Origin of the sequence: Comamonas kerstersii, assembly GCF_008801935.1 — a bacterium.
Taxonomy (GTDB): Bacteria; Pseudomonadota; Gammaproteobacteria; order Burkholderiales; family Burkholderiaceae_C; genus Comamonas; species Comamonas kerstersii.
Genome location: NZ_VZOT01000001.1, coordinates 110,972 through 222,935, shown reverse-complemented (window position 1 = coordinate 222,935; position 111,964 = coordinate 110,972). Strand labels below are relative to the sequence as shown.

Sequence of the window (111,964 nt, the reverse complement as noted above, 5' to 3'; positions counted from 1 at the left end):
GCATTTTTGAAGTGGCTGTGACTGCCACCGTGCAGACCAAGATTCAGGACAAGACCCTGTTCCTGGTGGAAGCCAAGCAGGCTGGCATCTTCGAAATCCGCAACATCCCCGAAGAGCAGATGGGTGGCGTGATTGGCGTGGCTTGCCCCCAGATCATCTATCCCTACCTGCGTGGCAACGTGGCTGACATCGTGACCCGCGCTGGTTTTCCTCCTGTGCACTTGGCCGAAATCAACTTCCAGGCCATGTACGAGCAGCAGAACGCCGCTGCCGCTGCACAGACTGAAGGTTCGGTGCAGTAAGCTGTTATCTGGCGGTGCCCGGTGCATGCTACAAAAGAGGTCCCTTTGCAGGGGCCTTTTTTTATGCCTTTTTAGCCTCTAAGGCTTGATAGATAAGCGCTAGTAGCTATGAATTTGATTGTGATTGGTGCCGGTGCCTGGGGCACGGCCCTGGCCATTGCGGCGGCACGCCATGCTGCAGGCCATCAAGTGAGCCTATGGGCACGCAATGCGCAGCAGGTGCAGGAGATGCAGGCAGCGCGCAACAATGCCCGCTATCTGCCGCACATGCCCTTTCCCGAGCGGCTGCAGGTCAGCGCCGCACCGCTGGCCGAAGCGGTGCAGGGCATGGATCTCATCATTGTTGCCACGCCCATGTCTGCGCTGCGCAGCACGCTGCAGACGCTGGCCGAGGCACAGGTCAGCGCACCCGTGGCCTGGCTGTGCAAGGGCTTTGAAGCGGTGGCAGCAGGCAGCAGCGGCGTGGGCCTGATGCCGCATGAAGTCTGTGCCCAGGTAGCGCCTGGTTTGCTGGCCGGTGCCTTGAGTGGCCCCAGCTTTGCGCAGGAAGTGGCGCGTGCGCAGCCCACCTGTCTGGTCGCAGCGAGCGCACATGCGGCGGTGCGCCAGGCCTTGCTGGATGGTTTTCATCACGGCGCATTGCGCGTCTATGCCAATGAGGACATCGTGGGCGTGGAAGTGGGCGGCGCGGTCAAGAACGTGATGGCAATTGCCGCAGGTCTGTGCGATGGTCTGGAGCTGGGCCTGAACGCCCGTGCCGCGCTGCTCACGCGCGGTCTGGCGGAGATGACGCGGCTGGGTGTGGCACTGGGGGCCAAGGCGGAAACCTTTATGGGCCTGTCCGGACTGGGCGACTTGATGCTCACTGCCACGGGCGATCTCTCGCGCAACCGCAAAGTGGGCCTGCTGCTGGCACAGGGCATGACGCTGGCGCAGGCCGTAGATTCGCTGGGCCATGTGGCTGAAGGCGTCTACAGCGCCCGCACCGTGGTGCAGCGCGCGCAGGCCGTGGGCGTGGAGATGCCGATTGCCGCGACCGTGGTCGATCTGCTGGACGGCAAACTCACACCCCAGGACGCGGTGCAGCGCCTGATGGGGCGCGACCCCAAAAACGAAAAGCTATAAAAAGCAAAGCTGCCAGCGCTGGATAAACAAGGGTTTCAGATAAAAATCATTCTGAAGTCCTTATGAAGCAAGCGCTAGCAGCTATCAAAACAAAAGGGAGCCTTTCGGCTCCCTTGTTGCATGCACAGCACGGATGGGCTTTACAGGCTCAGCTCCAGTGCCAGCAGCTCTTCCACGGTCTGGCGGCGGCGGATCAGCTGCACCTTGTCGCCATCGACCAGCACTTCCGCGGCCAGTGGGCGTGTGTTGTAGTTGCTGGACATGGACGAGCCATAGGCGCCGGTGTTGTGGATCACCAGCAGGTCACCCACCTGTGCATCGCCCAGCGCGCGGGGCAGTACCACGCCGCCGTCACCCTGCGTGAACACGTCGCCGGATTCGCACAGTGGGCCAGCGACTACGCTGTCCTTGGCGGCTGGCAGCACGCCCACGCCACGGCGCTGGATGTGCATGCCGTGGTAGCTGCCGTACATGCTGGGGCGCATCAGTTCGTTAAAGCCCGTGTCAACCAGGATGAAGTGGTTGCTGCCCGCGCTCTTGGTGGCGCGCACCGTGCCCAGCAGCACGCCGGACTCTGCCACCAGGAAACGGCCGGGCTCCAGCTCCAGGCCCAGCTTGTGGCCCACAATGGCCTCGGCCTGCTTGCGTGCCTCGTTCCACAGGCCGAAGTAGTGCTCGGTGTCGATGCGGGCGTCACCTTCCTTATAAGGAATGGACAGACCGCCACCCGCAGAGATAGCCAGCAGATCGTGGCCATGGTCCTTGGTGCGCTTGACCAAAGACACCATGGCACCGCACACCTCCTGCAGGTGGGCGTAGTCCACGCCAGAGCCAATGTGCATGTGCAGGCCCGCCAGGTGCAGGCCGTGCTGGGCAATGGCGTCCAGTGCGGCGTTCAGGTCGGTGTGCCAGATGCCGTGCTTGCTGTGCTCGCCGCCGGTGTTGGTCTTGTTGCTATGGCCGTGACCGAATCCGGGGTTGATGCGCAGCCACACGCTGTGGCCCTTGGACACAGCACCCAGCTGGTGCAGCATGTCGATGGAACCAGCGTTCACGGGCACCTTGTGCTCCACCACGGTAGCCAGGGTGGCTTCGTCCATCACATCAGCGGTGAAGACGATGTCCGAAGGCTCGCCACCGGCCACATAGCCTGCTGCCACGGCACGCAGGATTTCACCGCGCGAGACCGCGTCCACTTTCACGCCCTGCTCACGCATGAGCTTGAGGATGTGGATGTTGGAGCAGGCCTTCTGTGCAAAGCGGATGGTGTCAAAGGCCTTGAGCTGGGCGATGCGCTCGCGGATGACAGCAGCGTCATAGACCCACAGCGGGGTGCCGAACTCGTCGGCCAGGTTCCACAGTTGTTCAGGGGAGAAGGAGCAGGACATGGCTTTACAAATCTCATAGCTACCAGCGCAGGATGGACAAGCGCTGGCAGCAGTTATGGTGAATCACTGCCCGGATCTTCACGGTTTTGATGCATGCAGTCCAATGCTTGTTTTTCTATTTGTTATTCATTTCTGATATGAATCAAGCCAGAAACTCTGCGGCCATCAGTTGTAGTTCGCGCCGGACGGTGCCTGTTCATACACGGCCCACTGGCCCAGCACCTGCAGCTTGTAGTCCAGCGGATCGTGCAGCGTGTGCGTGCGTGCATTGCGCCAGAAACGGTCAAAGCCCAGATCGGCATGGGTGCCGCGTGCGCCGACCACATCAAAGATTTCCTGGGTCGTGAACAGGCTGGTGCGGTGGGCGATGACTTTGGCCTCAAACACGGCAATCGCGACTTCGGCACGGTCTTCGGCGGTGAGTGCCTCGCCCTTGAGCCAGGCTTTTTGCAGCAGATTGGCCGCGTGGTCGGCCATCAGGCTGGCGGCAGAGGTCTGGGCCTGGATATCCCCCATGCGGCGCAGCAGATAGGGATCGTCCGTGGCACGTTCGGCGGGGGAAGTCACCCATGGTTTGACAGAGGCCAGCGCATAGTCACGCGCCTTGTGCTGTGCGCCCTGGGCAATGCCTACAAAGAGGTTGACCAGCACCAGCTGCGCCATGCAGGTGCGCAGGCTGTGCCAGGCCGTCGTGGGCTCATGCACGTCACGCATGATCTGGTGGGCAGGCAGGCCTGTCTGTGCAAAGCTGACCGAGCCGCTGTCGGTCTGGCGCTGGCCCATGGGGTTCCAGTCCTCATGCACGGTGATGCCGGGGGCCGTGGTTTCCAGTACGCCGAGCACGGGCTGTGTTGCACCATCGACGCAGCCAGAGACCGTCATATAGCTGGAGCCACGTGTGCCGGAGCAAAAACCTTTGCTGCCGTCCAGCACATAGCCATCTGCTGCGGGCAGGGCCTTGAGGCGCGTGTCACGCGGGTTGAGCGCATTGCCCCACCAGCCACGCTCTTCTACGGTGCGCGGCAGCCAGTGGGCCTGCTGCGCGGGCCTGCCATAGATCAGCACGGTGGCGACCTGCAGGTGGTGGAAGGCAAACACATGGGCCATGGCGCTGTCCACCTTGGCCAGTGCCCGTACGTAGCGGTACACGTCTGGCCAGGGCAGGCCATGGCCGCCAAAGCGGGTGGGAATGGCCAGGCGCAGCAGGTCGGCATCGCGCAGCAGGGCTTTTTCGGCAGCTGCATGGCCGCCAGCGCGGTCACGCTGGGCGGCGGTCTTATCGAGCACGGGAAGCAGGTCTTGAAAAGCGTCAGAAAACATATAAGAGGTGGTGGGGGCAGAAATCATTCAATGGCAGATGGCACCGTCTTCCAGCATGGCGGCTTCGAGCAAGATGGTGCTGGTGCGGTGCTGCAGCGTCTGGTGCCAGGCATGGCTGCCCCGCCAGCGCCGCTGCATGGCTTGCAGCCAGGCGTCCTCAGTTTGTGGCGCGGCAGCAGTCTGTGCAGACCACGGGTGGCCCAGTGGTGCATAAAAGCGCCAGCTGGGCTGGGCCAGCAGACGGGCAATCAGCGCGGGGGATTCAGCCAGTGCATCGCACTGGCCGCTGAGAAATTCGCTGATGGCATGGATGCTGGAACGCGCCACCACAGGCTGCCAGCCACGTGCCTGCAGTGCTGCAGCAGGAGCGACGCCGGTGCCCATGCAGACACGTGGCGTGGCATCTGCAGCAGGCGCGGGTATGAACGCCGTCAGAAAGCGTGGCAGCCAGTTGTGCCAGACGGAGGGGGCCCAGGGGTGCCAGCGCGGCAGCTGCTGGCGCAGCACCACCAGCTGCAGCTGTGTATCGCCATAGCCATGCAAAGCAGCAGGGCCGGTGGCAAGGGCGGCGTGTTCCTGCAGCTGCAAATCGGCTGCTTCCGGGGCCTGCAGTTGCAGCGGCACCTGCAGCTGGTCTGCCAGCCACTGGGCATAGGCCAGGTCCAGCACATCAGGTTCAGGGGGCAGGGGAGCATCGGGCAGCGAGGGCCGTGGGTAGCTGCGCACCGCGACCTTGAGCACACCTTGCTGCAGCACCTGTTCCTGCCAGGGGCTGCTGGGCGCGGCAGTCTGAAGGGCAGGTACGGGCTGCTGCCCGATCAGCAGCCACCACAGCAGGGGCAGCAGCAGTCCTGCAGCGACCCAGCACCAGCGGGGCTGGTGTGGGCGTGGTGATCGTGGCAGCGCGTGCTCACTCATGGAACTGCAGGCCGCTGCGCCAGCGGGTCAGGCGTTTTTCCAGCAAGGCCAGCAGGTAGTTCAGCGCCAGCCCCAGCAGAGCCAGCAGCACAATGCCTGCGTACATGCTGGGAATCTGGAAGATCTCCTGCGAGTTCAGCGTCAGAAAGCCCAGCCCGGCATGCGAGCCAATCATCTCGGCCGCCACCAGTGCAGTGATCGAATACGCGCCGGCCAGGCGGATGCCTGTGAAGATGGAAGGCGATGCCGCAGGCAGGATGACCTTGCGGAAGATAAAGCTGCGCGAAGCACCCATGGAAATGGCCGAGTGGATCAGCAGCTTGTCTACCTGCTGCACACCGCTGATGGTGTTCAGCAGCACGGGCCAGAAGGCCGCCCAGAAGATGATGGCGATCTTGGACACTTCGCCAATACCAAAGAACAGCAGAAACACCGGAAACAGTGCCAGGGCCGAGATCTGGCGGAACAGCTGCAGCAGAGGGTCCAGGAATGCCTCAACGCGGCGGATCACGCCCATCAACAGGCCCAGCGCTACCCCTGCCGCCACGGCCAGCAGCAGACCACTGGCAGAGCGCTGCAGGCTGGCTGTCACATGCTTGAACAGCTGACCGCTTTCCATCAGCTGACCAATCGCCTGCAGGACGTGAGAGGGTGGGCTCAGAAAGGCTGAGCCCACAATGCCCAGGCGCGGCAGCAGTTCCCAGACGGCGAAAAAAACGATCAGGGCTGCACTGCGCTCCAGCCATTGCCGGGCGGTGCGGCGGTGGCGCTGGATAAAGCTGGGGCGGGCGGTGGGGGCCGCTTCTTGCTGCGGGACTGTGGAAACCGTAGAGCTACTCATATCGCAAAACCTCGCAAAGCCAGTTGAAAGTCCGGGGCGGTAGGTACCACGGGGGCCAATGGGCGCTGGTGGTGGCCAGTGGCAAAAGCCACTTCATCGCGCAGCACGTCCCAGGCTTGTTCACGCAGCTGCACAAATTGGGGGCTGTGGCGGATTTCTGCCGGGCGCGGGCGTGCCAGAGGCACATCGAGAATGGACTTGATGCGCCCCGGGCGGTGCGTCATGACCGCGATGCGGTCGGACAGGTAAATGGCTTCATCGAGGCTGTGGGTGATAAAGACGATGGTCTTTTTGTGGGCCTCCCAGATGCGCAGCAGCTCGGCCTGCAGGATTTCGCGCGTCTGTGCATCGAGCGCGGCAAAGGGCTCATCCATGAGCAGCAGATCAGGCGAATATGCGAGTGCCCGCGCAATCGCCACACGCTGGCGCATGCCACCCGAGAGCTCATGCGGATAGCGGTGAGCAAAGCCGGACAGGCCCACAAGGTCCAGGAAGTGCTCGGCCGTTTCCTTGCGTTCGCGCTTGGGCACTTTGCGAATTTCCAGCCCCATTTCGATGTTCTGCAGCACCGTGCGCCAGGGAAACAGCGCATAGCCCTGGAACACCACGCCCTGGTGCAGATTGATGCCTTCGGCAGGACGGCCATCGATGGTGATGCTGCCACTGGTCTTGTGCGCCAGCCCGGCCAGCACGTTCAAAAAAGTGGACTTGCCGCAGCCAGACGGGCCGAGGATGGTGAAAAACTCACCTTCGCGGATGTCCAGGTTGAAGTCCTGCAGGGCTGAGATCTGCTGGCGGCGGCCCTTGTCGTCTTCAATGGCAAAGTCCATGCGCACATCGCGTGCCTGAATCTTGATGGAGGCCTTTGATTCGGCCGGTACGGAAAGACGTGCGTTCATGCCTGTGCCTCCTTGGCAAAGGGGTTGAAGGCGTTGGTGTAGACATCCTTGACCGATACCTTGCCGGGCTGCAGCTTGCCTTCGCGTTCCAGCACGTCGATGTAGTACTGGATCGGGGGCTCGGTGATGATCTGGTCATCCACGTAGGCATAGCGCTCCACGTGCTTGAGGTCCATGCCCAGGCGCTCGGCCGTGTACTGGCGCGCTTCATCGGGGTTGGCGTTGACCCAGTTGCCCGCTTTGGCGATGGCCGTGACCACATCGCGCACGGCTTGAGGATGCTCGCGCGCAAACTTGCCGTTGACGCTGTAGGGCGACATGCCACCCAGGCCACGGTCGAGGTCATAGTCGCTCCACAGGCGCAGCAGCTCGGGATTGGCTTCGGCACCGCCGGAGTGTGGCGGGTGGATGATGGCCAGATCCACGCTGCGGCCCACCACCGCCTGCTCGTTCTGGTTGTCTGGCACGACCAGGAAGTTGATGCTGTTCACATCCACGCCGTGTTCACGCAGATAGTTCTTGGTCACAAACTCCGCGCAGGCCCCGAAGCTGTTGAAGCCAATGGTCTTGCCTTCCAGGTCCTTGGGCGTGCGAATGCCGGAGTCCTTGCGCACAAAGTACTTCATGTGCGGCGCTTCTTCCAGCGTCTTGCTGCCGGCGGCAATGACCTTGATGTCTGCGCCTGCGGCAATGGCAGAAATCACCAGCGGCACCATGCGTGCGCCAAAGTGGATGTCGCCTGTGCCGACCAGCGGAATGATCTGCGGCGCGGCGACCTTGCCCACGTAGTTGGGGCGGGTGGACGTGCCTTCAAAGTAGCCGAGCCGGTCGGCCAGGTAGATGAGGTCAAACGACGGGTTGTCCGGGTAGTTGAAGGGAACAACCTGCTGGGTGCTGGCACTCTCTGCAGCAGCCGTGGGGGCACTGGCTTCGTCGCGGGAGCAGGCCGTCAGTCCCAGAGGCAGGGCAGCAGCAGTCAGCAGGTGGGTAAGGGCTTGGCGGCGGGTGGTCATGGGTGATGTCTAGGTACAGGGGAAAGGTGATGCGCCGCAGTGCGCGAAGGTCCGCTGCGGCGCAGGGCTGCGATCAGAGCTTGGCCAGTGAGACTTCGGTGGACTTGATGAGCGCCACGACTTCGGAGCCCACGGTCAGCCCCAGGTCATCGACCGAGCGCGTGGTGATGACCGAGGTGACGATGCCCCAGGGCGTTTGCACATCGACTTCGGAGAGCACATCGCCGCGAATGATTTCGCTGACCTTGCCCTTGAACTGGTTGCGTACGTTGATGGCTTGAATAGACATAGGTGTTTCCTTGTGAAAGCGAGAAGAGGGTGGAAAAAAGAGAGGAATTAGCTTTGCGATGCGCGTGGCACGTAGTGGTTGGCCACGACCTCGCCAAATGGGCCATTGACGGCCGTGCCTTGCAGTTTTTGCTGGGTGGCCACAGGCAGCAGCGGGAACACCAGCTCGGCAAAACGGTGTGCTTCTTCGAGGTGCGGGTAGCCTGAGAGCACAAAGTTCTCAATGCCCAGCTCTGCGTATTCCTGAATGCGCTGGGCCACGGTCTGCGGGTCACCCACCAGGGCGGTGCCTGCGCCACCACGCACCAGGCCTACACCGGCCCACAGGTTGGGGCTGATTTCCAGATCGGCACGGCTGCGCTTGGTGCCGCCACCGTGCAGTTCGCGCATGCGGCGCTGGCCTTCAGAGTCCATACGGCCCAGTGCGGCCTGCGCCTTGGCAATGGTCTCGTCGGTCAGGTGGCTGATCAGGGCGTCGGCGGCAGCCCAGGCCTGCGCTTCGGTTTCACGCACGATGACGTGCAGGCGAATGCCAAAGCGCACGGTGCGGCCGTGTTTGGCGGCTTTGGCGCGTACATCGGCAATCTTGCGGGCCACCTCGGCAGGGGGCTCACCCCAGGTCAGATAGGCATCGACCTGCTCGCCTGCCAGCTCGTGTGCTGCAGCTGAAGAGCCGCCGAAGTACACGGGCGGATACGGTTTTTGCACGGGGGGATACAGCAGCTTGGCGCCTTTGACCTTGAGGTGCTTGCCGTCAAAGTCCAGCGACTCGCCGGTGTGACTGCGCGTCAGGATTTCGCGCCAGATGCGGATGAATTCGGCCGATTCTTCGTAGCGTGTGGCGTGGTCCAGAAAGACGCCATCGCCTTCCAACTCCGCCTGATCACCGCCTGTGACCAGATTGATGAGCAGACGTCCCTCGGAGAGGCGGTCAAACGTGGCCGCCATGCGTGCCGCCAGCGCAGGCTGGTGCAGGCCGGGGCGCACTGCCACCAGAAACTTCAGGCGGCGGGTGACGGGAATCAGGCTGGAGGCAATCACCCAGGGGTCTTCGCAGGAGCGGCCTGTGGGAATCAGCACGCCTTCGTAGCCCAGGCTGTCGGTCGCAATCGCGATCTGCTTGATGTAGTCATGGGTCAGCGGACGTGCGCCAAAGGTGGTGCCCAGATAGCGGCTGTCACCGTGGGTGGGAATGAACCAAAAAATCTTCATGCTTGTCTCCGGTTGGGAATGAAAACGGTCAGTAAGAAACCGCAAGCGGGGTGGCTGCGGCGGTGATGGGCCGCGCCCACTGGCGGCGTGCCACAAAGCCCCAGGCCAGGGCCGTGGTGTTGAGTACGCGCCGCAGGTGGGGCGGCAGTGAAAGCTGGGTGTGTGCGGTCATGGGGATGGACTCCTTGACAAAAGCAGGCGAAGCGATGCCCTGCCGTGCATGGGCACAGGCATGCGTGTTCAAACAGGGGAGGGGGAAAAGCCGCTGATGGCGGCGAGGCGGGCTTAGACGCTACATCGCACCTGCGAGAAGTGCACGGGCGGAAAGTGCAGGTCTGCAGCCGGGAAAGCGGCGGGGCGCAGCGTTTCGGTCAGCAGCAGGTGGATGGCGTCATCCACGCGCTGCTGCAGTTCTGGGGTGATGTCTGCGCTGCCATCGGCCTGCAGCTGCACCTGCACATCGGTGGCGTAAATGCCGGGCAGGATGTGCTTGGCACCGAGCGACTGCAGCACCGGGCGCAGCGCATAGTCCAGCGCCAGCATGTGGTGGGGGCTGCCGCCGGTGGCCAGGGGCAGTACGGTCTTGCCCTTGAGGGCGGTCTGCGGCAGCAGATCCAGCCAGATCTTGAGCGCACCGCTGTAGGCCGCCTTGTACACAGGGGTGGCAATCACCAGCACCTGGGCGCGCTCCACACGGGCTGCAGCATCCACCACCTCCGGGTGCTGGAACTGGGCATGCAGCAGGGCCTGAGCATCCAGATCACGCACCACCAGGTGGTCAGTGGCAATGCCCTGTGCCGCGAGCTTGCTGCCAACAACGTGCAGCAGACCGGCCGAGCGCGAATGCTGTGTGGGACTACCGGCAATCAAGAGAACAGACATACAGATTCCACAAGCCTGTGAAGGCCATCACTTCAAGGGGCCACCTCATGCCTGGCAGACAGTGCTTGCAGGCATGAGGTGGAAACTGGATGCAAGTGTTCTCGATTTTTTTATATGAAGGAACCAATCATTTTTTGATTGCATTCTCTGAATTTATCTAAATGAGTTTTCTTATTTTTATATGGAAATGAAATCTAAGTTTTGTTTGTTTTGGTTATGTGGTTATGTTGTATTTATATAAATGCAACTTGTTGTTTTTGTTAATAAAAATATATTCATCTTTGAATTTATTGGTTTTGAGGATAATCAGATGTACGTAGCATGGATCGGGTCAATTCACGGAGGAATATCACCATGTCCATGCTTTTCTGGAAAAACCTGTCTTCATGCAGCGCATGCTGGCATTCATGGCTGCAGCAATACTCTGGGCGATAGGGAATTCAGCCCATGCGCAGCAGAGCTCACAGCTGCGTATTGGCTATCAGAAATCAGCCAGCCTGTTTGTGCTGCAGCGCGCGCAAGGCAGTCTGGAGCAGAAACTTCAGCCGCTGGGCGTGCAGGTCAAGTGGGTGGAGTTCCCTGCTGGTCCACAGCTGCTGGAAGGTTTGAACGTCGGCGCCATTGACGTGGGCTTTGTGGGCGAGGCACCGCCCATCTTTGCCCAGGCGGCAGGCGCACAGTTTGTCTACATCGGCTATGACCCGGCCGCACCGCATGCCGAGGCGATTCTGGTGCCGAAAGACTCGCCCATCCGCAGCGTGGCCGATCTCAAGGGCAGGAAGGTCGCCTTTGGCAAGGGATCGAGCGCGCACAACGTGACCATCAAGGCGCTGGCTGCTGCGGGGCTCAAGCCCAGCGACATCACTCAGGTGTTTCTGTCCCCGGCCGATGCCACGGCAGCCTTCAATGGCGGCAATGTCGATGCCTGGGTGGTCTGGGACCGGTACTTTGCGATTGCCCAGCAGCGCTATGGCGCACGGGCGCTGGTGGACACCATCACCCAGCCGAGCCTGGCCTCCTCGTCCTACTACATGGCCAACCGCGACTTTGCCCAGAAGCAGGGGGCGCTGCTGGCGGAAATCCTGAAGACCCTGCAGCAGACCACGCACTGGGCCAGCGCCAACCGGGAGGAGCTGGTGCAGCTTGCTTCGCAGGACACGGGCCTGGACCCCGAGGTGTGGCGCACAGCCTATGGTCGTGCCAATCTGGACCTGCAGCCCATCAGCACTGCGCATGTGGCCCAACAGCAGCAGCTGGCAGACAGCTTTCATGCCCTGGGCATCATTCCCAGAAAGCTGCAGGTGCAGGAGATCGTCTGGAACTGGCAGGTTTGAGCGGTTAGTTTAAAAAAGAGAGCTGCCAGCGCTTATCTATCAAGCGCTGGAAGCATTTTTTTTATATGAAATGCTTGCGCAAGAGTCTTGTGCAGGATTCCGCCTCTGAAGCCGTCGCTTCTGGCTATGCTTGCACCATGCCCATGCGAAATCTCCCGCCCAACCCTGAGCGCATCAGTCATCGCCATATCGAAGTGTTCCGTGCCCTGATGCTTGCGGGCAGCGCAACCGGCGCGGCGCAGATGCTGTTTACCTCGCAGCCCACCATTAGCCGTGAACTGGCGCGGCTGGAGCAGCTGCTGGGCTATGACCTGTTCGAGCGGGTGCAGGGGCGGCTCAAACCCACGGCGCGCGCCCTGCGTCTGTGGGATGAGGTGCAGCGCAGCTGGGATGGGCTGGACCGCGTGGTCGAGCACGCCATGGCGCTGGGCCAGCCGCACCAGGCCAGCATCAGCGTGCTGTGCATGCCAGCGCTCAGCCACGCGCTGCTGCCCGGTGCGCTGGCGCGCATGCAGCGCACGCATGGCGAGGTGGCAGTGAGCGTGGCGACGCAGGATGGCCCGCTGTTGCAGGAGTGGATGAGCGCCCAGCGCTTTGATCTGGGGCTGACCGAAAGCGGTGACACACCGCCGGGCACGCGCATGGTTCACCTGCCTGCCATGGACGAAGTGGCCGTGCTGCCTGCCAGCCATCCACTGGCGGCCAGAGAGCGGCTGAGTGCGCGTGATTTTGAGGGCCAGCCCTTTATCAGCCTGGCGCGGGATGATCCGTACCGCCTCAAGATCGATTCTGTGTTTGCCCGGGCTGGTGTACAGCGCAAGATGCTGCTGGAGACGCTGAGTGCAGTGGCTGTGTGCGCCATGGTGCGCCATGGTCTGGGGGTGGCCATCGTCAACCCGCTGACGGCCAGAGCTTGCGTGGACGCTGACATGATCCTCAGACCTTTGGACTTTTCGATTCCTTTTCAAGTCCATATGCTGCTGCCCATGCACCGGCCAGCTGTGCCTGAAGTGGACTGGCTGATGAATGCACTCGAACAGGAGGCGCAGCATGTACTTTGAGTTTGCCGATTCCGAAGTGGCCCAATGCATCTGGGACGAAGGTCGCTTGCAGCTGCGCTTTGCCGCAGCCAGACTGCGGGATGCGCAGGACCCGCGTGCCGATGCCGTCTGGGCCCCCTTGCTGCTCCAGGCTGAGAACGTGGAACCATGGGAAACCGTAGAGCCTGCCGCCTGCATGGGGCGCCTGAACCGCGGGGTGGTGCTGCATGCCAGCCAGCGCATCCAGCAGCTGCCTGTGCCCTGTGAGCTGCGGGGCGTGGTCACCATGGAGCTGGAGTTTGCCCAGGGGGCAGTGCTGCGTCTGCGCTGTGACAGTCTGTCGTTGCACCCTGTACAGGGCGTGGTGACTGCGGCTTACCAGTGCTAGTCAGCGTGCGCAGGCAAGTGTTGCAGTCGCTGGTGCAGCTGCATGGCTTGCTCAAAACTGCACATCAGCTGCTGCATGGGGTGGCTGTCTGCTTGCCAGCCATGCAATTGCGCAAGCGCCAGGGCGGCGGCTTCAAAGCTCGATAGCTGCCCCGGTGCGTGTGCCTTGCGTATGGCATAGCGACCGGCTGGCACATCCTGCAGTGACAGACGTGGCAGCTGCTGCAGCCCAGGGTTCAGATACAGCATCTTGCGGCTTTTGCGCCAAGTGCCATCAATCACTACCAGCCGCAAAGTCTCTGGCTGAGTGAGCCAATGGGCAGGCAGCTCCGGCGCTTGCACCACGGGCAGCTGTGGGTCGGGCGGCGTAGGCGGGTAGAGCAGGATGGCGCGCACCTGCGCATTGCTGGCCTGCTCCGGCCATGGGGCATGCAGCAGTGCCTGCAGGGTATCGGCATCAAATACCTCGCCCACTTCCAGCCTGCTGCCAGGCAGGCACAGATGCAGCAGCCGCGCCGTGTTTTTGGCGTGGCCTGCCTCCATGGGGTGCTGCAGCACCAGCAGCTGCACACGGCTGTGCACGGGCTGCACACAGCTGCACAGACAGGCGCTGGCAGGACGCAGGCAGTGTGGACACAGAGGGCGTGAAGTCATAAAACAGTAGCTTTTGGCGCAGGTGTATCAAGGCTTTGCAGCGGACAAGAAATCAAGAGCGCAATGCGGCGAAAAACAAATGGCTTTGTTGCACTTTTGCAAAACAGGCATTGTGCACAGAGCCTCACGCCCGTCCGCCAACAGCGCGAAATGACCGGGTTACCCATGGATGTGACATATCGTGACGCAGGTAAGGAAATACGTCGCGAAACAAAGGGAAGCCATGTCAACGTGGACAGCAGGGTATCGAGCAGATGTGGGCTATAGCTATGGTTATTACGCGGAAATGAATCCGCTCAGACTGCAGCTCGTATTTTTGAATGCCGGCCTCTTGCCTCCTGTGGTAGGGGCCGCGTGTGAACTGGGCTTTGGGCAAGGCATCTGCACCAATATGCATGCTGCAGCATCCGTGGGTCAGTGGGCATGGCTGTGCCAGATCTCCCTGCACAAGCGGGTGTCTGCATGCACGTTTCAAGTTGGTCTTTGTACGTCATTGGATGACAGAGGGTGGTAGTGGCCGCCTGCATGTTTGTGCGAAATGGGGCAGCGATGCGAGGTGTCAGTCTTGGGCACGATAGGGATGTTCACGCTGCTGCTTCCAGCCTTGAGGAAGTCTTGGTATTGGGGCAGTGCGGACATTTCCAGTTTTCGCTCTGACCTCCCTCTCCCCTCCCTCTCCCCTCGAAAGCAGTTCCCTTATGAGCACGTCCAGAGAAGACAGCCGCATGTTTATTGACCAAATTTTTACCGTTAGTGGTTTGCGCGCAGACCATTGGCGGGAGTTGCTGGCTATTGCACGGAGGTGGCAGACAGGCAAGGCAGAGGGACAGGACGTCAAAAACGCGTTGACCCTGCTGCGCGCCGTGGAAACCCTGCATGCATACCCAGGCACACAGCTGATGACTGCGCTGGAAGGCTATCTGGATGCTGGGCAGAAAGAGGCATTTGTGGCGCTGGCCAGCCGGATTTCGTTTTCCATCGTGGCCAACTATTACAAGGAAGACGCGCGCGAGTGGGAGGTCAACCCAGATCTGTCACAGGCCAGGGCAGAGTTGCCGGGGGTGGCCCAGCATGGCCCACATCGCCCGTATTTTGAGGTGCTGATTGTGGCCCCAGCAGACAGCCCCCGTGTGGCACGCAACGTGCAGCTGCTGCGTGCCCAGCGGCGCGATCAGGACGAGTTCATCTACGAGCCCGTGGTGGTGGGCAGTTTTCAGGATGCTTTCAGTGCGATTGCGAGCAACAGCAATATCAACGCCGTGGTGATATTTGAAGGCATTGGCTTCAAGAGCCACTACCCCGTGCCACAGCTCGATCGCATGATGCGTGAGCTGGGCGTGGTGGAGCAGATCGATGATGAACACCTGAGTCTGCAGTTGGCTGCCGCCATCAACGAGCACCGGCCGGAGCTGGACATTTATCTGATGTCGGACCGCCAGCCGCAGGACATTGCCAGCGACCCACGCTCTACCCATGTGCGCCGTGTGCTGTATGCGGTGGAAGAGCCGATTGAGCTGCACCTGTCCATTCTGGAAGGCATTCGCCAGCGCTACGAAACCCCGTTTTTTGACAATCTGCAGCGTTATGCGCAGCGGCCCATCAGCACCTTCCATGCGCTGCCTATTGCGCGAGGCAAATCGGTCTTCAAGTCTGACTGGATCCAGGATATGGCCGAGTTTTATGGCCGTAATCTGTTTCTGGCAGAGTCGTCTGCCACCACGGGGGGGCTGGACAGCCTGCTCGAGCCCAAGGGCAATATCAAGCATGCACAGGACAAGGCCGCGCGCGCCTTCGGGGCTGATCACTGCTTTTTTGTGACCAATGGCACCAGCACCTCCAACAAGATGGTGCTGATGGCGATTGCCAAGCCGGGCGACATCATTGTGGTGGACCGCAACTGTCACAAGTCCCACCACTATGGTGCGGTGCTGGGGGGCTTGCAGCCGTACTACGTCGAGGCCTATCCCATGAAGGCCTATTCCATGTACGGGGCCGTGCCGCTGCGCCATATCAAGCAGGCCCTGCTGTCACTCAAGGCCCAGGGCAAGCTCGACCGTGTGCGAGCGGTGGACCTGACGAACTGCACGTTTGATGGTCATGTCTACAACACTCGCCGTGTCATGGAAGAGTGTCTGGCCATCAAGCCGGATCTGGTGTTTCTGTGGGATGAGGCCTGGTTTGGCTTTGCCCACTGGTCACCTTTTCTGCGCCCTCGTACGGCCATGGGCGGAGCGGCCAGTATTGAAAAATGGCTAAAGACGCCAGAGGCACTGGCTGCCTATGAAGCACAGCAGGCCCAGCTGGGGACGAACCCTTCCACGGAGACTTTGCTGAATACCCGCCTGGTGCCAGACCCGCGCCAGGTGCGACTGCGTGTGTACCAGACCAACTCCACGCACAAGTCCATGTCAGCCATTCGCCAGGGCTCCATGGTGCTGGTCAAGGATGTGGACTTTGAGTCGATTGAGCCGCAGCTGCACGAAGCCATCTTTACCCATGCCACTACCAGCCCCAACCAGCAGCTGATTGCCTCGCTGGATCTGGCACGCCGTCAGATGGAGCTGGAAGGCTATGGGCTGGTCAATAACGCGATTCAGGTGGCACTGGATATTCGCTACCAGATCAACCATCACCCGCTGATTTCCAAGTACTTCCATGTGCTGGGCGCAGATGAAATGATCCCTGCGGAGTTTCGCGCCAGCGGCTTCAAGGATTTTCTGGAGCCTGGCACGGTATGGAGCGATGCGGTGGTTGCCTTGCGTGATGATGAGTTCTTCCTCGACCCCACACGTATCACCCTGGTGTGTGGCACAGCGGGCTTTGATGGCACCCAGTTCAAGGGCATTTTGGCCGACCGCTTCGGGGTACAGCTGAACAAGACCTCGCGCAATTCGGTGCTGCTGCAGTCCAATATCAACAACACCCGCAGCGATGTGGCGCAGCTCATCCACGTGCTGCTGGAGCTGGCGACCGAGATTGAAACCCATCTGGAGCACGCCAGTGATGCTGAACGTCAGCGCTTTGCAGCACGTGTGGACAGCCTGATGCGTGATGTGCCGGAGCTGCCTAACTTCAGCCATTTCCATGCTGCGTTCCGCAGCGATGTGGGTGGGCAGCCTGCCGTGGAAGGCGACATCCGCCGTGCCTTCTTCCTGAGCTGGGAGCCTTCCAATATCGAATATGTGCCGCTGAACAGCGAGGAGTGTGACCACCGTCTCAAGGAGGGGCCACCCATGGTCTCTGCCAAGCTGGTCATTCCCTATCCACCGGGCTTCCCGATTCTGGTGCCGGGGCAGGTGATCGCGGCAGACACCATTTCCTTCATGCGCAAGCTGGATGTGCAGGAAGTCCATGGCTATGACGCCAGCCGAGGGCTGCAGGTGCTGCGTCTGGAGGACGCAGAAGCAGGTGGGGCCAAAGCTTAGTCACGCATTGACAGGGTCATGCCCCGACATGCTGTGGGCATGGCCGAGATCGCAATCTTGAGGGAGTCAGCCATGATGCATATGTGGCAATGGTTGGTGCAGACACTGCAAGCCCATCCGGAACTGGCAATTTTTCTGACCCTGGCCATGGGTTACTGGGTGGGCGCATTGAAGCTGGGTAGCTTCAGTCTGGGAGCGGTGACAGGCACTTTGCTTGCAGGGGTGCTGGTCGGGCAGCTGGACATTGAGATCTCCGCGCAGATCAAGTCCGTGTTCTTTGTCATGTTCCTGTTTGCCGTGGGCTTTGGTGTGGGCCCGCAGTTTGCGCGGGGCATTGCCAATGATGGAATACCACAGGCCATTTTTGCGGTGGTGATTTCCTGCCTGTGCTTGTTATCGGTCTATATCGCAGCCTATGTATCTGGCTATGGACCAGGACTGGCGGCAGGTTTGCTGGCAGGTGCGCAGACGATCTCGGCATCCATCGGCCTGGCGACCAATGCCATTGGCAAGCTGGATCTGACGCCTGATCAGGTGCAGCAACAGCTGGACCTGATTCCCGTGGCCTATGCCGTGACCTATCTGTTTGGTACCGTGGGCACTGGCTGGATCATTGCTTTTATCGGCCCGAAACTGCTTGGCGTGGATCTGGTGAAGGAGTGCAAGCGCTACGAGGCAGCCATGTCTGCGGGCAACGCGGAGGGTAATCTGCACACTGCATGGCAGCAGTACATCATCCGCGCTTTCCGGCTGGAAACGCCGGGCCTGATTGCCGGCAAGACCGTGGCTGAAGCTGAGGCCAATGCCAACGGGCGCTTGTTTCTGGAGAATCTGCGCCGTGACGGCAAGATCATTGCCTTTGATGAAAACACGGTGCTGCAGGTCGGCGACATCGTCGCCGTATCTGGCAAGCATGAGGCTCTGGTGGAATGGGCCTCGCGTGCGACAGAGGTTTCAGATGCCGAGTTGCTGAACATCCCCATCGAGGTGGTGGATGTCTATGTGGCCAGCAGCCGTGCCGATGGCAAGACGCTGATTGATCTGGCCAACAGCTCGGTGGCTCGGGGCATTTATGTCACCCGCATCCGCCGGGGCTCCATGGGGGTGGACATTCCCGTACTGGCTCAGACCAAGCTCAACCGCGGCGATATTGTCAGCATTCGTGGCACGCAAAAGCATGTGGATGCGATCACCGAAGAGTTTGGTTATGCCGACCGTCCCACCGATGTGACCAGCATGGTGCTGGTCGGGCTGGCGATTGCCATTGGAGGCTTGCTGGGCGCGATTGTGGTGCCGGTAGAGGGCGTGCCCATCACACTGTCTTCTTCAGGTGGTGCGCTGATTGCGGGACTGGTTGTGGGCTGGGTGCGCAGCTTTTTCCCCAAGATTGGGACCGTCCCCAGCTCCACCCTTTGGTTCATGAACTCCGTGGGGCTGAACATCTTTATCGCCGTGGTAGGCATTACAGCGGGGCCGACCTTTATTGCGGGGCTCAAGCAGGTGGGGGCAGAAATCTTCCTGTGGGGGCTGTTTGCTACGGGCGTTCCCATGTTGCTGGCCCCGTTGATTGGCAAGTACATCTTCCGTTTTGACCCAGCCATCAACCTGGGCTGCTGTGGTGGTGCTCGCACCAGCACGGCTTCCGTGGCCATGGTGGCAGATGTGGCCAAGAGCAATGTACCCATGCTGGGCTATACCGTGCCTTATGCCGTCAGCAACACCTTGCTGACGCTGTGGGGCATGGTGATAGTGCTGATGGTCGGCAAGTAGGGCCAGCAATCGACAGCCTACCGTGAGCTGGATGGCTGGTGGTGGCTAGCTTACAGCTTGCCCTTGAAATAGCTGGGCTTGTCCATGTCCACAATGTCCACGCTCAGCTGCACATCCAGAGTAGGCTGTGCCGGAATCTGCGTCTTGAGCACAGCCGCAATGCGGTCCGAGAGTTCCTTTTTGACCTCGGCCGTGCGGCCTGCCATCAGGCGAAGTTCCACGTGTGCAAAGGCGCGGCCCGCGCTGTTCAGGCCAATGCGGTAGTTGCTCTGGCTGGCAATGCGGGTTTTGACGTCGGCCTCGTCGGTGACGGTGGGGTGATGGCAGACCGCCTGGTTCAGCGCATCCATCAGTGCGCCTTCGTTCACGTCTTGCAGGTTGCTGCTGTATTCCACGTACATATGGGGCATGGTGTATCTCCTCAAGGAAAAGCTTGATAGAGCACATTGTGCCTGAGTGGCAGTGTCTCAAAGGAGGCGGATTCAGTCCTGTTCGTACAGGGTGGCTTCGGCATCCAGTACGGGGCTGGTTTCAGCAGGACGGTAGGCCAGGCGCACGTAAATAGGTGCGTAGGCTTCGGCCTGGGTGATTTCAATCAGCGTTTCCTTGCCCAGCTCCAGCAGTGCGATAAAGGTTACGACCAGCACCGTGGCCCCTTTTTCGGGCTCAAAAATGTCTTCAAACGGTACAAAGCGTTTGCCCTGCAGCTGCTTGAGGATGTGGCTCATGTACTCGCGCACACTGAGCTCTTCGCGCGTGATGCGGTGGTGCTGCACCAGCTTGGCCCGCTTGAGAATGTCGCGCCAGGCAGAGCGCAGGTCCAGCGGGCTGACATCGGGAAAGCGCGGCTGCAGGCTTTGTTCGATATAGACCTGCGCCTTCAGAAAATCACGCCCGTACTGCGGCAGTTCATTGATCTGCTGCGCGGCGAGCTTCATTTTTTCGTATTCCAGCAGACGGCGCACCAGCTCAGCGCGCGGGTCTTCGGCTTCTTCCTCGCCTTCCTTTTTCTTGGGCGGCAGCAGCATGCGCGACTTGATCTCGATGAGCATGGCTGCCATCAGCAGATATTCCGCTGCCAGTTCCAGATTGCGGCTGCGGATTTCTTCCACATACTGCAGGTACTGCTGCGTCACCGCCACCATGGGGATGTCCAGGATGTTGAAGTTCTGCTTGCGGATCAGATACAGCAGCAAGTCCAGAGGGCCTTCAAAGGCCTCCAGAAAGACCTCCAGCGCATCGGGTGGGATGTAGAGGTCATTGGGCAGCTTGAACAGTGGTTCACCGTACAGGCGCGCCAGTGCTACCTGATCGACCACTTCGGGCATCAGGTTCGGGTCTTCCGAGGCTGCGGTATCTGGCAGCTTGGTGCTGGCGTTGTCGGTAGAACTTTCGCTCATGCGGCTTTAGAAAGAAGAGCGCCCAGCGCTTGATAGACAAGGGCTGGGCACTAAAAACACCAATAATGTGCCTTTAGTTATTGGTCTGGTACACGTAGGGCTTTTGGGGAACGTTGGCCTTGGCAGCTTGTGCCTGAGCCTCGTAGTTCACCTCCTTGTCCCACAGCAGAGAGCGGCCTGCAAGCTGCTGGGCTTCCAGCTCGGGCTTGGCCTGCTTGAGCTGGTTCAGAAAATCGGTGGTATCGGATGTGTAGTGGGGGCGAGCAAAAATGGACATGGACTGTTAACCTCTCAGGACTGAAGATTCTATCCCCCGACATTACTCATGCAGCTTTTTCACCGAATTACTGCGGCATGTGCTGCCGTAGCCACAACTTTGCTGGGGCTGGTGGCCTGTGATCAGCAGCGCATCAATGCCCTGGAAGAGGGGCTTTCCACGGAAGCCGATGTACGCAAGGCTTTTGGTGAGCCGGAAACCATCTGGCCAGAGCCAGGTGGGGCACGCATTTTTGAGTATCCGCGCCAGCCCATGGGCCACCAGAACTACATGATCACCATTGGCCCGGATGGGGTGATGACAGCGCTGCGCCAGGTGGTTGCGCCCCATGTGTTTGAGCAGATCAAGCCCGGCATGACGCAGGAGCAGGTGCGCCGCATGCTGGGCAAGCCAGCGCAGCGCATGACCTACAACCTCAAGCAGGAAACGGACTGGGACTGGAACTGGATCGACCCACCGAACCAGGAGATGGAGTTCACGGTCACTTTTGGTGCCAGCGGTACGGTCAAGCACACGGCCAGCCGCTTTAAAAGGCCACAGGGCGACCGCTGATGTGGCTGGCCGCATACCTTGCGGCCAGGGGGACATGGTGTAATTGCTGCGTTGCAACAAGGTGTGTCAGCGCTTTTGCCAGGTGATGCGTTGTGTGCAAGGCGCCTGGCATTCGTATGTGAGTGACTGTGGCACGTTGATTGCTAGAGCCTTTGTTGCATAGATCCAGGCGGTGTGGCCACAAGCTGGCATCGCCCCAAACCGGTATTCGCCATGAGCATGAGCACCACCCCTTCCGAGTCTGAGCTAAGTTCTTCTGTTTCTTCTGCGCCCGCTTCTGCGGCCATGCCGGTGGTACGGCATGGCAAATACGAAGATGGTCAGGCCTTGTTTACAGGTTCCCTGTTTGTGGGCATCACCATGATGATGTTCAACCAGGCTGGCCTGCTCACCGGCAGTACCGCCGGTCTGGCCTTTGTGCTGCACTACGCCACGGGCTGGTCATTCGGCGCGATTTACTTTCTGATCAATCTGCCCTTTTACTGGTTTGCCTGGCAGCGCATTGGTAAAGAGTTCACCATCAAGACCTTTGCTTCGGTGGCCATGCTGTCGCTGATTACGGCATTTGGGCCGCATTTCATTCACATCGATTATCTGCACCCTGCCTTTGCCGCTGTGGCAGGCGGTCTGCTCATGGGCGCTGGCGTGCTGTTTCTGGCGCGACACAAGTCCAGCCTGGGCGGGGCGACCATTGTGTCGCTCTACCTGCAGGACAAGTACGGCCTGCGCGCAGGCAAGGTGCAGATGGTGATTGACTGCATCGTCGTGGCGCTGGCGCTGTGGATCGTGCCGTTGGACCGCGTGCTCTGGTCCATTCTCGCTGCTGTGGTGATGGGGGTGTTTCTGGCGGTGAGCCACCGCCCTGGGCGGTATAACGGTCGTTAAATTGATAGCTGTCAGCGCTTGCTGGATAAGCGTTAGATGCCAATTTGATGCATAAAAAAGCCCCGCAGGTGTTGTAGCTTGCGGGGCTTTGTTTTGGTTTTGATGTGCTGGGCTTAGCTGACCGTGATGGTCTTCTTGGCCACCAGCTTTTGCTCATGGTCGTCGACCCACAGCAGCTCCAGCTCACCGCTTTCGCGGGCCTTGAAGGTGAACTCAATGTAGGGGTTGGGCGAGATGGAGGTGCCCAGGTCCCAGACAAAGATGGGCTTGCCCGCCATCTTGGCCTCAAAGTGCTTGACGATGTGGCGGGGGCGGATCTGGCCGGTGGCCGGGTCGGTGCGAAGGCCTGTTTCCATCACATGCTCCATCTGTGCGCGTACGCGCAGGATGTCGCCAGCCTTGGGCTTTTCGTTGCTGACCCAGACGCGGGCAGGTTTGCTCATGCTGCTCATCACCACTCCTTCTTACATGCCGCAGCCGCTGGCGGCTACCGTCACCATTTGCTTGGCCTGCAGCACGGTGCCGCTTTTCATCCGTGCCAGCACATAGATGGTCTGTGACTGGCTCAGGCGAATGCGCACGGCCGCTTCCGCAGTACCTGTATCCGCAAAGAAATACATGCGGCACGACAGCGGCGTGGGGTTGAGCTCGGCCACCACGATCATCTCCTCGCACCAGTCCTGCTCGGTAATGGGCAGTGTGATCTTGGCCTTGACGGGGACAGCACCAGGGTTGTCCGCCAGCACGGGAATATCTACGTGCAGGCCTTCAGCCTGTGGTGTGGCCTTGCCAATGAAGTCTTCCCGCGTCTTTTTGAATTCCGCAGGGTTGGGGGCCAGAGGTCCTACCAGCGCAGGTTTGGCAGGGGCTTGTGCCAGCGCATGGGGCAGGGCCAATGCGGCACTTGCCGCCGCAGCGCCTGCCACCAGGCGGCGGCGTGTCAGGGTGTGAGAAGCTGCTGTGCTCATGTCGTGTTAGATGCCGAGGAAGTCGCTGAACTTGGTGTTAATCCAGGCAAAGTCTTCCTTGACCAGGTCGGGCGTGCGCACATCCATGTCGATCTGGGTCTGGTGGACGTGGCCGGTTGCGGGATCAATTTCGTACTCGAACTTTACCGAAATTTCTTCCTGTGGATCACCATTGACCATCATGTAGCACAGGTTGTCAGGCAGCAGCGGAGTGACCTCCTTGCCTGCGACACGCTGGGAAATATTGGTCGCGACGATTTTGCCAATGTAATTGGCGACGTGGCCGCTCTTGGGATAGTGGCCAAACTGGGGCGAAATGGCGCCCATCAGGTCACCCACAAAGTAGACGCTGTCATCGCTGTTGGCGGTGAAGTAGCGGTTGTTCATGTCAGCCCAGCCCGTAGGCTTGCCGGTCATGGGATCCTTGCCGATCAGATCGGCCCACCAGACCATGTCTGCGGCCTGGTGGGGAGGCATGAGGATGGCATCGTCAAAGTCAAACTCGCCAGCGGCAGTCTTGATCTTCTTCTTGAAGGGGTCCAGCTCCTGCACGCGTGCATTGGGCACGTGGGTGATGATGTCTGGGTACAGCTCTTCGAAGGCCTGCTTGTAGCCCATGCCGATGGGGGCGATCTTGGGCTTGGGGTCCAGAATCAGAATCTTGCCGGGGATGTTGTTCTTCTTGATGTGCCAGGCAATCAGGCAGGCGCGCTCGTAGGGCGAAGGAGGGCAGCGGTGGGGTGGTGGTGGCAGGGTCATCACCAGGGTGCCACCCTTGAAGTTCTTGACCTTGTTCTTGAGCGCCAGCATCTCCTGATTGGGGATGTAGGCGTTGGGGAAGTGGCGGCGTGTGTAGTCGATGGCCTTCTGGTCGTTGCCAAACCAGGCTTCGTAGTCGTTGCGGATACCGCCGGACAGGATTAGGTAGTCATACTCGATCAGGCCGTGGGCGGTGCGCACCAGCTTCTTGTCGCGCTCAAAGCCGTTGACCTCGGTTTGCAGCAGCTTGTAGCCGTATTTGTTGGCGGGGTGCAGCATGTCGTGGTTGACGAAATCGGTGTTCACGATGTCGATCAGCCACTTGTTGCTCATGGGGCCCGACCAGAACGTGGGGTTGCGCTCCAGCAGCACCACGTCGGAATGGGGGATCAGCTCGCGCAGGTAGCGTGCAGCCGTCAGGCCACCCCAGCCACCACCGCAGATCACAATGCGGGGGCCCTTGCCTTCACGGGGCAGGATGCGCGATTGGGGCGTCATGATGGTGGGGGTAGCCAGTGTGGCGATAGGGGCAGCCGCAGCAGCTGCACCCAGTGCCATGGCAGGGGGCGTCATCAGAAAATGGCGACGTTGCATGGTGGAAAACTCCTCCGAGTCGTAAATTCAAAACCGCAGGAGGAGCTGTGTGCTTCCCCGGCGGCGCTTCATCAAGACCAGCGCTGACCTGCTGCGCCACCACAGACTTGCGGTGGCATCAAGAGCAAAGGGAAGCGAACATGCAATGCCGCTGTGTGCAGGTCCCGCCAGACAGTGCGGAACCGAGCGACATATGTATGGCTTCTGCATGTGGCAGAAGCCACATCCCATGCACTCCAACAAACTCAAAAGGACGGGCTTGAGCGTTGAGGTGTGACGTGGTCACACAGGCACGGATGGGAGGAATCCCTCTTAGCCGACACGCGGCACAAGCAGAGCTGTCTGTTACGAATTCTAGATGTTTTAGCCATAAGCTCATGCAGGTATACACGCATGGCACAGCGTTTGACTCTCCTTCAAGCCGCCTTTCTGGGGAGCAGCTTGAGCGCAGCCACCGTACCCAGGCCAATGCCCAGCACGGCTGGCAGCGTGGCCCAGGCCAGGGCGGAGATACCTGTCAGCCCCTGGCCGATGGAGCAGCCCACAGCCAGCACGCCGCCAAAGCCCATGAGCCAGCCGCCCAGCGCACTTTGGGCCAGATGTGCAGGACTGTCAAAGCCCTCCCAGCGTGCAGTACGGGTCAGCAAAGCCGTGATGAAGGCACCGGCCAGTACACCCAGCACCATGGCAGAGATGGGGGCAAAGTCACGGCCCACGGCCACCTGGGTGTAGAGCAGGGTTTCGGAGATGGGGGCGATAAAACTGAGCGAGTTGAGTTTGGCAGGCTCAAAAGGATCGACCTCGATCGTGGCGCTGATCCACCAGCCCACGGCTACCAGAGCACCGATGAGCAGCGCACACACCAGCTGCACAGGGCTGCGGCGCAGGGCAGGGCGGTAAAAAGCATAGAGCAGCAACAGTGCTGCAGGAATCATAGCTGTCAGCGCATATGTGACGGGCGCTGAAAGCCCTTTTTCTATCATGTGCTGGTGCAGCGTGGCATGTTCTGTCGCTGCAGGTGCAATGCCTTGCAGCCACTGGCGCAGCGGCGCAAGCACGCCGGTCAGAGTGGCCTGCGCACCGAGCGCCAGAAACACCACGGTGATGAGTGAGCGCAGATTGCCACCCGCCATCAGCACCAGAGAGCGAGCGCCGCAGGCATTGGCCAGCACCATGCCAATCCCAAAGATGGCGCCGCCAAGCAGCACACCTGCAAAGGAAAAGCCGGGGCGCACGATCTGTGCGTTGTTCAGATCAATGATGCCTGCCAGGTGCAGGCCTTGCGAAGCCAGCAGGGCCACGGCAGCCGCCAGGGCAAATGCCTGCAGAGCGGGCGCATCGCCAGCCGCTTCACTGCGGTCTTGTCCCATGCGCTGGCGAATGCCGCGCAGCAGACAGAAACGGCCCCAGCGTGCAGCCACACCAAACACCACACCAAAGAAAAATGAATACCACAGCAACATATGGGTTCCTCAAACAGTCTGGATGCTACCCCTGGCATGGCAGATGCACAAAAGCCCCGCACCTGTAAGGAGCGAGGCTTGTGCGCGTGCGCAGGGGGCTGGGAAGGCGCTTAGCTTCCCCAGATATCGGTACTGATGGCTTTGTACCAGGCGGCACCGTAGTCTGCTTCTGCCTTGCGGTAGGCGGCATCGGCATTGGCAGGGCTCACACCGCCGGAGCCTGGCACTTCAATCAGCTTGCTGCCATCTGCACGGTACACACCGGCCACGGAGATGCCGTAGTCTGTGCCGATCAGGCTGTAGCAGGTGTTGGCAAAAGCCGCCTGCGGCAGGGGCTTGCCGGTCAGCTCTGCTGCAATGACAGCGGCAGCTACCTTGCCCTGCGTGTTGGCTGCAAAGCCAGACTTGGGCATAGGGGCTGCCTGTGTCGCATCACCCAGCACATAGACGTTCTTGACCTGTGCGGACTCAAAGCTTTCAGGCTTGATGGGCACCCAGCCGCTGGCATCCACCACACCGGCACGCTCGGCAATTACGCCAGCCTTCTGGGGTGGAATGACGTTGAGCACGCTGGCCTTGTGCTTGGTGCCGAAAGCAGTTTCCACTTCGAGGTTCTTGGCGTCCACACGCACGACCTGACCGTCGTCGGACTGCTTGACCCACTCGATCATGTCGCCATACAGCGCCTTGTAGCCCTGCAGGAACAGGCCCTGCTTGGAGAAGCTGTCCTTGCTGTCCAGCAGCAGGATCTTGCTCTTGGGTTTGTGCTGCTTGAAGTAGTGCGCCACCATGGCTGCGCGCTCATAGGGGCCGGGCGGGCAGCGGAAAGGGTTGGCAGGGATGGACATCACAAAGGTACCGCCATCGGGCATGGCATCGAGTTGCTTCTTGAGCAGCAGGGTTTGGGGGCCGGCCTTCCAGGCGTGGGGGGCCAGCAGCGAGGCGGCCTCGTCATAGCCCTCAATGGCACCCCAGCGCATGTCGATGCCGGGCGAGAGCACCAGCTTGTCGTAGCTCAACGCCTGGCCGTTGGACAGCAGCACGCGCTGCTTGGCCGTGTCTACATGGTCGGCACGGGCCTGAATGACTTCCACGCCAGCCTTGCGCAGACCGTCGTAGCTGTGACCAATGCTGTCCCAGGTGCGCAGACCTGCCAGATACAGGTTGGAGAAGGGGCAGGTGTAGAAGATGGGCGCAGGCTCGATCAGCGTCACGCGCACCTGGGGTGCACGTGCCTTGAGGTAACGTGCAGCAGTGGCACCACCAAAACCGCCACCGACCACGACCACATGGGCCGCGCCGCCCTGGGCGCGAACGATGGAGGGCAGCGACAGACTGGCAGCGCCGGCCAGTGCGCCGGTTAAAACACTACGGCGATTGAAAGACATTATTTGGCCTCCTTGCTGAACCATTGGGCGAGTGCCTGAATCTGGGCATCGTCATAGCCCTTCATCAAGCGGGTCATGACGGTAGCGTCCGTTGCCGTTCCAGCCTTGAAGGCCTGCATGCGGGTCAGCAGATGCTGTTCATTGACGCCACGCAGCTGAGGAATCACGCCCGTGGATTTGCCATCAGGGCCATGGCAGTTGGCGCAGGTCCCTGCAATCACGGAAATATCCTGCACTGAAGGGTTGGCTGCAGTGGTCTGAGCCAGTGCTGCAGGAGCGAGCAGTGCAGCAGCCAGCCACAGGGTGGTGCGCACGGCAAAGGAGGAAGAGTGGGGCATGCGATCTCCTGTCGAATGCGGACCGGTTCCGTGGCAGGGCCACGTACCGGCATATCAATGGGGACGCTGTGTTCTGGCGGCAGTCACGTGCCAGCGCAGCGGTGGAAGCGACGGATTCTAGGTAGTGGCTTGCAACCAACAGTTAGAAGCATGTGCAATGTGCATATAAGCACCGCTGGTCGCAGGCGGCTTGGCTCTTGCTGCACGCTGCGGGTGCGTTGCACGTGACCTTGAAAAAATAAATATGTGAGCAGTCCGTGCAGAAAATATAAGCCTTTATGGCAAATTTTCTGATGAGTCAGTCAGTGACTGCGCAACTTGTTTTGCCTTCGTGTTCTGAGAGGGATTGGATCGCGGAATGCGTGAAAAGATGGATGAGTGGCAGTGATGGGCTGCAACAACAAAACCCTTGCAGGCAGTGCTTGCAAGGGCTTTGTGGGGTGTGTGCAATTAACCGATACGCATGCCGGGCTGGGCGCCGGGGAAGGGCTCCAGCACATAGATGCCTGCATCTACCTTGCTGTCGGCGTGGCTGGCCGCCAGCACCATGCCTTCGGAGATACCGAACTTCATTTTGCGGGGCGCCAGGTTGGCCACCATCACCGTCAGCTTGCCCTGCAGCTGCTCGGGCTTGTACATGCTGGCGATGCCGGAGAACACATTGCGTGTCTTGCCTTCGCCCACGTCCAGTGTCAGCTGCAGCAGCTTGGTAGAGCCTTCCACCGCCTTGCACTCGACGATCTTGGCAATACGCAGGTCAATCTTGGCAAAGTCATCAATCGTGATGGTGGGGGCGATCTCTTCGCCACCGGGCTTCACAGCTTCAGGTTCGGGGGCTGCTGGGGGTTCGAACAGGGCTTCCAGTTGCTCAGGCACTACGCGCTGCATCAGGTGTTCGTACTTGCCAATTGCGTGGCCAGCGCCCAGCAGGCGGTCAGCGTCGGCAAACTGCAGTGCGTCGATCTTCAGGAAGGCTTCTACCTGCGCAGCGACCGCGGGCAGCATGGGCTTGAGGTACACGGTCAGCAGGCGGAAGGCTTCGATACAGGTCGAGCACACGTCCTGCAGGCGAGCGTCCATGCCTTCCTGCTTGGCCAGCTCCCAGGGCTTGTTGGCATCCACATAGCTGTTGACCTTGTCGCACAGCAGCATGATTTCGCGGGCAGCGCGGGCCGTGTCGCGTGCTTCATAGGCAGCAACCACGGCGTCTTTTTGTGCACGCAGGGCTTCGAGCAGGGCCTGGCCGTCTTCAGAGATCTGACCCAGCTTGCCTTCAAAGCGCTTGAAGATAAAGCCTGCAGCGCGCGAAGCGATGTTCACGTACTTGCCAATCAGGTCAGCGTTCACGCGCAGCATGAAGTCTTCGGCGGTGAAGTCGATGTCTTCGTTCTTGCCGTTGAGCTTGGCGCCCAGGTAGTAGCGCAGCCACTCGGGGTTCATCTTGAGCGCCAGGTACTTCAGCGGGTCCAGACCCGTACCGCGGCTCTTGGACATCTTCTGGCCGTTGTTCACAGTCAGGAAACCATGCACGCAGATCTTGGTCGGCGTCTTGCGGCCGCTGAACTTGAGCATGGCAGGCCAGAACAGCGTGTGGAAAGTGACGATGTCCTTGCCAATGAAGTGGTACTGCTCCAGGTTGGGGTCGGCCATGTAGGCGTCAAAATCTTCGCCGCGCTGATTCAGCAGGTTCTTGAGCGAAGCCAGATAGCCCACGGGCGCATCCAGCCACACATAGAAGTACTTGCCGGGGGCATCGGGAATCTCAATGCCAAAGTAAGGCGCATCTCGCGAGATATCCCAGTCGTCCAGGCCTTCGCTGGTCGTGCCATCGGGGTTGGTGCGCACGCCAAACCATTCCTTGACCTTGGCGGCCACTTCGGGCTGCACGTGCTGGCCATTCTGGGTCCATTCCTTGAGGAACTCCACGGCGCGTGGGTCCGACAACTTGAAGAAGAAATGCTCGGAGGTACGCAGCTCAGGCTTGGCGCCGGACAGGGCCGAGAAGGGATTGATCAGATCGGTAGGGGCGTAGACCGCACCGCACACTTCGCAGTTGTCGCCGTACTGGTCCTTGGCGTGGCACTTGGGGCACTCGCCCTTGATGAAACGGTCGGGCAGGAACATGTTCTTCTCGGGGTCGAAGAACTGCTCGATGGTGCGGGTTTCGATGAAACCGGCCTTTTTCAGATCCAGATAGATCTGCTTGGACAGTTCGTGGTTCTCGGGGCTGTCGGTATTGCTCCAGTTGTCAAAGGCAATATGAAAGCCGTCCAGGTACTGCTTGCGGCCGGCCGCAATATCAGCCACGAACTGCTGGGGAGTCTTGCCAGCTTTTTCAGCGGCAATCATGATGGGCGCGCCGTGGGCATCGTCCGCGCCCACGAAGTTCACGGCATTGCCCTGCATTCGCTGTGCACGCACCCAGGTGTCGGCCTGGATGTACTCCATGATGTGGCCGATGTGGAAATTGCCGTTGGCATACGGCAAGGCGGTGGTGACAAAAATCTTGCGTTGGGACATGAGGGCCTTCTCGTTGGGCAGTGAAAAGCAACCCAAGATTTTAGAAGCCCAAGCGCGCCTGTGCAGCAAATGCGGCTATGACCGAGGTTGTGGTTTGAAAAGACCGGCTCAAAGTGCCAGTGCCTGCAGCAAGAAATGTCCTGCAATGCTTAGGAAGGACAAGGCGTTTTACGCATGCGCCACCAGTGCATGCCTATGGACCAGATGGCAGGAATCACAAAGCCCAGCAGCGTCTGCCCGGTGACGACCGAGATCAGCAGCACGGCCATGGCGCTAGGCTGGTACAGGCTCCAGATCATCTGGCTGCGCGCCTGGGAGACACTGCTGGCAATCGTAGTGGCTGGGGTGAGCAAGGCCTGGCAACCTGCATTCCAGCGCATCAGCGGGGTGTGCAGAGTTTCTGCCTGTGCATGGCGCTGTGTCTGGCGCAGCAGTTCAGCCAGCGCAGTGACTGCCGTGCGGCTTTCTATCAGAACGATCAGGCCCACAAAAAGCCCCCATGCTACGGCCGTCAGCAAGGCGGGCAGGGGAACCAGGTGCAGCTGCTGCTCAGTCAGCAAGGCCATGCGCTGGAAAAAAGGCTGCAGATTCAGGTCCAGCACGCCCAGGCGGGAGCACATGCCGGCCGAGGCATAGCGCAGACTGCTGTATTCATAAAGCAGCCAGGCGGTGCCTGCGCCGACGACCAGGCTGGTGCCGCTCAGACTGCGAGCCAGGGCTGCGGCTTTGATGGGCAGTCGCGGCTGTCTGGCAAGGTGCTGGCACAGGTTCTGCCAGGCCAAGCCTGCAAGCACCCCGCTCAGAAAAATAGCCCAGGTCTGCCTCTCGCTGACCATCAGGCAGTTGTAGAGGTACTTGTGGCTGGCGCTGGCAACAATGCTCAGCGCAGAGGCGTAGACAAAGGCAGGGATCAGCCATGGCGGCAGGTGGTCAAACGTCCATTGCACCCAGCGCATCGTGCCCCGAAGGCCTGCGCCAGCAGCTGTACATCACGGGCAGGGTTGCGCAGCACGGCATTGCGCTGGTAGTTGGCATTGCCAATCAGCAGCACGTGCAAAGGCAGCTGGCTGTCCTGTGCCTGGGCAGTCAGGGCATGCAGACTGCTCAAGCTGCCAGTAGCCAGCAGCCCGAGGCTGCCAAGTTGCTGCAAGTGCTGGCGGCGTTTGCCGTCCCAGTTTTTGCTGGGGGCAGGTGGTGTCATAAATCACGGCACGCACCAAGTGCCGTAGGTGACAGGCTGCTGACAGCGCGGCAGCCTGTCGGGCCAGAAGTCCTATGGCTCAGGGCTGGGCCATCAGCGGCTTTTGCAGCAGGGTGGCCAGTGTCAGGCCGCTGAGCACAGCGATGTGCTGCTCATCGGCAAAGCGCTGTGCCGTGTCCTGCAGCGGGACCAGGCAGACATAGGCGCAGACCTGGGCCTGCTGTGACTGCATGGCCGCATGCAGGGCGCGCAGGGGCTCGACACCATGGGTCGCGGCTTTCCAGCGCTTGGCTGCCACCAACGTGGTCTGGCCATTGCGCTGCAGCACAAAGTCATAGGCAGCGTCCTTGCTGCGCTGTACTTCGTAGCCTTCTACCACCCATGCACGCTGCAGGTGGTCGGCAAATTCCTGCCAGTTCTTGCTGGCAGCATCTGCCAGCAGGGCCTGCTGCTGGCGGGGGGTGGGCTGGTCATACTGGCGTACAAAGGCCACAAAGCCCAGTACCCAGAAGGGCAGTGAGCCCAGAATGGCCACCATCTTGTAAGGCGTTGGCACCAGGGCAGCAGCCAGCAGTGCCCAGACGGCACCGACCAGAAAGCTCACCCACCAGCGTGAGCGCAGCAAGATGGCAAACAGGGAGTTTTCGGCCATTTTGAATTTCATGGCAGGCAAATCTTTCTCAAGGCTAGAAGAGGCAATGGGGGCGCAGCATGCACCAAAAGGACAAGAACCCGTTCACCACATGGGTTGAAGGGCTTCGATAGACTTCAGGGCTCTGATTTTCTCAGACCCACCTAACCACAAGTACTACAACGACATGTCTCTTACCGAACAAGGCTTGTTGGCCGCGCTGGCCACTGTGATCGATCCTCATACAGGCAAGGATTTTGTAAGCACGCGCGCCGTGCGCAATGTGCAAATCAGCGGCAGTGACGTGGCGTTTGACGTAGAGCTGGGCTATCCCGCCAAAAGCCTGGTTGCCGATTATCGCAAGCAACTGATTGCTGCCGCCAAGACCTTGCCCGGGGTGGAAAACGTGTCCGCCAACGTCTACACCAAGGTGCAGGCCCATGCCGTGCAGCGCGGCGTGCAGCTGGTGCCCGGGGTGAAGAACATCATTGCCGTGGCGTCTGGCAAGGGCGGTGTGGGCAAGTCCACCACCACGGCCAACCTGGCACTGGCGCTGGCCGCCGAAGGCGCGCGCGTAGGGGTGCTCGATGCAGACATCTACGGCCCCAGCGTGCCCATGATGTTTGGCGTCAATGGCAAGCCCGAGAGCGCTGACGGCAAGACCATGGAGCCGCTGGAAAACTACGGCGTGCAGATCATGTCCATTGGCCTGCTGCTGAACAACCCCAATGAAGCCATGATCTGGCGCGGCCCCATGGCAACGCAGGCGCTGGAGCAGATGCTGCGCGCCACCAACTGGAAGGATCTGGACTACCTCGTGATCGACCTGCCTCCAGGCACCGGCGACATCCAGCTGACCCTGAGCCAGAAGGTGCCCATGACCGGCTCCGTGGTTGTGACCACACCTCAGGACATCGCCTTGCTGGACGCACGCAAGGGCATCAAGATGTTTGAAAAGGTGGGGGTGCCTATCCTGGGCCTGGTGGAGAACATGGCCATGCACGTGTGCAGCAACTGTGGCCATGTGGAGCACATCTTCGGCCAGGACGGCGGCAAGCAGCTGGCTGCAGAGTGGGGGATTGACTTCCTGGGCTCCCTGCCTTTGTCCATGCAGATCCGCGAGCAGGCGGACAGCGGCATGCCGACCGTGATGGCTGCCCCCGACAGCGAAGCTGCGCAGATCTACAAGAAGCTGGCCCGTGATGTGGCCGTGAAGATCGCCAGCAAGGCCAAGGACTTCTCGGCCAAGTTCCCCACCATCACCATCAGCAAGAACACCTGATGTGAGCGGTGTGCGCTGCAGCCTCTGCAGTCGCTCGATACAGCATGCGCCCTGGCTTTGCCGGGGCGTTTGTTTTTTCGGATCTGGTGCTGCTCTTTTAGCTATAGCTGCCAGCGCTTGAATTTACTGGGTTTCAGATAGAAAACATTCTGAAATTTAAGCATTGCAAGCGCTAGATGCTTGTTTTTTCATAGTTTTTGTGCTGGCTCAAACCCCGTGTCGCCCCCATTGCATCCAACCGGGTTCCGGCGCATGCTGGGGGCATGACACGCTTGAATACCACCCAGATCCAGGCGCTGGAGCACATCCTGCACCAGCGTGAACAGCAGCTGCAGCAGGAAATTGCCGCCGTCCATGCAGAAAACGCCCAGCAGGCCCAGGCACTGGAAGACTTGCCGCCCGAGCCTGATGCCAACCAGAGCGGTGCCTCAGCCGCACGCGAGGTGCGCCACGCCGAGCGCATGCGTGACCAGCAGGAACTGCACGACGTACGCGCCGCCTTGCAGCGCATCGCCGATGGCAGCTACGGCGAATGTCTGGACTGCGGCAAGTACATCGCCGCGGCACGCCTGCAGGCCTTTCCCACAGCCAAGCGCTGTATCGATTGCCAGACCGCACACGAAGCCCAGAAGCGCCGTCTGGCATGACCCTGGCCTGGCAGCCACAGCGCACAACTGGCACACTTGACACAGACAGTCTGCCATTTCGGTGGGCTGCTTGTTTTTGAGTCTTGTGTGTCATGCAGATTGAAGAAAAACCACCATTTGATACGCCCTTTGAATGGATGGGCGGCGAAGAGCCAGTGCGCCGGCTGGTGGACCGTTTCTATGACCTGATGGATCTGGAGCCCGGCTACAAGGAGCTGCGCGCTGCGCATGGCTCCACGCTGGAGGATGCGCGCCAGAAGCTGTTCTGGTTTCTGTGCGGCTGGCTCGGCGGTCCTGATTACTATGTCGAGCGCTTTGGCCATCCACGCCTGCGCATGCGCCACATGCCGTTTTCCATCGGCATTCAGGAGCGTGACCAGTGGGTGGCGTGCATGGATCAGGCCATGCTGGAAACCGAAGTGCCCGAGGCACTGCGCACACGTCTGCGCCACAGCTTCATGCAGACCGCGGACTGGATGCGCAACCGCGGCGTGTAAGCAACGCCCTGCTGCCAGCGGTTGGTGATGCTTCAGGCGCTGGATAAGATGCCCTTTACATATCCAATAAGCTAACGGACAGGGAGGGCGTGATGGGAAGCACATGGATGGTTGTTCTTGCATGGCTGGTGGTGCTGGCACTGTGGGGGGCTGCGGTCTACAACCGCCTGCGTCTGCTGCGCAACCGCGTGGAAAACGCATGGTCACAGATTGATGTGCAGCTCAAACGCCGCCATGACCTGATCCCCAATCTGGTGGAAGTCGCACGTGGCTACATGCAGCACGAAGCCAGCACGCTGGAAGCAGTGGCCAGGGCACGCAGTCAGGCCGTACAAGCCAGCGAAGCGCTGCGTGGTCATGCCGGGCAGGCACAGGCACTGGGTGCGCTGGCTGTGGCCGAGCAGGCCCTGGGCAGCAGCCTGGGCCGTCTGATGGTGGTGGCAGAAGCCTATCCGGAACTCAAGGCCGATGCCCAGATGCAAAGTCTGAGCGAAGAGATCGCCAGTACCGAAAACCGTATTGGCTTTGCCCGTCAGGCCTATAACGACGAGGTCATGGCCTTCAACGACAAGGCCAGCCAGTTCCCTGATCTGATCTGGGCCCGCCTGCTCGGTTTTGCGCACATGGACATGCTGCAGTCCACGATGAACGCGCAAGAGCGCCAGGCCCCTAGCGTGCGCTTTTAAGCAATCGGGCGCTGTATGTCATTCTGGGACTGGCAAAGCAATGCGCGGCGTACCACGCGCTGGCTGGTGCTGCTGTTTGTGCTGTGCGTGCTGGCCAGTCTGCTGGCCGTGCATGGCGGGCTGACGCTGGCGTGGTGGCTGCTGTTTGCTCCGCTGGGGCTGGACTATCCGCGTGGTTTTGTGGCCACCAATGTGGGCGTGACACTGCTGCTGATTCTGGGCGGCTGGTGGCTGACCTATGAGCAGCTGAGCGAAGGCGGGCGCAAGCTGGCACAGCGCATTGGGGCGCGTGAGGCCCGGCCCGGCAGTGCGCTGGCTGAGCAGCAGCTGTGCAACATCGTGCAGGAAATGTGTATTGCTGCGCAGATGCGCACGCCGCAGGTGGTGGTGCTGGCGCGTGCGGATGCCATCAATGCCTTTGCTGCGGGCTGGACGCAGCAAGACGCCGTCATCGCCGTGACCCAGGGGGCGCTGGACTACCTCACCCGCGATGAAATGCAGGGGCTGGTGGCGCATGAACTCTCACACCTCAAGGAAGGCGACACCGTGCTGAACATGCGGCTGGCTGGCATGGTCAGCGGTCTGGAGCTGGTCTACCACTTTGGCGAAAACCTGCGTGAGCGCGGCGCACTGGCCTGGTGGTTTGGCAATGCGGTGATGGCAGCAGGCTTTGTGGGCTTTCTGGGCGGGCGTCTGCTCAAGGCAGCTGTCTCGCGCCAGCGCGAATACCTGGCCGATGCACGTGCCGTGCAATGGACGCGCAGCCGCGATGCCCTGGGCGGCGTGCTGCGCAAAGTGCTGATGCAGCGTCTGCAGGCCCAGCTGCATGCAGGTGGCTGGCAGTCTGACCGGCGCAGCCACACGGGGCTGGATCACCCGCTGGTGCAGCACATGTTGCTGGCAGAGACACCACACAGCAGCAGGCTGGAGCACTGGCTGGATGCCCATCCGCCTTTGCAGGAGCGTATTGCTCGCATCTACGGCAGGCCCATGCGCGCCTTGCCGCTGGAGCGCCAAGCGCAGGCGTAAAAAAAGCTGCCGTCCACCACCGGCAGCTTTCTTTACCAAGGAAGCACTGCTTTACAGCGAAATATTCGCGCGGCGAATCACATTGCTGAAGCGCTTGGACTCTTCCTGCATGAACTGCTGGAACTCAGCGTCTGTGGGGAAGTAGCTCACATAGCCAAAAGTCTGGTACTTGGGGTCAACATCTGGCTCGCGCAGCACCTTGGTGACGTCCTGGCGAATCTTGGCGACAACATCATCTGGTGTCTTGGGCGAGACGGCAAAGGCATTCCAGCCGGTCACGATGGCGTCAGCAGGGCCGCCGGACTCGGCAATGGTGGGTACATCCTCAAAGCCCTTGAGGCGCTCAGGCGCCATCACGGCCAGGAAACGCAGCTTGCCCGAGCGTGCCAGCGGGCCTGCCGTGCCGGAGGAGCCCAGGGCAAAGTTCAGCTCGCCATTGGCCACGCTCTGATAGAGCTGGCTGGTTTCTTTGAAGATCACGTGCTCCATCTTGGTGTCGGTCAGCGACTCCAGCAAAGCCGAGCCCAGGTGCACGGGATTGCCCACGGACCAAGAACCATAGTTCAGCTCGCCGGGACGGGCCTTGGCATCTGCAATCAGGTCCGCCATGGTCTGGTAGGGGCTGTTGTTGGGCACGCAGACAAAGAAGTAGGTGCGAAACAGCGGCAGCACGATCTTGAAGTCTTTCTCTACGTCGTAGGGCAGCTTCTTGAACAGTGCGGGGTAGGCCGCGATGTGCACGTTGTCCAGCTGGATGATGTCGGTGCCGTCGGTTGCACCACGCTTGAATTCGTTGATGGCGATGAAGCCGTTGCCGCCGGGACGGTTTTCCACGACGACCGACTGCTTCCACAGGCGGCCCAGCTTGTCTGACAGAATGCGCGAAGTGCCATCAGGGCCACCGCCAACGGGGAAGGGGTTGATGATGCGCACCGGCTTGGCAGGCCAGTTGCTGGCCGGGGTCTGCGCGCGCAGGCCTGTCATGCTGGCCAGGGCGAGGGCGCCCAGCGCAAATCCGGCCTGGCGGCGATTCATCTTGTTCGATGGTTGCATAGCTGGTCTCCTTGTTGTGTTGTGCTGTGCAGTGTCAAGTCTCAATTAGACTGGTTCCAAGCATAGATTGTGTCCATGCACGGCGCCCTGTCTAATGGGGCCACTGCCTAGCAGCTATGCTGAAAATACATATCAGATGGGTGCAAACCCTTAATTCATGAACCTCCAGCAGATTGAAACCTTTGTATGCGTGGCCGAGACCGGCAGTTTCAGCAAGGCAGCCATGCTTTTGGACATTGCCCAGCCTGCCCTGAGCCGACAGGTGCGGGCGCTGGAGGCTGAGCTGCGCGAAACCCTGCTGATCCGCACAGGCCGTGGCGTGACGCTCACGGATGCAGGCCGCAGGCTGCTGGAGCATGGCCACGCCATCATGCAGCGCGTGACCCTGGCCAAGGAAGACCTGAGCAGCCACCGCGACGAGCCGGTGGGACGCATCGTGGTGGGCTTGCCGCCCAGCCTGGCGCGGCGGCTGACGCTGTCCCTGATTGACACGTTTGACAGGGAAATGCCCAAGGCCAAGCTGGCCGTGAGTGAAGGCTTTTCCGTGAATATTGCCGAATGGCTGACCACCGGTCGCATGGACCTGGGCCTGGTCTACACGCCCGAGCCGCAGCCGCACATTGAAGTCATGCCTGTGGAGCAGGAGCCGCTGTGTCTGGTCGGGCCGGTGCAGCGCATGCCTGATCTGCAGCAGGTGCCGTTTGCGCAGCTGTCGCAATACCCCTTGATCATGCCCCAGCGCGGGCAGATCTTTCGCAAGCTGATGGAGGCGCAGGCCACGCTGTCGCAGGTCAAGCTCAACGTGGTGTGGGAAGTGTCCAGCGTGCCTGCCATTCTGGACCTGGTGCGCAGCGGCTATGGCTTTGCCACGCTCACGCCCAGTGCGCTGAGCCAGGACGCCATGGATGAGCAGCTGGCCATCGTGCCCATTGTGGAGCCCCACATCATGAGTACGCTGTGTCTGGTGCAGTCTGCCAAGCGCCAAGCGACCCCGCTGATGCGGCGCACTGCAGAAGTGCTGCGCCGCCTGTGCCTGCAGGCCGTGGCGCAGAGCAAGGCGCGCATCTCACAGCATGGTGCGTAGTTCGCGCGCCGCATCCTGCAGCAGCGGCAGCACTTCACGCTCCAGATAGTCCTGGGTGTGGCCGCTGGGGCTGCCCACGGCATTGAGTGCGGCTACGGTGCGGCCATGCAGATCACGCAGGGGGACGGCCAGAGCGTGCACACCAATCTCATGCTCTTCGCGCGCATAGGCAAAGTCCTGCTGGCGCACCATGTACAGCAGTGACATCAGTTGCTGTGCCGAGGTCACGGTATAGGCCGTCAGCCTAGGCAGCGAGGCCTGCGCCAACCACTGGTGCAGCTCGGCATCTTCCATGCTGGCCAGCATGATGCGGCCGGTGGAGGTGGCATGTACTGGCAGGCGGCTGCCCAGGTGCAGGCCATAGGCCAGGCGCGAGATGGTCTGCTGCGGTGCACTGCTGCGTGCCACGATCACCATCTCATGGCCGTCCAGCACGGCGGTGGAGCATGACAGCCCCGTGAGCTGGCTCAGGCGCTGCAGTGTGGGCTGCATGGTGCGCGGCAGGCGGGCCGATGCCAGATAACTGCCGGACAGGCGCAGCACCTTGGGCGCCAGCCAGAAATACTGGCCATCGGTTTCGAGATAGCCCAGATGGGCCAGTGTCAAGAGATGGCGGCGTGCAGCAGCTCGGGTCAGACCGGCACGCTGCGCCGCCAGGGTGGCATTGAGGCGCTGGCGCTCAGTATCAAAACTCTCGAGCACGGCCAGGCCTTTGGCCAGACCAGCGATGAAATCCGCGTGGGCGATAGGGGGCATGTGTTTCAGGTTCTGTGCGAACATCGCACAACTTGCGCGATCATCGCGCAAGCTTGCAAGATTGCCTATTTGGGTTGATACGTATCAAAACTAGTCTTGGTGCTGTTGTAAATGAACACATTCAAGGAGATTTGAGATGCGTACCTCCGTCGTCATCGTGGGTGCAGGCCCTGCCGGTCTGCTGCTGGGTCAGCTGCTGCACAAGGCTGGCATTGACAACATCATCCTGGAGCAGCGCAGCGGCGACTACGTGCTGGGCCGTATCCGTGCAGGTGTGCTGGAGCAGGTCAGCGTAGACCTGCTGGAAGAAGCCGGTGCTGCCGAGCGCATGCACGCTGAAGGTCTGCCCCATGACGGCATTGAGCTGCTGTTTGGCGGCAAGCGCCATCGCATCAACCTGCATGAGCTGACGGGCGGTAAGCGTGTGATGGTCTATGGCCAGACGGAAGTGACGCGCGATCTGATGGAAGTGCGTGCCAAGGCCGGTCTGACCACGGTGTACGAAGCGCAGAAGGTGCAGCCTCATGACTTCGAGACAGATGCACCGCGCGTGACCTATGAAAAAGATGGTGTGCAGCACACCATCGAGTGCGACTTCATCGCCGGTTGCGACGGCTTCCATGGCATCTGCCGCGCCAGCGCACCCAAGGACAAGATCAAGATCTTTGAAAAGGTTTATCCGTTTGGCTGGCTGGGTCTGCTGTCCGACACGCCTCCCGTGAGCGAAGAGCTGATCTACGCCCACACCGAGCGCGGCTTTGCGCTGTGCAGCCAGCGCAGCCAGACTCGCAGCCGCTACTACCTGCAGGTGCCACTGACCGAGAAGGTGGAAGACTGGAGCGACGAGCGCTTCTGGGAAGAACTCAAGCTGCGTCTGGACCCCGAAGCCCGTGAACGTCTGGTCACCGGTCCTTCGCTGGAAAAGAGCATTGCACCGCTGCGCAGCTTTGTGACCGAGCCCATGCGCTTTGGTCGCATGTTCCTGGCGGGTGATGCAGCGCACATCGTGCCACCTACTGGTGCCAAGGGCCTGAACCTGGCTGCGTCCGACGTGGGCTATCTGTACACCGGCCTGAAGCAGTACTACCAGAGCGGCAGCAGCGAAGGCATTGATGCCTACTCCGAGCGCTGCCTGCGCCGCATCTGGAATGCCGAGCGCTTCTCGTGGTGGATGACCTCGCTGATGCACAAGTTCCCTGACATGAATGACTTTGATGTCAAGGTGCAGGAAGCCGAGCTGGGCTACATCGTGCGCTCGCAGGCAGGTTCGACCTCGCTGGCCGAAAACTACGTGGGTCTGCCTTTGCTGTAAGCCTGAGAGCTATGCCGTCACGGCATAGCTGATAGCGCTACCTTCTCCTAGCCCATGGGGAAGGATGGCCCCACAATGGGTGCAAGAGATCAAAAAAAACAGCAGCGCAGTGCCCAGGCGCCTGCGCCCATGAGAACAGAGGAGACACTCCAGTGAGCGCTGTATTACGAGGTATTTCATCCATGGCCACCCGTCAGGTGCTAGCGGATCTGGTGCAGGCATGGCAGGCACAAGGCGGTGAGCCTGTCGACATCGAGTCTGTAGGTGGCGTGGATGCGGCACAGCGTGTGCGTAATGGGGAAGCTTTTGATGTGGTGTTCCTGGCTTCGAACGCCATCCAGAATTTGAGCAATGCCGGCCATGTGCTGGCCGGCAGCCAGGTGGATCTGATGCTCTCGAGCACGGCTGTGGCTGTGCCAGCCAGTGCCAAGGCCCCCGACATCAGCACCGAAGAGGCCCTGCGCCAGGCCGTCATGAACGCCTCCGCCATTGGTTATTCGACCGGCCCCAGTGGTCTGGCCTTGCTGCAGCTGCTAGAACGCTGGGGCATTGCTGCCCAGGTGCAGTCGCGCATGGTGCAGGCCCGCCCTGGTGTACCCGTGGGCTCGCTGGTGGCTCGCGGTGCTGTAGCGCTGGGCTTTCAGCAGCTGTCTGAACTGATTCATGTACCGGGCATCCAGATCGTGGGCACACTGCCGCAGGCCGTGGCCATTGATACGGTGTTTTCCGGTGCTGTGGTTGCAACGACCCAGCATGCCGAAACTGTGCAGCGTCTGCTCGCCTTCATGGCGTCCCCTGCGGCGACCGAGGCCAAGCAGCGTCAGGGCATGGCGGCGGTTGGGGGCTGATTCCTACCATGTCCGTGCGCTGCGGTGCACGGTCATGCATGCCACTCGCGCCGTGGCTGGTGTGCGCGTTAGAAGAAATTGAGAGACTGTCATGACCCAAGCCCCCCAAGCGGACACTGCTGACCGTACCGATGCGGTCAATGTCCAGACCGTGCTCAACGAGCATCCGTTCTCACGTTTTCAATGGGTCATTTTTGCCCTGTGTTTCACCATCGTGCTGCTCGATGGTTTTGATACAGCGGCCATTGGCTATATCGCCCCCTCGCTGATCAGTGAGTGGGGCATTTCCAAACCTGCGCTGGCACCAGTGCTCAGCGCTGCGCTGTTTGGTCTGGCTGCGGGGGCCGTGGCTTCCGGGCCGCTGGCAGACCGCTTTGGCCGCAAGGCCGTGCTGCTTGCCTCCGTGCTGGTCATGGGGCTGGCCTGTCTGGTGTCTGGCTGGTCGCACAGCATTGAAGAGCTCACCATCTGGCGCTTTGTGACAGGCGTTGGTCTGGGCGCTGCCATGCCCAATGCCGTGACCCTGATGAGCGAATACTGCCCCGATGCCCGCCGCTCCATGCTCACGAACGCCATGTTCTGTGGTTTCCCGCTGGGCTCGGCCCTGGGTGGTTTTCTGGCCGCCTGGATGATTCCCAACTTTGGCTGGCGCAGTGTCTTGATTCTGGGCGGTATTGCACCGCTGGTGCTGCTGGTGCTGCTGGTTTTGCTGCTGCCAGAGTCGGTGCGCTACATGCTGGGCAAGGGCTATGACGTGCAGCGCATTCGCGCGGTGATGCAAAGCATTACGGGCAAGTCGCTGCAGAGCGTGCAGCGCTTTGTGATGACCGAGCACAAGCAGGTCGAGCAAGGCCAGAGTGGCCTGGCCGTGGTGCTGTCCAAGCGCTATGCATTGGGCTCGGTGATGCTGTGGATTGCCTACTTCATGGGCCTGGTCATCTTCTATGCGCTGATGAACTGGATGCCCGTGCTGTTCAAGGAAGGTGGGCTGGACCCCAAGACAGCGACCCTGGTGGCTGCGCTCTTCCCGCTGGGTGGCGTGGGGGCGATTTTCTGTGGCTGGCTGATGGATCGCTTCAACGCCACGGCCGTGATTGCCGGTGGCTATGCGCTGACGGCCGTGAGCATCTGGTGGATTGGCCAGTCGGCCGGCAACCTGGGTGGACTGGTGGCAGTGGTGTTCATTGCCGGAACCATCATGAACACGGCCCAGTCGTCCATGCCTGCACTGGCTGCGGGTTTCTACCCCACCAGCGGCCGTGCTACGGGCGTGGCCTGGATGCTGGGTATTGGCCGCTTTGGCGGTATTGCAGGCTCGTTCCTGGTGGCCGAACTGGCCGCGCGTGATCTGAGCTTCAGCGAGATTTTTACGGTCGTTGCCATGGCCGGTGTGGTGGCCATGGTCGCACTGCTGGTCAAACACTGGGGCAGCCCCAAGGACTGAGCCGCGGGCTCGTAACAAGGCTGCTGCACTTTCGCATTGAAAACTTTCTCACAAGGAGAATTCGCCATGATTATTGACGTACACGGCCACTACACCACGGCGCCTGCAGCACTGGGTGCCTGGCGCGATCGCCAGATTGCCGGTCTGAAGGACCCCAGCGTGGCGCCCAAGGTGTCTGAACTGAAGATCAGCGACGACGAGATCCGTGAGAGCATCGAGAGCAACCAGCTGCGCCTGATGAAGGAACGCGGCTCGGACCTGACCATTTTCAGCCCCCGTGCTTCGTTCATGGCCCACCACATTGGTGACTTTGAAACTTCGGCCACCTGGGCAGCCATCTGCAACGAGCTGTGCTATCGCGTCAGCCAGCTGTTCCCTGAGCACTTCATTCCCGCTGCCATGCTGCCCCAGTCGCCCGGCGTGGACCCCAAGACCTGCATTCCTGAGCTGGTCAAGTGCGTGGAGCAATACGGCAACGTCGGTATCAACCTGAACCCCGACCCCTCGGGCGGCCACTGGAATTCTCCTCCGCTGACCGACCGCAGCTGGTACCCCATCTATGAAAAGATGGTGGAGTACGACATCCCAGCGATGATCCACGTCTCCACCAGCTGCAACTCGTGCTTCCACACCACGGGCGCGCACTACATCAATGCCGACACCACGGCCGTGATGCAGCTGATCCAGGGCGATCTGTTCAAGGACTTCCCCACCCTGAAGTTCCTGATCCCCCACGGCGGCGGTGCAGCCCCTTACCACTGGGGCCGCTACCGTGGTCTGGCGCAGGAGATGAAAAAGCCTTTGCTGGAAGAGCACCTGCTCAACAACATCTACTTTGACACCTGCGTCTACCACCAGCCCGGCATCAACCTGCTGACGGAAGTCATCCCCGTCAAGAACATTCTGTTCGCCAGCGAAATGATTGGCGCTGTGCGCGGCATCGACCCACGCACCGGCCATTACTACGACGACACCAAGCGCTACATCGAAGCCACGCAGAACCTGACGGCGGAAGAAAAGCACATGGTCTACGAAGGCAATGCACGCCGCGTGTTCAGCCGTCTGGACACAGCCCTGAAGGCACAAGGTAAGTAAAAAACAGAGCGCCTTGCGCTTGTTATATAAGGGTTTTGGATAGAAAAGTATCTGAATCCTTTTATTTGCAAGCGCTGGCAGCTATCTTTTTTTAAAAAAGGAATCAGTCATGTACGAATTGGGTGTGGTGTATCGCAATATTCAGCGCGCAGACCGCGCAGCCGCTGACGGTCTGGCAGCACTGGGCTCTGCCACCGTGCACGAAGCCATGGGCCGTGTGGGCCTGCTCAAGCCCTATATGCGTCCCATCTATTCCGGCTGCCAGGTCTCCGGCACGGCAGTGACCGTGCTGCTGCACCCCGGTGACAACTGGATGATGCACGTGGTGGCCGAGCAGATTCAGCCCGGCGACATCGTGGTGGCCGCCATCACCGCCGAGTGCACCGATGGTTACTTTGGCGACCTGCTGGCGACGAGCTTCCAGTCGCGCGGCGCACGTGCGCTGATCATTGACGCCGGTGTGCGCGATGTGAAGACGCTGCAGGAGATGAACTTCCCCGTGTGGAGCAAGGCCATCTCGGCCAAGGGCTGCATCAAGGCGACACTGGGTTCGGTCAACATCCCCGTGGTGTGCGCAGGCCAGATCGTCACGCCCGGTGACGTGATCGTGGCCGACGACGACGGTGTGGTCTGCGTGCCCGCCGCCCGTGCTGCCCAGGTGCTGGAAGCTGCCCAGAAGCGCGAGAGCTTCGAAGGCGAAAAGCGCGCCAAGCTGGCCTCCGGTGTGCTGGGTCTGGACATGTACAAGATGCGCGAGCCCCTGGAAAAGGCTGGCCTGCGCTACATCGACTGACGCTGCACCATGGTCATGCTCCACGCTGTTTCGGTGGGCCTGCTCGGCTATGGCGAAGTGGGCCGCATTCTGGCGGAAGACCTGCGCGCGCAATCGGTATCCGTGCGTGCGTATGACCTGAAGCTGGAAGACGCCTCCACGGCGCAGCCGCTGCAGGCACATGCCCAGGCGCATGGCGTGCAGCTGTGCGCCAGCGCAGCCGCCATGGCTGCCGAGTGCGATGTGCTGATCAGCGCCGTCACTGCCAGCCAGACGCTGGCAGCGGCGCAGTCCTGCATTGCACGGCTGCGTGCGGGCTGCTTCTATCTGGACATGAACTCTGCCTCCCCCGGCATCAAGCAGCAGGCTGCAGCGCTGGTGGACGCAGCAGGGGGCCGCTATGTGGAGTCGGCCGTCATGACCAGTGTGCCGCCTTACCGCATTCGCGTGCCCATGCTGCTTGGCGGCACGCATGCTGCAGCCTTGCTGCCCGTGCTGCAGCCCCTGGGCTTTGATGCCAAGGTGGCCAGCGAGCAGCTGGGCGTGGCCTCCGCCACCAAGATGTGCCGCAGCGTGATGATCAAGGGCATGGAAGCGCTGGTCATCGAAAGCCTGACGGCTGCACGCCACTACGGTGTGGAAGATGCCGTGCTGGCATCGCTGCAGGAAACCTTTCCCGGCATCGACTGGCAAAAGCAGGCCAGCTATTTCTTCCAGCGCGTGATCGAGCATGGCCGCCGCCGCAGCGAAGAAATGTTCGAATCTGCCCACACCGTCAGCGACGTGGGCATGCCCGCCTTTGCCGCGCAGGCCATTGCCCAGCGCCAGGCATGGGTGGCAGATCTGGCCGATCGCGGCGTGTTCGGCACCCGTGCTACCCCTGAATTTGCACGCAGCAGCGACTGGCGCACCGAAGCCGATCGCCTGCTGCACTCTCTGAAGGAAACATCTCAATGAGCGCTTTCACCAAAACCCCCGGCTGGCTGGACTGGTACCAGGGCCCAGCCAAGCCCAAGTTTCAGCTGCCTGCAGGCGCTGTGGACGCCCACTGCCACGTGTTTGGCCCCGGTGACCAGTTCCCCTTTGCACCCGAGCGCAAATACACCCCCTGCGACGCCAGCAAGGACCAGCTGTTTGCCCTGCGCGACCATCTGGGCTTTGCCCGCAATGTGATCGTGCAGGCCACCTGCCACGGTGCAGACAACCGCGCCATGGTCGATGCCTGCCTGTCCTCCGGCGGCAAGGCGCGTGGCGTGGCGACCGTCAAGCGCAGCGTGACCGATGAAGAGTTGCAGGCCCTCCACGCTGCTGGCGTGCGCGGCGTGCGCGGCGTGCGCTTTAACTTCGTCAAGCGTCTGGTGGACTTCACGCCCAAGGACGAGCTGATGGAAATCGCAGGCCGCATCGCCAAGCTGGGCTGGCATGTGGTGATCTACTTTGAAGCCGTGGATCTGCCCGAGCTGTGGGACTTCTTCACTGCATTGCCTACGACCGTGGTGGTAGACCACATGGGCCGCCCCGACGTGAGCAAGGGCGTGGACAGCGAAGAGTTCGCCCTGTTCCTGAAGTTCATGCGCGAGCACAAGAATGTGTGGAGCAAGGTGTCCTGCCCCGAGCGCCTGAGCGTGACCGGCCCCAAGGCGCTGGCTGGCGAGCAGAATGCCTACCAGGATGTCGTGCCTTTTGCACGCCGCGTGGTCGAGGAGTTCCCCGATCGCGTGCTGTGGGGTACCGACTGGCCACACCCCAACCTCAAGGACCACATGCCCGACGACGGTCTGCTGGTGGACTTCATTCCCCACATCGCGCCGACCGCCGAGCTGCAGCGCAAGCTGCTGGTGGACAACCCCATGCGCCTGTACTGGCCCGAAGAAGCCTGAGCGCAGACCCGTCATTACGCTTTTGAAGGAGGCAACCCATGGCACTGGACAAACCTTATCTGGACGTCCCCGGCACCACGATTTTTGATGCCGACCAAAGCCGCAAGGGCTACTGGCTCAACCAGTTCTGCATGAGCCTGATGAAGGCTGAAAACCGCACGCGTTTCAAGGCCGACGAAGGCGCCTATCTGGCCGAATGGCCCATGACGGACGAGCAAAAGGCCGCCGTCAAGTCGCGTGACCTGAACTGGATGATGCGCACCGGCGGCAACATCTACTTCCTGTCCAAGCTGGGCGCGACCGACGGCCTGAGCTTCCAGCAGATGGCTGGTTCCATGACCGGCATGACCGAAGAAGACTACCGCGCCATGATGGTGGGTGGTGGCCGCAAGCCCGTTGGCAACCGCTACGTGGGCGAAGACGGTGATGCCCAGGGCCCCATGGCCATGTCCAAGGCCTGGGAAGAGTGGCAGGAAGCCCAGGCCCAGCATGCGCTGGCCGAGGCGATTGAGCAGGCAGAAGGTACGCAGCCAGAAGGCCGCGCCACCATTACGGCATCGGTCTACACCTCGCACGTGCCCGCCATCGGCGTGGCTGTGGACCAGGGCAAGACCGAGGAGCCTTACTGGAAGCCCCTGTTTGACGGCTACCAGCCTTCCAAGGAGTGGATGAAGGAAAACACGCCTGACGTGATCTTCCTCGTCTACAACGACCACGCGACCTCGTTCGACCTGGGTGTGATCCCCACGTTTGCGATTGGCACAGCTGCCGAGTTCGAGCCAGCCGACGAAGGCTATGGCGCACGCCCTGTGCCCAAGGTCAAGGGTGACCCAGAGCTGGCCGCGCATATTGCGCAGTCCGTCATCCAGCAGGACTTTGACCTGACCATCGTCAACGACCTGAAGGTGGATCACGGTCTGACCGTGCCGCTGTCCCTGATGTTCGGTCAGCCCGAAAACTGGCCCTGCAAGGTGATTCCCTTCCACGTCAACGTGGTGCAATACCCCGTACCTTCGGGCCAGCGCTGCTTTGCGCTGGGTCAGGCCATCCGCAAGGCCATTGAGAGCTATGACAAGCCCATCAAGGTGCAGATCTGGGGCACAGGTGGCATGAGCCACCAACTGCAGGGCCCACGCGCTGGCCTGATCAACAAGGAATGGGACAACTGTTTCCTCGATCGTCTGGTGGCAGAGCCTGCCGAGCTGGCCAAGGTGCCGCACATCGAATACGTGCGCGAAGCTGGCAGCGAAGGCATTGAACTGGTGATGTGGCTGATCGCACGCGGTGCCATGTCCGACGTGGCTGGCAGCGGCAAGGCCCCCAAGCTGGCGCATCGCTTCTTCCACGTTCCTGCATCTAACACGGCCGTAGGCCATCTGATTTTGGAGAACCAATAATGAGCAAGACCATCAAAGTGGCGCTGGCTGGCGCTGGCGCATTCGGCATCAAGCACCTGGACGGCATCAAGAACATCGACGGCGTGGAAGTCGTGTCGCTGGTGGGCCGCCGTCTGAAGCCCACACAGGAAGTGGCTGCCAAGTACGGCATTGGTCATGTGACGACCGATCTGGCTGAAGCCCTGGCCCTGCCCGAAGTGGACGCCGTGATTCTGTGCACCCCCACACAGATGCACGCATCGCAGGCCATCCAGTGCATGAAGGCTGGCAAGCACGTGCAGGTGGAAATTCCGCTGGCCGACAGCTGGGCAGAAGCCGAAGAAGTGCTGAAGGTGCAAAAGGAAACCGGCAAGGTGGCCATGGTGGGCCACACCCGCCGCTTCAACCCCAGCCACCAGTGGGTGCACAAGAAGATCAAGGCCGGTGAATTCAACATCCAGCAAATGGATGTGCAGACCTACTTCTTCCGCCGCACCAACATGAACGCGCTGGGTCAGGCACGTAGCTGGACCGACCACCTGCTGTGGCACCATGCTGCCCACACCGTGGACCTGTTTGCCTACCAGGCTGGCAGCCCCATCGTGAAGGCCAACGCCATCCAGGGCCCCATCCACCCAGAACTGGGCATTGCCATGGACATGAGCATCCAGCTCAAGGCCGCCAACGGTGCGATTTGCACACTGAGCCTGTCCTTCAACAACGATGGCCCTCTGGGCACCTTCTTCCGCTACATCGGCGACACCGGCACCTACATCGCTCGCTACGATGATCTGGTCAACGGCAAGGAAGAGAAGATTGACGTGTCCAAGGTGGACGTGTCCATGAACGGTATCGAGCTGCAGGACCGCGAATTCTTCGCCGCCATCCGCGAAGGCCGCGAGCCCAATTCCAGCGTGCAACAGGTGTTGCCTTGCTATAAGGTGCTGCACGATCTGGAGCAGCAGCTCAACGCTGAATAATCAGCTTTTTTGCATTGAAATGCATAGCTGCCCGCCCTTGCTATATCAGCAGTGGCGGGCTTTTTTATGTAAAAAGATCAACCAAGAGGACTTTGTGATGCAACAACGACGTCTCGGCCCCTGGCAGGTCGCTCCCGTGGCCTTTGGTGGCATGAACCTCAGCCACGGCTACGGCGCAGCCGCATCGCCCGCACAGGCACAAAGCCTGGTGGCTGCAGCGCTGGACGCTGGCATGAACCTGTATGACACGGCGGCGCTCTACGGCTTTGGCAGCAATGAGGAACTGCTGGGCCTGCTGCTCAAGCCCCACCGTAACCGCATCGTGCTGGCCAGCAAGTGCGGCATGGCCGGGGTACGAGGGGAAGATGGCGTGGTGCGCCGTGTGATTGATGGGCGCCCCGCAACACTGCGCCGCAATTGCGAAGACAGCCTGCGCCGTCTGGGCACAGAGGTGATTGACCTGTACTACCTGCATCGCTGGGACAAGAACGTACCCATCGAAGACTCCGTGGGCGAAATGTCGCGCCTGGTGGAGGAAGGCAAGGTGCGTGCACTGGGTTTGTCAGAAGTGGGTGTGGAGGCCCTGCGCCGCGCGCACAGCGTGCACCCCATCACGGCCCTGCAAAGCGAGTATTCGCTATGGACGCGCAATGCCGAGCTGGGCACGCTGGCTGCCTGCCAGGAGCTGGGCATTGCCTATGTGGCCTTCAGCCCCGTGGGCCGTGGATTCCTGAGCGGTAAGCTCACCGATGTGTCCACGCTGGCCAAGGGCGATATCCGCCTGGCCATGCCACGCTTTGCACCCGAGAACTATGCACGCAATCTGGAGTTGCTGGAGCCCATGCGTGCCGTAGCCGAACAGGCAGGCTGCACGCTGGCCGAACTGGCAGTGGCCTGGGTGCTGCATCAGGGCGAGCATGTGATTGCGCTGCCCGGCACCACCAAGCTGGAGCATCTGGCCGAGAACCTGCGCGCTGCGCAGGTGCCGCTCAGCGCTGAAGCCCTGCAGGCACTGGATGCCATGTTTGCGCCAGAGAAGATTGTGGGCGACCGCTATGCGCCACAGGGGCAAAGCGAAGTCGATACCGAAAAGTACAGCTTTGAGCAGCCCGGCCCTGTGGCCGCGGTGTAATACCGGCGCTCAGAACGGCATGAAGATCCAAGGAGAACACAAGATGCAACGTCGTCAATGTCTGCAGGGCCTGGGGGCAGGTCTTGCGCTGCTGTGCGGCTGGGGTGTGCAGGCCCAGCCTTTGTCGAGCAAGCCCATACGCATCATGGTGCCCTTTGGCGCCGGTGGCGTGGCCGATGTGACGGCCCGCATCGTGGCCCAGCAGCTGTCCAAGCAGATGGGGCAGCCCGTAGTGATTGAGAACAAGCCCAGTGCCGGTGGCATTGTGGCGGCTGATGCGGTGGTCCAGTCCGCACCAGACGGGCACACGCTGTTCCTGATGTCCAATGGCAGCGCGGTGACGGTGAACATGTTCAGCCAGCTGCCGTTTGACATGGTCAAGGACTTGACGCCCGTGTCCACGCTGGGCTTTTTTGACATTGGCGTAGTGGCCGATGCCAGTACCCCATTCAACAGCGTGGCAGATGTGGTGCAGTACGCCAAGGCCAACCCCGGTCAGCTCAATATTGGCAGCATCAATGTGGGCAGCACCCAGCATCTGGCGGCAGAGCTGTTCAAGTCCACGGCAGGCATGGATGCGCAGATCATCCCCTTTAACGGCACGCCTGCTGTGACTACGGCGCTGCGCGGCAAGCAGATTGATGTGGCGGTGGAAATTCTGGCGCCCATCACGGGCCAGCTGCAGTCCAAGGCATTGAAGCTGCTGGGTGTGACTGGGGAGCAGCGCTCTGTGCTGCTGCCGGATGTACCGACTGCGCAGGAGCAGGGCATCCCCGGCTTTGTAGCCGCCTCCTGGAATGCACTGGCTGTGCCTGCAGGCACACCGGCAGCGCTGGTGGAGCGGCTGAATCAGGAAATCGTCGCGGCCCTGAACCACCCGGACGTTGTGCAGCAGCTGCGTCAGCAGCATGTGCAGGCCAAGCCCAGCACGCCGCAGGAAGCGGCCGCATTGTTGCAGTCCGAGATTCAGCGCTGGGGCAAGGTGATAGACGAAGCCAAAATCCCCAAGCAGTAAGCACTGCAGCGCTTTTTTTTCCATCCAGACGCCACTTTGTGTGGCGTTTTTTCGTTCAGTACAGGCTGCGTTTGCCCGGCTGCAGCAGTACGACCAGTGCACCGGCACCGCCTTCTGCCGGGCGAGCCTGCACAAAGGCCAGCACTTCTTTTTTCTGCACCAGCCAGCGCTGCACCTTGGCCTTGAGCACCGGCATCCTGCCCGGTGAGCCCAGCCCCTTGCCATGCACCACACGCACGCAGCGCAGCCCTGTGCGGTGCGAGAGGCGAATGAACTGCCCCAGCGCCTCGCGTGCTTCGTCCGAGCGCAGGCCGTGCAGGTCCAGGTGGCGCTGAATGCTCCAGTGCCCGCTGCGCAGCTTGCGTGTCACGTCCAGGCCAATGCCGGGGCGGCGAAAGCTCATCTGGTCATCCACGTCCAGCAGGGTGCTGACGTCAAACTCATCGCTCATGGCTTCCAGCAGCACGCGCTGTTCATCCAGCTCCAGTTGCAGGGGGCGGGGTGTGGGCGGCTCGGGCTGAAACTGCACACGTTGCTGGGTGGAGAGCGGTGTGACCGGGCCGACATAGTGCGCAAACAGATGGCGTTCCCGCTCGGCGGCGGCTTCTGCCTCCTTGCGGGCTTGTTCTGCGGCTTCGCGGCGCTCGCGCTGGGCCTTGAGCTCCTTGGAGATGCCACCCAGGGCATGCAGGCCCTGATGGCGAAACGCCTGGCTCATAGCAATCCTTCCTCGGCCATGGACAGGCTGCGGCCCTGCGTCACGATGATGTGATCCAGCACGTGAATGTCCAGCAGCGCCAGTGCGCTCTTGACGTTGCTGGTGAGGTGCTGGTCTGCCGCGCTGGGCTGCACGCTGCCACTGGGGTGGTTGTGCGTGAGGATGACGCTGGCCGCATGGTGGTGCAGGGCACGCAGTGCAATTTCTCTGGGGTAGACCGAGGTCTGGCTCAGCGTACCCCTGAACAGTTCTTCCATGGCAATCAAACGGTTCTGGCTGTCCAGGAACAGCACAGCAAAAATTTCGTGGGGGCGGTGGCCCAGGTGCAATTGCAGATAGTGTTTCACAGCTTCGGGGCTGCCAAACACTTCGCGCTCACGCAATTGCTGGGCCGTGGCGCGCTTGGCCAATTCCATCACTGCCAGCATTTCCGCACGCTTGGCAGGGCCGAGGCCTTTGATGCGCTGCAGATCCTGCGCGCTGGCATTGAGTAGCCCGGCAAGCCCTTCAAAGCTGTCCAGCAGAGATTGCGCCAGCTGCAGCACGCTGCATCCGGCCAGGCCGGTGCGCAGCAAAATGGCCAGCAGCTCGGCATCAGACAGGGCGCTGGCACCGCGTGTCAGTAGTTTTTCACGGGGAAGGGTGTCGGCTGGCAGGTCTTTGAAAGCCATGGTCCTGGTGCTGAAAAAACAATTAACAGACGCCAAGGGCGCGGGGGCATGCCCGGTTTTCTACAATGTGGCGCAGTTTATCGGGACTTCCATGACAAATACTGTGCCTTCCAACACCCATTCCGTGCCGACCGTACAAGCAGGTTCCTTTCTGACGCTGCACTACCGTCTGGCTGGCCCTGCGGGCGATGTGATCAATACCTTCAACGAAAAACCCGGCACGCTGTCGCTGGGTACGGGTGAACTCTCGCCCGCCATTGAGGAAAAGCTCATGGGCCTGCCTGAAGGCACGCACACCACATTCGAGCTGCCTGCTGGCGCAGCCTTTGGTGAGCGCAACCCCGACATGCTGCAGTGGGTGGCGCGCAAGCTGCTCAATGAGCTGGGCGATCCGCACGAGCAATACGCGGCGGGTGATGTGGTGCAGTTTCCCACGCCCGATGGCCTGGGCAGCTACGCAGGCACGGTGGTGCAAGTGCGTGAGGACGGCGCCGTGCTGTTTGACTTCAGCCACCCGCTGGCAGGCCAGCCCGTGACGTTTGAAGTCAAGATCATTGGGGTGCTGTAGTCGTGGTCGATACCAAGGAAATTCTGCTGGCCGAGCCGCGAGGCTTTTGCGCGGGTGTAGACCGCGCCATCGAGATCGTAGAGCGCGCGCTGGAGAAGTTCGGCCGCCCTATCTACGTGCGCCATGAAATCGTGCACAACACCTTTGTGGTCAACGACCTCAAGGCCAAGGGTGCGATCTTCATCGAAGACCTGAACGAAGTGCCCCCCGGCGCGACGCTGATCTTCAGCGCACACGGCGTGAGCAAGGCCGTGCAGGAAGAAGCCAAGGCGCGTGGTTTTTCGATTTTTGATGCCACCTGCCCGCTGGTGACCAAGGTGCACATCGAAGTCGCCAAGCTGGCCAAGGAAGGTTATGAGTTCATCATGATCGGCCACAAGGGCCACCCTGAGGTGGAAGGCACCATGGGCCAGCTGTCCGAAGGCATTCATCTGGTCGAGGACGAGGCCGATGTGCAAACCATCCAGCCCAGACAGGCCGACAAGATTGCCGTGGTCACCCAGACCACACTGAGTGTGGATGATGCTGCAGGCATCAAGGCCGCCATCAAGGCGCGTTTTCCCAACATCCGCGAGCCCAAGCAGCAGGACATCTGCTACGCCACCCAGAACCGCCAGGATGCGGTGAAGATGCTGGCGCCGCAGGTGGATGTGGTCATCGTGGTGGGCAGCCCCACCAGCTCCAACAGCAACCGCCTGCGCGAGCTGGCCGAGCGCCTGGGTACGCCCGCCTACATGGTGGACAACGCCGATGAGCTCAAGCCCGAATGGTTTGATGTGGCCGCACGCGTTGGCCTGACAGCGGGAGCCTCCGCCCCCGAAGTGCTGGTCGATGGCGTGATTGCCCGCATCAAGGAGCTGGGCGCAGTGTCGGTGCGCAAGATGGACGGCGTGGAGGAAACCATGAAGTTCCCCCTGCCCAAGGGCCTGAAGATGATCGACCCTGCCACGGGGCTGGAAATCGAAGTGCGCAAGCGCCCAGAGACCGGGTTGTAGGCACAAGCTATCAAAAAGAAGAGCGGCTAGCGCCGGTATTTCCTTGGATTCAGATAGAAAATTATCTGAATCCTTGAGAAATCAAGCGCTGGCTGCTCTTGTTTTTTAGTGGCTTAGCTCCACAGATCCAGCGGTGGCTCGCTGACCACGGCCCGCAGCACATCGGTGCGGCTGACGAATCCGCGCAGATGGCCATCCGCATCCGTGACAGGCAGACCGGGCAGGCCAGTCTCCAGCAGCACATGGGTGAGCTGGCGCAGATGGGTGTCTGCCGTCACCGTGGGCACTGGCGTGACCATGACTTCCGTGACCGGGCGCTTGGCGAGCAGCATGACCTGCTGCACGGCACCTGGCTCAGGCAGCAGCGCCAGCGGGGCCATGTCAGCGCGCAGCAGCAGTCCAATGACCACCCCCTGGGCGTTGAGTACGGGAGCCTGGGCAATCTTTTTTTCAGCCAGCACCTGCCAGGCCTGCTCCACGTTGATGTCTGGCGGCAGCGTGACAGCGCCTTGCGTCATCACATCCTGCACGGTGTAAATCTGGCGGCGCTCTTCCTTAGGGCCCTGCTCGGTATCCAGATAGGCATTGACAGCATCATGCACTTTGGCCGACAGCGTGCTGATGGAGTGGCGAATCTGGGATTCCTGGCCTTCAACGCCAGAAGCGCCTGCACGCAGGCCGCTGGGGCGCTGCACGCCACGCACGGCAGTGATATGGCTGAGGCGCTGTGCACCTCCCTGGTACATGGGGCCGTTGATGCCAAAGACATAAAACATGAGGGGCAGTGCTCCTTGGGTTGGCTGCAATCAATCTTGTATTCCTTATCGGCAGCAGTGCCTGCAACTAAACCGCATCTGCAGCACAATGCTGGAAAGATTCTGCAGCCCTCTTGTGCTGAGACCCGATCACACCAGCCTGAACACGTCATGGCTCCGCTTTGGCTCCTGCACAAATCTTCGATTTGCCGGGTGGTGTGAGCAGCGCAGAGGGCCGTCACTTTAAAATCGCAACCATGCTAGACATCCTTCTTCTCCGTAAAGACCTCGATTCCGTCATTGCACGCCTGGAAACTCGCAAAAAGCCCCAGGCCTTTCTGAACGTCGAGGCATTCAAGGCACTTGAATCCGAGCGCAAAACGCTGCAAACCCGTACGGAGGAGCTGCAATCCCAGCGCAACCAGCTGTCCAAGCAGATTGGCATGCTGATGGGCAAGGGCGAAAAGGACGCTGCCGAAGCCGCCAAGGCCCAGGTCGCCCAGTTCAAGACCGAGCTGGAGCAGTCGGCAGCCCGTCTGGAGCAAATTCAGGCTGAGCTGGAAGCCATGCTGCAGGCCGTGCCCAACCTGCCTCACGAGTCCGTGCCTGTCGGTGCTGGCGAAGAAGACAATGTGGTCGTGCGCACCTGGGGCACACCCAAGACCTTTGACTTTGAAGTCAAGGACCACGTAGACGTTGGCACCCCGCTGGGCCTGGACTTTGACATGGGTGTCAAGCTCTCCGGCTCGCGCTTTACGGTGATGAAGGGCGGCATTGCCCGTCTGCACCGCGCACTGGCCCAGTTCATGCTGGATGTACAGACCCAGGAGCACGGTTATACCGAGTGCTATGTGCCTTATGCCGTGAATACGGATTCGCTCAAGGGCACTGGCCAGCTGCCCAAGTTTGAAGGCGATCTGTTCGCTGCCAAGAAGGGCGGCCAGGAAGGAGAGCCTGTGCCTGACAACCAGGCCCTGTACCTGATTCCTACGGCCGAAGTGCCTCTGACCAACTTCCTGCGTGACGTGGTGGTGCAGGAGTCTGAGCTGCCCATCAAGCTCACCGCCCACACCCCTTGCTTCCGCTCGGAAGCTGGCAGCTACGGCCGCGACACCCGCGGCATGATCCGCCAGCACCAGTTCGACAAGGTGGAGATGGTGCAGGTCGTGCACCCCGAAAAGAGCTACGAAGTGCTGGAAGAAATGACGCAGCACGCCGAAGCCATCCTGCAAAAGCTGGGCCTGCCTTACCGCGTGATGAGCCTGTGCACCGGTGACATGGGCTTTGGTGCCACCAAGACCTATGACCTGGAAGTGTGGCTGCCCGGTCAGAACAAGTACCGCGAAATCAGCTCTGTCTCGAACTGCGAAGCCTTCCAGGCCCGCCGCATGCAGGCACGCTTCAAGAATGCCAAGGGCAAGAACGAGCTGGTCCACACCTTGAACGGCTCCGGCCTGGCTGTGGGCCGCTGCCTGGTGGCCGTGCTGGAAAACTACCAGCAGGCCGATGGCTCCGTCATCGTGCCAGAGGCGCTGCGTCCCTACATGGGCGGCATGGAGCGCCTGCAAGCCTAAAAATTGGAGATCGGCCTAAGTTTTTCCAAAAAACGTGTCCAAAGTGTCATACAATAGATGCTTCGACACGCAGGAGAGGTGGCAGAGTGGTCGAATGTACCTGACTCGAAATCAGGCGTACGTGAATAACGTACCGTGGGTTCGAATCCCACCCTCTCCGCCAATGCTTGTAAGTCCTTGTTTTTAAAGGATTTATAAGAAAAACGGCTTCAAGAATGTATATCAAATTAGGTATCATCTTGAAGCCTTTTTTTTATGCACGAGGAACAAAGAACTACGTTAGGTTTTTTGTTCCTACATGTCAGGTCCCGGATGATTGCGCACGTTCTTGATGAATAAATCAGGTGCTTTCATCTTCCATTTTTTGGGTGCTTGAACTGGGGCTTCGTGCCCCAGTGCCTTTTGCGGCAAGTGGTGGTGATACAGCCAGACAAACCTGTGCAGCGTCTTCTCCAAATCCTCTGCGCTGTTGAAGTGGTGCGAGCGCAGTACTTGACGCAGGCGGCCATGGAAGCGCTCGACCATGCCGTTGGTTTTTGGCGTCCTGGGCTTGATGAGCCGATGTTCTATCCCCAGTGCTTGGCATAGCTGGTCGAATTGGTGCTCGCCTGTGGGCTGGCGAGTGCGACTGCCAAACAAGCGGTCTGTGAACTCTTTGCCGTTGTCGGTGAGGATGGTGTGAATCCTAAATGCTGCAGCTTTGCGGACGGCGGCCAAGAAGGCTTTGGCGGACGCTGCCGTCTTGTGTTGCTTGATATCAATGAACACCCAGCGTGTGGCCCGATCAATGGCAACAAAGACATAGCGGCGCTTGTCCTCATCTTGCATCTGGGGCAGGTACTTCACATCTACATGCACATAGCCAGGCTCATACGCCTTGAAGGGTTTGTGCTCGCTCTCAGGCTTGGGCTGTACGGGCAATCTGGAGTAGCCTCGTCTGCGCAGCAAGCGATCCAGCGCAGCACGGCTCATGGCCGGCTCAATGAACTCTCGCACCACCGCCAACAAGTCATCCAGAGGTAGCCGCAGCTGGCTGCGCAGATAAATAACCAGCTCTTGCTGCCCTGCATTGAGCGTAGTTTGCAGGCGGTGGGCCGTGTGGCTGGCGTCATGCACCGTGCTTGTGCTGCGCCACTTACGCACGGTCCCTATGCCAATGCCGTATTGCTGTGCTAACTCTCGATCTGTACCAGTGGCTTGCTGCAATGCCAGGCGGGTGGCAGGTGTGGTCGTGGCGTTCTTATGAAGACTGATCAGCATGGCAACTCCTTGGCACGGGCTTGCCATGTTGCCAGAACTTCTCGAAGTACCTCTCGGCCATGCAGCAACGGACGCTTGTTTTTAAGTAGCCAATCGTCCGGGACCCGACATCCACCCGCCGAAGCAATATTGAATAAAAGACGCAAATTACAAGCTGAGGCTCAGCGTAAAGGTACAGGTCGCTCCTTGCCTGAAGCCAAGATCATCCAGGGAGGGGCTGTCTCTCCTCGCTAGTCATGTAAAAGGTCGGCGAGTACTTCGCCTAATGACAGCTTTTGGCCGACAGCAGCCATCAGCATCCACAAGCTCTGAAACTGGCATAGAGAACCATATAGCTTTATGGTTGTTTATGCCACTTTTGCTGTGAGTAGTCGGAAAGACATTGCCAGTGGGATGCGCCATAACTTTTTGAGAGCATCTGCTCTCCTAAGCAAGTTCACCTGCAGAGGCCGACAGGAATAAACTGGGCATGCAATGTCGACCATTACCTTCTCCCCTCCATTTCATTCACCCAACCAAGTCGCTGAACAACTACGAGGGCATGGCTATGCGGTGCTTCAACCTCGTGATGTTGCTACGTGGCTCAACTGTGATTTAGAGGCTTTGCAAGCCTTGTCGGTTGAGTGGAATGACCTTCGTCCGGATGAGTATCTCAAGGATGGTGGCAGCTATCGCTACCGGCGTCACGCCAGCTTTGTGGTGCGAGGCGAGCAATTGGAATTGGTAGAACACCGTCCGCACTGGCAACCGCTGAAGTACAACGCGTTGCATGGAGGGATGGAGCGCTGGTTTGCACCAGTGAAAGCCCAGGTAGTGCAGCAGGCTGCTTGGCGGCAGTTAATCGTTCGTCTGGCAGAAGTTTCTACGCAATTATTTGCCCAGACGATGACTGAGCCTTGCTTTGTGGAAGCGCATCAATTCCGGATTGATACAGCGAATGGGATCGGACGTCCTACACCAGAAGGTGCACACCGTGATGGGGTCGACTTGGTCGCAGTTTTTCTGGTTGGTCGGCAGGGCATCAAGGGTGGAGAAACTCGCATCTTTGAAGCGTCTGGACCGACAGGCATTCGCTTTACGCTGACAGAGCCGTGGACGCTGATGCTGCTCGATGATGCAAGGATGATCCATGAGACCACCCCCATTCAACCCTTAGATGAGCATCTGCCCGGCATACGTGACACTTTGGTCGTGACATGCCGCAGACATTGCTTTCAAGGTGATGAAGTGAAGGATGGTGGTTCGTGACCAAGCGGTCATAGGCACGGATCACCTTGAGGTGGAACTGAGGGCTGATGCACATGGCATAGACCAGTTCCTTGCAGACATAGGTGACCCCATAGCGGCCTGGAGTGGGCGTTGTTGCATAAATCGTTGCTCTTCAAGCGGTAGGCTTGCAGCATGAGTCAGCCCCTCAAGCCCCGCTATCGCACCACCAATTGGAAGCAATACAACGCAGCCCTTAAAACACGAGGCTCGTTGACCGTTTGGCTGGATAAGCGCATGGCGTGGTTTGCCGCTGCAAGCGGTAAACGCGGGCGCAGCCCGAAGTTCTCAGATGCTGCGATTCAATTGTGTTTAACGCTCAAGAACCTGTTTGGCTTGGCGCTCAGGCAAACCACAGGCTTGGTGCAATCGGTGCGGCAACTGAACGGCCTTGCCTGGCCTGCGCCCAACTTCAGCACGCTGTGCCGGCGCCAGCTCGATTTGAATGTACAAGTGCCGTACACACGCAGCCAAGCTGGACTGCATTTGCTAGTTGATTCAACGGGAATCAAGTTCTTGGGTGAAGGCGAGTGGAAATGCAAAAAGCATGGCCCTGAGCGTCGTCGGCAATGGCGCAAGTTGCACATTGGCATTGATGCCCAGACGCTACAGGTCAGGGCTATCTGCGTGACATCCAACAACGTCAGTGATGCAGCAGTGATACCGGATTTGCTGCAGCAATTGCCCGAAGATGAGGTGCTGGAGAGCCTAACGGGCGACGGCGCTTACGACACGCAACCAGTCCATGAAGAAGTCATCAAGCGAGGAGGTATTCCCATTATTCTTCCTCGCAAGAATGCTCGAATACGCAAAGGCAAAGCCTTTGTGCATCGAAATGCGGCGATCGCTGCATGTCGAAGGCTGGGGCGAAGTATCTGGAAACGTTGGATCGGGTATCACCGGCGCAGCTTGGTGGAAACCAAGATGAACTGCATCAAACGATTGGGTGAGCGGCTGATGTCTCGTACCTTTGAGCGACAAGTGGGCGAGCTGCACATTCGAGCAGCCATCTTGAATCGATTTACAGAACTGGGCCGTCCTCAGACGGCAGCCGTGGCATAGCCACGGCTGGGGTTTGAGGGAGCTTGGCCTGAATCGATTTATGCAACAACGCCCTGTTTGAGAACAAAAAAAGGCGCTTGAGGCGCCTTGTGGTGGAGTGTGGGTAGGGCCTTTATACAGAGGCTAAGCGTGACACGGTGTCTGGATACTTTTCTACCAGCCTGATCAGAAGCGCTGCTTGAGCATTGGGGGATGCTCTACCTTGTTCCCAGTTTTCCAGTGTTCTGGTTTTTGTTCTGAGGTAGTTGGCGAACACAGGCCGTGAAAGATTCAGCCTCTCCCGAATCGATTTCAGTTCCTGGGCTGTGATTGTGACTTCTGGCTTCAATTCAACTTCATGAGTGCGCAGGGTGCGTTTCCCTGTGCGAGCTTCAGCCAGGGCATCGAAGCCTTCAGTGAGTTCAGCAAAAAGATCGCGTTTGGTCATGTTCTAGCCTCCAGTTCGACTTTCAGCAATTGCTTCAGCAATGCCTTCTGTTTGGGCGTCAGGTTTTCCATCTCGTCCTTGTCGTAGAGGGTAAACAGCCAAAACTGAGGGCCACCACTCCACCAGTAGTAGATGATGCGTAGTCCTCCGCGTGTACCTTTGCCTCTACGTGGATCACCGTGACGAACCTTTCGTAGCCCACCTGTTCCTTCGATCATGTCACCTGCTTCAGGGTTCTTCATCAGGCGCTCTTGCAGGCTCTTGAATTCGTCGTCGGTGAGATAGGTAGCCCTGTTTCGCTCAAAGGCCGGTAGTTCGACGAATACGGCTTTCATGGTTTTAAGTATACGCAGATTGCGTAGCTTTTGTCGCTGCTAGTGTTTCGTAGTTGTTTATGGGTAGGGGAGTCCCCACCGGGGGGAGTTGCTGTACCGCGCTGATGGGGGCCCTCGTATTGCTACTGAAAATTTTCGACTTCCCAAAAAAGTGACTTCAACACCGTGTACAATTGCTGCATTGCCTAGGTGAACAGCCTGGGAACATTTAAAGGTCGATCAGCTCTAAGTTGTTGATTTTAAATAGGAGGTGGTCGGATTTTCAAAATCCCACCCTCTCCGCAAAAATGCGGCTGTAGCTCAGCTGGATAGAGTACTTGGCTACGAACCAAGGGGTCGTGGGTTCGATTCCTGCCAGCCGCACCAGATACAAGCCCCCAGAACAGAAATGTTCTGGGGGCTTTTCTGTTGTGGCCTTCAGGGTTGGAGTCTTTGATAAGTTTTTGCAATTGGAACATAAATTTTCATTTGTATCTAATTAATACAATATCCAGGTAGGTTTTTCCTTTTTTCTGGCTGGCTAGATGGGTGGGGATGTTTACACCTTCGCTGCGAAGGGTGGATGAATTGCTGGAAAACCAATGGCTTACGTTATTAGTTCCCCGGTAGTTCGGTGGAATTTTTTAACTTGTAAGTATTGCTTTATGGCACTCATCAAAAAGGCTCGTTCTCAGGAAGTGGTTGCAACATCGGCAGTGAAGTCTGTCTCTTCAGAGGTGACGCGTCAGTCGGAAATCGCCCGCAAGCGAGCTCATACCTTGGCCAAATAGCAGCAAGCTGCAGAGCGTGTGGCGGCAGCTTCCAGCGAGCTGGCTGCTGGTATGAATGAAGCCGCTTCTGCTGCAGAAGAACTCAAGCGAGCCTCGGATCAGATTGCGTCTGGAGCGGAAGAAGCCGCAGGTGCAGCTCAGGAGTCGTTGGTGGCTATCACCCAGATTTCAGGTGCGATTGCGCGACAGATGGATGCTGCGCGTGTTGCTCAGGCCAAGGCTGAAAATGGCCAGGCTTTGGCGCAGCAGATCAATACGGAAGTTAAGGCCACGATTGGGAGCATCGGTGTCGCTGCCAAGCGCCAGGGTGAGAGCGTGAAGATGGTGGCGGAACTGGAGCGTCAGGCAGCCAACATCGGTGACATCGTCAAGTGTCAGGTCCCGGATGATTGCGCACGTTCTTGACGAATAAATCAGGTGCTTTCATCTTCCATTTTTGAGTGCTTGAACTGGGGCTTCGTGCCCAGTGCCTTTTGCGGCAAGTGGTGGTGATACAGCCAGACAAACCTGTGCAGCGTCTTTTCCAAATCTTCTGTGCTGTTGAAGTGGTGCGAGCGCAGTACTTGACGCAGGCGGCCATGGAAGCGCTCGACCATGCCGTTGGTTTTTGGCGTCCTGGGCTTGGTGAGCCGGTGTTCTATCCCCAGTGCTTGGCATAGCTGGGCGAATTCGTGCTCGCCTGTGGGCTGGCGAGTGCGACTGCCAAACAAGCGGTCTGTGAACTCTTTGCCGTTGTCGGCGAGGATGGTGTGAATCCTAAATGCTGCAGCTTTGCGGACGGCGGCCAAGAAGGCTTTGGCGGACGCTGCCGTCTTGTGTTGCTCGATATCAATGAACACCCAGCGTGTGGCCCGATCAATGGCAACAAAGACATAGCGGCGCTTGTCCTCATCTTGCATCTGGGGCAGGTACTTCACATCTACATGCACATAGCCAGGCTCATACGCCTTGAAGGGTTTGTGCTCGCTCTCAGGCTTGGGCTGTACGGGCAATCTGGAGTAGCCTCGTCTGCGCAGCAAGCGATCCAGCGCAGAACGGCTCATGGCCGGCTCAATGAACTCTCGCACCACCGCCAACAAGTCATCCAGAGGTAGCCGCAGCTGGCTGCGCAGATAAATAACCGGCTCTTGCTGCCCTGCATTGAGCGTAGTTTGCAGGCGGTGGGCCGTGTGGCTGGCGTCATGCACCGTGCTTGTGCTGCGCCACTTACGCACGGTCCCTATGCCAATGCCGTATTGCTGTGCTAACTCTCGATCTGTACCAGTGGCTTGCTGCAATGCCAGGCGGGTGGCAGGTGTGGTCGTGCCGTTCTTATGAAGACTAATCAGCGTGGCAACTCCTTGGCACGGGCTTGCCATGTTGCCAGAACTTCTCGAAGTACCTCTCGGCCATGCAGCAACGGACACTTGTTTTTAAGTGGCCAATCGTCCGGGACCCGACACGCCAGCTGCTGGAGCAGGTAGGTCATGGCCTGCAAGCGCTTGAACAGTACAGCCAAAAGCGCAGGCAGGGTGAGCAGCCAGAAGTAGAGCTGGAAACGCTGATGCAGCAATGGCAGGATAGCTATGTGATGCTGGAGCAACGCTCTGCCCATCAGGCGGTGGTGTCATCATCTGCGGCATCAAACAGATGCAGACCCCAAGATTGAACTTTTCTAAGCCGATACCGTGTTTTCCCTGAAGGGAGTTCAATATTGCGCTACAATAGTGGTCTTGCAGCAATGCAACAGCGGCTGTAGCTCAGCTGGATAGAGTACTTGGCTACGAACCAAGGGGTCGTGGGTTCGATTCCTGCCAGCCGCACCAGATTCAAGCCTCAGAAACGAAAGTTTCTGAGGCTTTTGTCTTTTTGTGAAAGCACTGCTTTTTTCACATGGCTGCAAGGCGTTGTGAAGACCAAAAAATTTCGGTCAGTTTCAATTTAGGGGTTTAGATAGCACCTATAATTGATAGCTTAGCGGCTGTAGCTCAGCTGGATAGAGTACTTGGCTACGAACCAAGGGGTCGTGGGTTCGATTCCTGCCAGCCGCACCAATATCAAGTCCTGATATCGCAAGGTATCAGGACTTTTTGGTTTGTGCGCCCGGCATTTTTGTGGGGCTGCTTTTGTGTGAAGATTGCGTCTATGAACAAGGCTTTCACCAAGGAAACCGATGGGCAGGATGATGACGACGATCTGCCCAGCCTGCCTGCTATTCCCAAGGGCAGCAAGAATTACATGACGCCTCAGGGCTACCAGGCGCTGCGCAGCGAGCTGCTGGAGCTGATTGACAATGAGCGCCCCAGAATTGTCGAGGTGGTGCACTGGGCGGCCAGCAATGGCGACCGCTCGGAAAACGGTGACTATCTCTACGGCAAGAAGCGTCTGCGCGAGATTGACCGCCGTATCCGCTTTCTGACCAAGCGCCTGGAAATTGCCGAGGTGGTGGATCCTTCCGTGCACCACAGCAGTGACCAGGTGTTCTTCGGTGCCACCGTCACCTATGCAGACAACGAAGGTGTGGAGCGCACTATCACCATCAAGGGCATTGATGAGTCTGACAGCAGCAAGGGCGAGGTCAGCTGGATCGCGCCCGTAGCGCGTGCCTTGCTGCGCGCCAAGGTGGGGGATGAAGTGCCTTTGCCCACCCCGGCAGGTGTGCGCATGCTGGAAGTGCTGGAAGTGGCATACCCCGCACCACAGAACTAAAAAATAGTAGCTGCCAGCGTTGGATTTATCAGTATTTCATGCTCTTAAGGATTTGAAACCTAGATGTGGTAAGCGCTAGCTGCTCTTATATTTAAAGTCAGTCATAAAAAACGCGATCTCTCCGGATCGCGTTTTTGTTGTGTGCCTGCGTGTACAGCGGTCTTACTTGAGCGGCATGATGCGCGTAGCGCGGACCACGGTGGGAATGCGGCGCAGGCTGCGCAGGGCTGCGTCCACGTGCTGGCGGTCGTGTACGGACACGATAAAGCGCAGCTCGGTGGTTTGCATGGCTGCTTCATCGTCCATTTCCAGGCGGCGAATGTCGAGGTTGGCTTCTGCCATTTCGCTGGCTACGCGGGCCAGTACGCCCTTCTGGTTGTTGATGGTGATGCTTAGGCCGCTGTCATAAAGCTTCTGGCTGGCGTCTTCTGCCCATTCCACGGGGATGAAGCGCTCCGCATCGGTAGCGTGCAGGCGCTTGGCATTGGCGCAGTGGGCATCGTGCACGTGCAGACCATCGCCACGGCCCAGATAGGCCACCACGGCATCGCCGGGTACAGGGCGGCAGCAAGGGGCGTAGTGCACCGAGGCATTGCTCTTGCCGTCGAGCGTGACGGTGCCACGGTCTTTGCTGGCAAAGCGCTCCTGGCTCAGCAGTACGGCGTTGGGGCGCATGCCCTGCTTGGCCAGCTGGGCCATGAAGTGGCGCGCCACCCAGCCTGCAGCCTGGCGGCCCATGCCGATGTCGGTCAGCAGGTCTTCGCGGCTCTTGCTGTTGGAGGTGTTGAGTACAGACTGCCACAGCGCCTGATTGGCTTCGTTGTCCTGCGGAATCTCGGCAATACCTTCTTCGCGCAGTGCCTGCTGCAGCAGCTTTTCGCCGAGCAGCATGGACTCGCTGATGGCTGCCGTCTTGAGATAGTTGCGGATCTTGGAGCGCGCACGGCCAGTTTTGACAAAGCTCAGCCACGCAGGGTTGGGGTTGGCATTGTCGTCCGTGATGATTTGCACCACATCACCGCTCTTGAGTTCCGTGCGCAGCGAATTGGGTTCACCATTGATCAGGGCGGAAACAGTGTGGTGGCCAATACTGCTGTGGATGGCGTAGGCAAAGTCCACCACGGTGGCGCCGCGTGGCATGGCCAGAATTTTGCTCTTGGGTGTGAAGACGTAGATGGAGTCAGGGTAGAGGTCCACCTTGACGTTGTCCCAGAACTCGGTGGCGTCTTTGGTTTCGGTCTGGATGTCCAGCAGCGACTGCAGCCACTTGGTGTTGACGGCTTCCTGCTTGTCCTGCGACTTGTAGAGCCAGTGCGCGGCAATGCCGGCCTCGGCCACGATGTGCATGGGCTCAGTGCGGATCTGGAACTCGATATTCACGCCCGACGGGCCCACCAGCATGGTGTGCAGCGACTGGTAGCCGTTGGCCTTGGCAATGGCGATATGGTCCTTGAACTTGCCGGGCACGGGCTTGTACAGCTGGTGCAGGATGCCCAGGGCGGTGTAGCAGTCCGTGACTGTAGGCACGATGATGCGAAAGCCGTAGATGTCCGTCACCTGGGCAAAGGTCAGGTGGTGGCGGATCATCTTCTGGTAGAGCGAGAACAGCGTGCTCTCGCGCCCTGCCAGGCGTACGGGCATGCTGACGCGTTCGAACTCGGCAGCAATTTCGTTCTGCACGCGCTGCACCAGATCGTGGCGGCGTGCGCGGGACTTGGAGATGGCCTTGTCCAGCGTTTGGTAGCGCCAGGGGTGCTGGTACTGGAAGGACAGGTCCTGCAGTTCGCGGTAGGTCTGGTTCAGCCCCAGGCGATGTGCAATGGGGGCGTAGATGTCCAGGGTTTCCGAGGCAATACGGTTCCACTTGCTGCGCGGCATATCGCCCATGGTGCGCATGTTGTGGGTGCGGTCGGCCAGCTTGATGAGGATGACGCGTACATCCTTGGCCATGGCCAGCAGCATTTTGCGAAAAGACTCTGCCTGGCTCTCTTCGCGGGTGTTGAAGTGCAGCTTGTCCAGCTTGGTCAGCCCGTCGACGAGGTCTGCCACCGTTTCCCCGAAACGCTCCACCAGATCCTGCTTGGTGATGCCGCAGTCTTCCATGGCATCGTGCAGCAGAGCAGCCATGAGCGCGGGGGCATCGAGCTTCCAGTGCGCACAGATGGTGGTGACAGCAATCGGGTGGGTAATGTAGGGATCACCACTGCTGCGCCACTGGTTGGTGTGTGCCTTGTCTGCGTATTGCCATGCCTGGCGCACCAGCTCGATGTCGGCAGGTGGCAGATAAGACAGGTAGCCCAGCATGCGCTCAAAGTGCGCAGCGGAAACGCGAGCCGCAGCTTCCAGGCGCTCCTCAAGAGGTGTGTCCGGCGATAGGGGAGGGGTGTCGTCTTTTTTGGAAGTAAATGCCGCGTTCATACCCTAAATGTATCGCGGGAAAGGGGCGGTGAACATAGCAAAAAAAAAAGCACCGCGATACGGTGCTTCTATTGTCTGCGTAATACACAGAATCTGAAATGAATTCAGACTTAGCCGGGTACTTTTTTCAGCATCTCCAGGCCAACCTTGCCTTCTGCGATTTCGCGCAGGGCGGTCACAGCAGGCTTGTTCTGGCATTCCACCTTGGGGGTATGGCCTTGGCTGAGCATGCGAGCACGGTATGTGGCAGCCAGCACCAGTTGGAAACGGTTGGGGATTTTGTCCAGGCAATCTTCAACAGTGATACGTGCCATCTGGGTACTCCGGGGAAATTCAGGAAAGGTTGAGGGACTCAAACACGTCGGCACGCAGGCGGCGCTGCGAGGCATATTTGAGCCGTTGAGCGTGGATGATCGCCTTCAGGTCAAAAAGCGCGCTCTCGAACAATTCGTTAATTATAACGAAGTCAAATTTTGACACCTGGGCCATCTCGACTTCCGCATTCTTCATACGTACTTCGATCACCTCGGGTGCATCTTCGCCACGGTTTTCCAGGCGCGAGCGCAGTTCGTCCCAGCTGGGCGGCAGGATAAAGATCAGCACCGCCTGGGGGAAGGCTTCACGCACCTGCAGTGCGCCCTGATAGTCAATTTCCAGCAGCACATCTTCGCCATTGACCAGGCGGTCATGAATGCCTTTCTTGGATGTGCCATAGCGCTTGCCGTGCACATTGGCCCATTCGATAAAGGCATTGTTGGCAATCATGCTGTCGAACTCTGTGTCCGAGCAGAAAAAGTATTCGCGACCGTGCTTTTCCTGACCGCGAGGTGCACGCGTGGTGTGCGAGACGGAAGGATAGACGCGTGCGTCAAACGAGCGCAGGGCCTTCACGAGGCTGGATTTGCCAGCTCCGCTGGGCGCTGCAACGACAAATAGGTTTCCAGGATGTTGCATAAAAAAAACTCTGCTACGGATAGCAAGCTTGCAAAAAGGGCGCTTGGAAGCGCCCTGTAGCGGTGACGGTGATTTACTCGATGTTCTGAACTTGCTCGCGCATTTGCTCAATCAGCACTTTCATGTCCACGCTGATGCGTGTCAATTCCAGTGTGGCGGACTTGGAACCCAGGGTGTTGGCTTCGCGGTGCATTTCCTGGATCAGGAAGTCCAGGCGCTTGCCGATTTCGCCCCCCTTCTTGAGCAGGCGCTCGACCTCGTCCAGGTGTGAGCCCAGGCGTGTGATTTCTTCTGCCACATCAATGCGGATGGCAAAGGCGGTGGCTTCAGACAGTGCACGCTCGCGGGCAGCTTCCGGTGCAACCTGGCCTTCGGTCAGGCCCATGGCTTCTTGCCAGCGCTCCAGAAAACGCTGGCGCTGCTGCTCTACCAGTTGGGGCACCAAAGGTCCTGCCTGCTCGGCCAGTGCGCGCAGCTGCTGGATGCGGTCCAGCAGCATGCTGGCCAGGCGCTTGCCTTCGCGTGCACGGGCGTCCACCAGTTCATCAATGGCCTTGTCAGCCAGTGCGGGAACGATTTCCTGCCAGTCCACCTGCACGGCGTGACCATTGCCGGAAAAGCGCAATGCATCGGCCACGCTCAGCCCCTTGGCGTCAGGCAGCCAGGCCTGTACCAGATCCTGCAGGGACTGCATGCGCTGCAGCAAGGCAGCAGTAGGCTGGGGCAGAGAGGCAGAGGCATCCACATCAATGGCCGCACGCACTTCCACCTTGCCGCGCTTGAGGCGGTTGGTCAGCAGGGCGCGCAATGCGGGTTCCTGGCTGCGCAGTTCATCAGGCAGACGGAAAGTCAGGTCCAAAAAACGGCTGTTGACTGCGCGGATTTCAAGCCCCAACCGCATACGAGATGCAGAGGCGTTGTCCTCAGTAGACGCCGGTGCGTGCTGCACGCTGGCGTATCCGGTCATGCTGTAAACTGGCATTGGACGTTTCTTTGGTTACTTGCAATTCGCTGATTATCCAGTTTCCGCGTCGACCCTGAGGTTTACCAGAACAAAATGTCTTCAAGGATCAAGCCCGCCCCCCTGCCGCCGGATACCCAGATTGGTGATTACCGCATTGTGCGCAAACTTGCTTCAGGTGGTTTTGGCATCGTGTATCTGGCCCAGGATGCACAGGGGCAGGAGGTCGCAATCAAGGAATACCTCCCCGCAGCACTGGCCAGACGCAGCCCAGGGGAACTGGTTCCCAAGGTAGCTGCAGACAAGGTGTCACTGTACCGGCTGGGGCTGAAAAGTTTTTTTGAAGAAGGCCGTGCGCTCACGCAGATCTCCCACCCTTCGGTGGTCAGCGTGCTCAATTTCTTCCGCGAGAACGAAACCGTCTACATGGTGATGAACTTCCTGCGTGGTGCATCCTTGCAGGAATACGTGGTGCTGGCACGCGGCAAGAAACACCACAAGGTTTTGCGTGAGTCCACCATCCGTTCGCTGTTTGATGAGGTGCTGCGCGGTCTGCGCATCGTGCACCAGCACAAGATGCTGCACCTGGACATCAAGCCCGCCAATATCTTCATCACCGATGAAGACCGTGCCGTGCTGATTGACTTTGGCGCTGCGCGCGAAGTGCTGAACAAGCAAGCCAGCTTTATCCGCCCCATGTACACGCCGGGCTTTGCTGCCCCTGAGATGTACAAGCGCGACAACAATCTGGGCCCTTGGACGGATATCTACGCCATTGGGGCCTGCATGTTTGCCTGCATGACAGGGCAGCCACCCACGGATGTGCCCAACCGCCGCGACAAAGACCGGCTGGCCATGGCGCTGGCGCGTCTGCGTGGTGTGTATTCCGATAACCTGCTGGAGCTGGTGCAGTCGGCCATGGCGCTGGACCCCATGGAGCGCCCGCAGTCTGTGTTTGCGTTCCACAAGGCGCTGATCAACGAGCCGCCGCGCAGCTACACCCCGCTGAGTGTGGCCGAAAAAGTGCGTCTGCAGCTGGAAAGCCTGATGGGTGACACCAGCAGGGCGCAGGCCGCGCAGGAGGCAGCGCGGGCGAGGGCTTCATGAAATTTTCCGTATTTCAGCTCAGTCGCCGTGGGGGGCGTACCATCAATGAAGACCGCATGGGCTATTGCTACACCCGGGAAGCGGCCTTGTTCCTGCTGGCAGATGGCATGGGCGGGCATGCCGAAGGCGAGGTGGCCGCACAGCTGGCGCTGCAGAGCATTGCGGCACAGTTTCAGCGCGAAGCGCAGTTGACACTGCCCAATCCGTCTGACTTCCTGCGCCGAGCCGTGATGACGGCGCACCGCCATATCCAGCGCTATGCCAAGTTCAAGCGCATGGCTGATGCACCACGCACCACGCTGGTGGCGGCCGTGGTGCAAAACGGCACCGTGACCTGGCTGCACTGCGGTGATTCGCGTCTGTACTGGGTGCGCAGGGGGCAGTTGCTGGCGCGCACGCGTGACCATTCTTATTCTGAGATGGAAGGTGCCTTCCGCATTCCCAGGCAGCTGGCCAAAAAGCTGCTCAACCGCAATGTGCTGTTCACCTGTCTGGGGGCATCTGGCGACCCGATTTTTGACATCAGCGGCCCGCATAACCTGCGCCGTGGGGACCGCGTCCTGCTGTGCTCGGACGGGCTGTGGGGCGTGCTCGACGAAGCCTTTTTGCTGCAGGGGCTGTCCCGGCAGCCCGTGCATGAAGCCATTCCTGCGCTGGTGGATGCTGCCTTGCAGACAGCAGGCGAGAAAAGCGACAACGTCACTGCCATAGGCATGGAGTGGGAAGTGCCGGATCACGAGCCCAGCACCGGTGAAAGCCATACCGACACCCATCTGACGCACGAGCCCTTTGCCACGACCATCCAGTCCGAGCACGACCTGGATACGCTGGATGACCCGCTCGGCGAAGAAGAAATCGAGCGCAATATTGCCGAGATCAATGCGGCCATCCGCCGCTCGGCCGAGCGCAAGCTGCCATAGCCTCGCCCACCTCAGCGCTGCGCATGGGCTTGCACTTTGACGCACACTTGTCACCTTTGCCGCAGATGCTGCGGATTGCCTGTCTGATGAAATAAAGAGAGCTGCCAGCGCTTGCTGCATGGGCGTTGCAGCCATTTTTTACCCATGAAAATTGTTCTCGCTTCCAACAACCGCGGCAAGCTGGCCGAATTGCAATCCATGTTTGCGCCTCTGGGCGTGGAGCTGATCTGCCAGGGCGATCTGTTTCAGGGCGAAGCGCCCGAGCCCTATGGCACCTTTGTGGAAAACGCCCTGAGCAAGGCGCGCTTTGCGGCCGAAAAAACTGGCCTGCCTGCAATTGCGGACGATGCAGGTCTGTGCGTGGAAGCCTTTGGCGGCCTGCCCGGCGTGGATACAGCCTACTACTGCACGCACTACGGCTACGAAAAAAGCGATGCCAACAATGTGACCTGCCTGCTGGAAAACCTGGCCCCTCACGCCAACCGCAAGGCCGCCATGGTGAGCACTTTGGTGGGCGTGCGCCACCCCAAGGACCCTGAGCCGCTGATTGCTGTGGGCCGCGTGAATGTAGAGATTGCCAGGGAGCGCCGTGGCAGCAACGGTTTTGGCTTTGACCCTGTGCTCATCATTCCTGAAATTGGCAAGACCTTTGCCGAGATGGCGCCTGAGTTCAAGAACGATCACAGCCACCGTGGCCGCAGCACGCGCGCCATGATGGAATTGCTGCGCACCTCCTGGCTGGCCTGAAGCACGCATGAGCATCCCCATTCATCCTGCGGGCAGTGAACCGCAAGTGGGCCAGGCACCCAAGGACGTACAGCACTACATGCGCATGGGCACGCTGGCCCTGCCTGCGCTGCCACCGCTGTCGCTGTACATCCACCTGCCGTGGTGCCTCAAGAAGTGTCCGTACTGTGACTTCAACTCGCACGAGCAGCGGGGGCTGGCCGAAGGCGGTGTGCCTGAGCAGCGCTATATCGACGCGCTGATGGCCGATCTGGAAGCCAGCCTGCCTCTGATCTGGGGCCGCACGGTGCACAGCGTATTCATTGGTGGCGGAACCCCCAGCCTGTTCAGCCCCGAGAGCATTGACCAGTTGATCAGTGGCCTGCGTGCGCGCCTGCGCATGGAGCCTGATTGTGAAATCACCATGGAGGCCAACCCCGGCACCTTTGAAAAAGAGCGCTTCAAGGCCTACCGCCATGCAGGCATCACACGCCTGTCGATTGGGGTGCAGAGCTTTGATGACCGCTTTTTAAAGGCGTTAGGGCGTGTGCACGATGGAGCACAGGCACGGGCTGCGGTGCAGGAAGCGGCGGAATCGTTTGAGACCTTCAACCTCGACATCATGTATGCCCTGCCGGGGCAGACCGAGGCCGATCTGCTCAAAGACCTGGAGACAGCGCTGAGCTTCAAACCGCCGCACATCTCGATTTACCACCTGACGATCGAGCCGAATACCTACTTCGCCAAGTTTCCACCCGTCGTGCCGGAAGAAGACACAGCCTATGACATGCTGGACCGCATCACCGCCATGACGGGCGCGGCAGGCATGCAGCGCTATGAAATTTCAGCCTACGCACGCGATGGCCACCAGTGCTTTCACAACACCAACTACTGGCAGTTTGGTGACTACCTGGGCATTGGCGCAGGGGCGCACGGCAAGCTGAGCTTTGCGCACCGTATCGTGCGCCAGGTCAAGATTCGTGACCCGCAGCGCTATATGGACGCCGCACTGGCAGGCCGTGCGCTGGCCAGTGACGAGGACGTGCGCCGCAAGGATTTGCCGTTTGAGTACATGCTCAACGCACTGCGCCTGCGCGGTGGCTTTGCGGTGCAGGACTATCTGGACCGTACGGGCCTGCCTATCAGCACCATTCAGTCTGCGCTGGATGCAGCGCAGCGCAAGGGTCTGGTCACCCTGCAAGGCGGCCATGTACAGCCGACGGAGCGTGGCTTTGACTTTCTGAGTGATTTGCAGGAGTTGTTTCTGGCCGACGAATAAAGCCTGAATACTCATAAAAAGAAAGCACCTTGCGCAGGTGCTTTCTTGTTTTCAGATGGTTTTGATTCTGAAGTTGGCTTGTATTCAGCGCTGGCAGCTATCAAAAAATCAGATGCTTAACCGCAGAAGGCCTTGATGATGCGGCCGGTGGCATCGACTTCCAGATTCAGGCGTTCTACGTTGAAGTCACGCGTCATGGGCTGGCCGGGCTTGAGCACGCGTGCCATGTAGGCGCCAGAGCGCTTGCGGGCTTCGTTGATGTTGTGCTCGGTATTGGTCTTGCCCACGGCCCACTGCGCATTTTGTGCATTGCATTGCTGCACGGGGCGGGGAGCATCGGCACCGGCTTTTCCGTGGCCAAAGTGCGATGACGTGGAGCAACCAGCGATGGTCAGAATGCCGGTCAGACCCAGCAGGGGCAGTACATAGCGCATGTAATTCAACTCCTCAGTTGTTGCACAGCCCATACCTTAACAGCCGTGGCGCAATGATTTGGGGCACGGGTGTGACTCTTTGTGACGGACAAGACCTGCAGCGCCCCGTAGTCGCGATTAACGCGCCTTCAGCACCTGGGTCTGCATGCGCAGTTTCTGGGCCTGTACGGCGGCCTGCTCGGCCTGCTTGCGCTGCTCAAACGGTCCGATATACAAGCGCGTGAGCGTGCCATTCTTGCCTTTGATGGTCTGGCGTACTGCGCCCAGCTTCATTCTGTTGAGCTGTTGGACGGCGGCATCCACATTGCTGGCCTGTGCGTAGACGCCAGCATTTAGGTAGTACTTGCCGGGGATCAGCTTGCTGCTGGTTCCGGGAGCAGCAGGGGCGGCTTTGGTCTTGACCATGGCTGCTGGCGCGGTGACGGGCTTTTTGCTGGGAGCCTCAGCCTTCGCTTTCTGTGGCGCAGGGGCTGCGGAGGCAGCTGCCACTGTTGCAGCAGTTGCTGTTACTGCGGTTGTGGCTGCCGTAGCTGCAGCCGTGTCTGGCGTGGGGCTGAACTGCACGGGCACGGACTGCGCAAAATTGACGATGGACAGCGTTTCTCTTGCCGTGTCCTCCTTGGCAGCTTCAGGGGCTGCAGACGTCTTGTCCTCAGCCGCTGGTGCGGGCAGAGGCTCGGCAGGTACAGGTGCAGGTGCAGGTGCAGGTGCTGGAGCCGGTTCGAGCGCAGGGAGCGGTTCCATTGCGGGCAGCTCAGGCTGCTGGGCGCGGATGCTTTCCACCGAAGGAATCACCAGTTGTGGCCCTGTGCCGGGCTGGGTCGTGCTGGTGTCAGGCAGGGCAAATGTCTGGCTGGACGGTGCGTAGAAGAGGGCTGCGCCGATGAGCAGGGCTGCCAGAGCCTGCACGGATGCCACGATGTGCAGACGCTCTGTGGCAATCGCCTGTGAGGCCAGTTGCACACGCGCCTGTGCCAAGGATTTGGCGTGGGTCAGTGTGTGCAGGGTCTGCTTGCGCACATGGTGGTAGTACAGCCCTGTGCCCATAAAGCCGGGCACGACGCACAGCAGCAGCCCCAGCAGCAGGCAGACCGATGCTTCCACAGCCAGCGGAACGCGGCCGTGCAGACCCCACCACCACAGGGCCAGCACACCAGCCAGGACCGCGGCATAAATGCCCGCAGGCCGCCATAGCTTGCGCAGTATCAGCCAGGCCAGAGTGAAGAAGGCTGCGCCATGGTTCCAGCAGGGAACGGTCTTGCCCAGAGTTTCGAAACGCTGGAAATGCTGCTGGTAATACGCTGCGCCGACAGGCCCCACGCTCAGGCGGTAGAGGTCAGGCATGATGCCCGTTTCCGCTGATTGCGGAGAGGGCGTAAAGGCATGAGAGCGTAGAGGCGTCATGGGCATACGGGCGATTGTGGCACGGCCATGCAGGAATGCCGTGCTGCAACGCCAATTGTCAAACAATGTAGATGTCGTCTGCGGATGTTGCGTGCGTCCAGCTTGCCAGCGTGGGTGGTGCACGGCACGCATACACTTGCAGCCATTCGAAATGGCCAGCACGCTGCTGCGTGATGCGCCATGATCCATCGCATATTCATTGAGTGCAGCATGCAAAAACAACACGAATGGCAGTTCTTCCGTGCGGGAGGGGTTGATCAGGTTTCGATTCGTACGGGTGCCGATATCGCCCATATCGGCCAGCTTGATCAAAAGCTCTGGGTGGCGCTGGCTTGCCCGACACGTGGCATTGAGTTTGATAACGCCACGCTGGATCTGATTGATACCGATGCCGATGGCCGTATCCGTGCGCCTGAACTGGTGGCTGCCTGCGAATGGGCGGTATCCATGGTCAAGCATCCGGATGTGCTGGCACAAAGCAGTGATGTGCTGCGTCTGGACAGCATCAGTGATGCGACCGAAGAAGGTCAGGCGCTGGCTGACGAGGCACGCCGCATTTTGAAGCTGGCTGGCCGTGAAGATGCCGACAGCGTGACGCTGGCCGATGTGCAGGCACGCATGGCCTCGCTCAATGCCATGCCTTTCAATGGCGATGGTGTGCTCAACCCCGCGGCACTGACCGACCAGCCTGAGCTGGCGGCTCTGGCCAGCCGCATCATGGACAGCTATGGCAGCGTGACTGGCTGCGATGGCCAGCCCGGCCTGGGCCGAGCCCAGCTGGATAACTTCTTTACCGATGTACAGGCCATTGCCAGCTGGCATGCGCAGGCACAGACCAATACCTGCTCCCTGCCCAGCCAGGAGCAGGCCGTGGCTGCTGCCTCGGCCCTGAATGCCGTGCAGGCCAAGGTGGAGGACTTTTTTGCCCGTGCGCATCTGGCCGCCTTTGATGCCAAGGCACAGCAGGCGCTCAGCCCCACGGCTGAAGGCTATGCCGCGCTGGGCACGCAGGTGCTGACGCAGCAGGACGCAGCCATTGCAGCCCTGCCGCTGGCGCAGTTCACGGCGGATGCGGTGCTGCCGCTGCGCCAGGGCATCAATCCTGCGTGGGCGCAGGCCATGGAGGAATTTCGCAGGACCGTCGTCCAGCCGTTGCTGGGCGATGTGGACAGCCTGCAGGTGGAGCAGTGGAATGCCGTGAAGGCGCAGCTGTCTGCGTGTCAGGCATGGCTGGCTGCCTACCCTCAAACCCCGCTGGGCCATCTGGGTGCGGAAGAAGCGCAGGCCCTCTTGAACAGTGGTCTGCAGGAGCAGCTGCAGCAGCTGATCGAGCGGGATGAAGCCGAGCAGCAGCACAGCCAGCGTGTGGTGGCGCTGGAAAAGCTGATCCGCTTTCAGCGTGACCTGCTGGCGTTGCTGAACAATTTTGTGAACTTCGCCCACTTCTACCGCCGCGAGGGTGCAGCCTTCCAGTCGGGGACGCTGTACTTGGATGGCCGCAGCTGCGACCTGACGGTGGATGTGACCGACCCCGGCGCACACGCCACACTGGCGGGCATGGCCAAGGTCTATCTGGCGTACTGCGAGTGCCGCCGCAATGGGGTAAAGCGCAATATCGTCGCCGCCTTTACGGCGGGGGATGTGGACTTCCTGTTCGTAGGCCGCAACGGTATCTTCTATGACCGTGATGGTCATGACTGGGATGCCACCATCACCAAGCTCATCGAGAACCCCACCAGCATTGGCCAGGCCTTCTTCTCGCCGTACAAGAAGTTTGTGCGCATGATTGAAGAGCAGGTGGCCAAGCGTGCTGCCGCCAAGAACGAGAGCGTCACGGCCAATCTGAACACCCAGGCTGCCAAGCTCACCGAACTGGCCACGACACCGGCAGCACCTGCCGCTGCACCTGCAGCCCGCAAGACAGACGTCGGAACGGTAGCTGCCATTGGCGTGGCCATGGGCTCCATCAGCACCATGGTGGTGGCAATTTTTGGCAAGTTCATTGAACTGGGCCCCTGGATTCCAGTGGCGTTGATTGGCCTGATCCTGGCCATCTCGGGCCCCAGCATGCTGATTGCCTGGCTCAAGCTGCGTGAGCGCAGTCTGGGGCCCATTCTGGATGCCAGTGGCTGGGCCATCAATGGCCGCATGAAGATCAATCTGCCTCTGGGTAACTCACTGTCGCAGACCGCCAAGGTGCCGCTGAACGCCAAGCGCACCATGCATGACCCCTATGCAGTCAACTACGCCAAACGCTGGCTGTGGGCGCTGCTGATCGTCGTGCTGGGCTTGGCTTTGGCATGGGGCGCTGGCTGGCTGGACAAGATGTTGCCTGCTTCCATGCAGCGCATGGAGGTGGTGACCAGCACGGAAGTGGAAGTGGTGACTGCACCAGCTCCCGTTCCCGCTCCAGCCACTGATGCGCAATGAGTGCCAGCGCCATGACTGCTTTGCAACGTACCCAGCAGGCGCTGCAGACTATTGCAGAGGCAGGTGCTGAAGGCATGCGCATCTTCACTCGTGTCTATGCCGATGCCGCGCTGGCTGCCGCACAGGCAGCCGATGCACGTGCTGCAGCAGGCATTTGCCTTGGGCCGCTGGATGGGCGCATTGTGTCCATCAAGGACTTGTTCGATGTGGCGGGCGAGCCCACCACGGCTGGCTCTAAAGTGCTGCGTGAGGCAGCCCCTGCTGCGCAGGATGCCGTCATCGTGCAGCGCCTGCGTGCTGCCGGTGCCATCGTGATTGGCAAGACGAACATGACGGAGTTCGCCTTCTCCGGCATTGGTATCAATCCGCACTACGGCACACCGGGCAATGCGCATGACGCAACACGCATTCCCGGCGGCTCCTCCTCAGGCGCAGGCGTGGCGGTGGCGCGCGGCATGTGCGAGATCGCGATTGGCTCGGACACCGGTGGCTCCATCCGCATTCCTTCCGCACTCAACGGTGTCACGGGCTTCAAGCCCACGCAGGCGCGTGTGCCACGTACGGGGGCATTTCCGTTGTCGTTCACGCTGGACACCGTCGGCCCACTGGCGCGCAGCGTGTTCGACTGTGCCATGACCAATGCCGTGCTGGCCCAGCAGCCCTGGCAGCCGCTGGTGCCACGCCATGTGCAGGGCCTGCGTGTAGGCGTGCCGCGTGGCCTGCTGTTCACACAGGCCGATGCGCAGGTGCTGGCCGCCTTCGAGCAGTTCGTGGCCCGGCTGCAGCAGGCACAGGCGCTGGTGCAGGATGTGGATCTGGAGGACTGGATCACCGCGCCATTTCGTCTGCAGGAGCAGGGCACGCTGATCGCAGCCGAAGCTGCACACATCCACCAGGACTTGCTGGCAGAGGGCAAGGCCGAGCAGCTGGACCCGCTGGTGCTTTCACGCATTCGCCGGGGAGAAACCATCAGCGCGGCGCACTACGTGGGTGTGCAGCAGGCACGTGCGCAACTGCTGCCACAGCTCGATGCCGCCATGGCCGATTTCGACCTGCTGGCCCTGCCCACCGTGCCGCTGCTGGCGCCGACCATCGAAAGCCTGAGCGATGAGGCGCGCTTCCACGCCACCAATGTGCTGATGCTGCGCAACACCTCGGTGTTCAACTTCTATGACCTGCCGGCGGTGTCGCTGCCCTTGCCACGCCAGGCGGGCGAGCTGCCTGTGGGCGTGATGCTGGTGGGCCAGCGCGGTGCAGACCGCCAGCTGCTGGCCATGGCTGCGGCCGTGGAACAGCATCTGCAGGCGTAGCGCAAGCCAGCCAGCAGCGGGCTCTGGCCGCAGGTGTTCCACCATGGCCAGAGTCCCTGCTTCTATAGCACGCACTGCCTGGTTTCTGCAGTGTGCATGCGGCAATCTTGGTTTATTGACGGGTGCTAGACTCGCGCCCCTTATGCAAAACTACAAAGAAACGCCCTTCGATTTAATGGTCATTGACGCCTTTATTGCAGCCAAGTCCTTGACCATCACTGACAAAGCCCGTGTCATTATTGGCCGCTACATGCAAGCGCACTTTGCGGATGAAAACAATCCCCGCATCCCCAAGCTGGCTGCACGCTTGCAAGCCATCAATGCAGCGGCAGCGCTGGAAGAAGACGAAGACGACGAATAAGCTTTGTTTCTTGAGGCCCCCAAAGGTTCTTGCTTGCAAGAACCTTTTTTGTTTTGAGGTGCAGGATTTATAAAAAATATGGCTCTCACGCGATGCAGCAAGCGCTGGCAGCTATATCTGCAGTAGCAAACCAGCCACTGTGGGATAGGCACAAACCGTAAATCACTGTTTTTCTGTACAGTCTTGCCTTCGGTTTTTTGCTGCTTGCTCTCTCATGTCTGCCACCGCTGCGGCGGCTGCCATTGCGCCGCACCGCTTCTATTACCTGCACAACTTTTGCCAGGCGCTGGGCTGGATCCGCCAGCGCTACAGCGACTTGCTGGCTGCCCCCGAGTACGCCTGGCTGCAGCAGTTCCATGCCTTGCCGCAGCCCTCGCAGGCCCTGCTGGTGCGCATGCTGATGCGGCGCGGGCCATGGTTCAGGGCCAGCAAGCTGCAGTACGACGAGATTGGCGACACCGCACAGGCTGCAGCTCCCTTGCTGGCACTGCAGTGGCTGCAGGCCGATGCCGACATGGACGTGGCCACGCTGTTTGATCTGTACACCCGCGCTGAGCTGCAGCACATCCTGCGCGCGCAGGCACTGCCAGCGCAGCAGCGCAAGCAGGACTGGCTGCAGACGCTGCAGGCGCAGGGCCTGCCCGCACGCCCCTATGCGCAGTGGCACCCCGAGGCCACAGAAACCGGCTGGCGACTTAGCGACAGTACACGCACGCTGTGCGAGCGCTTCAGGCTCATGTTCTTTGGCAATCTGCGCCAGGACTGGTCGGAGTTTGTGCTGGCCGACCTGGGCATTTTTCGCTATGAAAGCGTGCCACTCACACCGGCTGCGCGCGCCTTCCAGTGCCGTGAAAATGTGGACACCTATCTCGCCATGCAGGTCTGCCGCGAGGCTTTGCACGCGGAAACGGTGGATGCTGCGGCATTGATGGAGCAGCTGGCGCAATGTGCCAGCTCCAATCCCTGGCTGGAGCGCCGCCGTAGCAGGCTGCTGATGCAGCTGGGCCAGGCCTGCGAAAAAGCCCGGGACTGGCAAGCGGCACAGGCCGTGTACGCGCAATGCCGCTACCCCGGCGCACGCCACCGGCTGGTGCGCGTGCTGGAGCTGCAGGGCGAACATGCACCCGCCCTGGCGCTGGCTCAGGCAGCCTTGCAAACGCCGGAGAGCGAAGAAGAGCAGCAAAAGCTGCAGCGCATGCTGCCACGCCTGCTGCGGCATACAGGCACTCCAGCACCACGGCAGCGCGCGCGTGCTGCCGTGGTGGAAGACAGCATGCGCATCGACATCTGCCTGCCGCTGCCCGCTACAGCCTGTAGTGTGGAAGCTGCCTTGCGCAACCACTGGCATGCCGATGATGCGCCGGTGTTCTATGTGGAGAACACGCTGATCACCGCACTGTTCGGGCTGCTGTGCTGGCCTGCCATTTTTGCGCCGGTGCAGGGTGCGTTTTTTCACCCGTTCCAGAGCGCACCCGCCGACTTCAGCACGCCAGACTTTGTGCAGCGTCGTGCCGATGTGTTTGCGCAGTGCCTGGCACAGCTGCAGGACGGACGCTACCGTGCCACCATCGTGCAGCGCTTTGCCAACAAGCATGGCCTGCAAAACCCGTTCGTGGTCTGGCAGGTGCTGGATGCAGAAGTGCTGCAGCTGGCGCTGGATTGCATCCCCGCCACGCATTTGCAGCGCATGTTCGAGCGCCTGCTGGCCGACCCGCGCAACCACCGCACGGGCTTGCCAGATTTGATCCGTTTCTGGCCGGCCGAGCAGCGCTATGCAATGGTGGAAGTCAAAGCACCGGGTGACAAGCTGCAGGACAACCAGATCCGCTGGCTGCAGTTTTTTGCCCAGCACGGCATTCCTGCGCAGGTGTGTCATGTGACCTGGCACACCGAAGCAGCCACAGCCCTATGCGCATGAGCATTGGCGTGCGCGCTCTGTGCGCATTCACTGCCCGCGAAGGCGATCTGGACTTGCGCTTTACGCCCGCACCCAGCGCGGTGCAGGGCATGCAAGGTCACAGACAGGTGCAGCAAAAGCGGCAGGCCGCCAGTGCCAGCTATCAGGTGGAAGTGGTACTGCAGGGCCAGTGGCAGGACTTGCACATCCATGGCCGCGCCGATGGCTATGAGCCCGGCACGCAGACGCTCGAAGAAATCAAGACCTGCCGTGGTGATGTGCACAGCATCAAAGCCAACCAGCGTGCGCTGCACTGGGCGCAGGCGCGCATTTATGGGCACTTGCTGTGCGTGCGCGATGGGTTGACGAAGATCCGTTTGGCGCTGGTGTACTTCAACCTCAGCACCGGCAAAGAATACGTACTGCACGAAGACTGCAGCGCGCAGGAACTGCAAAGTTTTTTTGAGTTGCAATGCCAGCGGTTTGTGGACTGGGCACGCAGCGAGGCTGCACACCGCGCTGCGCGTGATGCGGCATTGAAGGCTTTGCAGTTTCCGCTGGGCAGCTTTCGCGCAGGCCAGCGGGATCTTTCGGTCGCCGTGTACCGGCAGGCGCGTGCCAAAGATGCTGGCCAGTGTCTGCTGGCTCAGGCCCCCACCGGTATTGGCAAGACCATGGGCACCATCTTCCCTATGCTCAAGGCCTGCCCGGATGCGGGGCTGGACAAGGTGTTTTTTCTCACGGCCAAGGGCACAGGCCATGCGCTGGCGCTGCAGGCCATGGAGCAGGTCAACACCACGCTGCAGCAGCAGGCATACCGCCCCGTGCGCGTGTTGACCCTGCTGGCGCGGGACAAGCGCTGTGAACACCCGGACAAAGCCTGTCACCCAGATTCTTGCCCGCTGGCCCAAGGCTTTTATGACCGGCTGCCTGCAGCCCGCCAGGCACTGGTCGCACAGCCCCAAGCCTGGGATGACGACATGCTGCGCGCCACGGCACGGGTGCACCAGATTTGCCCTTACTACCTGGGCCAGGAAATGGCACGCTGGAGCGATGTCATTGTGGGTGACTACAACTATTACTACGACAGCAGCGCCATGCTCTATGCGCTGACTGAGTCCGAAGGCTGGAAAGTGGGCGTGCTCGTCGATGAAGCACACAACCTCGTGGACCGTGCGCGTGCCATGTACAGCGCACCTATGGTGCAAAGCCTGCTGCAGCAGGCCCGCCAAAGCAGCGAAGGCCGTGTGCGCCGCTGTCTGGACAAGCTGAACACCGTCTGGAATGCACTCCATCGCAGCCTGAGCCAGCCCTACAGCTTGCTCGATGCGCCCCCGCAGGAATGGCTGGACCAGCTCAACACCTGCATTACCTGCATCGCAGAGGCGCAGGATGAGGCACCGCTGCCCGGCAGTCATCCTTTGCTGGAGTTTTATCTGGCGGCCCTGCAGTTCACGGCGCTGGCCGAGCAGTTGGGCCTACACGCCTTGGTGGATGTACAGCTGCACAAGCCCTTGCGCGGCAGGCAGTGCTCCACCATCAGCCTGCGCAATGTGATTCCGGCACACCACCTGCAGGTGCGCCATGCGGCGGCGCAGGCCAGCGTGCTGTTTTCCGGCACGCTGACGCCTGCGCAGTTTTACCGCGACATGCTGGGCTTGCCTGCGCATACGCAGTGGCTGGAGGTACCCGCGCCATTTCGTGCCGAGCAGCTGCAGGTGCATACCGCGGGCCATATCTCCACGCGCTTTCAGGACCGCACCGCATCGGTACCCTGTATTGCAGCAGTGATCGCCCGGCAATGGCAGCAGCGCCCCGGCAACTATCTGTGCTTTTTCAGCAGCTTTGCCTATCTGCAGCAGGTGGCCGAATGTGTGCAGCAACTGCACCCAGACTGGCCGATCTGCCTGCAGCAGCCGCAGATGGATGAAGCCGCCCGCGCGCAGTTTCTGGCGCAGTTTCAGCCAGACGGGCAGTTGCTGGGTTTTGCGGTATTGGGCGGGGTGTTTGCCGAAGGGGTGGATTTGCCCGGTTCACGTCTGGTGGGGGCTTTTATCGCCACGCTGGGGCTGCCGCAGTTCAACTCGGTCAACGAAGCCCTGTGCCAGCGCCTGCAGCAGCGCTTTGGCCAACGGCTGGGGCATGACTACAGCTATCTCTACCCAGGCATGCGCAAGGTGGTGCAGGCCGCGGGCCGCGTGATCCGCACGGAGCATGATGCAGGCGTGCTGTATCTGATCGACGACCGCTACACGCAGCCCCATGTGCAGGCGCTGCTGCCTAGCTGGTGGAAGCTGGACTAGCTGCTGGCATGAGCCTGCACCAGACACTCAATCATGGTCTGCGCAGCGCGGCTGGGCTGGGGGGACAGGCGCCACATAGCGACAAACTGGCAGTCGTAGTGAAAGCGCTCGGGCGCAATGGCCTGCAGGTGGCCATGTGCTTCCAGCAAGCGCCCATAGTGCTCGGGCAGAAAGCCGATAAAGCAGCCCGTCTGAATCAGGGTGGCAATGGCTTCCTGGTCAAAGCCCGTGGCCGTGCGGCGCAGGCCCATCTGGCGCGTGACTTCCATATTGGGTGAGTGATAGCCCAGTCCGGCAAAAGCGTGCTGCTGCAGGGTGCTCCAGTCCAGCAGCGCATGGCCTGCACCATGCAGCGGATGGCCGGGCGCGCAGTACAGCAGCATGTGCTCGCCAAATAGATCGCGGTAGACCAGACTGCTGGAGCTGCGGTGCGCCGGAATGATGCCTACCTGATAGCGCCCGTCCATGAGCCCGCGCTCGATCTCGTGCATGTGCGTGACGTGGAGCTTGATTTCCACCTCCGGGGCACGCTCGTGAAAGCGCTTGAGGGCCAGGTCAATATGCGCCTGCGGGTTGGTTACGGTCTTGTCAAACAGCGCCACTTCAATGCTGCCGCCCAGCCTGTCATGAATTTCATGGATGCGGTTGCGAAACAGATTCACCCCACCCAGTAGCTGCAAGGTGGCTTCATAGACCTGTACCCCTTCCGGTGTGAGTGCAAAGCCTGCGCGGCCCCGGCGGCAGAGCACCAGGCCCAGGCGCTCTTCCAGGTCCTTCATGTGGCGGCTGAGCGTGGAGGTGCTGATGTTCAGCTCCAGCTCGGCCGCAGTCATGCCGCCGCATTCGACCACGCTTTTGAAGATGCGCAGCAGGCGCAGGTCCATATCGCTGACCTGACCGAGCCGGGCACGTTGGCGGGAAGTGGGAGCAGGGGAGTGGGGCATGGTGCTGGAGCCAAGCAAGGGGCGTACCGTCATGCTGCATTTACTTGCATGAATTGGCAAGTAAACATGGGCAAGCCAGCATTCATAAAAGTAAGTTGGGGCCCAACAATGCCTGCATGGACACCAATTGCCAGGAGCTAGCCATGGACTTCACCGATCTCTCCACCATCCCCCAGAGCGCTGCCGCCATGGATGCGCAGTGGCTGGACGCCCACTGGATGCCGTTTACCGCCAACCGCAACTTCAAGACCCAGCCACGCATGGTGGTGGGCGCGCAGGGCGCGTATTTGCGTGATGCACAGGGGCGCGAGATTTTTGATGGCCTGTCAGGTCTGTGGTGCACGGGGCTGGGGCATGGCCGCAAGGAAATTGCCAACGCCATTGCCAAGGCTGCGCTGGAGCTGGATTACGCCCCGGCGTTTCAGTTCGGCCACCCGCTGTCGTTTGCGCTGGCCAACAAGATCAAGCAGCTGACACCTGCGGGGCTGGACTATGTGTTCTTTACGGGTTCGGGCTCGGAGGCAGCAGACACCTCGCTGAAAATGGCCCGTGCCTACTGGCGTGCCAAGGGGCAGGCAGGCAAGACGCGCTTGATTGGGCGTGAGAAGGGCTACCACGGCGTGAACTTTGGCGGCATTTCCGTGGGCGGCATTGCAGGCAACCGCAAGTTCTACGGCCAGGGCATTGAGGCCGACCATCTGCCCCATACCCAGCCGCCACTGGGCACTTTCGCCAAAGGCATGCCCGATACCGATGGCCGTGCGCTGGCTGATCGCCTGCTGGATGTCATCCACCTGCACGACGCCAGCACCATTGCGGCGGTGATTGTGGAGCCGTTCTCAGGCTCAGCAGGCGTGGTCATTCCACCCGCAGGTTACTTGCAGCGCCTGCGTGAGATCTGCACGCAGCACGGCATCTTGCTGATCTTTGACGAAGTCATCACCGGCTTTGGCCGCTGCGGTGGCTGGACGGCGTCTGAAGTGTTTGGCGTCACGCCCGACATTCTGAACTTTGCCAAGCAGGTCACCAATGGCGCGCAGCCTCTGGGCGGTTGCGTGGCCAGCAAAGAGATTTACGACACCTTCATGGCTGCCGGTGGCCCCGAGTACATGCTGGAGTTTGCCCACGGCTATACCTACTCGGCCCACCCAGCAGCCTGCGCCGCAGGGCTGGCTGCACTGGAACTGCTGGAAAAAGAGCAGGCCCCACAGCAGGTGCAGGCACTGGCACCTTACTTTGAACAGGCTGTGCATGGCCTGCGTGGTGCCAAGCATGTGCTGGATATTCGCAACTTTGGCCTGGCCGCAGGCATCACGGTTGACCCTGTGCCCGGCGAGCCTGCCAAGCGCCCCTATGAAATCGCCATGCACTGCTGGGCACACGGCTTTTACGTGCGCTATGGCGGTGACACCATCCAGCTCGCACCACCCTTTATCAGCACAGAGGCGGAGATTGACCGCCTGGTCAGCGCCGTGGGTGATGCCCTGCAGGCGACGGCCTGAAACACGAGAACGTTTTAAAACAATAGCTGCTAGCGCCCGCTGCATAAGCGCCAGCAGCCATTTTTATGCATAAAACACCCAAGGAAGAGACTGTGATTCCCACCGTAGGCCATTGGATGAATGGACAACTGATCGAAGACACCGCACGCACCCAGCCCGTGTACAACCCGGCCACAGGTCGCAGCGAGCGGCAGGTGGCGCTGGCCAGTGTGCAGACCGTAGAAGCTGCCATTGCGGCGGCGGAAAAAGCCTTCCCCGCCTGGCGTAACACCCCACCACTCAAGCGTGCACGGGTGATGAGCAAGTTCAAGGTCTTGCTGGAGGCGCATGCAGACGAGATTGCCGCGCTGATCACGGCTGAGCATGGCAAGACCCTGGCTGATGCCCATGGCGAATTGCAGCGCGGCATGGAAAACGTGGAATACGCCAGCTATGCGCCCGAGCTGCTCAAGGGCGAGCACAGCCGCAATGTCGGCCCTGGCATTGACAGCTGGAGCGAATTCCAGGCGCTGGGCGTGACCGCAGGCATCACGCCCTTTAACTTTCCGGCCATGGTGCCGCTGTGGATGTGGCCCATGGCCGTGGTCTGCGGCAATACCTTTGTGCTCAAGCCTTCGGAGCGCGATCCATCCAGCACGCTGTTCATTGCCCAGCTGGCGCAGGAGGCTGGCCTGCCACCGGGCGTGCTGAATGTGGTCAATGGCGACAAGGAAGCGGTGGACACCCTGCTGCGCGACCCGCGCGTCAAGGCCGTGAGCTTTGTGGGCTCTACCCCGATTGCCGAGTACATCTACGCCGAAGGTTGCAAACATGGCAAGCGCGTGCAGGCGCTGGGCGGGGCCAAGAACCATGCCATCGTCATGCCCGATGCCGACATTCCCAACGCCGTCAACGCGCTGATGGGCGCAGCCTATGGCTCCTGTGGTGAACGCTGCATGGCGATTCCGCTGGTGGTGGCCATTGGTGATGACACGGCCGACAAAGTCGTGGAGGCGCTCAAGGTCGAGATCGCCCAGATGAAGGTCGGCCCTGGCACGGACGACCGCAATGACATGGGGCCGCTGGTGACCAGGCAGCACTACGAAAGGGTCAAAGCCTATGTGGACAGCGGCGTGGCCGAAGGTGCAACGCTGGTGGTCGACGGCCGTACGGTGCAGGTGGCGGGGCATGAGGATGGCTACTTCCTGGGGGCCTGCCTGTTCGACCACGTCCAGCCCGGCATGAAGATTTACCAGGAAGAAATCTTTGGCCCCGTGCTGGGTGTGGTGCGCGCCACCAGCCTGCAGCAAGCCATGCAGCTGATCGACGACCACGAATACGGTAACGGCACCTGCATCTTCACGCGCGATGGCGAGGCGGCACGCTACTTCACCGACCACATCCAGGTCGGCATGGTGGGGGTGAACGTGCCGCTGCCCGTGCCCGTGGCCTACCACTCCTTTGGTGGCTGGAAGCGTTCGCTGTTTGGCGATCTGCACGCCTACGGGCCCGATGCCGTGCGCTTTTACACCAAGCGCAAGACCATCACCCAGCGCTGGCCCAGCGCCGGTGTGCGCGAAGGCGCGGTGTTCAGCTTCCCCAGCAGCCGCTGAAAGCCCTGCAAGCAGCCAGCACGCCCGGTTTGTTTCAGGGCGGGCGTGATCTGGTTTGCTTCTTGCGTGCGCTTTGCTGTGTCAGAAGCAGAGGAAAGAATGTGTATGACGGCCAACCCACCGATTCCCAGCAGCGCGCTGTTTAACCTGTCGCTGGCCAAAGGCCTGCAGGTGCTGTGTGCCTTTGGCAGCGGTCACCGCTATCTGAGCCTGGGTGAGATTGCCCAGCGCACGGGCATGACCCGAGCCTCGGTGCAGCGCTCGGTGCATACGCTGCAGGTGCTGGGCTATGTGGGCAAGCATCCGGGCAGCCAGCGCTTCTGTCTGCAGCCCCGCGTGGTGGAGCTGGGCTTTAACTACCTGGATGGGCATCCGCTGATCGTGGCAGCGCACAGCTATCTGGCCCAACTGTCCAAGGACAGCGGTGAAACCATCACCCTGACCGAACCCAATGGGCAGCACATGCTGTATCTGGCCCAGGTGCAGACCACGCAGCACATTCCTGTACTCACGCCTGTGGGCAGCCGTGTGCCCATGTATGCCAGCAGCTGCGGCCGTGCCTATCTGAGCAGCCTGCCGCAGGCGCAGTGGCAGCCCATGCTGGAAGCCATGGAGCGTCCGGCGCTGACGCGGTATACGCAGACCCAGATTCCCGACATCCTCCGCCAGTTGCAGCGCTGCTGTGACAAAGGCTATGCCGTGAACTGTGAAGAGCTGTTTCTGGGCGACATGGGCATTGCTGCGCCCATTCGGAACAGCCGCCAGCAGGTGGTGGGTGCCGTGCATGTGGCACTGCCCGTGAGCCGCTGGAGCATGGAAGATGCCGAGGCCACGCTGGCCCCGCTGGTGGTGGAATGCGCGCGTGCGATTTCGCGCCTGACGTCCTTATGACGACTCGGCCTGCTGCGGCAGCGCCAGCATCTGCTGCAGCCGCTGGGCGACCAGCTCGACACAGTCCCAGACGGGCAGTCCGGTCAACAACCGTACTTCTGCCCCCATGCCGGCCAGGCCGGCGCCACCGAGCAGCACCGCCTGTGTGGAAGCATGCTGCATGGCATTGTGGCAGGCATGCGCCAGGGCCATGGCGGTGTCTTGCGGGGACTGCATCATCTGCAAACCTGTTGCTGGCAGGGCATGTACCTGGGTGATGCCCAGGGGCGCATCGGTACGGTCATGGCCTTCGCTGCAGCACCAGCGCTGCAGCATGGTTTGCCATCGCTCGCCCCCGGTCACGATGGCCATGCGTGCAAAGCCTTGTGCACCCATTTCGCGCACGGCGCTTTCTGCCAGTCCGAGGACGGGCACCTGCGTGCTCTCACGCAGCGCATGCAGGCCCGGGTCGCCAAAACAGCCGACCAGCACTGCGCGGTAGCCCGCAGTGGGCGCATCGCCCATGGCGCGCTCGAAGGCCTCGATGACGGCATGGCCTGCAATGCAGAAGCTGCGTTCATCGGCAATGTAGTGCGCACCAAATGGGGCCGTGCGGGCATGGATGTGCACCTCAGGCAGGGCGAGGCTCAGGGTGTCAGACAGGTGTTGCGTGACGCTGTCGGAGGTATTGGGGTTGAGCACCAGTACGTGGGGGCGATCCGTCATGCATATCTCCTTGGACCCGCTCACACAACCCTGGATACGTCGTTGCTCAGCCTTGTCGTACGACTTGTACTGCCTGCGGCTTCGCGCCTCGTCTCCAACGTCAACCTGCGGTTGACTGGGTGGCGTGAGCGGCTCTTCATAGCCTGTGGGGGGCGAATGGCTGCTGCGCACCAACATGGCACAGCAGCCTTGGGTGAGGGCGTTCAGACCACGCCAGCCTGCTCCAGCATGGCGTGCAGCAGCACATTGCAGCCAGCGGCCAGGTGCTCGGGCTTGGCGTCTTCGATCTCGTTGTGGCTGATGCCGTCCTTGCAGGGAACAAAAATCATGGCGCAGGGGGCTACGCGGTTGATATAGACCGCGTCATGGCCTGCGCCGCTGACCACATCCATGCAGTCATAGCCCAGCTGTGCGGTGGCCTTGCGCACACTGGCGACGCAGTCGGGGTGGAAGATGCAGGGCTCAAACTTCACCACCTGTTCCATGTCCACCGTGCACTGGCACTGTGCAGCCAGTGCAGCAAACTGGGTGCGCATGGCGGCGTCCATGCGGTCCAGCCCGTCCTGCGACAGGTTGCGGAAGTCCACACTGAATTTCACCTGCCCCGGAATCACATTGCGGGAATTGGGGTGGACCTGCACATAGCCCACGGTGCCACGGCCATGCGGGGCTTCATCGAGTGCAATGCGGTTGATGGCATCGACCATGCGGGCGGCGGCCAGCATGGCGTCGTGGCGCAGCTCCATGGGCGTAGGGCCAGCGTGTGCTTCCATGCCCTGCACCGTCACGTCATACCACTGCTGACCCAGTGCGCCGCTGACGATGCCGATCGGCTTGTCATAGGCTTCCAGCACCGGGCCTTGTTCGATATGCGCCTCAAAGTAGGCGGCAAACGGGCCGTTGGGGACATCGCTACAGGCCACGTCTCCCAGATAGCCGATGCGTTGCAGTTCAGTGCCTACGCTGATGCCTGCCGTGTCCTGCTGCTGGTGCATATCGGCTGCACCAAAGACGCCAATGAATGCGCCAGAGCCCATCATTACGGGCGTAAAACGTGTGCCTTCTTCATTGGTCCAGAACGCCACTTCAATCGGGGCGCGGGTCTGAATGCCGTGGGCATTGAGGGTGCGCACCACTTCCAGGCCCGCCATGACGCCGTAGTTGCCATCAAACTTGCCGCCCGTGGGCTGGGTGTCGATATGGCTGCCCGTGGCCACGGCGCGGGCCTGCGGGTCGGTGCCAGCGCGGCGGCCAAATACATTGCCAATGGCATCGATGCGCACTTCCAGACCTGCATCCTTGAACCATTGCACGACCAGATCGCGGCCGCGCCGGTCTTCATCGGTCAGGGCGATGCGGCAGACGCCGCCTTTGGGGGTGGCGCCAATCTGGCCCAGGTCCATCAGCGACTGCCACAGGCGTTCGCCATCAATGCGCAGGTGTTCAACGGGGGTGTTCATGATGCAGCTCCTGTTTGAGAGAACAGGCGCGAATGCCGCACAAAACATGCCAAGTCGCATCGAATGTGCGCACATACAGATCGAACATCGATATGTGCGATGTGGCACGCTGCTTGCATTGCAGGTCTTACCTCAACCCAGATGGAAAGGTCTCCAATGCGTAAGTCTTCTGGTTTCTCTGTTTCACGTCCGGCACTCAAGGGACTGGCTTTGGCGGTAGCAATGACACTGGCCGGTGGCGCTGCCAGCACCGTCATGGCGCAAGAAAAGGTGTTGCGCATTGCCATGACGGCGGGCGATATTCCCCGTACCTCAGGGCAGCCTGACCAGGGCTTTGAGGGCAACCGCTTCACCGGTATTCCCATGTACGACGCGCTGACGCACTGGGATCTGAGCAAGTCTGACAAGCCCAGCGAGCTGATCCCTGGTCTGGCGCTGTCCTGGGAGGTAGACCTTGCCGACAAAACCAAGTGGGTGTTCAAGCTGCGCCCCGGCGTGAAGTTCCATGACGGCAGCGACTTCAACGCCGATGCCGTGGTCTGGAATGTGCGCAAGGTGCTGGACAAGGACGCCGAGCACTTTGACCCCGCACAGGTGGGTGCTACTGCATCGCGCATGCCTACGCTCAAGTCAGCACGCAAGATCGATGATCTGACCGTGGAGCTGACCACCTCGGAGCCCGACGCCTTCCTGCCCATCAATCTGACCAATCTGTTCATGGCATCGCCTGCGCACTGGGCCACCAAGCTGGCGGCCGTGCCAGCCAGCGTGACCGACAAGGCCGAGCGCAGCAAAGCCGCATGGACGGCATTTGCCGCAGACCCCTCGGGCTCTGGCCCGTTCAAGGCTGCACGCTTTGTGCCACGCGAGCGCTTTGAAATGGTGAAGAACACCGCCTACTGGGACCCCAAGCGCACACCGACCATCGACAAAGTGGTGCTGCTGCCCCTGCCTGAGGCCAACTCCCGCACCGCAGCCCTCATGAGCGGCCAGGTGGACTGGATTGAGGCACCTGCACCCGATGCGCTGGATGCCCTCAAGAGCCGTGGCTTCAAGGTCTACTCCAACCTGCAGCCCCATATCTGGCCCTGGCAGTTCTCCTTCATTGAAGGCTCGCCCTGGCTGGACAAGCGCGTGCGCCATGCGGCCAATCTGTGCGTAGACCGTGAGAGCATGAAGCAGCTGCTCAACGGCATGATGGAACCCGCCACCGGCATGTTTGAGCCCGGCCACCCCTGGCGCGGCAACCCCAGTTTCCAGATCAAGTACGACGTTGCTGCTGGCAAGTCACTGATGGAGCAGGCAGGCCACAGTGCTGCCAAGCCGCTGAAGGTGAAGATTCAGACCTCGGCCTCCGGATCCGGCCAGATGCAGCCCCTGCCCATGAACGAGTTCATCCAGGAAAGCCTCAAGCAATGCCACTTTGATGTGGAGTTTGATGTGGTCGAGTGGAACACCTTGTTCTCCAACTGGCGCATCGGTGCCAAGGACCCCAGCGCCAACAAGTCACATGCCACCAATGTGACGGCCGCCACCATGGACCCCTTCTTTGCCATGGTGCGCTTTGTGAGCACCAAGTCCTTCCCGCCGCTGTCCAACAACTGGGGCTTCTACAGCAACCCGCAGGTGGACGCCGTGGTGGACAAGGCCCGCACCACGTTTGATGCCAAGGAGCGCGACAAGGCCCTGGCCGAGCTGCACACCCTGGTCGTGGATGAGGCACCGTTCCTGTTCGTGGCCCATGACGTAGGCCCGCGTGCCATGTCTGCCAAGGTGGGCAATGTGGTGCAGCCACAGAGCTGGTTTATCGACATTGCCACCATGACTATGAAGTAAGTCTTACCAGCCGGGCCGGGCAGCGCGCCCGGCTGCTGGCTGGCAGGGCCCGCGTTACGCCCTTGCGTCATGACGTGGATACCACCTGCACTCCCAGACAGGCGGCCTTTCTGAAACTCTCACCACGCCACAACCATGCTGAACTACCTGCTGCGCCGCTTTCTCTACACCATCCCCATCATGCTGGGTGTGGCCTTGCTGTGCTTTGCACTGGTCCACATCACGCCGGGGGATCCGCTGATCTCCATCCTGCCGCCTGATGCTTCTGCCGAACTGCAGGAGCAAATGCGCGAACTGTATGGCTTTAACCAGCCGCTGCCTGAGCAATTCGGGCGCTGGCTCTGGCGCGCGCTGCATGGTGATCTGGGCCTGTCGATTGCAACCAGCCGCCCCGTCACCACCGAAGTGCTGACCGCCGTGGTCAACACCCTGCGCCTGGCCGTGGTGGCCACGCTGATTGGCTTTGTGCTGGGCAGCCTGTTTGGCTTTGTGGCGGGCTACTTTCGCAACTCGTTCATGGACCGTCTGTGCTCGCTGCTGTCGGTGCTAGGCGTGAGCGTGCCGCACTACTGGCTGGGCATGATGCTGGTCATCATCTGTTCTTCGCAGCTGATGTGGCTGCCTGCCACAGGTGCTGGCCCCGGCGGCTCGGGTGACTGGGCCTGGGACTGGGCCCACGTGCAGTTCATGATCCTGCCGGCCATCACCATGTCGGTCATTCCCATGGGCATCATCGCCCGCACGGTGCGAGCCCTGGTGGCAGAGCTGCTGGAGCAGGAATTCATCATCGGCCTCAAGGCCAAGGGCCTATCCAACTGGGGCATCTTCTGTCACGTACTCAAGAACGCTGCGCCCACGGCACTGGCCGTCATGGGGCTGCAGCTGGGCTATCTGCTGGGCGGCTCCATCCTGATCGAGACCGTGTTCTCCTGGCCCGGCACGGGCTTTCTGCTGAATCAGGCCATCTTCCAGCGTGACCTGCCGCTGCTGCAGGGAACGATTCTTGTGCTGGCCGTGTTCTTTGTGCTGCTCAACCTGCTGGTGGACGTGGTGCAGACACTGCTGGACCCTCGCATTGCGCGCTGATTGGCTGACTAACCGGGAGATTTTTCATGTCCAGCATCACACTGAAATTGGCTGCCGCACCTGCTGTGCAGCCCTTGCCTGAACATCGCTCGCGTGGCTACTGGGCATCCGTGCTGCAGCGCTTCATGCGCGACCCCGTTGCCGTAGGGGCCGCCACCGTGGTGGCACTGCTGGTTCTGATGGCTGTTTTTGCGCCCTGGCTGGCACCGTCAGACCCCTATGCCACCTCCATCCTCAAGCGACTCAAGCCCATTGGCACCGAAGGCCTGCCCCTGGGCAGTGACGAGCTGGGGCGCGACATGCTCTCGCGCCTGATTGTGGGGGCTCGCCTGTCGCTGTTCATGGGCATCGTGCCTGTGCTGGTGGCCTTTGTGATTGGCGCAGGCATCGGCATTTTGGCGGGCTATGCCGGTGGGCGCACCAACACCGTCATCATGCGCACCATTGATGTGTTCTATGCCTTCCCCTCGGTGCTGCTGGCCATTGCACTGTCGGGTGCTTTGGGTGCAGGCATCTTCAATGCGCTGGTGTCGCTGACCATGGTGTTCATTCCGCAGATTGCCCGTGTGGCAGAAAGCGTCACCGCGCAGGCCCGCAACCGCGACTATGTGGAAGCCGCCCGTGCCACCGGGGCCAACGCTTTCACCATCGTGCGCGTGCATGTGCTGGGCAATGTGCTGGGCCCCATCTTTGTCTATGCCACCAGCCTGATTGCGGTGTCCATGATTCTGGCCTCGGGCCTGTCCTTTCTGGGCCTGGGCGTCAAGCCACCAGAGCCTGACTGGGGCCTGATGCTCAACACCCTGCGCACGGCCATCTACACCCAGCCCTGGATTGCGGCGCTGCCCGGCGTGATGATTTTCATCACCTCCATTTCCTTCAACCTGCTCTCGGACGGTCTGCGTTCGGCCATGGACAACAAGGGGTAAGTCATGTCAATCAACACAGCTGTCATGCAAGACGTAGGCGGCCCCGCGCAGCCACTGCTGATCGTGCGTGGTCTGACCAAGCACTTCCCGCTGAAAAACGGTGCCACGGTGCATGCCGTCGATGGCGTGGACTTTGAAGTGCTCAAGGGTGAAACCCTGGGCGTGGTGGGCGAGTCCGGCTGCGGCAAATCCACCACCGCACGCCTGCTCATGCACCTGATGGACCCGACCAAGGGCGAGCTGATCTTTGATGGCCGCACCGTGGGTTCGCGCGATCTGCCGCTCAAGGAATTTCGCCGCCAGGTGCAGATGGTGTTCCAGGACAGCTATGCCTCGCTGAACCCGCGCCTGACGATTGAAGACTCCATCTCCTTCGGCCCGCAGGTGCATGGTGTCTCGCGCAGAGAAGCCATTGAACGCACCCACCACCTGATGGACCGCGTAGGGCTGGCCCCTTCGCGCTTTGCCGAGCGCTATCCGCACGAGCTCTCAGGCGGCCAGCGCCAGCGCATCAATATTGCCCGCGCGCTGGCCTTGCAGCCACGCATGGTGATTCTGGATGAGGCCGTTTCCGCGCTGGACAAATCCGTGGAGGCGCAGGTGCTGAACCTGCTGACCGATCTGAAGCGCGAGTTTGGCCTGACCTATGTCTTCATCAGCCACGACCTGGGCGTGGTGCACTACATCAGCGACCGTGTGATGGTCATGTACCTGGGCCAGGTGGCAGAAATTGGCCCCTCAGACGCGCTGTTTCACCAGCCTGCCCATCCCTACACCAAGGCGCTGCTGTCCTCCGTGCCTTCCATGGACCCCAACCATCGCACCCAGCAGGCCCCGCTGGCGGGCGATCCACCCAACCCCATCAACCCGCCATCGGGCTGTCGCTTTCACCCACGCTGCCCACAGGCGCAGCCCGTCTGCGCCCAGCGTGTGCCTGCGATGACCGAGGTGCAGCTGCACCACAAGGCCACCTGCCTGATGCATGAAATCAGCAGCGGCCACCCGCTGGCCACGGCCCCTTTCCCTCTGGCTGCCTGAGAAAGCGAGACTGCAATGCAAACCGATACCCGCCCCCTGGTGCAGATTGAAGACCTGAACGTGCAGTTCACCGGCGGCAAGAAAGTCGTGCAGGCTGTCAGCGGCGTCAGCCTGAGCGTGCGGCGCGGTGAATCCGTGGCGCTGATTGGCGAATCCGGCTCCGGCAAGAGCGTGACGCTGCGCACCCTGCTGCGCCTGCACCCGGAACGCAAGACCGTGATGAAAGGCAAGGTGCAGGTAGCCGGGCACGACGTGCTGCACATGGACAACAAAGCCCTGTGCAGCTACCGTGGCAAGACCTGCTCCATGATTTTTCAGGACCCTTTGCTGGCCCTGGACCCTGTCTATCCCGTAGGCGCGCAGATTGTGGAAGCCATCCGCCGCCACGAGCCGAAAGTGAGCAAGGCCGAGGCCGAAAAACGCGCCCTGCAGCTGTTTGAGCGCGTGAGCATTCCCAGCCCCGAGCAGCGCCTGAAGGCCTATCCGCATGAAATGTCGGGCGGCATGCGCCAGCGCGTCATGATTGCCCTGGCCCTGGCCTGCAACCCGCAGGTGCTGCTGGCGGATGAGCCCACCACGGCGCTGGACGCCACCGTGCAAATCCAGATCCTGCTGCTGCTGCGCCAGCTGCAGCGCGATCTGGGCCTGGGCATTATTTTTGTGACGCATGACATTGGCGCCGCCGTCGAGGTGGCAGACCGCATTGCTGTCATGTACGCCGGCCGCATTGTGGAAGAAGGCACGGCCGAGCAGCTGATTCGCTCTCCGCGCCACCCCTACACCATGGCCTTGCTGCAAAGCCGCTCGCATGGTGCCATGGAGCGTGGCCAGCCCCTGCAGACCATCCCCGGCGCGCCGCCGGACCTGACCGCCATTCCACCGGGCTGCGCCTTTGCACCGCGCTGCCGCTTTGCCACGCCAAGCTGCTCGCAGGTGCTGCCCGGAGCCATGGAAATCGCCCCCGGCCATCTGGCGCGCTGCATCCATACCGACACCACGGTACTGCAAGCACCACAGGTGCTGGCTGCATAAAAAAGAGAGCGGCTAGCGCTTGTATTTCAAGGATTTCCATTAGTTTTTTATTTGAAACCTTGTGGATACAAACGCTGGCAGCTCTGATTTTGAGAGTTCGGCTTTCTTTCCCCCTGTTGTTTCCCGAAAGTACCTATGCCCTTGCACGACCCCGCCCATGCCTTTGTTCCCTATCCTGATGTGCCCGTGCCCCATGCCAGCACCGGGCCACTGAGCGGCCTGTACTTCGGCGTTAAAGACCTGTTTGACATTGCTGGCTACCCGACAGGCGGCGGCAACCCGCTGGTGCTGGCCATGTCTGGCATCAAGACGCAGACCGCGCCCACCGTGCAAAAGCTGCTCGACGCAGGTGCGGCGCTGGCAGGCAAGACCGTCACGGATGAGCTGGCCTTTTCCATGAACGGCAACAACGCCCACTTTGGTGCGCCCATCAACGGTGCTGCACCCGATCGCATCACGGGCGGCTCCTCCTCGGGCTCGGCCTCGGCCGTATCCAGCCGCCTGTGCGACTTTGCACTGGGCACGGACACCGGTGGCTCCGTGCGTGCACCCGCCAGCCATTGCGGCCTCTACGGCATTCGCCCCACGCATGGCCGTGTGAGCCTGCAATCCGCCCTGGCCCTGTGCCACAGCTTTGACACCTGCGGCTGGTTTGCACGCGATGCAGACACCTTTGCCCGTGTGGGCGAGGTGCTCATGGCAGCAGACAGCGCCCCCTTGCCAGCCCAGCCCCGCCTGCTGACACCGACCGATATCTGGGGCCTGATCGCCCCCGCAGTGTTGCCCGCATGGGATGGTGCTCTGGCCAAGGTCAAGGCCGCCTATGGCGAAGCAGCGCCTGTGACCGTGGCGCTGGAGAGCTTTGAAGCCATGTACTGGGCCTTCCGTTACATCCAGGGCCGCGAAGCATGGATGACCGATGGTGCCTTTATCGAACGCTACGCCCCTGTGCTGGGCCCCGGCGTGAAAGAGCGCTTTGCCTGGAGTAAAGAAGTGACGGACGAGCAGGTTGTGAACGCCCACGCCTTCCGCACACGTTTTCGCCAGCATCTGGCAGCCATGCTGGGCAGCGACGGCGTACTGGTCATGCCCACCATGCCCGATGTGGCGCCGCTGCGCAGCACCGACGAAGCCGCGCTGGAAACCTACCGCAACAACGCCGTGCAGATGCTGTGCATGGCGGGGCTGTCGGGCTTTCCGCAAATCTCGCTGCCCTTGGCCAGCTGCAACGGCGCGCCGCTGGGCCTGTCGCTGCTGGGACCCGCAGGCAGTGACAAGAGCCTGATCGCCATGGCGCAAAAAATCGCGGCTGTAGGTACTTGAGCCGGACAGGGCGGTTGTGACACAGGGGCCTGGCTGAATGGGCAGTCAGGCCCTTCTTGCAGGAGCGATGCGCAGCGCTTGAAGCACATGGAGCGCATCAGTGGTTTTTTTTGATGAAATATGCCTCTAACGCCCATGCAGCAAGCGCTAGAAGCTATGAATTTTGTATTTACTCCCTCTCCCGCTTGCGGGAGAGGGCAGGGGTGATGGGGCTCGCTCTCCTTCCCCCACTGGGGGAAGGCTGGGATGGGGGCCTTTCACTCCTCCCCCCTCTGGGGAGAGGTTGGGAGAGGGGCTTTTTCTGCTTTTTGTTTGAGCTGTTTGCTTGTTTTAAGGGAGGGAGTCGGGTCTCGGCCCGACAGCCGAGTTCCTTTTTGTGCGCGACCGGGCGGCGAACCGCAAAAAGGAAGCTTCACGCTTGCGTGGGGCGGAACTCATATTGCGAAGCAATGTGAGTGGAGACCAAAAAGCGCGTCTGCGACGCTGTCCGGCTGAACTCCCGTCGCTCTGGTCAAACAGGCAGCCGGAAATTTGAATTTGCATGTGAAGGCACGCCAGTCCTGCGGCTGGCGTGCGGGTGCACAAGCGTTGCGCCTTGCATTCCCTCTCCCGCTTGCGGGAGAGGGCAGGGGTGAGGGGGTATTCAGCACCTTCCCCCACTGGGGGAAGGCTGGGATGGGGGCATGGCCCTTGGTGGATGCCCACTCAACCCTTCACAAATGCAGCTGCAAACCCGCTGGCATGGCCTGCACCTCACAGTCCACCTGGCCAGCGCGACGCTCCAGCACTGCAAAGTCGCCACCTTCCACTGCCAGCAGCGCATGGTGCCAGGTGCCGGGGGCCAGCATCACACCTTGCCGTCCGTTGGTGATAAAGGCTTGCAATGCATGCGCATGGCAGGGGGCACTGGCAGCTGCCACCACCAGCACAAAGCGCTGCGTGCCCAGCGGAATAAAAGTCTGGCTGCCCAGCGTGTGGCGCTCCATCTCGCCAATGTTCAGCGGAAAAGTCCGCGCCTGTGCGCGAAACAGCGCCAGCATGGGGGTGCCGCCCTGGGCGGTCAGTTGCATATTGGGAATCAGGTCATAGCGCACGGCATTGCCGCTGTTGATGGTGCAGTGCGGCACGGTGGCCGCCGTGGCGGCGTCAAATGCAATCACTTGCCCAAAGGGCGCAAAGGCGGCAGCCGTCAGTGGCTGGGCTTTCAAACTTGGCATATTCATGCCGTGCAGTGCATGCAAGCGCAGTGCCAGAGGGCGATTTGCAGGGCTGCACCTGCATACACTTGCAGGATTCCAACTTTGTGAGCACACCCCATGGAACTGCGACAGTTGCGCTACTTTGTGCGCGTGGTGGAACTGGGCTCCATGAGCCGCGCGGCCATGGAGCTGAATATGGTGCAGTCTGCGCTGAGCCAGCAGATCAGCCGGCTGGAGAGCGAGCTCAGCACCCGCCTGCTGCAACGCACCAGCAAAGGCACCGTCCCCACGGAAGCAGGCATTGCCTTTTTTCACGAAGCCCAGCTCACGCTGCGCCATGCGGACCAGGCCATCCAGGCCGCGCAAAAGGCGCGTCTTTCGGGCGCGGTGAGCATTGGCCTGTCACCTACGATTGCCTCGGTGCTGGGCCTGCCGCTGATGCAGGCCATGCGCGAGCGCTACCCCGCCGTGCATCTGCACATGGTCTCGGCCCTGTCTGGCCACCTTGCCAGCCTGCTCAATGCGCGCCAGCTGGATCTGGCCATTTTGTTCGACGCCCAGGGCGCACGCCGCTGGAGCGTCATGCCGCTGCTGGAAGAAAAGCTGTTTCTGATCCAGTCCCGGCACAAGCCCGTGTGCAAGCCCACACCTGCCAAGACACTGGCGGATCTGGAAAGCGTGCCCCTGATTCTTCCTTCGTGCAGCCACGGCTTGCGCAACGCCATCGTCACCGCCGCCCGGCAGTCCGGCGTGCAGCTGGATATTGCGCTGGAAATTGATGGCCTGCCGCTGCTCATGGAAGCCGTCAAAGCCGGTATGGGCGCTACCGTACAGCCATGGTCTGCCGTCAAACTGCACCCCGATGCCGAGGCGCATTTTCAGTGGTCAGAAATCTGCCATACCGAAGTGCGCCGCCCCGCCACGCTGTGCAGTCTGTCAGAGGATGAACTCTCGCCCGCCGCCCTGGCCGCACGGGTGGTGCTGCTGGACTGTGTGCGGCAGCTGGTGGGGAGTGGGGCTTGGGCGGGGGCTAGTTTGGTGTAACGACGGATGCCGTCACGATTTCTGGAATACCAAGGCGGCCCAGATATTCCCAGGTGGGGTCATAGCACTGGGGATTTCGTGTGGGGTCTTCGGCATTTCCCTCTGGGACCACGATCACCATGCCTTGGCGAGCACGGGTGAGCAAGACGCGGTAGGCATTGAGTCGATAGCGCTGGTCTACTGATTGCCGGATCTCTTGCCAGCGTGTTCCGCTGAAATTGCGAAAGCGCCACGGTGCAGCAGTGTTGTCCGGTTGAGCGATGAGATCGCCATCCCAAACCACCACGGCCCAATCCAGCTCTAAACCTTGCACATCAAATTCGCTGCCAGCGTCTTCCAAGTAGTACGACGACCGAACATCGCTTGCGTCATTCAAAAACCAAGCGCAGGGATCGATCTTCACCGCCATATTCAGTCCCAAAGGTTTGAGACGCTTGGCCCCAGAAGAAGCCAGCACGCCATAGCGTTCGCTGCCGCGGGCCTTGGTTTTAATCCATTGTTTGGCTTGGGCCAGAGAGCGGGTTCGCACGATGGGATAGTGCTGCATTACCTGTTGCAGTTGCTGTTGAGCTGTGGAGATGTCAGCTTCCATCAGTGCTGCAATGGCGTGGGATAAGCGCTCGGAGCGGAAAGAGCGCAGTGACACACCCAGATGCAGTGCTGGTGTATGTATCACATGCCTTTGCGTGTCGTGGTCTTGCTCCAAGCTGACAAGAGTGTCTGTGCCCTTGAAGGACTCTGGCAGGCAAACATCCCAATGCACAAAGCGTTCACGCAGTGCCCGCAGCCACTCCTGGATACCTGCTTCGCCTGTATTAATTTCTTGTCCTGTACCAATCAAGCACACGATGGCAGCCCATCCTTCGTGGCGATTCATCACGTCAATCAAAAATTCAGGTTCTGATTGGTCAAAGTCAGGAACATCACGCTTGGTACGCATGAATTTGCTGGCTTGATCACGGTCCCATGCACGCTGTGCCTCATCAAACACCACTACGCGTTCTATAGGAGCAGCCTTGTGCTCCAGGTAATAGTCGCGGAAATGGTGAATGTTTTGGATAAAGGCTTTGGCTTTGCGCTCGGCATCATTTTTCTTCACAGACTGCATATGCGCTTTGGCTTGTTGCACTTCATCGCGGGCCAGCGCTTCACGCAATACATCCACCAATGGGCCATTGCCAGACAAGAACACGGCATGTTCTTGGTCGTTTGCATCATGCTTGCGACGTTCACAGACCAGGTTTAGGCCGGCCAATGTTTTTCCAGCTCCAGGAATGCCAGAGACAAAGCAAATGACTTTGCGCTTTGAAGCACGTGCACTATCGATGGCCTTCACCAGGGCTTGTGTGGTAGTGCTTAAATTTTCAGCGCCCGCTTCAGAGTGTGTGATGTCTTCTACGCTGTGGCCTTTGTAGAGTGCTTGAGAAGCTTCCACAATCGTTGGGGTGGGCTTGTAAGCCGACGTCAACCAGGCTTGATAGTCCAATTCAGCACTTGGATGCGTGTCTGTAAATCGGGAAAGCACTTGGCCTAAGTTGCTGGCATTAGCGCAGGCAATCGGATAGATACCAGCAACTGGATAGGCGGGGCTTGGAACAACATCTGCCGCATCTGTCGCAATCAATATCGGCGCGATATCTGTGTGATGGCTGCCGGCATGAAAGTTCTTTAAATCCAGTGCGTAGTCGATGACTTGTGTTTGCGCGGCAGCGTCATAGTGCTTGGCGCCCACTTTGAACTCCAACACCAGAATGGTGTTACCCAGCAGCAGAATGTTATCCACGCGCCGCCCCATGCGAGGGATCACAAACTCAAAGCACACCATACCTCGCATCGTGGGTGTCAAAGCACTTCTCAATATTTGAATTTGTTGTTCCCAAGCGCGTTTTTGTTCTGCCGTGACATTCCCATCAGACGTATGCGAGAGATGTCCAACGATGGTGCTGGGGTGAGCTGCAAAAAAATCTTCAATGCTTGCGCAGTAGGCTGCGCGTCGGGTCGTAGTTTTCATTGCTTGGGTGGATGAAGAAGCTCATGGAGGATAGCTTCTCTCTTCTTATGGGCACAGAGGTTTGTAGCTTGCCATCACAAAAACTGATACCCCTATCCCATAACAGACCTGCCTAGTTGTCAGTGCGCTTCCTACAGTCGAACTCCCCTACGAGTGAGATAGCAAGGAGAGTTTCATGGACACCGATGTCTTGGTCATCGGTGGCGGTAATGCTGCCCTGTGCGCTGCCCTGATGGCGCGCGAAGCGGGGGCACGCGTGCTGCTGCTGGAGTCCGCACCGCGCGCATGGCGCGGCGGCAACTCCGCCCACACCCGCAACCTGCGCTGCATGCATGATGCACCGCAGGATGTACTGGTTGATGCCTACCCCGAAGAGGAATACTGGCAAGACCTGCTCAAAGTAACCGGCGGCATCACCAACGAACATCTGGCACGACTGGTGATTCGTGCGTCTTCCACCTGCCGCAACTGGATGCGCAAGCACGGCGTGCACTTTCAGCCGCCACTGTCGGGCGCGCTGCATGTGGCGCGTACCAATGCGTTTTTCATGGGCGGCGGCAAGGCCCTGGTCAATGCCTACTTCCGCAGTGCCGAGGCGCTGGGTGTAGAGGTGCGCTACGAATCGCCCGTGGACCGGCTGGAAATCGTCAACGGTGAATTCAAGGCTGCCTATGTGAAGGGCCAGCGCATTACGGCCAAGAGCTGTGTGCTGGCGGCAGGCGGTTTTGAGTCCAACCGCGAATGGCTGCGCGAGGCCTGGGGCCAGAACGAGCGTGGTGAGTGGCCTGCGGACAACTTCATCATCCGTGGCACGGCCTACAACCAGGGCGTGCTGCTCAAGCACATGCTGAACGAGCACCAGGCCGATGGTCTGGGCGACCCCACACAGGCCCATATGGTGGCCATTGATGCTCGTGCGCCGCTGTATGACGGCGGCATCTGCACGCGCATTGACTGCGTGTCGCTGGGCGTGGTGGTCAACCGCGAGGCCGAGCGTTTCTACGACGAGGGCGAAGACTTCTGGCCCAAGCGCTACGCCATCTGGGGCCGCCTGGTGGCACAGCAGCCGGGGCAGATTGCGTATTCGATCATCGACAGCAAGGCCATTGGCCGCTTTATGCCGCCGGTGTTCCCTGGCGTGAAGGCCGACAGCCTGCCCGAGCTGGCACAAAAGCTGGGGCTGGATGTGGACACCTTCATGCGCACGCTCAACGCCTACAACGGCGCCTGCAAGGTGGGCAAGTTTGACCACACGGCGCTGGACGACTGCCACACCGAAGGCGTGACACCTGCCAAGACGCACTGGGCGCGCCCCATCGACACAGCACCGTTTTACGGCTACGCCCTGCGCCCTGGCGTGACCTTTACCTATCTGGGCCTGAAGGTGGACGACACCGCCGCCGTGCGCTTTAACGACCAGCCCAGCCGCAACCTATTTGTAGCGGGCGAAATGATGGCGGGCAATGTGCTGGGCAAGGGCTATACCGCTGGCGTGGGCATGTCGATTGGTACGGCCTTTGGCCGCATTGCGGGCCGCAACGCTGCACTGGCTGCGGCAGGAAAAGACGCCGAACACGGCGCTGTGAAGGATGAGGTCTAAGCCATGAGCATGCAATCGTTTGAACAGCTGGGCCAACAGGCCCGGGCACTGGCTGGTGGCAGCACTGGCAAGGTGATTCCCATTGTTCCTGCGCAGCAGCTGTCTGCCGCTGAAGGCGAAGTGGCACGCGTGATGCAGATCTGCAATGCCTGCCGCTACTGCGAAGGTTTTTGCGCCGTCTTCCCTGCCATGACGCGCCGTCTGGAGTTTGGCAAGGCAGATGTGAACTACCTGGCCAACCTGTGCCACAACTGCGGGGCCTGCCTGCACGCCTGCCAGTATGCGCCGCCGCATGCGTTTGGCATCAACATCCCCAAGGCCATGGCCGAGGTGCGTGGCCAGACCTATGCCGACTACGCCTGGCCGCCTGCGCTGGGCAAGCTCTACCAGCGCAATGGGCTGACGCTGTCACTGGCACTGGTGGCAGCGCTGACGCTGTTCCTGGTGCTGGCTGCGCTGCGTGAAGGCGGCCTGGAAGCGCTGTGGGGCGCCAAGCTCGGCGGTGACTTCTACAACCTGTTCCCGCACAACCTGCTGGTGGGCATGTTTGCGCCGGTGTTCCTGTTTGTGGTGTTTGCGCTGTTCATGGGCGTGCGCCGTTTCTGGAAAGACGTGAAACCCGCTACCAGCGGTGTGGATGTGAGCGGTGCTGCCGCTACGGAAGCCACGGGCGATGTGCTGCGCCTGAAGTATCTGGATGGCGGCCACGGTGACGGCTGCCACAACGAAGACGATGCCTACACCCTCAAGCGCCGCCGCTATCACCACCTGACCTTCTACGGCTTCATGCTGTGCTTTGCCGCCACGGCTGTGGCCACGGTCTACCACTACGTCTTTGGCTGGGAAGCGCCGTATGACCTGCCCAGCCTGCCCAAGATTCTGGGTGGGGCAGGGGGGCTGAGCCTGATGCTGGGTACTGCGGGCCTGTGGCATCTGAACCGTACACGCCACCCTCTGCATGGCGATGCCAAGCAAAAGCCGATGGACCTGGGCTTTATTGCCCTGCTGTTCCTCGTCGCTGCCAGCGGCCTGGCGCTGTGGCTGGGCCGTGCCACGCCTGCGCTGGCACTGCTGCTGTGTCTGCATCTGGGCGCAGTGATGGCGCTGTTCATCACCTTGCCCTACGGCAAGTTTGCCCACGGCGTGTTCCGCACGGCAGCGCTGCTGCGCTTCAACACAGAAAAGCGTCAGCCCAACCCTGTGGGCCTGGGCGCTGACTGATCCTCACCTCGCAAGCATCGCAAATATATAAGGAGACCTTCGATGAAAAAACGTACGTTCATGCAGGCTGCCGTTCTGGCGGCTACGTCCCTGGCCTGGGGCAGCCACGCCCTGGCACAGGACTTCCCACCCAAGAAGCCCATCACCATGGTGGTTGGCTTTGCCGCAGGGGGGGCAGCCGATGCGGCCGCACGCATGATTGCCAAAAAGCTGGGGGACAACATTGGCCAGTCGGTCATCGTCGAAAACCGTGGTGGTGCGGGTGGCAATATCGCCCACGGTCAAGTAGCCAATGGCCTGACCGATGGCTCCATGATTCTGTTTGGCTCCATTGGCCCGCTGGCCATTGCGCCGCATCTGATGAAGCTCAACTACGACCCGCTCAAGGATCTGGCGCCTATCTCGGGCGGGGTGAACTTCCCCAACCTGCTGGTGGTGCACAAAGGTGCTGGCATTAACAACCTGGAGGAGTTTGTGGCTCAGGCCAAGAAGGCTCCCGGCAAGCTGGACTTTGCCTCTACCGGAGCGGGCTCGGCATCTCACCTGGCCGGTGAGCTGCTGAACCAGCGTGCAGGCATTGACACCGTGCACGTTCCCTACAAGGGGGGCGGCCCTGCCATGCAGGACCTGCTGGGTGAGCGCATTACCAGCTACTTTGCTGCACCTCCTACGGCCATGCCCCAGGTGGAAGCTGGCAAGCTGATTCCGCTGGCAACGACCGGCCTGACACGCCCCAGCTACATGCCCAATATTCCGACCGTGGCAGAAGCTGGCTACCCCGGCTTTGAGGCGCTGAACTGGTATGCCTTTGTGGCCGCTGCCAAGACACCAGAGCCGATTCTGGAGCGCTGGAACCAGGAGATCGTCAAGGCACTGAACGATCCTGAAGTCTCCAAAATGCTGCTGGATTACGGCCTGACCCCCCAGCCTTCCACCCGCCAGGAGCTGGCCGAGTTCATCCAGAAAGAATATGTGCAATGGGGTGAGGTGGTGAAGCAAGGCAACTTGCAGGGCAACTGATGCCTGCACATGTGGTTGGACGTTTTCCTTCTTTGATGCCACCTTCGGGTGGCTTTTTTCGTCAGAAACCTGTGCACGGCGCTTTTTTGCCAAGCCAGCGACAATACGCAGCCTGCCCTGCCTGATGCGCCGGGCTTTTGTTTTGCGGCGCTGCGCCGCGCCGCCTTGCTGGCCTGCTCACAATCCCATGACTGCTAACGCCCCACGTGTGCTGTCGCTCATCCCGCCGATGACGCAGCTCAATACGCCTTATCCTTCTGCGCCCTATCTGACGGGCTTTCTGCGCTCACGCGGCGTGGATGCAGTGCAGGAAGACCTGGCGCTGGCGCTGGTGCTCAAGCTGCTGTCCAGAGAGGGGCTGGAGCAGATCATTGAACTGGTGCAGGCGCAGTACGACGAAGATCCGGAACGCCTGTTCAGCCCCGCCGTGCAAAGCTTCATGGCCCAGCGCGACCGCTATCTGGCGACCATCAACCGCGTGATTGCCTTCCTGCAAGGCAAGGACAGCACGCTGAGCCACCGCATCGTCAGCCGCACCTGGCTGCCCGAAGGCCCACGCTTTGATGCGTTGGAGCATTACATCGACGATGGCTCTGGCGACCCCATCGGCTGGGCCTTTGGTGCTCTGGGCCAGCAAGACCGCGCCAAGCACTACGCCACGCTGTATCTGAACGATCTGGCCGATGTGATTCGTGACGCGGCCGACCCGCGCTTTGAGTTTGTGCGCTATGCCGAGTCGCTCTCGGGCAACCAGCCCACGTTTGACCCGCTGGCTGAGGCACTGGCTGCCGAGCCCACGCTGGTGGATGAAGTGCTGATGGAGCTGACGCGCAAGGCCATCTGGCGCCATCGCCCCACTGTGGTGTTGCTCTCGACACCGTTCCCCGGATCGGTCTATGCGGCCTTCCGCATTGCGCAGATCATCAAGGCCGAGTTTCCGCACATCAAGCTGGTGCTGGGCGGCGGCTTTGTGAACACTGAACTGCGTGGCTTGGCCGAGCCGCGCGTGTTTGACTACTTTGACTTTGTCACGCTCGATGCCGGTGAGCGCCCGCTGCTGGCGCTGCTGGAGCACCTGCGTGGCGATCGTGGCCAGTCGCGTCTGGTGCGCACCTTTATCCGCAATGAAGCAGGCGCGGTGCAGTACATCAACATGATGGAGTCTGACATTGCGTTTGCAGAAGTCGGCACCCCCACCTGGGATGGCCTGCCCATTCACGACTACCTGTCGCTGCTGGACATGCTCAACCCCATGCACCGCATGTGGAGCGATGGCCGCTGGAACAAGCTGACCATTGCCCACGGCTGCTACTGGAAAAAATGCAGCTTCTGCGATGTGAGCCTGGACTACATCAGCCGCTACGAAGGCGCGAGCGCGACGGAGCTGGTCAACCGCATTGAAGCCATCGTGCAGGAAACCGGCCAGACCGGCTTTCACTTTGTGGACGAAGCTGCGCCGCCCAAGGCGCTCAAGGCCTTGTCCAAGGAACTGCTGGAGCGCGAGGTAGAAATCAGCTGGTGGGGCAATATCCGCTTTGAAAAGACGTTTACGCCAGAGCTGGCCCAGCTGATGGCCGACAGCGGCTGCATCGCCGTATCGGGCGGGCTGGAAGTGGCCTCTGACCGCCTGCTCAACCTGATGAAAAAAGGCGTGAGCGTAGAGCAGGTGGCCCGCGTGACCAAGGCGCTGACCGATGCTGGCATTCTGGTGCACGCCTATCTGATGTATGGCTTTCCCACGCAGACCGTGCAGGACACCGTGGACGCGCTGGAGTATGTGCGCCAGCTGTTTGAAAACGGCTGCATCCAGAGCGGCTTTTTTCACCGCTTTGCCTGCACCGTGCACTCACCCGTGGGCCAGAACCCTGCCGAATACGGCGTCATCCTGCCCGAGCTGCCACCCGCCACCTTTGCGCGCAATGACATTCCCTTTATTGACCCCACAGGCGTCGATCACGACAAGCTGGGCGTGGTGCTCAAGAAAGCCATCTACAACTACATGCACGGCATTGGTGTGGAAGAAGACGTGCGCAACTGGTTTGACTTCAAGGTGCCCAAGCCCACTGTGCCACGTAACAAGATTGCCAAAGCACTGGCGGCCAAGGGCTGATAATTAACTAAAAAAATAGCTGCCAGCGCTGGTGTAATAAGCACTTGCAAGTGTTTTGTATTGCAAAGTGGCTGATATCAAGCGCTAACCGCTCATAAAAACAAAGCCCGCTGATTGCGGGCTTTGTGCTTTTTGGGGCCTTGCAGGCACAAAAAAAATCCCCGCCGAAGCGGGGATAAGCATGATCTTCTTGGCGAAGAGCAAGCGTCTTTCACTGCCTCAAGCCCGCAGCGGCGGGCTGAGAGACCAGCCAGATGCTGACGGGTCTTAGTGGCTGGTTCAGACCTTGGCGATCTGAACCAGCACTGTGCGGTGAAGCTGCTTACTTCTTGCCCAGGTTGTCAGGCAGAGCGTAGGCAATCACGTAGTCGCCCAGGTCCTTGGACTTGGAAGCGCCACCGGCCGAGATCACCACGTACTGCTTGCCAGTTTCAGGCGACTTGTACACCAGAGGTGCGGCCACGGCGGCTACAGGCAGACGTGCCTTCCACACTTCTTCGCCAGTCTTGGAGTCCAGGGCTCGCAGGTAGTTGTCCTGTGTACCGGCAAAGAACACCAGGCCCGAAGCGGTCGATGTGGGGCCACCCAGTGTAGGCATACCGATAGGCATGTGCATGCCAGTCTTCACACCCAGAGGGCCTGTGTCTTCCACGGTACCCATAGGCACTTGCCACACGATCTGGCGAGTGTTCAGGTCGATGGCAGTCATCGAACCGAATGGAGGGTTGTTACAAGGCACACCCAGAGGCGATTGCAGGATGTCGATCTTCACACCACCGTAGATACCGGCGATCTGAGGACGGATGGTGCCCATGAAGCCAGGCACTTCGTCGGTCGTAACCTTGTAGTTCTTGGCTTCTTCCTGAGTCACCAGAGACATACGCAAAGGCATGCGCATATCGTTCACGAACATCAGGCCACGCTTTTCGTCGACGGAGATACCACCCCAGTTCATGCCACCCAGCAGGCTAGGCCATTCGATGTAAGGCTTTTCTCCTGGAGGGGTGTAAGGACCCAGGTACAGGGAATCCTTGAACATGATGCGGCAGTACAGCTGGTCGAATGTGGTCATACCCCACATCTTGGTTTCGTCCAGAGGATCGACACCGATGGTAGGCATACCCACGGAGAAAGGCTGTGTAGGAGACAGCTTCTCGCCCACGGCTGCGGGTTCGGTAGGCACAGGACGCTCTTCCACTTCGGTCACAGGCTCACCAGTGCGGCGGTCCAGCACGAAGATGAAGCCCATCTTGGTGGATTGGATCAGTGCAGGCACCTTCTCGCCCTTGTCGTTCTTCATGTCGAACAACACAGGTTGCGATGGGATGTCAAAGTCCCACACGTCGTGGTGCACGGTCTGGAAGACCCACTTGCGCTTACCAGTGGAAGCATCCACGGCAACGATGGCCGAACCGTACTTTTCCTTGGCTTCGTTACGGTCACCACCCCAGTAGTCAGGAGGGCCGTTACCTGTAGGCAGGTAAACCAGGTTCAGTTCCTTGTCGAAGGTAGGCACTGTCCACACGTTAGGTGTTTCCAGTGTATGGCCGTCTGCCTCAGCTTGGTCTGCAGGCTTTTGATTGCCTTCAGCATCTTCGGTACCAACGTCCCACACCCATGCCAGCTTGCCGTTCAGCACGTCGTAAGAACGCACTGCGCCGGAAGGTTCACCGTGCACAATGTCACGCACCCAGCCGCCAACCACTACCTGGTTGTTCATCACAACAGGAGCAGCTGTGGGGTGGTAACGCTTGCTGACTTCGGTGGGGCCCATGCCCTTCTTCAGGTCCACATAGCCGTGGTCACCAAAGTCATCACACAGTTGGCCGTTCTTGGCATCCACTGCGAACAGACGGGCATCCACTGCGGAGACGATGATACGCTGGCGGCATTGCTGCACGTCGGCATACGCTGCCTTCACTTCAGCGGCCAGTGTGTCATCCTTGTCGATGTCGTAGTAACCCACGCCACGGCAAGTCACGTGCTCTTCACTGTGTGCCTTGGGGTCGAACTTCCACAGTTCCTTACCAGTGTCGGCATCCAGCGCAGCAATCACGTTCTCGGGAGTGCAGGTGAAAATGCGGTTGCCAATCTGAGTAGGCGTGTTCTCATCCACACCGATGGCAGGGCCGGTGATACGGCGGCCAGTGCGGTAAGTCCAGGCCACTTCCAGCTTGTCCACGTTCTCGGGCGTGATGTCCGAGTAAGGAGCAAAACGGGTACCAGTGCCGCTGCGGCCAAAGAATTCCCAGTCAGCAGGTGCTGCTTCTTCGGCTTGGTTGTTGTGCTCGGAAGCATCAGACAGCGCTTCAGGCTTGAGCACGGTGCCATGGGGGAAGAAGGCTGCAACCAGTGTAGCCAGCAGTGCTGCAAAGAAAGCCCAGCCAAAGCCATTGGCTACGCGGCGGCCGCTTTGTGTCACGCCAGGTGCTGTCGCACCAACCCACAGGCTGCACATCATGATCAGTGCAGGAATCACCAGGCGGGGCAGCAGTTCCCAGTAGCGCAGGCCACCGACTTCACACAGGGCCCAGATGCAGGTCAGCACAAAGATCACTGTCGAAGCAATGATGGCAATGCGCTTGCGCCACTGCAGCAGGCCTGCCAGCACAACGTAAGCCAGACCCGCGATCAGGTAATAGGTCGAACCACCGAGCGACACGAGCTTGATACCACCGTAGATCATGCCCAGTGCCACAAGTAGCACTACCAGCGAAAAGATTACCCTCGCTGCGCTTCCGATGGAGAGACTGCCCTTTTGAGAGCGATCATCATCAGTCATTTTTAAATATCCATTGGTTAAGTTGTCCATGCTTGTTATTTACTGTTTCGATATAAGCAAAGCGTTTTCTGGATGCTTTTCCTCATATCTGTTCATAAATAAAAAGGCATGGCATAGCAATGCGCCCACTGAAAAACATCGAGTGGGTACATCGAAAAAAATTCTATGCCTCTGATTTTTGGTGTCTAGGGTTTACCCTATATAACCCATTGCGTAATCATGGGATTCTGTGGGAAAGCTTGCGCTAACTTCTTTTGAATTCTTTAGTTTTTCAAATTTTCAGAAATTACTGAAATTTGGAAATTAACAAAACCATGTCTTTAATTTTCTATTTTAGATAGCGCTAACAGATTGCTGGGTATAAAGGCATTTGAAGATTATTTTTAAGCAGGTATTGATTAAAAAAACATCTTCATTTCAAACTATTTAAAAAGTTTGCTGGCATGAAAAATCATGCATAAAAGATTGATTTTTCAAATTTTTATGCGTGAAAGCATCCACGCCACCCTGTTCCTCAAACGCGGTCAATGTGCTGCCGCCTTGTGCCTTTCCGGGCTCTTGGTGGCGATGCAGATGGTGAGGGCACACCTTGTGGAGCCAGCAGGGCTGCGGCTGCAGCTCTTGAAATGCCGCGGCTCTGTTGTAAAAGCTGCTAGCACAAATTTATGAATCTTGCAAAGCGCTATTTCTCAGCTCATTTTTCCAGAGCATTTAGCGCCTTGCTTTCTGGGTTCAACACAGAAACTTCCTCAAAGTTCCCGTATTTCAAGCGTTGGCTACTATCAAAAGATGAGCTTGGTGTGTAAAAAACCGTCGCATACAGAGGGTGTCGAGATGGGTATGTGCTCGTGAAGCCCTGTGCGGAATGGCTCATCCAGACGCCAAGAATTGGTGGCGGGTCAGCACACGGCTTGCCTTTGGGGTGCTCTTTGGCAGGGCGTTCCTTGCCATGCGTCACGCAACACCCGTCCCTATCTCCATAGACTGGGCTGCTGCACAGACATACCAAGACAATGCGCCCCCAGGCAATCTTGGTCGCGCCCTATGGCTCCATCAATTCCCAAGGCAGACATCAGCAGGCACGGCATTTCGTCAAGCGCAAGCATGCAGACCGGCGAGCTGGCTCCGTTGCCGGGTTAAGCACTTGAGAGTGCTATTGCCCAGAGAGTGGGGGGCTGCTGCAGGCAGCTGCTGATGCGGGCCGTGCATGTGAGCAAGCATGCTATTGCTTTCAAGCATGAAAAATCTGTAAATATGAAAAATCAAGCTCGATTTATTCTTTTTTATTTTCATATGTGCATGAATATTTACTAAACAAGGGTTTACACAGCGGGAATTTGCAATAAATATTCACCTGTTCGCACCTACAGTGATTGCTGCCAGATCACTGATGGCGACAAGCAATGGCTGGCCTGTCTGCACCCTCAAGGGCTGGCGTCACTCAGGGTGCAAGCACAGCGCTGTTGCACCTATGCTGAGATACGGCGCATTCCATCGCACGGCGCCATCCACACCGAGGAGTTTGGACGTATGAAGCTGGATCAAAACCTGCGCGCAAAGCTGCTGCCCGACCTGCCGGACTGGACGTTCAAGGACGAGCGCGGCGGTCTGATCGCGCGCGACTTTGTGTTTCATGACTTTGCCCAGGCCTTCGCTTTCATGGCCCAGGTTGCCCTGTATGCGGAAAAGCACAACCACCATCCGGAGTGGTTCAACGTCTACAACCGGGTGTCGGTCACGCTGACTACGCATGACGTAGAGGGGCTGTCCATTCAGGACACCCAGATGGCGCAGCAGATGGACCGCATCGCACAGGCGTTGCACCAGCAGACGCTGTGACATGGAGGAGGCCCTATGCTGCAGCAACACCAAGCAAGCACCAAGCACGGCCTGGCCGCAGGCGCAGATCACCAGCCTGAGCGCCCCGACTGGACCACGGACCAGAACTGGAGTGCCTACACCGCGCAGGAGCATGGCATCTGGAAGACCTTGTTCGAGCGGCAAAGCAGGCTGCTGCCCGGCCGGGCGTGTGACGAATTCATGCGTGGCCTGCAGGACTTGCCCATTGGCCCGGAGCAGATTCCGAACTTTGAGGCACTGTCTGAAAAGCTCATGCAGCGCACGGGCTGGCAGGTCGTGGCCGTGCCCGGTCTGGTGCCAGACGATGTGTTTTTTGATCACCTGGCCAACCGCCGCTTTCCGGCAGGCCATTTCATCCGCAAACCGCATGAGCTGGACTATCTGGAAGAGCCCGACGTCTTTCATGACGTATTCGGCCATGTGCCCATGCTCATGAACCCGGTCATGGCGGACTACCTGCAGGCATACGGTCAGGGCGGCCTGCGCGCCAAGGCGCTGGGCGCGCTCGATAACCTGGCCCGGGT

104 protein-coding genes, 4 tRNA genes and 2 pseudogenes (2 of these 110 cut by a window edge) are annotated in these 111,964 nt (G+C 60.2%); 65 read left to right on the top strand and 45 right to left on the bottom strand.

Annotated elements, in window-relative coordinates:
• Window positions 1-302: the 3' portion of a protein-export chaperone SecB gene (gene secB / locus F7P80_RS01090; protein ID WP_151042173.1), read on the top strand. Its footprint begins 154 nt before the window's first position; only the last 302 of its 456 coding nucleotides appear in the window; the start codon falls outside the window, past its left edge; the stop codon is at window positions 300-302.
• Window positions 303-410: 108 nt separating this feature from the next.
• Complete coding sequence (locus F7P80_RS01085; protein WP_151042171.1) at window positions 411-1,427, top strand: NAD(P)H-dependent glycerol-3-phosphate dehydrogenase; 1,017 nt, start codon at window positions 411-413, stop codon at window positions 1,425-1,427.
• 140 nt (window positions 1,428-1,567) lie between these two features.
• Here F7P80_RS01085 and lysA read toward each other — a convergent pair whose 3' ends face one another.
• The 10 genes from lysA to ssuE form a co-directional block, all read right to left on the bottom strand.
• Window positions 1,568-2,815 (bottom strand): diaminopimelate decarboxylase, encoded by a 1,248-nt coding sequence (gene lysA, locus F7P80_RS01080; RefSeq protein ID WP_054065600.1) that lies wholly within the window; start codon window positions 2,813-2,815, stop codon window positions 1,568-1,570.
• 165 nt (window positions 2,816-2,980) lie between these two features.
• Complete coding sequence (locus tag F7P80_RS01075) at window positions 2,981-4,135, bottom strand: acyl-CoA dehydrogenase family protein (protein WP_151042169.1); 1,155 nt, start codon at window positions 4,133-4,135, stop codon at window positions 2,981-2,983.
• A gap of 27 nt (window positions 4,136-4,162) precedes the next feature.
• Complete coding sequence (locus tag F7P80_RS01070) at window positions 4,163-5,053, bottom strand: hypothetical protein (RefSeq protein ID WP_151042167.1); 891 nt, start codon at window positions 5,051-5,053, stop codon at window positions 4,163-4,165.
• Window positions 5,046-5,894, bottom strand: coding sequence for an ABC transporter permease (locus tag F7P80_RS01065; protein ID WP_151042165.1), 849 nt, complete (start codon window positions 5,892-5,894; stop codon window positions 5,046-5,048). The genes F7P80_RS01070 and F7P80_RS01065 overlap by 8 nt, the downstream gene beginning before the upstream one ends.
• Entirely contained in the window at window positions 5,891-6,793 is a 903-nt protein-coding gene (locus tag F7P80_RS01060) for an ABC transporter ATP-binding protein (protein ID WP_151042163.1), read from the bottom strand. The genes F7P80_RS01065 and F7P80_RS01060 overlap by 4 nt, the downstream gene beginning before the upstream one ends.
• The gene (locus F7P80_RS01055; RefSeq protein ID WP_151042161.1) at window positions 6,790-7,806 is read right to left on the bottom strand and encodes an ABC transporter substrate-binding protein; all 1,017 of its coding nucleotides are present in this window, start codon (window positions 7,804-7,806) and stop codon (window positions 6,790-6,792) included. The genes F7P80_RS01060 and F7P80_RS01055 overlap by 4 nt, the downstream gene beginning before the upstream one ends.
• A 73-nt stretch (window positions 7,807-7,879) precedes the next feature.
• Window positions 7,880-8,095, bottom strand: a complete 216-nt coding sequence (locus F7P80_RS01050) for a TOBE domain-containing protein (protein ID WP_151042159.1) — start codon at window positions 8,093-8,095, stop codon at window positions 7,880-7,882.
• A 47-nt stretch (window positions 8,096-8,142) separates the two neighbouring features.
• On the bottom strand, window positions 8,143-9,306 hold the full coding sequence (gene ssuD / locus F7P80_RS01045; RefSeq protein ID WP_151042157.1) for an FMNH2-dependent alkanesulfonate monooxygenase: 1,164 nt from the start codon (window positions 9,304-9,306) through the stop codon (window positions 8,143-8,145).
• A 28-nt stretch (window positions 9,307-9,334) separates the two neighbouring features.
• Window positions 9,335-9,478 (bottom strand): hypothetical protein, encoded by a 144-nt coding sequence (locus F7P80_RS16675; RefSeq protein WP_170265320.1) that lies wholly within the window; start codon window positions 9,476-9,478, stop codon window positions 9,335-9,337.
• A 113-nt stretch (window positions 9,479-9,591) separates the two neighbouring features.
• Window positions 9,592-10,188 (bottom strand): NADPH-dependent FMN reductase, encoded by a 597-nt coding sequence (gene ssuE, locus F7P80_RS01040; RefSeq protein WP_151042155.1) that lies wholly within the window; start codon window positions 10,186-10,188, stop codon window positions 9,592-9,594.
• Between the two features lie 407 nt (window positions 10,189-10,595).
• Here ssuE and F7P80_RS01035 point away from each other — a divergent pair, with 407 nt between their 5' ends.
• The 3 genes from F7P80_RS01035 (at window position 10,596) to F7P80_RS01025 (ending at window position 12,950) form a co-directional block, all read left to right on the top strand.
• Window positions 10,596-11,522 (top strand): sulfonate ABC transporter substrate-binding protein, encoded by a 927-nt coding sequence (locus F7P80_RS01035; protein ID WP_249041342.1) that lies wholly within the window; start codon window positions 10,596-10,598, stop codon window positions 11,520-11,522.
• Between the two features lie 143 nt (window positions 11,523-11,665).
• Window positions 11,666-12,583, top strand: coding sequence for a LysR family transcriptional regulator (locus F7P80_RS01030; protein ID WP_210607334.1), 918 nt, complete (start codon window positions 11,666-11,668; stop codon window positions 12,581-12,583).
• Window positions 12,573-12,950, top strand: coding sequence for a hypothetical protein (locus tag F7P80_RS01025; protein ID WP_151042151.1), 378 nt, complete (start codon window positions 12,573-12,575; stop codon window positions 12,948-12,950). Before F7P80_RS01030 ends, F7P80_RS01025 begins: the two co-directional genes overlap by 11 nt.
• Here F7P80_RS01025 and F7P80_RS01020 read toward each other — a convergent pair.
• Window positions 12,947-13,603 (bottom strand): tRNA-uridine aminocarboxypropyltransferase, encoded by a 657-nt coding sequence (locus tag F7P80_RS01020; RefSeq protein WP_151042149.1) that lies wholly within the window; start codon window positions 13,601-13,603, stop codon window positions 12,947-12,949. The genes F7P80_RS01025 and F7P80_RS01020 overlap by 4 nt on opposite strands.
• Window positions 13,604-14,301: 698 nt before the next feature.
• Here F7P80_RS01020 and F7P80_RS01010 point away from each other — a divergent pair.
• Together F7P80_RS01010 and aspT are read left to right on the top strand one after the other, a co-directional pair.
• Entirely contained in the window at window positions 14,302-17,028 is a 2,727-nt protein-coding gene (locus tag F7P80_RS01010; protein ID WP_151042147.1) for an aminotransferase class I/II-fold pyridoxal phosphate-dependent enzyme, read from the top strand.
• Between the two features lie 72 nt (window positions 17,029-17,100).
• Window positions 17,101-18,798, top strand: a complete 1,698-nt coding sequence (aspT, locus tag F7P80_RS01005) for an aspartate-alanine antiporter (RefSeq protein WP_428840842.1) — start codon at window positions 17,101-17,103, stop codon at window positions 18,796-18,798.
• Window positions 18,799-18,848: 50 nt separating this feature from the next.
• On the opposite strand, the gene F7P80_RS01000 is transcribed toward aspT, so the two are convergent.
• From F7P80_RS01000 to F7P80_RS00990, 3 genes are all read right to left on the bottom strand, one after another.
• Window positions 18,849-19,208: a 5-carboxymethyl-2-hydroxymuconate Delta-isomerase gene (locus tag F7P80_RS01000; protein WP_151042145.1), complete on the bottom strand. Its 360-nt coding sequence runs from the start codon at window positions 19,206-19,208 to the stop codon at window positions 18,849-18,851.
• 72 nt (window positions 19,209-19,280) lie between these two features.
• Window positions 19,281-20,126: a segregation and condensation protein A gene (locus F7P80_RS00995; protein ID WP_240184052.1), complete on the bottom strand. Its 846-nt coding sequence runs from the start codon at window positions 20,124-20,126 to the stop codon at window positions 19,281-19,283.
• A gap of 145 nt (window positions 20,127-20,271) precedes the next feature.
• Window positions 20,272-20,475, bottom strand: coding sequence for a DUF3460 family protein (locus tag F7P80_RS00990; RefSeq protein ID WP_054065608.1), 204 nt, complete (start codon window positions 20,473-20,475; stop codon window positions 20,272-20,274).
• A 48-nt stretch (window positions 20,476-20,523) separates the two neighbouring features.
• On the opposite strand from F7P80_RS00990, the gene bamE reads away from it, so the two are divergent.
• Together bamE and F7P80_RS00980 are read left to right on the top strand one after the other, a co-directional pair.
• The gene (bamE, locus tag F7P80_RS00985) at window positions 20,524-21,027 is read left to right on the top strand and encodes an outer membrane protein assembly factor BamE domain-containing protein (RefSeq protein ID WP_054065609.1); all 504 of its coding nucleotides are present in this window, start codon (window positions 20,524-20,526) and stop codon (window positions 21,025-21,027) included.
• Window positions 21,028-21,246: 219 nt separating this feature from the next.
• Entirely contained in the window at window positions 21,247-21,912 is a 666-nt protein-coding gene (locus F7P80_RS00980) for a YitT family protein (RefSeq protein ID WP_417034283.1), read from the top strand.
• Window positions 21,913-22,025: 113 nt separating this feature from the next.
• Here F7P80_RS00980 and soxZ read toward each other — a convergent pair whose 3' ends face one another.
• The 10 genes from soxZ to F7P80_RS00930 all read right to left on the bottom strand — a co-directional run bounded on the left by soxZ (window position 22,026) and on the right by F7P80_RS00930 (window position 31,807).
• Window positions 22,026-22,355: a thiosulfate oxidation carrier complex protein SoxZ gene (gene soxZ, locus F7P80_RS00975; protein WP_054065647.1), complete on the bottom strand. Its 330-nt coding sequence runs from the start codon at window positions 22,353-22,355 to the stop codon at window positions 22,026-22,028.
• 21 nt (window positions 22,356-22,376) lie between these two features.
• Complete coding sequence (locus F7P80_RS00970; RefSeq protein WP_151042143.1) at window positions 22,377-22,880, bottom strand: thiosulfate oxidation carrier protein SoxY; 504 nt, start codon at window positions 22,878-22,880, stop codon at window positions 22,377-22,379.
• A gap of 6 nt (window positions 22,881-22,886) precedes the next feature.
• Window positions 22,887-24,233, bottom strand: coding sequence for an FAD-dependent oxidoreductase (locus tag F7P80_RS00965; protein WP_151042141.1), 1,347 nt, complete (start codon window positions 24,231-24,233; stop codon window positions 22,887-22,889).
• A gap of 416 nt (window positions 24,234-24,649) precedes the next feature.
• Window positions 24,650-25,696 (bottom strand): YeeE/YedE family protein, encoded by a 1,047-nt coding sequence (locus F7P80_RS00960; RefSeq protein ID WP_151042139.1) that lies wholly within the window; start codon window positions 25,694-25,696, stop codon window positions 24,650-24,652.
• 110 nt (window positions 25,697-25,806) lie between these two features.
• Window positions 25,807-27,084: an NAD(P)/FAD-dependent oxidoreductase gene (locus F7P80_RS00955; RefSeq protein WP_151042137.1), complete on the bottom strand. Its 1,278-nt coding sequence runs from the start codon at window positions 27,082-27,084 to the stop codon at window positions 25,807-25,809.
• The gene (locus tag F7P80_RS00950) at window positions 27,084-27,422 is read right to left on the bottom strand and encodes a c-type cytochrome (RefSeq protein ID WP_058880308.1); all 339 of its coding nucleotides are present in this window, start codon (window positions 27,420-27,422) and stop codon (window positions 27,084-27,086) included. The genes F7P80_RS00955 and F7P80_RS00950 overlap by 1 nt, the downstream gene beginning before the upstream one ends.
• Before the next feature lie 450 nt (window positions 27,423-27,872).
• The gene (gene metG, locus F7P80_RS00945) at window positions 27,873-29,942 is read right to left on the bottom strand and encodes a methionine--tRNA ligase (protein ID WP_058880309.1); all 2,070 of its coding nucleotides are present in this window, start codon (window positions 29,940-29,942) and stop codon (window positions 27,873-27,875) included.
• 149 nt (window positions 29,943-30,091) lie between these two features.
• A complete protein-coding gene (locus F7P80_RS00940) occupies window positions 30,092-30,898 on the bottom strand; it encodes a hypothetical protein (RefSeq protein WP_151042135.1) in 807 nt (268 codons plus the stop codon).
• Window positions 30,853-31,143: a caspase family protein gene (locus F7P80_RS00935; protein ID WP_054065618.1), complete on the bottom strand. Its 291-nt coding sequence runs from the start codon at window positions 31,141-31,143 to the stop codon at window positions 30,853-30,855. The genes F7P80_RS00940 and F7P80_RS00935 overlap by 46 nt, the downstream gene beginning before the upstream one ends.
• A 79-nt stretch (window positions 31,144-31,222) precedes the next feature.
• Window positions 31,223-31,807 carry a restriction endonuclease gene (locus F7P80_RS00930; protein ID WP_151042134.1) on the bottom strand — a complete coding sequence of 195 codons (585 nt, stop codon included), beginning with the start codon at window positions 31,805-31,807 and terminating at the stop codon, window positions 31,223-31,225.
• 154 nt (window positions 31,808-31,961) lie between these two features.
• Between F7P80_RS00930 and apbC the strand changes: the two genes are divergently transcribed.
• The 5 genes from apbC to F7P80_RS00905 all read left to right on the top strand — a co-directional run bounded on the left by apbC (window position 31,962) and on the right by F7P80_RS00905 (window position 35,915).
• Entirely contained in the window at window positions 31,962-33,056 is a 1,095-nt protein-coding gene (apbC, locus tag F7P80_RS00925) for an iron-sulfur cluster carrier protein ApbC (RefSeq protein ID WP_054065619.1), read from the top strand.
• A 263-nt stretch (window positions 33,057-33,319) separates the two neighbouring features.
• Window positions 33,320-33,703, top strand: coding sequence for a TraR/DksA family transcriptional regulator (locus tag F7P80_RS00920; protein WP_151042133.1), 384 nt, complete (start codon window positions 33,320-33,322; stop codon window positions 33,701-33,703).
• A gap of 92 nt (window positions 33,704-33,795) precedes the next feature.
• A complete protein-coding gene (locus F7P80_RS00915; protein WP_151042132.1) occupies window positions 33,796-34,200 on the top strand; it encodes a group II truncated hemoglobin in 405 nt (134 codons plus the stop codon).
• 92 nt (window positions 34,201-34,292) lie between these two features.
• On the top strand, window positions 34,293-34,886 hold the full coding sequence (locus F7P80_RS00910; protein WP_151042130.1) for a LemA family protein: 594 nt from the start codon (window positions 34,293-34,295) through the stop codon (window positions 34,884-34,886).
• A 15-nt stretch (window positions 34,887-34,901) separates the two neighbouring features.
• The gene (locus F7P80_RS00905; RefSeq protein WP_058880312.1) at window positions 34,902-35,915 is read left to right on the top strand and encodes a M48 family metalloprotease; all 1,014 of its coding nucleotides are present in this window, start codon (window positions 34,902-34,904) and stop codon (window positions 35,913-35,915) included.
• 51 nt (window positions 35,916-35,966) lie between these two features.
• On the opposite strand, the gene F7P80_RS00900 is transcribed toward F7P80_RS00905, so the two are convergent.
• Window positions 35,967-36,968 (bottom strand): Bug family tripartite tricarboxylate transporter substrate binding protein, encoded by a 1,002-nt coding sequence (locus tag F7P80_RS00900; protein WP_151042129.1) that lies wholly within the window; start codon window positions 36,966-36,968, stop codon window positions 35,967-35,969.
• Window positions 36,969-37,125: 157 nt separating this feature from the next.
• On the opposite strand from F7P80_RS00900, the gene F7P80_RS00895 reads away from it, so the two are divergent.
• Window positions 37,126-38,052, top strand: coding sequence for a LysR family transcriptional regulator (locus F7P80_RS00895; protein ID WP_054065624.1), 927 nt, complete (start codon window positions 37,126-37,128; stop codon window positions 38,050-38,052).
• Here F7P80_RS00895 and F7P80_RS00890 read toward each other — a convergent pair.
• On the bottom strand, window positions 38,035-38,808 hold the full coding sequence (locus tag F7P80_RS00890) for an IclR family transcriptional regulator domain-containing protein (protein WP_054065650.1): 774 nt from the start codon (window positions 38,806-38,808) through the stop codon (window positions 38,035-38,037). The genes F7P80_RS00895 and F7P80_RS00890 overlap by 18 nt on opposite strands.
• Before the next feature lie 136 nt (window positions 38,809-38,944).
• On the opposite strand from F7P80_RS00890, the gene pobA reads away from it, so the two are divergent.
• From pobA to F7P80_RS00835, 12 genes and pseudogenes are all read left to right on the top strand, one after another.
• The gene (gene pobA / locus F7P80_RS00885; protein ID WP_151042128.1) at window positions 38,945-40,120 is read left to right on the top strand and encodes a 4-hydroxybenzoate 3-monooxygenase; all 1,176 of its coding nucleotides are present in this window, start codon (window positions 38,945-38,947) and stop codon (window positions 40,118-40,120) included.
• Between the two features lie 152 nt (window positions 40,121-40,272).
• Window positions 40,273-40,968, top strand: a complete 696-nt coding sequence (locus F7P80_RS00880) for a substrate-binding domain-containing protein (protein WP_080025210.1) — start codon at window positions 40,273-40,275, stop codon at window positions 40,966-40,968.
• A 91-nt stretch (window positions 40,969-41,059) separates the two neighbouring features.
• A complete protein-coding gene (locus F7P80_RS00875; RefSeq protein WP_151042126.1) occupies window positions 41,060-42,412 on the top strand; it encodes an MFS transporter in 1,353 nt (450 codons plus the stop codon).
• A gap of 66 nt (window positions 42,413-42,478) precedes the next feature.
• Window positions 42,479-43,507 carry an amidohydrolase family protein gene (locus tag F7P80_RS00870; RefSeq protein ID WP_054065628.1) on the top strand — a complete coding sequence of 343 codons (1,029 nt, stop codon included), beginning with the start codon at window positions 42,479-42,481 and terminating at the stop codon, window positions 43,505-43,507.
• 109 nt (window positions 43,508-43,616) lie between these two features.
• A complete protein-coding gene (gene ligK / locus F7P80_RS00865; protein ID WP_151042124.1) occupies window positions 43,617-44,300 on the top strand; it encodes a 4-carboxy-4-hydroxy-2-oxoadipate aldolase/oxaloacetate decarboxylase in 684 nt (227 codons plus the stop codon).
• 9 nt (window positions 44,301-44,309) lie between these two features.
• Complete coding sequence (locus tag F7P80_RS00860; RefSeq protein WP_151042122.1) at window positions 44,310-45,236, top strand: NAD(P)-dependent oxidoreductase; 927 nt, start codon at window positions 44,310-44,312, stop codon at window positions 45,234-45,236.
• The gene (locus F7P80_RS00855) at window positions 45,233-46,159 is read left to right on the top strand and encodes an amidohydrolase family protein (protein WP_151042120.1); all 927 of its coding nucleotides are present in this window, start codon (window positions 45,233-45,235) and stop codon (window positions 46,157-46,159) included. Before F7P80_RS00860 ends, F7P80_RS00855 begins: the two co-directional genes overlap by 4 nt.
• 38 nt (window positions 46,160-46,197) lie before the next feature.
• Window positions 46,198-46,521, top strand: a pseudogene (gene ligA, locus F7P80_RS17005) (protocatechuate 4,5-dioxygenase subunit alpha); the annotation flags it as partial.
• Window positions 46,522-46,665: 144 nt separating this feature from the next.
• Window positions 46,666-47,556, top strand: a complete 891-nt coding sequence (locus F7P80_RS00850; protein WP_249041356.1) for a class III extradiol dioxygenase subunit beta — start codon at window positions 46,666-46,668, stop codon at window positions 47,554-47,556.
• A complete protein-coding gene (locus F7P80_RS00845; RefSeq protein WP_211371981.1) occupies window positions 47,556-48,515 on the top strand; it encodes a Gfo/Idh/MocA family oxidoreductase in 960 nt (319 codons plus the stop codon). The genes F7P80_RS00850 and F7P80_RS00845 overlap by 1 nt, the downstream gene beginning before the upstream one ends.
• Window positions 48,516-48,612: 97 nt before the next feature.
• Entirely contained in the window at window positions 48,613-49,647 is a 1,035-nt protein-coding gene (locus F7P80_RS00840; RefSeq protein WP_151042115.1) for an aldo/keto reductase, read from the top strand.
• A gap of 43 nt (window positions 49,648-49,690) precedes the next feature.
• Window positions 49,691-50,662 carry a Bug family tripartite tricarboxylate transporter substrate binding protein gene (locus tag F7P80_RS00835; protein WP_151042113.1) on the top strand — a complete coding sequence of 324 codons (972 nt, stop codon included), beginning with the start codon at window positions 49,691-49,693 and terminating at the stop codon, window positions 50,660-50,662.
• 55 nt (window positions 50,663-50,717) lie between these two features.
• Here the strand turns inward: F7P80_RS00835 and F7P80_RS00830 are convergent, their stop codons facing one another.
• Window positions 50,718-51,380: a Smr/MutS family protein gene (locus tag F7P80_RS00830; RefSeq protein WP_054065633.1), complete on the bottom strand. Its 663-nt coding sequence runs from the start codon at window positions 51,378-51,380 to the stop codon at window positions 50,718-50,720.
• On the bottom strand, window positions 51,377-52,051 hold the full coding sequence (gene radC, locus F7P80_RS00825; RefSeq protein WP_151042111.1) for a RadC family protein: 675 nt from the start codon (window positions 52,049-52,051) through the stop codon (window positions 51,377-51,379). The genes F7P80_RS00830 and radC overlap by 4 nt, the downstream gene beginning before the upstream one ends.
• A 91-nt stretch (window positions 52,052-52,142) precedes the next feature.
• On the opposite strand from radC, the gene F7P80_RS00820 reads away from it, so the two are divergent.
• Entirely contained in the window at window positions 52,143-52,619 is a 477-nt protein-coding gene (locus tag F7P80_RS00820; protein WP_054065654.1) for an FKBP-type peptidyl-prolyl cis-trans isomerase, read from the top strand.
• A gap of 2 nt (window positions 52,620-52,621) precedes the next feature.
• Entirely contained in the window at window positions 52,622-53,614 is a 993-nt protein-coding gene (gene ispH / locus F7P80_RS00815; RefSeq protein ID WP_151042109.1) for a 4-hydroxy-3-methylbut-2-enyl diphosphate reductase, read from the top strand.
• A 113-nt stretch (window positions 53,615-53,727) separates the two neighbouring features.
• On the opposite strand, the gene F7P80_RS00810 is transcribed toward ispH, so the two are convergent.
• On the bottom strand, window positions 53,728-54,390 hold the full coding sequence (locus F7P80_RS00810) for a CBS domain-containing protein (RefSeq protein WP_151042107.1): 663 nt from the start codon (window positions 54,388-54,390) through the stop codon (window positions 53,728-53,730).
• Between the two features lie 236 nt (window positions 54,391-54,626).
• Between F7P80_RS00810 and serS the strand changes: the two genes are divergently transcribed.
• Both serS and F7P80_RS00800 read left to right on the top strand, forming a co-directional pair.
• A complete protein-coding gene (serS, locus tag F7P80_RS00805; protein ID WP_054065655.1) occupies window positions 54,627-55,943 on the top strand; it encodes a serine--tRNA ligase in 1,317 nt (438 codons plus the stop codon).
• 72 nt (window positions 55,944-56,015) lie between these two features.
• A tRNA-Ser gene (locus tag F7P80_RS00800) sits at window positions 56,016-56,106 on the top strand.
• Window positions 56,107-56,237: 131 nt separating this feature from the next.
• On the opposite strand, the gene F7P80_RS00795 is transcribed toward F7P80_RS00800, so the two are convergent.
• Window positions 56,238-57,203: an IS481 family transposase gene (locus F7P80_RS00795; protein ID WP_151042105.1), complete on the bottom strand. Its 966-nt coding sequence runs from the start codon at window positions 57,201-57,203 to the stop codon at window positions 56,238-56,240.
• Between the two features lie 474 nt (window positions 57,204-57,677).
• Between F7P80_RS00795 and F7P80_RS17000 the strand changes: the two genes are divergently transcribed.
• Both F7P80_RS17000 and F7P80_RS00780 read left to right on the top strand, forming a co-directional pair.
• Window positions 57,678-58,451, top strand: a complete 774-nt coding sequence (locus F7P80_RS17000; RefSeq protein ID WP_151042103.1) for a 2OG-Fe dioxygenase family protein — start codon at window positions 57,678-57,680, stop codon at window positions 58,449-58,451.
• A gap of 153 nt (window positions 58,452-58,604) precedes the next feature.
• Entirely contained in the window at window positions 58,605-59,531 is a 927-nt protein-coding gene (locus F7P80_RS00780; RefSeq protein WP_151042101.1) for an IS5 family transposase, read from the top strand.
• Between the two features lie 112 nt (window positions 59,532-59,643).
• On the opposite strand, the gene F7P80_RS00775 is transcribed toward F7P80_RS00780, so the two are convergent.
• Both F7P80_RS00775 and F7P80_RS00770 read right to left on the bottom strand, forming a co-directional pair.
• Window positions 59,644-59,958, bottom strand: coding sequence for a helix-turn-helix domain-containing protein (locus F7P80_RS00775; protein WP_151042099.1), 315 nt, complete (start codon window positions 59,956-59,958; stop codon window positions 59,644-59,646).
• The gene (locus tag F7P80_RS00770) at window positions 59,955-60,293 is read right to left on the bottom strand and encodes a toxin (protein ID WP_151042097.1); all 339 of its coding nucleotides are present in this window, start codon (window positions 60,291-60,293) and stop codon (window positions 59,955-59,957) included. The genes F7P80_RS00775 and F7P80_RS00770 overlap by 4 nt, the downstream gene beginning before the upstream one ends.
• 289 nt (window positions 60,294-60,582) lie before the next feature.
• On the opposite strand from F7P80_RS00770, the gene F7P80_RS00765 reads away from it, so the two are divergent.
• Both F7P80_RS00765 and F7P80_RS00760 read left to right on the top strand, forming a co-directional pair.
• Window positions 60,583-60,659 (top strand) — tRNA-Arg (locus F7P80_RS00765).
• Between the two features lie 422 nt (window positions 60,660-61,081).
• Window positions 61,082-61,468 (top strand): methyl-accepting chemotaxis protein, encoded by a 387-nt coding sequence (locus F7P80_RS00760; protein ID WP_151042095.1) that lies wholly within the window; start codon window positions 61,082-61,084, stop codon window positions 61,466-61,468.
• Here F7P80_RS00760 and F7P80_RS00755 read toward each other — a convergent pair.
• Window positions 61,431-62,421, bottom strand: a pseudogene (locus tag F7P80_RS00755) (IS481 family transposase). The gene F7P80_RS00760 and the pseudogene F7P80_RS00755 sit on opposite strands and share 38 nt — an antisense overlap.
• Window positions 62,422-62,453: 32 nt before the next feature.
• Here F7P80_RS00755 and F7P80_RS00750 point away from each other — a divergent pair.
• The 4 genes from F7P80_RS00750 to greB all read left to right on the top strand — a co-directional run bounded on the left by F7P80_RS00750 (window position 62,454) and on the right by greB (window position 63,751).
• On the top strand, window positions 62,454-62,711 hold the full coding sequence (locus F7P80_RS00750) for a hypothetical protein (RefSeq protein WP_151042093.1): 258 nt from the start codon (window positions 62,454-62,456) through the stop codon (window positions 62,709-62,711).
• Window positions 62,712-62,791: 80 nt separating this feature from the next.
• A tRNA-Arg gene (locus F7P80_RS00745) sits at window positions 62,792-62,868 on the top strand.
• Window positions 62,869-63,019: 151 nt separating this feature from the next.
• A tRNA-Arg gene (locus F7P80_RS00740) sits at window positions 63,020-63,096 on the top strand.
• A 91-nt stretch (window positions 63,097-63,187) separates the two neighbouring features.
• A complete protein-coding gene (greB, locus tag F7P80_RS00735; protein ID WP_151042091.1) occupies window positions 63,188-63,751 on the top strand; it encodes a transcription elongation factor GreB in 564 nt (187 codons plus the stop codon).
• Between the two features lie 162 nt (window positions 63,752-63,913).
• On the opposite strand, the gene F7P80_RS00730 is transcribed toward greB, so the two are convergent.
• The 4 genes from F7P80_RS00730 to F7P80_RS00715 form a co-directional block, all read right to left on the bottom strand.
• Complete coding sequence (locus F7P80_RS00730) at window positions 63,914-66,169, bottom strand: RelA/SpoT family protein (protein WP_054065658.1); 2,256 nt, start codon at window positions 66,167-66,169, stop codon at window positions 63,914-63,916.
• 110 nt (window positions 66,170-66,279) lie between these two features.
• Window positions 66,280-66,483: a DNA-directed RNA polymerase subunit omega gene (gene rpoZ, locus F7P80_RS00725; protein ID WP_054065659.1), complete on the bottom strand. Its 204-nt coding sequence runs from the start codon at window positions 66,481-66,483 to the stop codon at window positions 66,280-66,282.
• Between the two features lie 19 nt (window positions 66,484-66,502).
• Window positions 66,503-67,123, bottom strand: coding sequence for a guanylate kinase (gmk, locus tag F7P80_RS00720; RefSeq protein ID WP_054065660.1), 621 nt, complete (start codon window positions 67,121-67,123; stop codon window positions 66,503-66,505).
• A gap of 73 nt (window positions 67,124-67,196) precedes the next feature.
• Window positions 67,197-68,090, bottom strand: a complete 894-nt coding sequence (locus F7P80_RS00715; RefSeq protein ID WP_151042649.1) for a YicC/YloC family endoribonuclease — start codon at window positions 68,088-68,090, stop codon at window positions 67,197-67,199.
• Between the two features lie 90 nt (window positions 68,091-68,180).
• Between F7P80_RS00715 and F7P80_RS00710 the strand changes: the two genes are divergently transcribed.
• The 4 genes from F7P80_RS00710 to hemW all read left to right on the top strand — a co-directional run bounded on the left by F7P80_RS00710 (window position 68,181) and on the right by hemW (window position 72,116).
• The gene (locus F7P80_RS00710; protein ID WP_151042089.1) at window positions 68,181-69,191 is read left to right on the top strand and encodes a serine/threonine protein kinase; all 1,011 of its coding nucleotides are present in this window, start codon (window positions 68,181-68,183) and stop codon (window positions 69,189-69,191) included.
• Complete coding sequence (locus F7P80_RS00705) at window positions 69,188-70,111, top strand: PP2C family protein-serine/threonine phosphatase (protein ID WP_151042087.1); 924 nt, start codon at window positions 69,188-69,190, stop codon at window positions 70,109-70,111. Before F7P80_RS00710 ends, F7P80_RS00705 begins: the two co-directional genes overlap by 4 nt.
• 144 nt (window positions 70,112-70,255) lie before the next feature.
• Entirely contained in the window at window positions 70,256-70,858 is a 603-nt protein-coding gene (gene rdgB / locus F7P80_RS00700) for an RdgB/HAM1 family non-canonical purine NTP pyrophosphatase (protein WP_054065663.1), read from the top strand.
• A gap of 7 nt (window positions 70,859-70,865) precedes the next feature.
• Window positions 70,866-72,116, top strand: a complete 1,251-nt coding sequence (hemW, locus tag F7P80_RS00695; protein ID WP_151042085.1) for a radical SAM family heme chaperone HemW — start codon at window positions 70,866-70,868, stop codon at window positions 72,114-72,116.
• Between the two features lie 116 nt (window positions 72,117-72,232).
• Here hemW and F7P80_RS00690 read toward each other — a convergent pair whose 3' ends face one another.
• Window positions 72,233-72,550, bottom strand: coding sequence for an I78 family peptidase inhibitor (locus F7P80_RS00690; RefSeq protein WP_114070889.1), 318 nt, complete (start codon window positions 72,548-72,550; stop codon window positions 72,233-72,235).
• A gap of 117 nt (window positions 72,551-72,667) precedes the next feature.
• Window positions 72,668-73,894 (bottom strand): SPOR domain-containing protein, encoded by a 1,227-nt coding sequence (locus F7P80_RS00685; protein ID WP_170265317.1) that lies wholly within the window; start codon window positions 73,892-73,894, stop codon window positions 72,668-72,670.
• 270 nt (window positions 73,895-74,164) lie between these two features.
• On the opposite strand from F7P80_RS00685, the gene F7P80_RS00680 reads away from it, so the two are divergent.
• From F7P80_RS00680 to F7P80_RS00660, 5 genes are all read left to right on the top strand, one after another.
• On the top strand, window positions 74,165-76,384 hold the full coding sequence (locus F7P80_RS00680; protein WP_151042081.1) for a hypothetical protein: 2,220 nt from the start codon (window positions 74,165-74,167) through the stop codon (window positions 76,382-76,384).
• An 11-nt stretch (window positions 76,385-76,395) separates the two neighbouring features.
• Window positions 76,396-77,694, top strand: coding sequence for an amidase (locus F7P80_RS00675; protein WP_151042079.1), 1,299 nt, complete (start codon window positions 76,396-76,398; stop codon window positions 77,692-77,694).
• A 142-nt stretch (window positions 77,695-77,836) separates the two neighbouring features.
• The gene (locus F7P80_RS00670; RefSeq protein ID WP_054065668.1) at window positions 77,837-78,055 is read left to right on the top strand and encodes a hypothetical protein; all 219 of its coding nucleotides are present in this window, start codon (window positions 77,837-77,839) and stop codon (window positions 78,053-78,055) included.
• A gap of 214 nt (window positions 78,056-78,269) precedes the next feature.
• Window positions 78,270-79,973, top strand: coding sequence for a VRR-NUC domain-containing protein (locus F7P80_RS00665; protein WP_151042077.1), 1,704 nt, complete (start codon window positions 78,270-78,272; stop codon window positions 79,971-79,973).
• Window positions 79,964-82,255, top strand: a complete 2,292-nt coding sequence (locus F7P80_RS00660) for an ATP-dependent DNA helicase (protein ID WP_151042075.1) — start codon at window positions 79,964-79,966, stop codon at window positions 82,253-82,255. The genes F7P80_RS00665 and F7P80_RS00660 overlap by 10 nt, the downstream gene beginning before the upstream one ends.
• On the opposite strand, the gene F7P80_RS00655 is transcribed toward F7P80_RS00660, so the two are convergent.
• Window positions 82,252-83,232: a LysR family transcriptional regulator gene (locus F7P80_RS00655; protein ID WP_428840841.1), complete on the bottom strand. Its 981-nt coding sequence runs from the start codon at window positions 83,230-83,232 to the stop codon at window positions 82,252-82,254. The two genes, F7P80_RS00660 and F7P80_RS00655, sit on opposite strands and share 4 nt — an antisense overlap.
• Before the next feature lie 110 nt (window positions 83,233-83,342).
• Here F7P80_RS00655 and aptA point away from each other — a divergent pair, with 110 nt between their 5' ends.
• The 3 genes from aptA (at window position 83,343) to F7P80_RS00640 (ending at window position 87,184) form a co-directional block, all read left to right on the top strand.
• The gene (gene aptA / locus F7P80_RS00650) at window positions 83,343-84,701 is read left to right on the top strand and encodes an omega-aminotransferase AptA (RefSeq protein WP_151042073.1); all 1,359 of its coding nucleotides are present in this window, start codon (window positions 83,343-83,345) and stop codon (window positions 84,699-84,701) included.
• Window positions 84,702-84,766: 65 nt separating this feature from the next.
• Window positions 84,767-86,293 (top strand): CoA-acylating methylmalonate-semialdehyde dehydrogenase, encoded by a 1,527-nt coding sequence (locus F7P80_RS00645; protein ID WP_151042071.1) that lies wholly within the window; start codon window positions 84,767-84,769, stop codon window positions 86,291-86,293.
• 105 nt (window positions 86,294-86,398) lie between these two features.
• Complete coding sequence (locus tag F7P80_RS00640) at window positions 86,399-87,184, top strand: IclR family transcriptional regulator (RefSeq protein WP_151042069.1); 786 nt, start codon at window positions 86,399-86,401, stop codon at window positions 87,182-87,184.
• Here F7P80_RS00640 and F7P80_RS00635 read toward each other — a convergent pair.
• On the bottom strand, window positions 87,179-87,889 hold the full coding sequence (locus tag F7P80_RS00635; protein WP_151042067.1) for an aspartate/glutamate racemase family protein: 711 nt from the start codon (window positions 87,887-87,889) through the stop codon (window positions 87,179-87,181). The genes F7P80_RS00640 and F7P80_RS00635 overlap by 6 nt on opposite strands.
• Before the next feature lie 203 nt (window positions 87,890-88,092).
• On the bottom strand, window positions 88,093-89,349 hold the full coding sequence (locus tag F7P80_RS00630; RefSeq protein ID WP_151042065.1) for a Zn-dependent hydrolase: 1,257 nt from the start codon (window positions 89,347-89,349) through the stop codon (window positions 88,093-88,095).
• Between the two features lie 156 nt (window positions 89,350-89,505).
• On the opposite strand from F7P80_RS00630, the gene F7P80_RS00625 reads away from it, so the two are divergent.
• The 6 genes from F7P80_RS00625 to F7P80_RS00600 all read left to right on the top strand — a co-directional run bounded on the left by F7P80_RS00625 (window position 89,506) and on the right by F7P80_RS00600 (window position 96,593).
• Complete coding sequence (locus F7P80_RS00625) at window positions 89,506-91,185, top strand: ABC transporter substrate-binding protein (RefSeq protein ID WP_151042063.1); 1,680 nt, start codon at window positions 89,506-89,508, stop codon at window positions 91,183-91,185.
• Between the two features lie 135 nt (window positions 91,186-91,320).
• On the top strand, window positions 91,321-92,271 hold the full coding sequence (locus F7P80_RS00620) for an ABC transporter permease (RefSeq protein ID WP_151042061.1): 951 nt from the start codon (window positions 91,321-91,323) through the stop codon (window positions 92,269-92,271).
• A 26-nt stretch (window positions 92,272-92,297) separates the two neighbouring features.
• Window positions 92,298-93,200: an ABC transporter permease gene (locus tag F7P80_RS00615; protein WP_054065677.1), complete on the top strand. Its 903-nt coding sequence runs from the start codon at window positions 92,298-92,300 to the stop codon at window positions 93,198-93,200.
• A 3-nt stretch (window positions 93,201-93,203) separates the two neighbouring features.
• Window positions 93,204-94,238, top strand: a complete 1,035-nt coding sequence (locus F7P80_RS00610) for an ABC transporter ATP-binding protein (protein ID WP_240183902.1) — start codon at window positions 93,204-93,206, stop codon at window positions 94,236-94,238.
• Between the two features lie 15 nt (window positions 94,239-94,253).
• On the top strand, window positions 94,254-95,270 hold the full coding sequence (locus F7P80_RS00605; RefSeq protein ID WP_151042059.1) for an ABC transporter ATP-binding protein: 1,017 nt from the start codon (window positions 94,254-94,256) through the stop codon (window positions 95,268-95,270).
• Between the two features lie 135 nt (window positions 95,271-95,405).
• Window positions 95,406-96,593 carry an amidase gene (locus tag F7P80_RS00600; RefSeq protein WP_054065680.1) on the top strand — a complete coding sequence of 396 codons (1,188 nt, stop codon included), beginning with the start codon at window positions 95,406-95,408 and terminating at the stop codon, window positions 96,591-96,593.
• Window positions 96,594-97,306: 713 nt separating this feature from the next.
• On the opposite strand, the gene F7P80_RS00595 is transcribed toward F7P80_RS00600, so the two are convergent.
• Window positions 97,307-97,810 (bottom strand): ureidoglycolate lyase, encoded by a 504-nt coding sequence (locus tag F7P80_RS00595; protein ID WP_338028312.1) that lies wholly within the window; start codon window positions 97,808-97,810, stop codon window positions 97,307-97,309.
• Window positions 97,811-97,909: 99 nt separating this feature from the next.
• Here F7P80_RS00595 and F7P80_RS00590 point away from each other — a divergent pair, with 99 nt between their 5' ends.
• The gene (locus F7P80_RS00590; protein WP_151042057.1) at window positions 97,910-98,836 is read left to right on the top strand and encodes a LysR family transcriptional regulator; all 927 of its coding nucleotides are present in this window, start codon (window positions 97,910-97,912) and stop codon (window positions 98,834-98,836) included.
• Here the strand turns inward: F7P80_RS00590 and F7P80_RS00585 are convergent.
• Complete coding sequence (locus tag F7P80_RS00585) at window positions 98,823-100,847, bottom strand: DUF2075 domain-containing protein (protein ID WP_151042055.1); 2,025 nt, start codon at window positions 100,845-100,847, stop codon at window positions 98,823-98,825. The two genes, F7P80_RS00590 and F7P80_RS00585, sit on opposite strands and share 14 nt — an antisense overlap.
• A 175-nt stretch (window positions 100,848-101,022) precedes the next feature.
• Between F7P80_RS00585 and tcuA the strand changes: the two genes are divergently transcribed.
• The 4 genes from tcuA to F7P80_RS00565 all read left to right on the top strand — a co-directional run bounded on the left by tcuA (window position 101,023) and on the right by F7P80_RS00565 (window position 106,798).
• On the top strand, window positions 101,023-102,447 hold the full coding sequence (gene tcuA, locus F7P80_RS00580) for an FAD-dependent tricarballylate dehydrogenase TcuA (protein WP_058880331.1): 1,425 nt from the start codon (window positions 101,023-101,025) through the stop codon (window positions 102,445-102,447).
• A gap of 9 nt (window positions 102,448-102,456) precedes the next feature.
• Window positions 102,457-103,668, top strand: a complete 1,212-nt coding sequence (tcuB, locus tag F7P80_RS00575; RefSeq protein ID WP_077345277.1) for a tricarballylate utilization 4Fe-4S protein TcuB — start codon at window positions 102,457-102,459, stop codon at window positions 103,666-103,668.
• Between the two features lie 42 nt (window positions 103,669-103,710).
• Window positions 103,711-104,688, top strand: coding sequence for a Bug family tripartite tricarboxylate transporter substrate binding protein (locus tag F7P80_RS00570; protein WP_151042053.1), 978 nt, complete (start codon window positions 103,711-103,713; stop codon window positions 104,686-104,688).
• A gap of 187 nt (window positions 104,689-104,875) precedes the next feature.
• Window positions 104,876-106,798, top strand: a complete 1,923-nt coding sequence (locus tag F7P80_RS00565) for a B12-binding domain-containing radical SAM protein (protein WP_211371978.1) — start codon at window positions 104,876-104,878, stop codon at window positions 106,796-106,798.
• Window positions 106,799-107,120: 322 nt separating this feature from the next.
• Here the strand turns inward: F7P80_RS00565 and F7P80_RS00560 are convergent, their stop codons facing one another.
• Entirely contained in the window at window positions 107,121-109,580 is a 2,460-nt protein-coding gene (locus F7P80_RS00560; RefSeq protein ID WP_054066135.1) for a membrane-bound PQQ-dependent dehydrogenase, glucose/quinate/shikimate family, read from the bottom strand.
• Between the two features lie 453 nt (window positions 109,581-110,033).
• Between F7P80_RS00560 and F7P80_RS00555 the strand changes: the two genes are divergently transcribed.
• The 3 genes from F7P80_RS00555 to phhA all read left to right on the top strand — a co-directional run.
• The gene (locus tag F7P80_RS00555; protein WP_151042051.1) at window positions 110,034-110,249 is read left to right on the top strand and encodes a hypothetical protein; all 216 of its coding nucleotides are present in this window, start codon (window positions 110,034-110,036) and stop codon (window positions 110,247-110,249) included.
• 861 nt (window positions 110,250-111,110) lie between these two features.
• On the top strand, window positions 111,111-111,419 hold the full coding sequence (locus F7P80_RS00550) for a 4a-hydroxytetrahydrobiopterin dehydratase (RefSeq protein WP_151042049.1): 309 nt from the start codon (window positions 111,111-111,113) through the stop codon (window positions 111,417-111,419).
• Window positions 111,420-111,434: 15 nt separating this feature from the next.
• Window positions 111,435-111,964: the 5' portion of a phenylalanine 4-monooxygenase gene (gene phhA, locus F7P80_RS00545; protein ID WP_058880336.1), read on the top strand. It continues 370 nt past the right edge of the window; 530 of the gene's 900 nt are visible here — the first part of the coding sequence; it begins with the start codon at window positions 111,435-111,437; its stop codon lies off the right edge, out of view.

Excerpts from the sequence above, each read along its gene's own strand:
- F7P80_RS01085 (WP_151042171.1), top strand. The coding sequence starts at position 411 with ATGAATTTGATTGTGATTGGTGCCGGTGCCTGGGGCACGGCCCTGGCC.
- lysA (WP_054065600.1), bottom strand. The coding sequence starts at position 2,815 with ATGTCCTGCTCCTTCTCCCCTGAACAACTGTGGAACCTGGCCGACGAG.
- F7P80_RS01075 (WP_151042169.1), bottom strand. The coding sequence starts at position 4,135 with ATGTTTTCTGACGCTTTTCAAGACCTGCTTCCCGTGCTCGATAAGACC.
- F7P80_RS01070 (WP_151042167.1), bottom strand. The coding sequence starts at position 5,053 with ATGAGTGAGCACGCGCTGCCACGATCACCACGCCCACACCAGCCCCGC.
- F7P80_RS01065 (WP_151042165.1), bottom strand. The coding sequence starts at position 5,894 with ATGAGTAGCTCTACGGTTTCCACAGTCCCGCAGCAAGAAGCGGCCCCC.
- F7P80_RS01060 (WP_151042163.1), bottom strand. The coding sequence starts at position 6,793 with ATGAACGCACGTCTTTCCGTACCGGCCGAATCAAAGGCCTCCATCAAG.
- F7P80_RS01055 (WP_151042161.1), bottom strand. The coding sequence starts at position 7,806 with ATGACCACCCGCCGCCAAGCCCTTACCCACCTGCTGACTGCTGCTGCC.
- F7P80_RS01050 (WP_151042159.1), bottom strand. The coding sequence starts at position 8,095 with ATGTCTATTCAAGCCATCAACGTACGCAACCAGTTCAAGGGCAAGGTC.
- ssuD (WP_151042157.1), bottom strand. The coding sequence starts at position 9,306 with ATGAAGATTTTTTGGTTCATTCCCACCCACGGTGACAGCCGCTATCTG.
- F7P80_RS16675 (WP_170265320.1), bottom strand. The coding sequence starts at position 9,478 with ATGACCGCACACACCCAGCTTTCACTGCCGCCCCACCTGCGGCGCGTA.
- ssuE (WP_151042155.1), bottom strand. The coding sequence starts at position 10,188 with ATGTCTGTTCTCTTGATTGCCGGTAGTCCCACACAGCATTCGCGCTCG.
- F7P80_RS01035 (WP_249041342.1), top strand. The coding sequence starts at position 10,596 with ATGGCTGCAGCAATACTCTGGGCGATAGGGAATTCAGCCCATGCGCAG.
- F7P80_RS01030 (WP_210607334.1), top strand. The coding sequence starts at position 11,666 with ATGCGAAATCTCCCGCCCAACCCTGAGCGCATCAGTCATCGCCATATC.
- F7P80_RS01025 (WP_151042151.1), top strand. The coding sequence starts at position 12,573 with ATGTACTTTGAGTTTGCCGATTCCGAAGTGGCCCAATGCATCTGGGAC.
- F7P80_RS01020 (WP_151042149.1), bottom strand. The coding sequence starts at position 13,603 with ATGACTTCACGCCCTCTGTGTCCACACTGCCTGCGTCCTGCCAGCGCC.
- F7P80_RS01010 (WP_151042147.1), top strand. The coding sequence starts at position 14,302 with ATGAGCACGTCCAGAGAAGACAGCCGCATGTTTATTGACCAAATTTTT.
- aspT (WP_428840842.1), top strand. The coding sequence starts at position 17,101 with ATGATGCATATGTGGCAATGGTTGGTGCAGACACTGCAAGCCCATCCG.
- F7P80_RS01000 (WP_151042145.1), bottom strand. The coding sequence starts at position 19,208 with ATGCCCCATATGTACGTGGAATACAGCAGCAACCTGCAAGACGTGAAC.
- F7P80_RS00995 (WP_240184052.1), bottom strand. The coding sequence starts at position 20,126 with ATGCCCGAAGTGGTCGATCAGGTAGCACTGGCGCGCCTGTACGGTGAA.
- F7P80_RS00990 (WP_054065608.1), bottom strand. The coding sequence starts at position 20,475 with ATGTCCATTTTTGCTCGCCCCCACTACACATCCGATACCACCGATTTT.
- bamE (WP_054065609.1), top strand. The coding sequence starts at position 20,524 with ATGCAGCTTTTTCACCGAATTACTGCGGCATGTGCTGCCGTAGCCACA.
- F7P80_RS00980 (WP_417034283.1), top strand. The coding sequence starts at position 21,247 with ATGAGCACCACCCCTTCCGAGTCTGAGCTAAGTTCTTCTGTTTCTTCT.
- soxZ (WP_054065647.1), bottom strand. The coding sequence starts at position 22,355 with ATGAGCAAACCTGCCCGCGTCTGGGTCAGCAACGAAAAGCCCAAGGCT.
- F7P80_RS00970 (WP_151042143.1), bottom strand. The coding sequence starts at position 22,880 with ATGAGCACAGCAGCTTCTCACACCCTGACACGCCGCCGCCTGGTGGCA.
- F7P80_RS00965 (WP_151042141.1), bottom strand. The coding sequence starts at position 24,233 with ATGCAACGTCGCCATTTTCTGATGACGCCCCCTGCCATGGCACTGGGT.
- F7P80_RS00960 (WP_151042139.1), bottom strand. The coding sequence starts at position 25,696 with ATGTTGCTGTGGTATTCATTTTTCTTTGGTGTGGTGTTTGGTGTGGCT.
- F7P80_RS00955 (WP_151042137.1), bottom strand. The coding sequence starts at position 27,084 with ATGTCTTTCAATCGCCGTAGTGTTTTAACCGGCGCACTGGCCGGCGCT.
- F7P80_RS00950 (WP_058880308.1), bottom strand. The coding sequence starts at position 27,422 with ATGCCCCACTCTTCCTCCTTTGCCGTGCGCACCACCCTGTGGCTGGCT.
- metG (WP_058880309.1), bottom strand. The coding sequence starts at position 29,942 with ATGTCCCAACGCAAGATTTTTGTCACCACCGCCTTGCCGTATGCCAAC.
- F7P80_RS00940 (WP_151042135.1), bottom strand. The coding sequence starts at position 30,898 with ATGCGCTGGGTGCAATGGACGTTTGACCACCTGCCGCCATGGCTGATC.
- F7P80_RS00935 (WP_054065618.1), bottom strand. The coding sequence starts at position 31,143 with ATGACACCACCTGCCCCCAGCAAAAACTGGGACGGCAAACGCCGCCAG.
- F7P80_RS00930 (WP_151042134.1), bottom strand. The coding sequence starts at position 31,807 with ATGAAATTCAAAATGGCCGAAAACTCCCTGTTTGCCATCTTGCTGCGC.
- apbC (WP_054065619.1), top strand. The coding sequence starts at position 31,962 with ATGTCTCTTACCGAACAAGGCTTGTTGGCCGCGCTGGCCACTGTGATC.
- F7P80_RS00920 (WP_151042133.1), top strand. The coding sequence starts at position 33,320 with ATGACACGCTTGAATACCACCCAGATCCAGGCGCTGGAGCACATCCTG.
- F7P80_RS00915 (WP_151042132.1), top strand. The coding sequence starts at position 33,796 with ATGCAGATTGAAGAAAAACCACCATTTGATACGCCCTTTGAATGGATG.
- F7P80_RS00910 (WP_151042130.1), top strand. The coding sequence starts at position 34,293 with ATGGGAAGCACATGGATGGTTGTTCTTGCATGGCTGGTGGTGCTGGCA.
- F7P80_RS00905 (WP_058880312.1), top strand. The coding sequence starts at position 34,902 with ATGTCATTCTGGGACTGGCAAAGCAATGCGCGGCGTACCACGCGCTGG.
- F7P80_RS00900 (WP_151042129.1), bottom strand. The coding sequence starts at position 36,968 with ATGCAACCATCGAACAAGATGAATCGCCGCCAGGCCGGATTTGCGCTG.
- F7P80_RS00895 (WP_054065624.1), top strand. The coding sequence starts at position 37,126 with ATGAACCTCCAGCAGATTGAAACCTTTGTATGCGTGGCCGAGACCGGC.
- F7P80_RS00890 (WP_054065650.1), bottom strand. The coding sequence starts at position 38,808 with ATGCCCCCTATCGCCCACGCGGATTTCATCGCTGGTCTGGCCAAAGGC.
- pobA (WP_151042128.1), top strand. The coding sequence starts at position 38,945 with ATGCGTACCTCCGTCGTCATCGTGGGTGCAGGCCCTGCCGGTCTGCTG.
- F7P80_RS00875 (WP_151042126.1), top strand. The coding sequence starts at position 41,060 with ATGACCCAAGCCCCCCAAGCGGACACTGCTGACCGTACCGATGCGGTC.
- F7P80_RS00870 (WP_054065628.1), top strand. The coding sequence starts at position 42,479 with ATGATTATTGACGTACACGGCCACTACACCACGGCGCCTGCAGCACTG.
- ligK (WP_151042124.1), top strand. The coding sequence starts at position 43,617 with ATGTACGAATTGGGTGTGGTGTATCGCAATATTCAGCGCGCAGACCGC.
- F7P80_RS00860 (WP_151042122.1), top strand. The coding sequence starts at position 44,310 with ATGGTCATGCTCCACGCTGTTTCGGTGGGCCTGCTCGGCTATGGCGAA.
- F7P80_RS00855 (WP_151042120.1), top strand. The coding sequence starts at position 45,233 with ATGAGCGCTTTCACCAAAACCCCCGGCTGGCTGGACTGGTACCAGGGC.
- F7P80_RS00845 (WP_211371981.1), top strand. The coding sequence starts at position 47,556 with ATGAGCAAGACCATCAAAGTGGCGCTGGCTGGCGCTGGCGCATTCGGC.
- F7P80_RS00840 (WP_151042115.1), top strand. The coding sequence starts at position 48,613 with ATGCAACAACGACGTCTCGGCCCCTGGCAGGTCGCTCCCGTGGCCTTT.
- F7P80_RS00835 (WP_151042113.1), top strand. The coding sequence starts at position 49,691 with ATGCAACGTCGTCAATGTCTGCAGGGCCTGGGGGCAGGTCTTGCGCTG.
- F7P80_RS00830 (WP_054065633.1), bottom strand. The coding sequence starts at position 51,380 with ATGAGCCAGGCGTTTCGCCATCAGGGCCTGCATGCCCTGGGTGGCATC.
- radC (WP_151042111.1), bottom strand. The coding sequence starts at position 52,051 with ATGGCTTTCAAAGACCTGCCAGCCGACACCCTTCCCCGTGAAAAACTA.
- F7P80_RS00820 (WP_054065654.1), top strand. The coding sequence starts at position 52,143 with ATGACAAATACTGTGCCTTCCAACACCCATTCCGTGCCGACCGTACAA.
- F7P80_RS00810 (WP_151042107.1), bottom strand. The coding sequence starts at position 54,390 with ATGTTTTATGTCTTTGGCATCAACGGCCCCATGTACCAGGGAGGTGCA.
- serS (WP_054065655.1), top strand. The coding sequence starts at position 54,627 with ATGCTAGACATCCTTCTTCTCCGTAAAGACCTCGATTCCGTCATTGCA.
- F7P80_RS00795 (WP_151042105.1), bottom strand. The coding sequence starts at position 57,203 with ATGCTGATCAGTCTTCATAAGAACGCCACGACCACACCTGCCACCCGC.
- F7P80_RS17000 (WP_151042103.1), top strand. The coding sequence starts at position 57,678 with ATGTCGACCATTACCTTCTCCCCTCCATTTCATTCACCCAACCAAGTC.
- F7P80_RS00780 (WP_151042101.1), top strand. The coding sequence starts at position 58,605 with ATGAGTCAGCCCCTCAAGCCCCGCTATCGCACCACCAATTGGAAGCAA.
- F7P80_RS00775 (WP_151042099.1), bottom strand. The coding sequence starts at position 59,958 with ATGACCAAACGCGATCTTTTTGCTGAACTCACTGAAGGCTTCGATGCC.
- F7P80_RS00770 (WP_151042097.1), bottom strand. The coding sequence starts at position 60,293 with ATGAAAGCCGTATTCGTCGAACTACCGGCCTTTGAGCGAAACAGGGCT.
- F7P80_RS00750 (WP_151042093.1), top strand. The coding sequence starts at position 62,454 with ATGCAGCAACGGACACTTGTTTTTAAGTGGCCAATCGTCCGGGACCCG.
- greB (WP_151042091.1), top strand. The coding sequence starts at position 63,188 with ATGAACAAGGCTTTCACCAAGGAAACCGATGGGCAGGATGATGACGAC.
- F7P80_RS00730 (WP_054065658.1), bottom strand. The coding sequence starts at position 66,169 with ATGAACGCGGCATTTACTTCCAAAAAAGACGACACCCCTCCCCTATCG.
- rpoZ (WP_054065659.1), bottom strand. The coding sequence starts at position 66,483 with ATGGCACGTATCACTGTTGAAGATTGCCTGGACAAAATCCCCAACCGT.
- gmk (WP_054065660.1), bottom strand. The coding sequence starts at position 67,123 with ATGCAACATCCTGGAAACCTATTTGTCGTTGCAGCGCCCAGCGGAGCT.
- F7P80_RS00715 (WP_151042649.1), bottom strand. The coding sequence starts at position 68,090 with ATGACCGGATACGCCAGCGTGCAGCACGCACCGGCGTCTACTGAGGAC.
- F7P80_RS00710 (WP_151042089.1), top strand. The coding sequence starts at position 68,181 with ATGTCTTCAAGGATCAAGCCCGCCCCCCTGCCGCCGGATACCCAGATT.
- F7P80_RS00705 (WP_151042087.1), top strand. The coding sequence starts at position 69,188 with ATGAAATTTTCCGTATTTCAGCTCAGTCGCCGTGGGGGGCGTACCATC.
- rdgB (WP_054065663.1), top strand. The coding sequence starts at position 70,256 with ATGAAAATTGTTCTCGCTTCCAACAACCGCGGCAAGCTGGCCGAATTG.
- hemW (WP_151042085.1), top strand. The coding sequence starts at position 70,866 with ATGAGCATCCCCATTCATCCTGCGGGCAGTGAACCGCAAGTGGGCCAG.
- F7P80_RS00690 (WP_114070889.1), bottom strand. The coding sequence starts at position 72,550 with ATGCGCTATGTACTGCCCCTGCTGGGTCTGACCGGCATTCTGACCATC.
- F7P80_RS00685 (WP_170265317.1), bottom strand. The coding sequence starts at position 73,894 with ATGCCTGACCTCTACCGCCTGAGCGTGGGGCCTGTCGGCGCAGCGTAT.
- F7P80_RS00680 (WP_151042081.1), top strand. The coding sequence starts at position 74,165 with ATGCAAAAACAACACGAATGGCAGTTCTTCCGTGCGGGAGGGGTTGAT.
- F7P80_RS00675 (WP_151042079.1), top strand. The coding sequence starts at position 76,396 with ATGACTGCTTTGCAACGTACCCAGCAGGCGCTGCAGACTATTGCAGAG.
- F7P80_RS00670 (WP_054065668.1), top strand. The coding sequence starts at position 77,837 with ATGCAAAACTACAAAGAAACGCCCTTCGATTTAATGGTCATTGACGCC.
- F7P80_RS00665 (WP_151042077.1), top strand. The coding sequence starts at position 78,270 with ATGTCTGCCACCGCTGCGGCGGCTGCCATTGCGCCGCACCGCTTCTAT.
- F7P80_RS00660 (WP_151042075.1), top strand. The coding sequence starts at position 79,964 with ATGCGCATGAGCATTGGCGTGCGCGCTCTGTGCGCATTCACTGCCCGC.
- F7P80_RS00655 (WP_428840841.1), bottom strand. The coding sequence starts at position 83,232 with ATGACGGTACGCCCCTTGCTTGGCTCCAGCACCATGCCCCACTCCCCT.
- aptA (WP_151042073.1), top strand. The coding sequence starts at position 83,343 with ATGGACTTCACCGATCTCTCCACCATCCCCCAGAGCGCTGCCGCCATG.
- F7P80_RS00645 (WP_151042071.1), top strand. The coding sequence starts at position 84,767 with ATGCATAAAACACCCAAGGAAGAGACTGTGATTCCCACCGTAGGCCAT.
- F7P80_RS00640 (WP_151042069.1), top strand. The coding sequence starts at position 86,399 with ATGACGGCCAACCCACCGATTCCCAGCAGCGCGCTGTTTAACCTGTCG.
- F7P80_RS00635 (WP_151042067.1), bottom strand. The coding sequence starts at position 87,889 with ATGACGGATCGCCCCCACGTACTGGTGCTCAACCCCAATACCTCCGAC.
- F7P80_RS00630 (WP_151042065.1), bottom strand. The coding sequence starts at position 89,349 with ATGAACACCCCCGTTGAACACCTGCGCATTGATGGCGAACGCCTGTGG.
- F7P80_RS00625 (WP_151042063.1), top strand. The coding sequence starts at position 89,506 with ATGCGTAAGTCTTCTGGTTTCTCTGTTTCACGTCCGGCACTCAAGGGA.
- F7P80_RS00620 (WP_151042061.1), top strand. The coding sequence starts at position 91,321 with ATGCTGAACTACCTGCTGCGCCGCTTTCTCTACACCATCCCCATCATG.
- F7P80_RS00615 (WP_054065677.1), top strand. The coding sequence starts at position 92,298 with ATGTCCAGCATCACACTGAAATTGGCTGCCGCACCTGCTGTGCAGCCC.
- F7P80_RS00610 (WP_240183902.1), top strand. The coding sequence starts at position 93,204 with ATGTCAATCAACACAGCTGTCATGCAAGACGTAGGCGGCCCCGCGCAG.
- F7P80_RS00605 (WP_151042059.1), top strand. The coding sequence starts at position 94,254 with ATGCAAACCGATACCCGCCCCCTGGTGCAGATTGAAGACCTGAACGTG.
- F7P80_RS00600 (WP_054065680.1), top strand. The coding sequence starts at position 95,406 with ATGCCCTTGCACGACCCCGCCCATGCCTTTGTTCCCTATCCTGATGTG.
- F7P80_RS00595 (WP_338028312.1), bottom strand. The coding sequence starts at position 97,810 with ATGCCAAGTTTGAAAGCCCAGCCACTGACGGCTGCCGCCTTTGCGCCC.
- F7P80_RS00590 (WP_151042057.1), top strand. The coding sequence starts at position 97,910 with ATGGAACTGCGACAGTTGCGCTACTTTGTGCGCGTGGTGGAACTGGGC.
- F7P80_RS00585 (WP_151042055.1), bottom strand. The coding sequence starts at position 100,847 with ATGAAAACTACGACCCGACGCGCAGCCTACTGCGCAAGCATTGAAGAT.
- tcuA (WP_058880331.1), top strand. The coding sequence starts at position 101,023 with ATGGACACCGATGTCTTGGTCATCGGTGGCGGTAATGCTGCCCTGTGC.
- tcuB (WP_077345277.1), top strand. The coding sequence starts at position 102,457 with ATGCAATCGTTTGAACAGCTGGGCCAACAGGCCCGGGCACTGGCTGGT.
- F7P80_RS00570 (WP_151042053.1), top strand. The coding sequence starts at position 103,711 with ATGAAAAAACGTACGTTCATGCAGGCTGCCGTTCTGGCGGCTACGTCC.
- F7P80_RS00565 (WP_211371978.1), top strand. The coding sequence starts at position 104,876 with ATGACTGCTAACGCCCCACGTGTGCTGTCGCTCATCCCGCCGATGACG.
- F7P80_RS00560 (WP_054066135.1), bottom strand. The coding sequence starts at position 109,580 with ATGACTGATGATGATCGCTCTCAAAAGGGCAGTCTCTCCATCGGAAGC.
- F7P80_RS00555 (WP_151042051.1), top strand. The coding sequence starts at position 110,034 with ATGCATAAAAGATTGATTTTTCAAATTTTTATGCGTGAAAGCATCCAC.
- F7P80_RS00550 (WP_151042049.1), top strand. The coding sequence starts at position 111,111 with ATGAAGCTGGATCAAAACCTGCGCGCAAAGCTGCTGCCCGACCTGCCG.